Origin of the sequence: Cyanobacterium sp. HL-69 (assembly GCA_002813895.1) — a bacterium.
GTDB lineage: Bacteria > Cyanobacteriota > Cyanobacteriia > Cyanobacteriales > Cyanobacteriaceae > Cyanobacterium.
Genome location: CP024912.1, coordinates 461,372 through 576,714 on the forward strand (window position 1 = coordinate 461,372; position 115,343 = coordinate 576,714).

The window sequence follows — 115,343 nt, forward strand, 5'->3', positions numbered from 1 at the left end:
AAGCCTTCCACCACTGAATTTATAAACTGATATGGGTAAAAACAACGATCGCAAAAAAAATAAGGGCTGGTATAGATGGCTATCTCCAGGCATTTCTGTAAAACGTTGGTTAGTTATCAGTTTATTAGGTGTGCTATTCACTCTCTTAGGATTGGCTATCTGGGTAAAGCTAACCCCAGTGAATCGTTTGATTGAGTTTTTAATTGATTTACTCAATGGCATCACCAATGTAATTCCCAATTATATCTCTGGGCCACTGGCTTTTTTTATCGGTATTTTTCTTTTATACTGGGGACAAAAGGGTGCTTTTGGTTCTATTACAGATGTCCTACAACCTGAAAATGATCAACAGTTGATTGATGTGTTGTGGAATCGTCGTCAGCGAAATAAGGGTATGAAAATTGTTGCCCTTGGGGGTGGTACAGGTTTATCAACTCTGTTGCGAGGAATCAAAAAGTATAGTGGTAATGTTACCGCAGTGGTGACGGTGGCTGACGATGGAGGCTCATCGGGGATTTTGCGTCGGGAGTTGGGGGTGTTGCCCCCTGGAGATATTCGTAATTGCATTGCCGCTTTAGCTAATGAGGAAACCCTATTAACGGAGTTATTTCAGTATCGTTTTCAGGAGGGGGAGGGATTAAAAAATCATAGTTTTGGCAATTTATTTTTGACGGCGATGACCGATATTACCCATGATTTGGAAAAAGGTATTGATGCTAGTGCCAAGGTGTTGGCTATTACGGGGCGGGTTTTACCTGCTACGTTAGATAACGTTACTTTATGGGCAAAATATGCCGATGGTTCTATGGTACATGGGGAGTCACAAATTCCCGAAAAACGACAAAAAATAGTTGATTTTGGTTGTAAGCCTCAGTTTCCGAAAGCTGTACCATCGGTGTTAAAGGCTATTGAACAAGCGGAATATATCATTTTAGGGCCAGGAAGTTTATATACCAGCGTGATTCCTAATCTATTGATACCTGAAATTAGAAGTGCGATCGCCCGTAGTTCTGTGCCTAAAATATATGTATGTAATATTATGACCCAACCAGGGGAAACCGATGGCTATACCGTGGCGGATCATATTCGTGCCATTGACACCATTTGTGGAGTACAATTATTCGATGCGGTATTAGTCCAAGGGCGATCGCCATCTGCCGATGCCTTGAGAGTATATGCCAATGAATATTCCCATCCCGTATATTTGGACAGGGAGGAAGTAAAAAAATTGGGCAGAAGAATCGTACAGGTTAACGTGATGAGTGAAAATCCTGACAACTTCAGCATCCGTCATGACCCTATTTTACTTAGTAAAGCCTTGATTAGATGGTATAGTCGCAGACCAAAATATAAATTTTGGGATAATGATTAATTAAAACAAAAAAACTATCTCTTGCCCTTAATTACTCCACTTTTTTACCTAAATACCATGAAGTTGAGGTAACTTTAGACCATTACTCCCCTTTTCCTCCAACAATTGCCCATAAAATATTTTTGTTTCTTCTGGGTCAATTTTTTGTAAAGCCATCAAAAGAGCATAACTATCATCAGTAAAAGCGAGAATATCTAAATCATAGTATGTGGGTTCAAACTCTGCTAACTTACAAATACCTTCCCCCAGTAAAATAGCCGCCCCGCGCCAATTACCATTACTAAGGTGATAGCAACCCACCGCAATTTGTAAAATACCTTGATAAAACTTTTTTTCCGTCTCAGGGGCTTCCATCCAAATTTCTTCTAGGGTGTCATGACAGGCATAAAATTCTCCTGTATTTAATTGATTAATTCCTTTTTGTAATTGTTTCGTTATGGTCATTTATCATCACCGAAAAAATAGGGGTTGAAAAGTTTTCAACCCTTTAAAATTAGACTTTTAATTGTTAGAAAAAAATAGGCAAAAAAACATTTTAAATCTAATTGCCTATCCAATTATTAAGCCTCAGCTTCTTGACGAGCTACCGCAGCTTGTTCTGGATGAATACCTAAACGGGTGAGGTTTAAACGTCCACGGTTATCAAAACCACGAATTTTTACCACAATTTCATCACCGATGTTCACCTCATCTTCCACTTTGCCGACTCTGTGTTCGGCTAGTTGGGAAATATGAATCATTCCTTCTTTGCCGGGTAAAACTTCCACAAAGGCGCCGATGTCAATGAGACGAGTTACTTTACCCAAATATACATCCCCTTCATTGAGTTTGCGGGTCATGGTTTGGATAATGCGCTTGGCTTGACTAGCTCTTTCGGCTTGTACAGCACAGATGGTAACGGTGCCATCATCGCTGATGTCGATTTTTGAGCCAGTTTGCTCGGTAATACTCTTGATGGTTTTACCCCCAGGCCCAATGACTAAACCAATCATTTCAGGATCAATTTTCATGGTCATCAAACGAGGAGCAAAGGGAGATAATTCCTTGCGGGGTTCGCCGATGGGTTTGAGCATTTCTTGGAGGATATGTAAACGGGCGGTTTTTGCCTGTCTGATGGCGTTAGCAATGGTTTCTAGCTCTAAACCAGTGATTTTCATGTCCATCTGGAGGGCGGTGATACCTTCATCGGTACCTGCCACTTTAAAGTCCATATCTCCTAGGAAGTCTTCTATGCCTTGAATATCGGTAAGGATGCGAACTTCATCCCCTTCTTTGATCAAGCCCATGGCGGCTCCGCTTACGGGTTTGGTGAGGGGTACTCCTGCATCCATTAGGGCGAGGGTAGAGCCACACACAGACCCCATGGAGGTTGATCCGTTGGAGGATAGCACCTCAGATACAACTCGAATCACATAGGGAAATTCTGCTTTGGGAGGTAGTACAGGAACGATCGCCCTTTCGGCTAAGGCACCATGTCCGATTTCCCGACGACCGGGCGATCGCAATGGTTTTGTTTCACCCACAGAATAAGGGGGGAAGTTGTAGTGGTGAAGATAGCGTTTTTCCACATCAGGATGAAGGTCATCGGCTAAATCTTGGGCATCTCCGGGGGTGCCGAGGGTAGCAATGGACAAGACTTGGGTTAAGCCCCTTTGGAAAAGACCACTACCATGAACCCTAGGGGGCAATAAACGTACCCGAGAAGAGATGGGGCGCACTTCATCAAGTTTACGTCCATCAACCCTAACGCCATCCTCAATAATTTGCAGACGCATTAGTTTTTTGGTCAACTGCTTAAAGAGGTTGCCTAATAGTTTAGGATTGTCGGTAATGGCCACCTTGATGGGATCTTCCTCTGGTAAAGGGGCGATCGCACTTTCTACCACATTAGCTTTAACCACATCGAGGGCTTCATCTCTGGCTTTTTTGTCAAAGTCAAAATTAGAAAGAACCTTCTTAATTTCGTCAGTACACTTATCAGCGATGAGCTTTTCAAGATCCACATTAGAATCCGCATCGGGTTTAGATTCCACCACCAATTCGATGCCCAACTCTTGGATTAAATCCTTTTGAGCCTGAATAAGTTCTAAAATTGCTTCATAACCAAAGTCGATGGCTTCGATAATGTCCTGCTCAGGAAGTTGATTTGCCCCGGCTTCCACCATGACAACCCCATCAGGAGTACCTGCCACCACAAGATCTAGATCGCCATTTTCAATTTCCTCGAAGGTGGGATTAATGATAAATTCATCTTTTACTAAACCAACCCTTACCGCCGCCATGGGGCCAGCAAAAGGAATTTGAGCCACCAAAGTAGCAATGGATGCCCCCGTTACTGCTAAAACGTCAGGAGGAACATTCTCATCCATGGATAGGGTAGCCGCCACAATTTGTAAATCATCCCTTAACCAAGAAGGAAAGAGAGGACGCATGGGGCGATCGATCAAACGACTGGTGAGAGTCGCTTTTTCTGGTGGTCTTCCCTCACGGCGTAAAAAACCTCCTGGGATACGTCCCGCTGCATATAATCTCTCCTCATAGTCAACGGTTAAAGGTAAAAAATCTATGCCTTCTCTGCCCTGAGAACGAGTGGCTGTAACGAAAACGGATGTTTCTCCTGCTTCGATTAATACTGATCCTCCTGCTTGAGGTGCTAACAACCCTACTTTTATTTTTATATCTCTTCCTTCAAAAAAAGATATTGACTTATCATATTCTTCCATTCAAGTTTTTCCTTATTCTTCATTTCTCTATCACCTAATGATCGTAGCACGGAGAACGTTAATTCATGGGGATAATTCTTGAATTAAGGTTTAACAGAGCATCGGCAATAGGGAATAGGCAATGGGCAATGGTGATTAACTTTAGCTGTCATTGCCAAAGTTAATTAAACCAGAGGTTTCGCTATCGGGTTGATAGAGGTTGACATAGTTCCAATAGTTGCCAAAAACCGTTTCTACATAACCTTTGGTTTCGGGAAAGGGGATATTTTCTACAAATTGATCAAAATCCCTGAGATCAAATCTTTCCATCCAACTATCTACATTGCTAGGTCCTGCGTTGTAACTGGCGATCGCCAAGAGGGAGTTATTGTCATATTTGCGGTGGGTATAATCTAAATACCACGTTCCCAAATTAATATTATCATTGGGGTCAGTCAAAGAATATTCCTCCAACTCAATTTGAGGGGCTATCCATTCCCCCGTGTCAGGCATCACCTGCATCAACCCTGTGGCTCCTACCGCAGACTGAATAAGGGGCTGAAACCTCGACTCTTGACGCATAAGAGCGGTAACAAGGAAAGGATTAAGGTTTCTTTGGGATGACCATTCCACAATCAAATCTTTGTAGGGCATGGGAAAAAGAGCGTACCAATATTCAGGACTACGGCGTAAAATTTGCCATTGGCGCAAATCATCAGGATTTTCTCTGGTGCTTAAACTCCAAATGAGACTGATACTTTGTAAATATTCTCCGTCCAGTTGTTTCAACACCCCTTGGGTAAATTGTTCCGTAACCGTTATATTATCAGGATCTGATAATTCTGCTTCAAAAAGGGCGATCGCATCTTCATCTTCCCCTAGCAAATATAACTCCTTAAACATCGTTGAACCTCCGGGGGGAATGGAGCGCACCGCAGGAAGTTCCACCTCAAAGGTTAAATCTCGCACCGTAGTAAAATCTCCCACCCCACGACCTAAACTAACTGCTGAACGCCAAGCATAATAAGAATGGGGATGTTCTTCTAAGACAAATTCAAAGGCCTTTTGGGCTTCCTCGGTTTGCCCCAAACTCTGTGCCCATTTACCTACCCAAAAAGACGCACGGGGGGTAATACTGGCTTCGGGATTATTAACACCAATTTCTTGCGCCCACTGCCAAGCGGAGACTAAATCATTATTTTGCACGAAATCTTGGGCAATTTGCCAACGAAAATCGGCAGCTTCATCGGATTGAGGATAATTACTAATAACTTGATTTCTCACTGCACTAGCTTCATCTCCTCTACCTTCACTACTTAGGAGAGCAAATTTTTGGTCTAGTGCTTCGGGGGCTTCATCAGGAAAGTTTTGAGCCACTTGATCTAAATAGCCTATGGCTTGATCCGTTGAAACAAGGGTGGCTAAGCGACGCAAACCTAGAGCGGTTTGAGGTTCGTTGGGGTATTCTTCAATCAGTTTTTGATAAGCGGGGATAGCAAGGGTTTCGGCTTCTCCTACCTGATAACCCCTAGCGATACGATAAAGATTTTCGGCACTAGAGGGGGCATTTTCGTAGGCTTCGGCACTTTTTCTAAATTGTCCTCTTGCCCAATAACCATCACCGATTATCTGCCATTGGGCTGGTTCTAATTCTTCTTGATAGTCACTGGTTAGTTTGTCTCGAAAGCCATCACTACGGGAACTTAAATCATATTGAGCGATGGTTAATAATAGTTCTTTTTGGTTGGGATTTTGGCCTAATAGTTCGTAAATAATTTCCTTTGTGCGTGGATGTTGGGGAAACTTGGCGATCGCCCTTTGCCAATATTCTGGCTCTTCTTGCCCAAGACGAAAATAACCCTCCACACTTACTGGGGAGTCGGGATAATCATTAATTAATTTTTCCCAATGCTGTTTCGCTCTTAAGTTATCGTTAGTTAACTCCAATGCCCTGCCCTGACGTAGGACAATGTAAGGGGCAACAATGGGATATTGATTCTCTAAATTTCTGAGATAATTCCACGCCTGTCCCCCGTCAAAATCGGTTCTAATTAAATCATTAGCCAGTAAATATCTAGCCCTAGCCCTATCTAAACTTGCCTCACTGCCATTGGCAATTTCCTCTAATCTTGCTTTTCTGTCTTCTGGACTAACATCCGCCAATTCCAATACCTCAGAAGGCGCATCAAGGCGATATTCTGGTCTTTCTTCTAGGCGAGGGGCTATGACATTATCCCACAAATTTCCCAACTGGGGCGTTAATATGGTGGCACCAATGATACCCACGATAAACAGTAGTATGGTAGATAGAGGCAGAATTAGTTTTTTACTTTTCTTCATAAATAGCTATAGACTAGATGTTATGGCAATGAGGCATGGGAAGAACCCAGAATTATTCATTCTCAATGAGCAACTGTTTAAAGTTGGTGTCCTGTTAATTTTACAAAAATATCTTCTAGGTTGGAGGGACGAATCATAATTCCTGTTCTATCTTCAATATTATTAACATATTCGTTGGCTTCTTGAGTGGTGGGAAAAAATTGGTAATCAATGCGATCGCCCTTCTGAGTTACCATGATACCCTGTCCATATTTTTGTTTAAAATCTTCCACCGTACCCAATTCTATCAACTGCCCAGCGTCAATGATACCAACCCTTTCACACAAAAATTCTACTTCCTCCATATAGTGGGTGGTGAGTAAAATAGTCATACCCTGACGGTTCAAATCCTTGATAATTTCCCATAAACGACGACGGGTTTGCGGATCTAATCCTACCGTAGGTTCATCTAAAAATAATACTTGGGGATTGTGTAGTAACGCTCTGGCAATTTGTAATCTTCTTTTCATGCCCCCAGAAAGGGTTTTAACTAAGTCTAAACGGCGATCGCCCAATTCCACGTAATCTAACCAACGGTCAATCAATTCCTGTCTCTCGGGGTTAGGGATGTGGTGCATTCTGCCGTGAAATTCGAGATTTTCCCACACCGTCAACTCCCCATCAACGCTAGTTTGTTGCAAAACTACCCCAATATTACGCTTTACCCTTTCAGGAGACTTTGCCAAATCATATCCTGCCACCTCAATGGTACCCCGACTAGGAAGAGCAAGGGTGATTAACATTTTGATAGTCGTTGATTTTCCCGCACCATTAGGCCCTAATAAACCAAAGATTTCCCCCGATTTAATTTCAAAGGACAAATCATTAACTACAGGTACTTTATTATATATTTTAGTTACTTTATTAAGTCTTACAGCCACAATTTATTTATTAAAATGATGATTAATTTAGCTAAATTACTATTTTAATGGTTCTGAGAATTGTGCCTAAATTGTAAAGAATAATTACAAACCCCTTAAAATTGACAAATTGTCTTTTGACAGCAAAGGTTGCACTCAGAAAAAATAAGAAAAGAAACAAAAAATCTCTTAAGACACAATGAAGAAAATTATTAGCCTAATCTTATTATTAACAACCTTCGTTAGCTTTTCCTTCACCAGCCCTGCCCTTGCCGGAGATGTTGGCAACGGTGCCGCCATTTTTAGTGCCAACTGTGCCGCTTGTCACATGGGTGGTAGAAATGTAGTAAATGCAGCCAAAACTTTACAAAAAGAAGACCTAGAAAAATATGATATGTATTCCCTCGAAAAAATTATATATCAAGTAAATAAAGGAAAAGCAGCTATGCCAGCATTCCTAGGACGTTTAGATGAGCAACAAATCGAAGATGTAGCCAGTTACGTTTTAGCCCAAGCTGAAAAAGGCTGGAAATAAAAGGACTTAAATTTTAAGGAGAATTTCTTGTCCGTTGGGTGGAGGCAACAAAACCCAACAAAAAACCTCAGCATAACTAGGGTGCTCTGAAATTTTTTTTAGTTAGGCTTGGGAATATTTTACAATTTTTGTGGTCAATTATTTATCGTATTCGTATCTGTTATATTTGCCAAAGGTTTCGAGTTTTCAGTAACGCCGACACAATCTTATTTCATTTTTTAACAAGGGATTTAACCCCCTTTTCTCTAAATCGAAACAGTCAGAAAATATAAAGATTACCAATTATCAAGACAGGGGAAAAATCGCATATACTAAATACATGGCAAGTAACGAAAATAACCCCACCATGTATCAAGAAGAATCTCTGATCAAGAGAAAACCTAAAGCCCCCCCCGAAAGAAGAACATACGCTTTTTTGGTTGACTTCATTTTAGTCTGGTTAATTTCTTCCCTTGTTACCAATGTTTTCGCAGAATTTCTTGTTTTTGTACTCCTATGGTTAGTTTTAAGGGTGATTGTGGTGGACAAAAATCAAGGTCAAAGTTTAGGAAGGTGGGCTTTTGACTTAAAAATAATTGATGCAGAATTAAGCCGTCGCCCATCTCTTCTTAGCCTCACAAAAAGAGAAGGAATTATTAGTATAGTTTCATTTTTGGCAATGATAGGGCTAAAAATAAACTTTCAAAACTTTATTTCCTTATTATTATTTCTCATCCCTATAATTATTGATGGTTTTACAGCCCTTACCGACGAAGACTATAATCAAGCACTACACGATCGCATTTCTAACACTATCATAGTGCAAACAAAAAGAGGATATTCCCTCGATTTACGCATCAAAAAATGGACAAAAGAAGCCCAAAGGGCATGGGAGAAAAATAGAAAAAAAGTCAGATAAAATGATACGATCATAAATTGACATCGTACCATTATCACTTGCATGGGAAAAGTAGAGATTATCGGTTTAGGCAAATCAGGTATCGGCGCTGCAAAGTTACTCAGAAAAGTAGGCAAAGAAGTAACCATATATGATGCCCGTGAATCTGATAGTTTTCGTCAAATTAAACACAACTTAGCCGAAGAAAACATTACCGTTGCGTTAGGGCAAAATCTCCCTCTAAATCCCCATAACCTTCCCGAATTGATTGTAGTTAGCCCCGGAGTGCCTTGGGATATTCCTATTTTGCAAGAAGCAAGGGCAAAAGGAATTCCTACCATTGGTGAGATGGAATTGGCATGGCGTTATCTCAACTCATCTCCTTGGATTGGCATTACTGGCACGAATGGTAAAACTACCACCACTGCTTTAATAGAAGCGATGTTGAAGGCTGGTAAGATCAACGTCTGTGCCTGTGGTAATATCGGTTATGCTGCTTCGGAGTTGGCCTTAGAATCTTTGGATAATTCCCCTGAATGGGTAGTGGCAGAAATTAGTAGTTATCAAATTGAATCCAGTGTGGAGTTAGCCCCTAAAATAGGAATATGGACTACTTTTACTCCTGATCATTTAGAGCGTCATAAAACCCTGAATAACTATTGTTCCATTAAAGCTCAACTTTTGGAACGTTCCCAGAGCAAAATTTTTAATGGTGATGATGCCTATATACGCAATTTAGGTTTGGAAAGGGATTGGAAAAATGCTTATTGGACGAGTGTAAGGGGAAAAGATTTTTTACTGGGGGATGAAAGTCGGGGAGTTTTTCTTCAAGATAGCTGGATTGTGGCTTTTGGGGAATTGATTGCCCCCGTATCACTGTTTAAAATGGTGGGAAGTCATAATCAACAAAATCTATTATTGGCGGTGGCGGCGGCTAAATTAGCAGGGGTGAGCAAAAGTGCGATCGCCCATACCATCACTTCTTTTTCTGGGGTAGTCCATCGCCTAGAGTTAATCAAAACCATTGACGGAGTTGATTACATTAATGATAGTAAAGCAACTAATTATGATGCCGCCCAAGTGGGCTTAGAGTCTGTAGCATCTCCCGTTATTCTCATCGCTGGAGGAAAAGCCAAGGAAGGGGATGACAAGGCTTGGATTAATGTCATTAAGCAGAAGTGTAAAGCGGTATTACTGATAGGGGAAGCCTCGGATTTGTTTGCCTCTCGTTTAGAAGAGGAAGGGTATAACTATTTTTATAAAGTGGGTGATATGGGTAATGCCATTGTTAAAGCCCAAGAGTTAGCGAAGGAAACCTGCTCGAAGGTGGTGTTACTTTCCCCTGCCTGTGCTAGTTTTGATCAATATAACAGTTTTGAGGAACGAGGGGAAGACTTCCGCAATTTAGTTAATTCTCAGTAATTAGAATTTGCTGAAAAAGTGGGAAATGGGTAATGGGTAATGAGTAGTGAGAAACAAACTCAGTAAATTAACTAATCCCTAATCCCTAACCCGTGTCTTTGCTGATGCCATTGCCATGCGTGGTGGATGATGGTTTCAATGTCGGGGTATTGGGGTTGCCAATTAAGGATTTTATGGGCTTTAGCACTACTTCCTACCAGTATAGGTGGATCTCCCACTCGACGATCGCCCTTTACCACTTTAAAATCTCGTTGGGTAACTTTTTTAGTAGCCTCAATAACTTCTTTGACGGAAAAACCACTACCATTCCCAAGGTTAAAGATGTCACTTTTGCCCCCCTGTAATAAATAATCTAACCCTAAAAGGTGGGCTTGGGCTAAGTCGGTAACGTGGATATAATCCCGAATACAAGTACCATCGGGGGTATCATAATCATCCCCAAAAATGGTGATAGTATCTCTTTTCCCTAGGGCTGTGTATAAAACCAGGGGAATAAGGTGGGTTTCTGGATGATGATCTTCCCCAATCATACCATCAGGATCTGCCCCTGCGGCGTTGAAATAACGAAAGGCTACATATTCCCAACCATAGGCTCGTTGAAAGTCTGCCAACATTTTCTCAATGACTAATTTGGTATAACCATAGGTATTGATAGGATTTTGGGGGTGGGTTTCGGGAATGGGAATCATTTCGGGCATTCCATAACTGGCACAGGTGGAAGAAAATACCATCTTTCTCACCCCTGCTGATTCCATGGCTTCGAGGAGGTTGAGAGTGGATACTACGTTATTTTGATAATATTTGGCGGGGTTTTTCATGGATTCCTCTACATAGGCATAGGCGGCGAAATGGATTACCCCTTCGATGGCATATTCTTGGAATAGTTTATCTAGTAAGGGGCGATCGCCCAAATCCCCTATAATAAGATTAACGTCAAGTTTTTCTGCTATATCTTGATGACCATAGACTAGATTATCTAAAACAATTAACTCATATCCTTGATCTTTCAATAACTTTACCGTATGAGAACCAATATAACCAGCGCCCCCCGTTACCAAAATTGCCATAGATTTTTGACCGTTTATTAAACAACTTTTTTATTATAAAATGGCGAAAGTAAAACTAGATAACATTAGCCGAAAAATCAATCAAACTACCATCGTCGAAAATATTAGTTTTGAAATTCCCGATGGTGAATTATGGGTATTAGTAGGGCCCTCTGGGTGCGGAAAATCAACAATTCTCAGGAGTATATCGGGCTTAGAGGCTATCAGTGGAGGAAATTTATATTTTGATGATGTGTTGGTAAACCAAATACCAGCTAGGGAAAGAGATGTGGCGATGGTATTCCAAAACTATGCCCTATATCCCCATCTAACGGTGGCTCAAAATTTGGGTTTTGGTTTAAAAATGCGTAAAGTTAATCCATCCACCATTGAAGAAAAAGTTAACTTTGTTTCTCAAATTCTTAATATAAATCATCTTCTCGGGCGTAAACCCAAACAACTATCGGGAGGGCAACAACAACGGGTGGCATTAGGTAGGGCAATTATTCGGCAACCCCAAGTCTTTTTACTCGATGAACCTTTATCTAATCTTGATGCTAAACTAAGGGAACAAACTCGCACGGAATTAAAAAAACTCCATCAGCAGGTGGGTATTACTACTATTTATGTTACCCATGATCAAGTGGAAGCTATGACTCTGGGCGATCGCATTGTAGTATTAGATCAAGGAATAATACAGCAAATAGGCACTCCAAAGGAAATTTACAATAGTCCAGCTAATCGTATGGTAGCTACTTTTCTGGGCAGTCCTCCCATGAATATTATTCCTGTTACCTATACCGAAGAAAAATTATTAATCGGTGAAACACAGTTTCTAAGTCTATCTTCTCATATCTTACAAAAGTTTCCTTTAAATTCAAAAAAAAGTTGGGATTTGGGTATTCGTCCTGAATTTATAACAGTTAATACCCCAGAAAATTCTATTAATAATCTTCAAATTAAGATCGATATTATTGAGCCTTTAGGGAAAGAAATGTTAGTCAGAGGAACGATTTTGCACAGTAATATTCTCCTAAGTTTTCAACTACCTATTAATTATAATATTGATGTTAATGATGTTATTTTGGTTCAATTAGATGAAGACAAAATTCTATTTTTTGATACCATTACGGGGGAAAAAGTATCAACAATTTGATTGAAAAGGTAGAAAAGAAAAGATCAAACCTAAATTAATACCTTACTTTTCATTGAGCTTAATGCACCGTGGATTGTACATTAATATTAACGATTAGTTATTATTTTAAAATTTTATGTTAGCCAAAAGAATATTACCCTGTTTAGATGTCAACGCAGGAAGAGTAGTAAAAGGAGTTAATTTTGTGGACTTAAAGGATGCGGGAGATCCTGTGGAGTTAGCCAAAGTATATAATGATGCTGGGGCAGACGAGTTAGTTTTTTTAGATATTACCGCAACCCATGAGGGCAGAGACACCATCATTGATGTAGTTTATCGCACTGCCGAGCAAGTTTTTATCCCCTTAACCGTGGGGGGAGGGATCAAAACCCTTGATAATGTTAAAGATTTGTTGAGGGCAGGGGCAGACAAAATTAGTATCAATTCCACCGCCGTAAAAGATCCTGATTTTATTAATCGTGCCAGCGATCGCTTCGGTTGTCAATGTATTGTGGTAGCCATTGACGCAAGAAAGAGGGAAAATCCTGATAACCCGGGTTGGGATGTCTATGTGCGTGGGGGTAGAGAAAACACGGGTATCGATGCTCTTTGGTGGGCTTCTGAGGTGGCTAAAAGGGGGGCAGGGGAGTTACTTGTTACCAGTATGGACGCTGACGGCACTCAGGGGGGGTATGATTTGGAGTTGACAAGGGCGATCGCCCAGAGAGTAGAAATCCCCGTTATCGCTTCGGGAGGGGCAGGAAATTGCCACCATATTTACGAAGCATTCAGTGAAGGGAAAGCCGAAGCCGCCCTCCTTGCATCCCTATTACACTATGGGCAATTAACCGTAGGAGAAATAAAAGACTATCTCCATGGTCAAAAAATTCCCGTCCGCAACCTCCATTAATCATAAAATCTTGGTAGATGGGAGTGATATAATAGATTTTAGTAGTGAAAATATTTGCTATTTATTTTTTTTGCATACTCATTAAATCACAGTAGAATCTATGGTCAGTTTGGAACAAGTCAAACAAATGATTCAGTCTCAATTACCTGATGCAGAGGTTGTCGTAAGGGATTTGACAGGGGGAGGAGACCATTTAGAGGCGATCGTTATTTCTCAAGAATTTGAAGGAAAAACCAGAGTTAAACAACATCAGCTAGTTTATGGTGCTTTAAATTCTCAATTACAATCTGAGGCAATCCACGCCCTCGCCCTCAAAACTTTCACCCCCGAAACATGGGCAACAGCTAGTAAATAAGTATTACTTGTTCTAAGTTTTTCAGTTTGAGAAAATAACACTACCTTTTGAATCAATTACTTCGACCAATTATTTAATAACATAACTATGACACCTGAACTAAAACAACGTATTGACGAAATTATCCAAAGTTCCCCCATTGTGGTTTTTATGAAGGGTAATAAATTAATGCCCCAATGTGGTTTTTCTAACAATGTGGTACAAATTTTAAATACTTTAGGTGTACCTTTTGAAACTTTTGATGTTTTGGCTGACTATGATATTCGTCAAGGAATTAAAGAATATTCTAACTGGCCCACTATTCCCCAAGTATATGTTAATGGTGAACTGGTAGGGGGAAGCGATATTTTAATTGAACTCTATCAAAGTGGTGAATTGCAACAAATGATTGAAGTTGCTTTGGCATCATAAACCCTTGACAATTGAAAGTTATGGTTTCGGTGGGCATTGCCCACCCTACTATGGTTAACTAGCTTTGGCGAGATAAACGACTGCCCCAAGGCTAGAAGCCATTTCATCTGGGGAGATTTTACCATCATGGTTAATGTCCATCGCATCAAAGACGGCATCTGCCCCTGCCCATTCTTCTCTACTGATAAAGCCATCTCCATCTAAATCATAGACATGAAATATATCTTCGATGGCATGGTTTAATGTATCATTACCCTCAATTCTCGCTAAACGGGCAGTGAGTAAACTTTCAAGGGTTTCGAGGGCTTTGGTAAATCCTTTAATACCTTCATCTAACTTATCATTTGCCATGATGTCCTTATCGTGCATTTCATCGAAAGTGGCTTTATCAACGGTAATTTTTTCTATTTCAAGGGAAGAAGCAACCTCTGGGCATAGTTTACGGGGTAATTCTCCCTCAGTATTTTTGAGATTTTGTAATAGTTGAGGAGAGATAGTCAGCAAGTCACATCCTGCTAATTCGGTAATTTCGCCAATGTTACGGAAACTAGCACCCATCACCTCGGTTTTATAACCAAATTTTTTATAGTAGTTATATATTTCTGTAACTGATTGTACCCCCGGATCATCTGCTCCTGTATATTCTTTCCCGGTATTTTTTTTGTACCAATCAAGAATCCTACCCACAAAAGGAGAAATGAGGGTTACTCCTGCCTCCGCACAGGCTACCGCTTGATGGAAACCGAATAAGAGAGTTAAATTACAGTGAATTCCTTCTTTTTCGAGGATTTCTGCGGCTTTAATACCTTCCCAAGTGGACGCAATTTTAATTAACACTCGCTCTTTATCAATGCCTGCTTTTTCATAAAGGGAAATAAGATAACGAGCTTTGGCAATGGTACCCTCTGTGTCGTAGGATAGACGAGCATCAACTTCGGTGGAAACTCTACCCGGTACAATTTCTAAAATTTTGGTACCAAAGGATACGGCTAACCAGTCAATGGCGAGTTTAATTACTTTTTCGACGGGGGCTTTTTCCCCTAATTCTTCTCTGGCTTTTACTAGGGTATCATCGACAATACTTTGGTATTCTGCCATCTGGGCAGCAGTGGTAATCAGAGATGGGTTGGTGGTGGTATCTCTGGGGGTAAATTTTTCGATCGCCCCTATATCTCCTGTATCGGCTACTACGATGGTATATTGGCGTAATTGTTCTAATAAATTAGTCATTTTTTCCTCCTATGGGGTTTTTTTGACCAAATATTGCTACTCGTAAATTTATGTGAGTATATATTTCGGGTTTGTCCCTCTGATCTTAGCAACAAAAACAAAAGGGAGAACGATTGATAATTAAGGCTGAGTTACTTTTTCTAATCAGCGATGTATGATTTAACCTCAAAAAATAAATTCTTCTCACCATTCCCTATTGCCCATTGCCTATTCCCTACCCTTACAAAAATTAAGTTTTGTAAAAAAAACTAAACCATGCAGTCCACTAGAGAGTTTACGCTGAAATGAGTGAGCAAAACAAGAGTAAGTAAGTAATGGTTAGGAATGTACAGGAAAAGGAAACCCTTAAACTAGAGGGCATGGGCTGTGCAGCCTGTGCGGGAAAAATTGAAAGTTCTATCAATAAGGTTTTAGGGGTAGAGGAATGTATGGTTAATTTTGCTATTGCGGAAGCGACGGTAAAATATGACCACGAAAAAACCAACCTTGATAGTATTATCAAAGCGGTACAAAATGCTGGTTATCAGGCTTTTCCATTGCCCCCTGATGGCATAAATCCCGAACAAGAGGCGATCGCCCATAAGCGCCATGAAAAGATATTATTAAATAGATTAATTATCGGTACAGTTATCAGTATTATTTTGATGATCTCATCATTACCGATGATGACAGGGCTAGACATACCTTTTATTCCCATGTGGTTTCAAAGCCCTTTATTACAGCTAGTTTTAGCCACCCCCGTTTTATTCCTGTGCGGACAATCCTTTTGGCAAGGTGCGATCGCATCTATCCGCCACGGTAGCGCCACCATGGACACCCTTGTATCCCTCGGCACAGGGGCAGCTTACTTCTATTCCCTATTCGTCACCTTCTTCCCCGAAGTCATCGAAAGAGAAGGCATCCATGCCATGGTATATTACGAAACCGCCGCCGTCATTATCACCCTCCTCCTCCTCGGAAAATTACTCGAACATCGAGCCAAAAGACAAACCTCCGAAGCCATTACCCAACTCTTGCAACTAGGGGCAAAAACCGCTCGGGTAATCAAAGACGGAAAAGAGCAAGATATTCCCATCGAAACAGTACAACTAGATGACATTATCTTAGTGCGCCCCGGGGAAAAAATTCCCGTAGATGGCATCATCACCCAAGGAGAATCATCCATCGATGAAAGCATGGTGACAGGGGAATCCGAAGCCGTGCGCCGTGGGGAAGGGGAAGAAGTAATCGGTGCCACCATCAACAAAACAGGTAGTTTTCAATTCAAAGCCACAAGGGTAGGCAAAGACACCGTTTTAGCTCAAATTGTCGAACTGGTGAAACAAGCCCAAGGCAGTAAAGCCCCCATCCAAAAATTAGCCGATCAAATTACCTCATGGTTTGTCCCTGTAGTGATTATAATTGCCATAATTACCTTCCTTGCTTGGTGGTTAATGGGCGGTAACTTCACCTTTGCCCTCATTGCTTCCGTTACCGTATTAATTATCGCTTGTCCTTGCGCCCTCGGTTTAGCCACCCCCACATCCATCATGGTAGGCACGGGATTAGGGGCAAAACATGGCATTTTAATCAAAGATGCAGGGAGTTTAGAGTTAGCCCACCGCATCAAAACCATCGTCCTCGACAAAACAGGTACTTTAACCCAAGGAAAACCTGTCGTTACCAATTTTATCACCCTCAAGGGTAGTGCCTTTGAACAAAGTATTTTAAAACAAGTAGCAATCCTCGAAAAAAATTCTGAGCATCCTTTAGCAGAAGCTATTGTGACTTATGCTCAAAAACAAGAAATTTCCCTTGATGGGAAGGTGAAAAACTTTGAAGCCATCTCAGGGTGCGGAGTACAGGGGTTTATCGATGATCATTTTATCCAAGTGGGTACTCAAAAATGGTTTGAGGAGTTGGGTATTGATACCGTGAAGTTAGAAAATATTGCCCCAGAGGAGGTATTTACGAAGACTAACGCATGGATAGCCATTGATCAAGAAATTGAGGGCTTAATGGCACTCTCTGATGCCCTTAAGGAAACTTCTAAAGAAGCGGTGCAGCAACTGCAAAAACAAGGCTTAGAAGTGATCATGTTAACGGGAGATAATCAACGCACCGCCGAAAAAATTGCCTCAGAGGTAGGTATTCGTCGTTTCTTTGCCCATGTACGCCCCGAGGATAAAACCGACAAAATTCGGGAAATACAGCAACAAACAGGCAATCTAGTGGCGATGGTGGGGGATGGTATTAATGATGCCCCTGCCCTAGCTCAGGCAGATGTGGGTTTTGCCATTGGTACAGGGACAGACGTTGCGATCGCATCTAGCGACATCACTTTAATCTCCGGGGATTTAAAAACCATTGTAAGTGCCATTAAACTGAGCAAAGCAACTATGGCAAACATCAAACAAAATCTCTTTTTCGCCTATATTTACAATGTAATTGGGATTCCTGTGGCGGCTGGGGTGTTTTATCCCTTCTTTGGGCTGTTGTTAAACCCCATTATTGCAGGGGCTGCCATGGCATTTAGTTCCGTTTCCGTGGTAACAAACGCCCTCAGACTCCGTAAAACGAAACTGTAAAAAAATAGAAGTGCAAATTTTTCTTTAACAACAAGGGGTTTAAACCCCTTGCCACCCAACTAACTTTTTTATGAAAAATCATTTATTTCTACAAACAATTCAACATCAACAATATCAATTAATAATCAGCTTAATTGCCCATTGTTAATTATCAATTATTCAGTGTTTTCCGTGAAAACGAATACCAAGGAAAAAATCATAAAGAAAACTGCCAAAATTTCTACCATTCATTAAGTCCAAAGATTGATCACAACCTTTAGCGTCTAAGATAGGTTTGGCCGCATAGTAAGCAGATTGATACTTATACCAAGGAATAGAAGGCCAAAGATGATGAATTAAATGATAATTCTGTCCTAAAATTAGAACATTTAAAACTTTCCCTGGATACACCCTTGCATTTTTCCATCTGTTCGTTTCTTTAAAAGGACGATGGGGTAAATAATCAAAAAATAGTCCTAATGCGATGCCTACCACCAAAGCTGGTACAAACCAAAAATTCATCACATAGCCAATAAAACCATAATGAATTGCCAAAAATACAATAGTAAATAGAAATAAACGGCTTAAAAACCATTCCAAAAGCTCATATTTACGCCACAATTTGCGCTTAAAGAAAAATATCTCATGGTAGAAAAACCTAGCGGCAATCATCCACAAAGGCCCTCCCGTCGAAACAAAATGATCAGGATCATTCTCAGGATCGTTAACATGGGCATGATGTTGTAAATGTACCCTTGTAAACACAGGGAACGCAAAACCCAACATTAAAGCACTACCATGACCTAAAATGGCATTTATAATACGATTGCGGTGTCCACTATTGTGGGAGGCGTCATGAATCACAGTGCCTGAAAGATGTAGGGCTAAGACATTAGAACAAAAACAAATCCAACTAGCCCATCCCCACAAAAAATAACCACAAGTTGATATGGTAATTAGTAAAATTGCACTTATAAACATTATGACGTTAGGGTTAAAGCCATCGGGTGCTTTTAGAAATTCTTTTGGTATTGTTGTTTTCAATACAGATGCGGACGACTGCATTGCTGATGTTTTCTCCTTCCTTTATTAATTTATTTCCTTGTGGTAGTTTACAATATTTTTGACTACTCCGTAAAGTTTTGTAAATTAATTTCAGCTATTAATGCCCCACCGTAACAACCATAACCATTTATTAAGTATTAATGTTTTTGTTTTCTGAGGTGATAAATACCTTTGTGATAAAAAACAAATTAGAAAAATATTCTTTGTAAGGTAATATATTTTTTTATTGGAAGAATTAATTTGTGGGTAATTATTTTTGTTCTTTTGTAACTATTAAGAAAATAAAGATTTTTTCTGGTAAATGAAGTGGTTAGTTTTCATAAAGAGTATTTCTTTGACCATAAGGGCGATTAATGGAGGTAATAGCTTTTTGAATAGTTGCTACGTCTAAACAGGTGCCTCCTTTTGCTCCTGCCATGGTGGTAATATGTTCTTCCATAAGTGTACCGCCGATGTCGTTACAACCCCACTGCAATGCCTGTAATGCCCCTTCTAATCCTAATTTAACCCAGCTGGGTTGATGGTTGACAATGACATCCCCCAAGACTATACGGGAAACGGCAGTTAAAACAAGGGTGGCTAATAAATCGGGTTGATTCCGCCCTACTCTATTTCGTAAAGGTTTGGGGGCTTCTTCTCCCACGAAAGGAAGTAAAATAAATTCGGTTATTTTGGCTGGATAATCATTAACTATAGCAGTTTCTTGGAGCGATCGCACTTTAAATAAATGCTCTAGTTGTTGCTCTGGGGTTTCGATATGTCCGCACAACATGGTGCTTGTGGTTGGCACTCCGAGACTATGGGCTGTCGAAATAATTTTCATCCATACGGAAGTATTAATTTTTTCAGGACAGATTATTTTTCTTACTTTATCATCTAAAATTTCCGCCGCAGTGCCTGGCATTGAACCTAAACCATGATCTCTAAAAGCGATAATTACATCCCTAAAAGTAAGATTATCTTGACGGGCAATAAACTCTATTTCTTGGGGGGAAAATCCGTGTAAATGTAATTGAGGAAAATTATTTTTAATATTTTCAATTAGCTGTAAATAATACTTTAAACTACTTCCTTGAATTTGAGCTTGAGGATTTAACCCTCCCTGCATACATATCTCTGTGGCATCTAAATCAATAGCTTGTTGACATTTACTTAAAATAGTCTCAATATCTAACCAAAAAGATCCATTCTCATTTTCATCTCTTCTAAAGGCACAAAAACTACAATGTTGCTCACAAATATTCGTAAAATTAATATTACGATTCACCACATACATAACTTTATCTCCGACTTGTTTTTTTCTTAAATAATCCGCTTCTTTTTGTAAATTATCAAGGTTAATATTTTGATAGTTTTTTAAAATGTTTAAAAGTTCTTTTTTTTCATATCCAAAATTATTGTTACTCAACATCACTTATAGTAATTCCATATTTTTTTATAACTAGACTTAGTTTTTAACAAGGGGTTTAAACCCCTTGCCTTGTACCCCAACCCCTTGCCTTATAACGCAAACCTTGTACCTTTTCTCAACCCTAAATAGTCAATAAACCAGAAGGATTAACTGATAATAAATCTCTACGCTTCAAGCCCTCCTGATGGAGAATACCATTAGCCGATAACAAACCGCTACTAATAGCCCTTTCCATCAAACCGCAAGGGAAAGGCATTTTTACCCAATCCCCAGCAAACATGAGATTTTTAAGTTGCGTTTCGGTGACGGGGCGTTGCTCAAAACTATTGGGGGGATACCCTGAGAAGTTTTTCTGGTTTACTAATTGTTTATGGAGTATTTTAGCGTCTTTTAAAGCAGGGACAATTTCTGATAATTCTCTCTCAAAGGTTTCTAAAATTAGCTCTTGGGTAGGAAATTCTTTTTCTTTGTAACAATAAGAATGCAATTCCACCACACTACCTCCCGTTTTCTGCGCCCAAGCGATGTATTCATTTTGGATGCGATGATATAAACAAATGCTATCGGTGAGGGAATATCCCGACAAGGAGGCAAAATTACTATGTTCCCATTCAAAGTCTTTATCTAGCCAAAACCTAGCCACCGCAAAGGGATCAGCTAATGCTAGTTGTTCAACTTGGGCTTGGGTAGTGCTGCAAGTTTCCCCATCTACTTCCATGAGGTTGAATAGGTGTTTTACCCCTGGCACATCCGTTGAGATAACGAAATAATCGGCTTCTAGTACCTCTGGTTTAACGTTGTCGTCAGGATTATTGGCGATGAGTTGAATTTGGTCATCTTTTTGTCCTATAACAGTATAGGTGTTTAAACTACGTTTCGCAGGCCCTTGTAATAAAGTTCCATCATTTTCGTAGAGGGCGGAATGACAGGGGCATAAAAATTTACCATCTTCTTGTTTGTTAACGATACATCCTTGGTGGGTACAACTGAGGGAAATTGCTTGTTTAGTATCTTTGGTAACGGCAAAGAGGCGATCGCCCGCACCATAATAATTATATTGCTCATCTTCCAATAGAGGATTGGCACTAACCCAAAAAGGAACACTACTCTCCCCCTGACCTTGATAATATTCTAGGGAAGTGATTTTGTCACCATCACATTTTATTTTACTGATATTCGCCTCAGTCACAACCCTACCACCATTATTTACGATGGTATCAGCAATGGGATTAACTAAACTTCTACCCATATCATCCACCGTACCATTAAAAGCCAACCCTTCAGGATTACCAAAAAAGTAAAAATGGAAAAACTGCATTAACTCCCCTGTACTAAGCATATCAGGCGCATTGAGAGAAGACTTCGCAAAAGGTAAAAAATATAAATCAAATAACCCTTGGGGAATGCCTTTCGCAGCCCAATCTTTGACGGAAATATTATCTAACTCATGGTAAGTATTAGGAATTTTAAACCCTGCAATAGTTCTAAAAACCCGCCAATGTTCAGGATTTGCCAAATTAATACCCCAATGAAGGGCATTATCACTCGAAATAGCCAAATCCACAATATTCCATGGAAAAGCCGAATGACTAGGGCGAAAATTCTCAGGTTTGTATTGAGCATCTTTAAACACAACGGAATAAAAATCAAGGGATTTAAAATTGTCAGTAATATTAATTTCACTAACAATGCTTTTAAGATTGTAGTATTGGGGGAAAAATCCATGGAAACCATGTTCCATCCTAAACTTTTCATCTCCTACCTGAATATCCCAACTGGCAATTTTCCCCCCCAATTGGGGCGACTTTTCTAATAAAGTAACGATAAAACCCCTTTGGCTTAATTCATAGGCAGAAGCCAACCCAGCCAAACCTCCACCAATGACAACCACTTTCTTTTTCTTGGTTAGATAACGGGGTAAATCGAGGGTATCTCCTTTGTGTATCGTTGGTTTTGGTTTTGCCACCCTAGAATACCCCACAAGTCCGAGAATACTACTGAAAGCAAAAAATTTTAATAAACTGCGACGGGAAAAACGACTATTCATGAAAAAAAATGAAAATAATGACTAAAAAACTTAATATTACTTTACCAAATTATCAAATTCAAAGGATAAAAATTAATGAGAATTTACCAAAAAACTTTGATGATTTTCCATTAATCCTATTGGGTTTGTAAATAGGTTAAAAATTCAATCAATTCTTCGTCTGATAATAGATGACGGGATTTTTTACCATAGGTTTCGAGTAAATATTTTTTACCTTCTTCTTGAGTCCAACCCAATCTTTTTAATTCTATGGTAGTTTGGTCTATTACTTGACTAAAATCAACGGCATCAGTTAAGTCAAATTTATTATTTGGGGGTAAAATGACTTCTTCTGGCTTTTCTTCTTCTTGATAGGATAAAGGTAGTTCGATGGTATCCGGTAAAGTTTCTTCAGGCTCTATTATTTGATTATCAGACGCTATATTTTCCGTGATGGGAGTGGTATTTTCTGAAACTGAGATGGCATTTAATTCAGCTTGTGGGGGAGGACTAATTCTTTCTTGTTTTTCTGGTGTCACCGCTGGGGGAGGGGTTAGTATTTCTTTATCAGAAATGGGAGGATTACTCGGTGTTTTAGGTTTGGAAGGACTCCCATTAACTTTTGGAGATGCTTTGGTGGGGGATTGTGTCGGCGGTGGGGAAATAGTTGTCTGATTTATAAATTTTAAAACTCTTTGACGAGCTTTATCCTCGGCTTCTTCGACACTGTAGGCAGAGGCTAGGGCGCTACTAATGGTTTTGTTTTCTTGTTGTGCTTTTACTTTTACTATATACTGACCGTGATCGATGGTGATTAGTTTACTGGTTAAGAGAATACTACTATTCATAGGAAGATTTTGATTAAAGAAAAAGGGAAACCAAACACCACTAATATAATAGTTTCGGTGTGATTTTCCCTCTATCTTATTATTTATTTTCTTTTAATTTTCGCTAATATGCTAAATAATTAGTAAAAATGTTCTTAAAATCTAATCTTAAGCGTCAGCTAAGTTTTGAGCAACAAAATCCCAGTTTACTAATTTACCTAAGAAATCATCGATATAAGCAGGACGCTTGTTTTGATAATCTAGGTAGTAAGCGTGTTCCCATACGTCCATGGTAAGGAGGGGAGTTTGCCCTGCGGTGATAGGGTTGTCTGCGTTTCCAGTTTTGGTTACTTTCAAAGTACCGTTGTCTAGGACTAACCAAGCCCAGCCGCTACCAAATTGGGTTGCACCTGCTGCTTTGAATGCTTCTACAAATTTGTCGAAACTACCAAAGTCAGCGTCAATTTTAGCTGCTAATTCTCCAGTGGGAGTACCACCACCGTTGGGCTTCATACATTGCCAGTAGAAGCTATGATTCCATGCTTGGGCAGCATTGTTGAATACACCGGCTTTACTAGCGTCATTAGCAATGTTTTTGATTACTTCTTCGATGGATTTAGATTCTAATTCGGTACCTTTGACTGCATCATTGTACTTACTTACATAAGCGGCATGATGTTTGTCATGGTGAAATTCTAGGGTGCTTTTAGAGATACAAGGCTCTAAGGCACTGTAGTCGTAAGGAAGAGGTGCTAATTCGTAAGCCATATTATTTTTTATTGCCGTAGTTTACTTCTATAATAAATCTTAACAAACTTTTTTTAGTTTTTAAGAATCATTCTTAGTTTGTTATTTTCAAGCTATCATCTAGGGGCGATCGTTGTCAAGTTGCATGAGTAATGAATGAAATTTTCCCATGGAGACGATTTTGTTGTGACCAACATCTGAAGAACGCAGAAATTAACAGAAAAATCTCATCAGAAATTTATATGGTCAACTTATGATTATGATTTGAATGGGAATTTCAGTAATATAAACAAGAACTAACTTGCACGGGAAGTGAGAAAAAGTGTTAAGCCACCAAAACTTGCTCACAAAGTTTGTCCTCTAACTCAATTTCTTCTTGGTGAGTTGATTTAATGGCTTGGGTGATAATTTCGGCAATACTCATACCTTGATCATATTGATGAAGCCATTGTTGAGCTTGATTGCCCTGTTCTAACATTTTATAGGTGGGACTGAGAAAACAACTAAAACCTTTTGCCTTGGCAACGGGGAATAATTCGGGTAAAAGTTCTTCTATCCATTCTCTGGCAACAATTTTTCGTCCATCTTGCCAGTGAAAAAGTTGAGCATCTAAACTATTTTTACTAACTTCTTGCTCATTATGTTTAACCATCTTTAATAATTCAGTTTCTAAATCCCTGTGGTTAATGGTACTTTGGGTTAAGGGATCTAAATCTTCGTTTTCTAAAACCTGCCAAATTCTCGCCTCGATGATGGCGGTAATCGCTAGCAAATGTATGGGGTTTAATACTAAATCCGATATTCTCAACTCCAGACGATTGAGACTGTAGGGGCGATTATCCCCGTTAGGACGTACAGAACACCACAGGTGTCTTACATTTTGCATGGTCCCGAGGATAAGTTGTTCTTGTGTCCAATCAATAAAATGTTGGTGGTTGTGGAATAGGGGTACATCTTTGGGGGTATGGGGAAACAAATGCCAACGGGTGGAATGATACCCAGAGGGTTTGTTATCGAGGAAGGGGGAAGAGGCGCTAAGCGCGAGGATGAGGGGAGCTTCTAATCTGATGAGACGATAGGCTCTAATGAGGGTTTCAATGTCATTTATGCCAATGTTGATGTGGATACTAGCGGTGACAATATTGGTATGGTAAGTGTTTTCGATGTAGTCGTGATAATGATTATCGGGATCTGAGCGATGAAAACGGCTACTGTCTCCGAGGGAAAGGGTGCTACCCGGTACGATGGTATAGTCTCCAAGGGATTTTAAATAGTTTCTGAGGTCTCTACGGGGACGTAATAAGGCACATAGGAGGCGATCGTAATTACACAGAGGGGCGGTGGTATATTCTACATTACGACTATCTGGCTCTCTCACAAAACCATGCAAGTCTCTGACGATTTGACTAGAAAGCCCCACTACTTTTCCTTCTGGTGTCCCTGTATAGACTTCAACCTCAAAACCTTTTGATAGTAGCACCGCTTTTCCTCAATTTTTACTGATCATTTTATACTCAATTATAAGTCCAGAAAGGTTATTGAACAATTGATAATTAATGAACAGTTAATGCTCTAAGACTTCATGGTTGAGAACTAATACCATTGGCTTCGCCACTTTTGTAATTCCTCTATTTCAGCTTGTTGGCTATTGATGATATTTTGAGCTACGGCTTGTATTTCAGGATTATCAGATTTTTCTAGGGCATCTTGAGCCATAATAACCGCCGCTTCATGATGAGGGATCATAGCATCGATAAATCTGAGGTCAAACTGTTCATCTTCTGCCCCTAAATCCATATCCATGGTCACCGCCATCATTTGTTCAGGGGTCATGGGGATAGTTTGATTAGTCTGAGGATCCCATGCTGTAGGTGTTTCCGGTGCGTCAGGATACCAATCAGAGCGCCATTGTTGCATTTCTAAGATTTCAATTTGTTGAGCTTGTGCTATCTCCGTCGCTAGATTTTGGATTTCTGGACGGGAGGACTTTTCTAGGGCTTCTTGAGCCATAGTCAAAGCTCCTTGATGATGGGGAATCATGGCATCAATAAATCTAAGGTTATACTCTTCGTCGGCTTCTCCTAGGTCCATGGTATGGTTCATCTGACTATGGTCCATGGAACCGTGATCCATCATACTGTGATCCATTGATTTTTCCGTGATACCAATTTCAGAATCGACTCCCCCAAGTCCGAGGGGGTCGTTTTCTTCTGGGCTGGCACAAGCCCCAAGAATACCAGTCAGACTGGTAATGAAAATGGTCAGAATAATTTTATTTTTTAACATCGTAGAATATTTGCGCTGTGTGTTTTTTTCCGAGAGATAGCCTAACATTTATTTTTTTTGTTGGTGGTTTTATGATGCTCTGGAATATACAGAATGTAAAAATCAGGCAAAATCACTCATGACAATCTGAGGTAATTCCGACCAAAAAAGTCGGGTATAGTTGACAGTTTTATGATGAGTTGTTATGCTTATGTCTAAGCAATCATCGATTAATTAGAAATTTCCAGTAAGTAGTTAAAGCACACGGAGAAAAAAGCATTATGACAACTGCGATCGCAACGGACACCACCAAGAAAAAACCCACTTTCACCAAATTAGTATCTAAAGAAGGGGGAACAGAATATCCTCTCAAGGCAATAAATATTTGTGAGGAAACCTTCGCTCCCCTCGAAGTAGCTTATGATTACGACGAAATTCGTCGTCAGGTGAGCCGTGAAAGTATTGCCGCAGGTCCTAACTCCATTTGGCGTTACAAACCTTTCTTACCCGTAGAAACCGATACCCCCATCGATGTCGGTACAGGAATGACTCCTTTAATGAAGTCTAATCGTTTGGCTCGTCGCTTAGGTCTAAAAAATCTCTATATTAAAAATGATGCTGTTAATATGCCCACCCTTAGCTTTAAGGATCGGGTAGTCTCCGTTGCTTTAACTCGTGCCAAAGAATTAGGTTTTACCACTGTGTCTTGTGCTAGTACAGGAAACCTAGCTAACTCCACCGCTGCGATCGCCGCCCATGCTGGTTTGGACTGTTGTGTATTCATTCCCTCCGACCTCGAAGCAGGTAAAGTATTGGGTACTTTAATCTACAACCCCACCGTTATGGCGGTAAAAGGAAATTACGATCAAGTTAACCGTCTTTGTTCCGAAGTAGGTAACACCTACGGCTGGGGCTTTGTGAACATTAACCTTCGCCCTTACTATTCCGAAGGCTCTAAGACCCTCGGTTATGAAGTGGCAGAACAACTAGGCTGGAAATTACCTGATCACATTGTTGCACCTTTGGCTTCTGGTTCTTTATTCACCAAAATTTATAAAGGATTCCAAGAATTTGTCAAAGTTGGTTTAGTAGATGACAAAGAAGTTCGTTTCAGCGGTGCGCAAGCGGAAGGATGTTCTCCCATCGCTCAGGCTTTCAAAGAAGGAAGAGACTTTGTAACCCCTGTGAAACCTAACACCATTGCCAAGTCCATTGCGATCGGGAATCCTGCTGACGGTGTCTATGCCCTTGATATTGCCCGTAAAACTAACGGTAACATTGAATCGGTGACCGATGCAGAAATCATCGACGGCATGAAACTTTTAGCCGAAACTGAAGGTATCTTCACAGAAACCGCTGGGGGTACTACCATCGCCGTGCTTAAAAAATTAGTAGAAGCAGGAAAAATTGACCCTGAAGAAACTACCGTGGTTTACATCACTGGTAATGGTTTGAAAACCCAAGAAGCGGTACAGGGTTATATCGGTGAACCTCTTTTAATCGATCCTAAATTAGACAGTTTTGAAAGAGCTTTAGAGCGCTCTCGTACCCTTGGTCGCCTAGAATGGCAACAAGTTTTAGTGTAAGATAGATTTCTGAACAGGGGGTTTATGTACCCCTTGTTTTGCAAAGACTTTTTAAGAGTCTTTTTTTTTGCAAAATTATTATTATTTAAAAAATATTCATAGAACAATGGCAGTAAAAGTATTAATTCCCACCCCCTTACAAAAATTCACCAAAGAAGAGGCTACCGTTGAATGTGAAGCTACTAGCGTAGCAGGTTTGATTGATTCCCTAGAGGCTAATTTTCCTGGTATCAAAGCCCGTCTTTGTGATGAGCAGGGTATTCCCCGTCGTTTCCTTAATTTTTATGTAAATAGTGAGGACATCAGATTTTTAGATAATACTGACACTGCTTTAAGTGATGGTGATGAGGTAAGTATTGTACCTGCGGTTGCTGGAGGTTGATTGTCGAATTGACAATTATTTTGAGGGTTGAACATTGTTCAGCTCTTTTTTTTGTGATTATTTGTCTAATACTTTTGTTATGCTGGCTAAATTTCTCAACCCCTCTGCTTTCAGCATCTCCCCTTGCAAGGGGAGAAAAAGAGATTTTAAAAATACTTAATGGTAGGTATCGCTCACCTTAATAATAATTAGGTTAGAAAATCTAAAGGATTACTCATATTTTTGGCAAATCCCAATATTCCTCGATCTCGATGTTCATAGATTAAGTTACCTTGATTATCAAACAAAAATGTTGCACCTCTTTGGGTGATATAGCGATCATCTGGTACATAGATTCGCCAATTATTTAACACTTCCACCATGTTTTTTAGTCTGAGGGTGGCTAATTCAAAGGGGCGTTGATAATTTTTTCCTGCTTTGTTAAAAAATTCTCCTTTGATAGCTGGTAGGGGTTTTATTTTTATTTCTTCTTCGTTTTTAAATAAAGGTGGTGAGGTGCGATCGCCCTTATAACCCCTAAAAACCTCTTTCAGAGTGCCTTTACTACCAATTCCTGCACACATTAACAAAAGATTTAACCAAGCATTTTGAGTGTCTGAAAAGAAGGGTAAACCCCAATTTAAACCCTGATATAAAGCCAACTCTCGATGAATGTCAGCGGTAGCATCAATAAATAAATATTCTTCAGGAAACCCCGTATATTGACAAAACTTTTTCCCTGATTCTATGTTTCCAATGGCGATCGCCCTTACAGCAATGTTATTATTTTCAATAAAATCCCACTTCCTTTGTAACCACCAAGCATATTCCAAAGTATCAAAATCACCGAGTTGGGGTAATACTATCATTAAAGTGCGACCGACATTTTCACAACCAGACAACACCGAAACCATCTTGCCATCACTTACCCTTTTTCGTTGGGTTTGTTTAAATATAGAATAGGGTTTTTCTAGGATTGTCGCATTAGTCATGGGGGAATAATTGATAATTGATAATTAAATTTGGTGTTGCTTAATTATGGTATGAAATATTATTAAATTACAATAAATGCTCAATATTTATTGTATTGTTAATATTCCCCATTGCCCATTCCCCGTTCCTTTACCTAACCACAAAGACAATTAAACCAATTAATCAAAGTCTCCAACTGCTGAGTCGGCTTCACCGCGCCCAATCCCCTAACAATCACCTTCTTCTTACCATAGACAAAACGACCGTGTAAATGGGGAGGCAACTTTTCTAATAATAGATTCCAACCAGGTTCTAACATAGGAGTTTCCAAGATAATATTTTGCTTCCCTTCAGGCTTAATGCGAGAAAAACCAATAGATTTTGCCTTATGTTTCAAATCCGCCACTTGTAACAACTGTCGGGCAGGTTCAGGAATTTCCCCATATCTATCCAACCAATCCCGCTCAATTTGCTTAATATCTCGATCGCAAGTAACCGTCGCCACTGCCCGATAAGCGTCCATTTTTTGCTCCACATCGGTAATATAACGATTAGGAATAAAAGCAGTAAGATTTAAATCTATTTGGGTATCCTCCACCGTGGGAATTTCCTGCCCTTGAATTTCGTCAATGGCTTCCTTCAACATCTCCGTGTACATCTCAAACCCAATAGCTTCCACCTGCCCTGATTGCTCTGCACCCAAAAGACTACCAACCCCCCTTATCTCCATATCACGCATAGCCAGATGATACCCCGAACCTAATTGGGAAAACTCCTGCAATGCCCGTAAACGCTTTCTAGCCTTGTCTGAGAGGTTAATATCGTCAGGATATAATAACCAAGCGTGGGCTTGAATTCCAGAACGTCCTACCCTCCCGCGCAACTGGTACAGTTGAGCCAAACCAAACTTTTGGGCATCCTCCACAATGATGGTATTTACCCTCGGAATATCTAACCCAGACTCGATAATGGTGGTACAAATCAACAAGTCTGCATCCCCATTATTAAAACCTAACATAGCCGATTCTAATTCCCCTTCGGGCATCTGTCCATGGGCAACATCAATACGCAAACTAGGGAACATTTTCTGTAACATTTCCACTACCTTATCCATGCCTTCGATGCGGGGTAGCACATAAAATATTTGTCCTCCCCTATCCAACTCATTACGGATGGCGGTGCGGATTATCCCTTCATTAAAGGCTCCGATGTGGGTTTTGATAGGGCGACGACTGGGAGGAGGGGTGGTAATAAGGCTCATTTCTCGCACCCCAGAAATGGACATATAAAGGGTACGGGGGATGGGGGTAGCACTGAGGGTAAGAACATCCACGGAGGTTTTCATGGCTTTGATTTTTTCTTTTTGATTTACCCCAAATCTTTGTTCTTCATCTATTACTAATAAGCCTAAATCTTTATATTTAATAGTCTTGCTTAAAAGTTGGTGAGTACCTACCACCACATCTAATTCTCCAGTGGCTAATTTTTGCATAATTTCTTTTCTTTCGGAGGCGGTGCGAAAGCGATTTAATAAGCCCACATTAATGGGATAAGGGGAGAATCTTTCTAGTAAGGTATGGTAATGTTGTTGGGATAAAATGGTGGTAGGAGCTAAAAAGGCAACTTGTTTATTACCTGCGGTAATGACTTTAAAAATGGTTCTAATGGCGACTTCTGTTTTACCGAAACCTACGTCTCCACATACTAAACGATCCATGGGGCGATCGCTCTCTAAATCTATTTTTACATCCTGAGTTGCTTTTAATTGATCTGGGGTTGGCTCATAGGGAAAAGAGTCTTCTAACTCCCTTTGCCATGGAGAATCTTCGGGATAAACAAACCCTGTTAATTTAGCACGGGTGGCATATAATTTTACTAAATCTACCGCTAATTTTTTAATAGCTCGACGGGCTTTATTTTTAAGATTATTCCATTCTTTTCCTGCTAACTTATGTAACTTAGGATGGTTACTATCACTAGAACGATAACGGCTTAATACCTCCGAATTTTCTGCTGGTACTCTCAAAATACCATCAAGATATTTTATTACTAAATATTCACGACTAGCTAAAGTTTCTAATTCAATAAATTGACCGATACCATGATGTTTATGAACCACAAAATCATTAGGTCTTAACTTGTCTAAATCAACCTGTTTGGAAGCGGCTCTTCTCCTTTTTCGGATGTAGCTCGGAGTAGCTAAATTATGTTGTCCAAAAAATTCTTTATCGGTGACAACTGCTATGCGAAAAGTAGGTAAAATAAAACCTTCTAATTCTGCTTGTCCTGAATACTTGAGAGCAACGGCAGTATTTTGCCGATGGGACTTTTCAATGGTGGGAAAATCGAGATGATTAGAGATGAATTGAGTAGGGCAATCATGGTCTTGTAAAAGAGCAACAGAGCGCATGGGTTGAGCAGAAATCAACCAAGTATTATACTTACTTAAATCGATGGTGTTATATACTTCTTTTTTACCCCTAATTATTTCCCCTAATTTGGCAAATTGATGGGGACTAATGGGCAGAGGACGAGATGATAAGTTGAGACTATTTTCTTGGTTTTCTTGGGCAATTTCTGTTAAATGAATTTGAGGATATTTTATCTGAGTTAAGGATTGCTCAAAGGCACGATGGAGGGGTGGTAAAAGATCCTTATTTTGCCCGATGGATTCATTTACTAACTGCCATTTTTCCTCCGCTTGTTCTGTCCAAATGTGACTATGGGCAAAACATTGGGCTGGTTCGTCCATGGCGACCATGGTATTGTCATTAAAGTAATCGAGGATACTTGCCACAGGGTCAAAGGCAAAGCCCAGAAAACGAGCAACTCCTTCGGGGTAAATATCATTTTCTAAATTATCTTGCTCTAGGGGGGTCAAGTATGGTTTAATTAACTCTATGGTGGGGATGTATTGCAAAATAATACTATCCCACGAACTAGGAGTTAAATTCAGACTCTCGATTTTGTCTAAGCTACGTTGAGAAACGGGATCAAATTCTTTGATTTGTTCTATTTCATCCCCAAAAAACTCTAATCGGATGGGTAATTCTGCGGATACGGGGAATATGTCAATTAAATCTCCTCTTTTCGCCCACTGTCCTTCGATTTCGACTAAATTAACCCTTTCATAACCCATATTTGCCAAGGTGAGGTCAATTTGTTTACTATCTAGGGTCATTCCTTGTACCAAGCTCAAACAGTATTTACTGAAAACATCGGCGGGGGGGAGATGGGGTTGTAAGGCTTGTTCGGTGGTGACGACGGCAATGGGTTCGTTGTTACTGATTAAACCGCTGAGGGTCTGCATCTGTCCCCAAATCATCTCGGATTCGGGGTTAAGGGCTTCGTAGGGACTGGCAGTGGTAGTGGGATAGAAAAAAACTTGTTTCCAGCCCATGGCTTCAATATTTGCCATCCAACGGGCGGATTCTTCGAGGGAGGCACAGATAATTAATAAATTTTTGTTCTGTTTTTGGGCAAGGGCGCTGGTGACTAAGCCTTTTACGAGTCTTGATGCCCCTTGGAGATGGAAGGGTTTATCGGGCTTAATTTTATTGGTTAATTCGTTGGTGAGGGGGGAATGTGCGATCGCCCTTATAACAGAAGAAAAGGTCATTTAATAACAATGGAGAATTGATAATTGATAGTTGATAATTAGTTTTTTAAATTATCGGTTATCTTAATATATTAACCTCAGTTCGGGATTTGTTAGCATGGTTAGGTTTTACGCTTGTTAGTTGAAGATTTAACTTCGCCCAATCAAAAAATTATTATCAATTATCCATTATCAATTAAAACCATTGATTAAGTTTTAACTACCAACTCTAATTATTATATGGAGCTAAGCGGATTCGAACCGCTGACTTTCACAATGCCATTGTGACACTCTACCAACTGAGTTATAGCCCCTTGCTTGTTTAAGCAATAACTATTATGTCATAAACTGATAGAAAAATCAACCCAAATTCCCTAAGACTCATAATTATTTGTTTATTGTCTGAGAATAGCTATAAACTATTGATTATTATTCATAACTGAGTATTAGTAATTTTATTTATATGAAATGTAGAGTTATTGTAATTACATCGGGTAAAGGAGGAGTAGGAAAAACTACTATTACCTCAAACTTAGGTACAGCTATCGCACAACTAGGAAAGAAAGTCTGTTTAATCGATGCAGATTTTGGTCTAAGAAACTTAGATCTACTGCTAGGATTAGAGCAACGGGTGGTATATACCATTATGGATGCCCTAGCGGGGGAATGTACCCTAGAAAAAGCCATTGTTAGAGATAAACGCACCCAAGGCTTACACTTACTCCCCGCGGCTCAAAATCGCACTAAAGATGCCATTACCCCCGAAGAGATGAAGCAGGTAATTGCTCAACTCAAACCTAGTTTTGATTATATCCTCGTGGATTGCCCCGCTGGTATTGAAATGGGGTTCAGAAATGCGATCGCAGCAGCCACCGAAGCCCTCATTGTCACCACTCCTGAAGTGGCAGCGGTAAGGGATGCTGATAGGGTAGTCGGTTTACTCGAAAGTGAGGGAATGTCTAGCATTCGTTTAATTATTAATCGTTTACGTCCTGAAATGGTAAAAATGGATGAAATGATTAGTGTAGAGGATATTATTGATTTATTGGTTGTACCTTTAATTGGTATTGTTCCCGATGATAAGAGAATTATTACATCTTCTAACCGTGGGGAACCTCTGGTTTTGAATAAAGAGCCTTCTTTACCCGGCATTGCCATAAAAAATATTGCGAAAAGACTCGAGGGCGCCGATATACCTTATTTGGATTTGATGGCATCTCAAGATAATCTTTTTACCAAAATCAAGCGTTTTTTTGGAATGTCTGATAAGGATTAATAACTATTTTAATTTAACTATGGTTTTTATAAATTACTTTTTAAAAATTCTGGTAAAGGCGAAATATATCAACCAAGAGAAACCACAAAATAGCACAATTGAAAACGATCACACAGTAAATCTTAATAAAGAATAACTAACTACTTTTGTTTTTATCTAGTGCCTAAAATATTTATTATGATCCTTTTTGAAGGAATTAAACAAAAGCAAATTGTTTTCTTTTTATATAACTATTAAAATAATGCAGATATGATCAAAGATATTTTTAATTCTATTACCTCTTGGGGTAGTAAAGAAAAAAGTGGTAGAAGTGCAAAAAATCGCCTTGAATTAGTCCTTGCCAACGATAGGGCAGGGGTTAATCCTGAGCTAATTGATAAAATGCGTATGGAAATTTTAGAAGTAGTTAGTCGCTATCTTGATATTGATATTGAAGAGATGGATTTTTCTATTCAAAGTAGCGATCGCACTACATCCTTAAAGGCCAATTTGCCTATCAAAAAAATAAAACGAAATCAAGAAAAATAAATAAAAATTAACCTTTGATTTAGGCATGACTACGATGGGAAATTACCCAACTAAAAATGGGTAATAAAACCACACTGGCAAGGGTAATAATTACCATGATATAAATTGTGTCCATGTATTCAGGAGTCATAAATAATCACCTCTTTTGGATTTGATGGTGTAAAAATAGTAAATATTTTTTTGTATATTTAGCTACATTTCCATCATAACAATAAGGCTTAATTAAACGTGGTGATTGTTACAAAAAGCAATGAACAAGATTGAGAATTAAATCTTTCAATTACAAGTCTTTTCCCTAACACCTAATTCCTAACGCCTAATCATCCATTCAACTCCTCCGAGCGCACCTTAGCCGCCTTGACAGCTTCTATGAGGGCATGGCGAAAACCGTTTTTTTCCAGTTGAGCAACCCCTGCAATGGTAGTGCCTCCCGGGCTAGTAACTTGGTCTTTCAACACAGCAGGATGGAGTTGTTTAGTTTTGATCAATTCTGCGGTACCTAACACCGTCTGTAATGCCAGTTGAGAAGCAATGGCACGGGGTAAGCCCACCGCTACACCACCATCGCTCAGAGCCTCTACCATCATGGCGACAAAAGCAGGTCCAGAGCCTGATAATCCAGTCACTGCGTCCATCTGATATTCTGGTACTTCTATCACTTCCCCAATGGCACCAAAAATGGATTGGGCTACGGTTAAATCTTCCTTACTTACTTTACCATTAGGGGCGATCGCAGTCATCCCTTTACCCACCAAAGCAGGAGTATTAGGCATCACTCGAATAACTCCAGAGCGAGAAAAAACTGACTCCAATTTATCTAAAGAAGTACCAGCCAAAATAGAAATTATCAAACGAGGAGAATTTGCAGAGTTTATCCCCTCCAATTCAGAAGCCACCAAAGAAAAAATCTGCGGTTTGATCGCTAATAATAAAACCTCGCAATGGTCAAAAAGTTCTTGGTTATTATTGGTAGTCACTACCCCATAGCTATCCTGCCAATATTTTCGGCGAGAGACTTGAGGTTCACTGACTTGTATTTGATTAGATTGATATATTTTTTGGTCTAAAAGGCAGGAGATGATAGCCTCTGCCATCACTCCCCCACCAATAACCCCTAATTTATAAGACACAGAATAAATAACTATTACATTTAATAAGTTAACAAAGGCTGAAAATTTGACTATTGAGCCAAAGAGGAAGATAAATCAGGTAAAGGGGTATTACTCCAGAGATTATCAGAGAAATTACTGGAAGTAAGATCATCAGAGATGCCATTATCAGGTTTTTTTCCCACACTAGAGGCGCCTTTTGAATTGGTAACATGGACGTTTCTGGGGGTAAAGAGGAAAATAGACTCTCCCACTCTTTCACAGTTACCATCGAGGGCTGCGGTGCCTCCTGTCACGAAATCTACAGCCCTTTGAGCTTCATAGGATTCCATTAAGTTTAAGTTCAGTACAACAGTTCTTTGTTGTTTTAATAACTTTATCACTTCTGATGCTTGTTCAAAGGTATGAGGTTCAAAGATTTCGATTTCATTCATGGTGGTGTTAACTCCGGGTAATCCAATTACATTGCTAGGGAAACGACTAGACATTCTACTATTTTGCTCCATATCCATATCATGATTACTATCTGTATCCATGGAGGATGTATGACGGCGACGACGACTCAAAGAAGGGGAGGGGCTGATGGTTGTACTTTCCCGACGGGGTTTAATCCTTTGTTGTAGTAATACCTCAGAATTTTCCTGCTCCTCTTCTTCTATTTCTTCGGACATCATCTCTTCCATTTCCTCTTCATAAGGATTGTAATTATTTTCCTCGTCAAAGGAATCATAATCTCGATTAGGTCCGTTGACAATATTTTTTAGTTTTTCTAAACTGCCAAAAATTTTTTCTCTCACTGCTTTAACTTTGGTTACAACATTTGTATGATAATACCCATTTTTGTTTAACAACAAAAACTTACTTAAGATTAAATCATAAAATGGAATTGGTTACTTTTTTTATGATTAACTTACTATAAAAGTAAGACTTTTTTTGCATAGTAGAAAACTTTTTTAAACTAATTCAGTTATGAATGGAAATACATCGTTAGCTCAAGAGCTAAAAGAAGCTAAAATTGCTTATCATAATGCTTCATTATATGCTCGTTTTCAGGCTGGTTTTTTAGGTAGGGTATCCCACGAAATTCGATCGCCTTTAGGGAGTTTGATGAGTATTCATCAGTTAATCTTGAACGATTTGTGTGAAAGTGAGGAGGAGGAAAGACAATTTATCGCCGAAGCCTATGAATATAGTAAGAAGTTGATGAATATGTTAGATGAATTGATTGAGATTTCTAAGCTAGAGACAGCCAAAGTTGAACTAGAGTTAACTCCCCTCAAATGTGTTGACTTTTTTAATTTTGTAGCAAAAAAGATGAGGATGCAGGGGGCAAATCGTAATATGGTTTTGGATGTAGCCATGGTAGATGAAAGTTTAACTATTTTAGCTGATCGTGAAAAGTTAGCCCAAGCATTTTTTTATTGGTTAGAAGTGGCGATCGACCTTACTCAGTTAGGTACTATTACTATGGGGGCAGATTGTGAAGCCCCTGCTAATTATTCAAGGATGACTATTAATTTTCCTTTTTGTAACCAGGAGTTTAATGAGTCTAGCCGATTTGAGGATTTACCTTTTCATGAGCAAGGGGGTATGGAGTCTCCTCCGATGTTGTCCAGTGGTGCGAAAATTACCCTCGCCCAAAGTTTAATTAGTTTAATGGGAGGGCAATGTAGGATTAGTGAGGTGACAGAAAAAACTACCTGTTTAGAGATATTTCTTCCCAATTGTGAGACTGTTGCATGAGGTCTTCTGGATTAGGATAGGTATTATATAAAACCATGGTGGTGGTTTCGTTTTCCACAAAGCCTATTCTTTGATAAAAGTTTTGTTGATGGGTGGTGGTGAGATATATTCTTTCTACTCTGTTGAGGAGGGGATGACTGATTAAGGTTTCTACTAATTTGCGTCCTAGTCCTAGTCCTTGATATTCTGAGTCAATCACTACATCCCAAATGGTGGCCCGGTAGATGCCGTCGGAGGTTGCCCTTGCACTGCCGATAAGTCGTTTATTATCCCATACTGATATTACTGGATTACTATGGGCGATCGCAATGGAAACATCTTCAAGATTACGATTTTGTGTCCAAAAAGCATTTTTTCGATACAGTATCAACAATTGATTTAGGTCAATTTTTTCTTTATCGGTACAAAATTTGATGTGACTACAATCCATCTTGATTTCCTCTCTAACCATGGAGATTTGAAAAAAATAAACGAAAAGGTAATGAGTTAATGCTTTAAGTTAAAATGTTATGTTCCTTATCATCAATTTGAATCTGGCTGATAGGGATAGAAAGAAACAGTTTAAATTAATTTGATTAACCTAGGTGACAATAATCGTAGCAAATATTTTTGAGTCTGTAACACCAGAAAAATGGAGATGTCTTTGAATGATGACAAAAAAACTCGTTGACAATCAACCATGGACAAGCCACAATAAAGTTTTATTTTTTACTGATTAAACTGTGTTCTTTGGTATCTTAACAATTCTTTCTGGCTGGTTTAATTTTTCTTCTACCCCCCATCAGGTGCCTTTAATTCCTTGGCATGAGGCTTCTATTTTTCAATTACCCACCGAAGGAGATGAGCAAGTAGATATAATTTTTGAGCGGTATTTACAAGGGTTAGAAAGCCGTAATATTCCTCTCAATCAACAGGGTATCTGGATTCAAACCCATTGGGCAACTTTGGCGGATAATCGGGGTAAAATTCTGGCTCCTGCGGCTTCTATTACTAAGGTGGCGACTACTTTAGGGGCTTTGGATAAGTGGTCGATCAATCATCGTTTTTTGACCAACATTTACACAACAGGAAGCGTTAATGGGGGTGTTTTGGAGGGAGATTTAATTATTGAGGCGGGAGGTGACGCTTTTTTTGTGTGGGAAGATGCGATCGCCCTTGCTAACAAAATTCAAGAATTGGGCATCGAAACTGTTACGGGGAATCTCATCATAGTGGGTAATTGGCAGATGAATTTTAAAGAAAATAACCGCAGCTCTGGGGATGACTTGCGACGGGCTTTTAACAGTGCAAATTGGAATTATGCCGTAGAAACCCAGTATCAAAAGATGGAAAATGCACCTCCACGCCCCCAGTTAGCTATCCAAGGACAAAATATTTTTCGGGATGGTGTACCCCCCCAAGCCAATGCTTTATATACCCATGAATCGAAACCCTTACCAGAAATTCTCAGGGCGATGAATCTTTTTAGTAATAATTTTATTGCCGATAACCTTGCCCAACAGATGGGCGGAGGAATAGAATTAAGTGCGATCGCATCTAGGCTAAGTAACGTTCCCCCCGAAGAAATCCAATTAATAAACGGCTCAGGATTAGGGGAAAGTAATCGTATGTCACCCCGGGCAGCCTGTCGAATCCTCATTGCCATCGAACAAAAAATAAAACCAGATAACCTCACCATCGCCGACTTATTTCCCGTGTCAGGCATCGATGAAGGAACTATCAAAGATCGTAACATTCCCTCTGGGATACCCGTTAAAACAGGCTCCCTAGCCGTTGTAAGTGCCTTATCAGGGGCGATCGACACCCAAGAACGAGAAACCGTCTATTTTGCCATCATGAACTACGCTAACGGCTTAGACGACCTCAGAAATCGCCAAGATCAACTATTAACAGACCTAAGCCACCATTGGCAAATCAAACCCATATTACCCACCTCGACTAGATAAATTATGAGTTATTCACTCCAAAAATTAAAAAAAACTAACACTAAATTAATTAAAACTTGATTATCTATCATCAATTATTCATTATCAATTATCTCTCCCCTTTTTATGTAATAATTCTTAAAGAACTTTTAAGATTTCTGATATAAAGCCATGAGTGAAGCCGCCAACGAAAAAACTCTTGCCGAACAAGCCCCTCCGAGTTATGAATGTCGTTCCTGTGGATATAGGTATGTTCCCTCCAAAGGAGATGCTAAAAGTGAAACCCCAGCAGGTACATTATTTACCGACTTACCCAAAACGTGGAGATGCCCCATATGTGGCGCTCGTAAAACAGCCTTTGTCAACATCGGAGCCACCGATGCTCCCTCGGGATTTGCAGAAAACTTAGACTATGGCTTTGGTGTCAATAACTTAACCCCAGGACAAAAAAACCTCCTAATTTTCGGATCATTATTTGTCGGATTTCTATTGTTTTTGAGCCTTTACACATTGGGTTAGATCAAATTTAAAATATATTATGGAATTAAAAATGAACTTATTATTGAATAAGCTAAAACAATTTATTGTAGTTATAACAGTCGGACTATTCTGTGTCAGTTGTGCTGTGGCATCCAACCTCAGTAGTAACCCATGGGATGTAATTACCCTTGATACCGACGCAACCTTTGCTGATGTCGCTTTTACTGATGACTCCAATCATGGTTGGTTAGTAGGTACAAAAGCGAGTCTCTTTGAAACCGTTGATGGTGGAGACACTTGGCAAGAAAAAATTATCGAACTAGGAGACGAAAAAATAACCTTTAATGGTGTTAGTTTCTACGGTGAAGAAGGTTGGATTTCAGGAGAACCCTTTATTCTTTTACATACCGTTGATGGTGGTAAAAACTGGGAAAGAATCCCCCTTAGTGATCAACTTCCAGGAGTACCCTATGGCGTAACCGCCCTTGCTCCCAATACCGCCGAAATGATTACTAACTTGGGTGCTATCTATAAAACTAGCGATGGTGGTAAAAACTGGAAAGCCTTGGTAGAAGGTGCTGTGGGTGTTGCCCGTAACGTCAGTCGCTCTCCTAGTGGAAAATATGTAGCAGTAAGTGCTAGGGGAAACTTTTACTCTACTTGGATACCCGGAGACACCGAATGGACCCCCCATTTACGCAACTCCTCCCGTCGTTTACAAAACATGGGTTTCTTTGATGATGAGAGACTCTGGTTAATTGCTAGGGGCGGAAGAATTCAACTAACTAGCTCGGCAGATTTTGAAGATTGGGAAGACGTTATCACCCCTGAATACTCTACCAGTTGGGGATTCCTTGATTTAGCTACCCGTGAAAATGAAATTTGGGTGGCAGGAGGTAGCGGAAATCTTCTCGTTACCAATGACAGTGGCGAAACTTGGTTTAAAGATAGAGAAGTGGAAGATGTACCTTCTAATTTATATCGTGTTGTTTTCCCCAATGCAGACCAAGGTTTTGTTTTAGGACAACAAGGGATTTTATTAAAGTACAATCCTGACAAAGCCCCCATGGATTTTGGCGAAGAAGCGTAATCAAATAGTTTTAAGTAAATAGCAAGATTAAAAAAGGTGGGCATTGCCCACCTTACTTTTTTGTTTATTTATTATTCTCTATTACCCAATACCTCTATAAATCAATCCCTTTAATGTGTCTCGCCACCGTTTGAACGTCCTTGTCACCACGTCCAGAAGAATTAATCACGATTTTTGGATTACCTTCTAGGGTAGGACATAACTTGTCAAGGTAAGCAAAAGCGTGGGCGGTTTCAAGGGCTGGAATAATGCCCTCTAATTTACAGAGTTGTTGAAAAGCATCGAGCGCCTCCTGGTCGGTAACACTGTAATATTCTGCTCTACCTTCATCTTTGAGGTAACTATGTTCAGGCCCTACTCCAGGATAGTCTAACCCCGCACTGATGGAATGGGCTTCGGTAACTTGTCCATCTTGATCTTGTAATAGATAGCTCATAGCACCGTGCAACACTCCAGGTTGCCCTGCTGTAAGGGTGGCGGCGTGTTTTCCAGAGTCCACCCCACTTCCTGCCGCTTCAATACCAATAAGACGCACAGAACTATCTTTAACAAATTCATAAAATAAGCCCATGGCATTGGAACCTCCCCCCACACAGGCGAGGAGAATGTCAGGTAAACCTCCCCATTTTTCTAAACACTGCTCACGGGTTTCTACACCAATTACTGCATGAAAATCCCTTACCATCATGGGATAGGGATGGGGTCCTGCCACGGAACCAAGGATATAATGGGTGTTCTCTACGTTAGTTACCCAGTCTCTAATGGCTTCTGATGTGGCATCCTTGAGGGTTCCTGTACCAGCGGAAACGGGCTGCACGGTGGCCCCTAAAAGGCGCATTCTGAACACGTTTAATTTTTGGCGTTCCATGTCTTCTACGCCCATATAAATCACACATTCCAAACCAAAACGAGCGCACACAGTGGCGGTAGCAACTCCATGTTGTCCAGCCCCTGTTTCGGCGATAATTCTTTCTTTGCCCATGCGTTTGGCTAGTAATACTTGCCCAAGGGCGTTATTAATTTTGTGGGCGCCTGTATGGTTGAGGTCTTCTCTTTTGAGGTAAATTTGAGGCCCTGTGCCATCAGGTTTGGCATAGTGTTGGGTCAGTCTTTCGGCAAAATAGAGGGGACTTGACCTACCAACGTAGTCTTTTAGTAGTTGGTTTAATTCTTGGTTAAAGTCGGGATCGTTTTTGTATTGGTTATAGGCGGTTTCTAGTTCGCTGAGGGCGGGCATGAGAGTCTCGGGAACGTATTTTCCGCCGTATTTGCCAAAGCGTCCGAAGTTGTCTGGTACTCGAATAGAATTATTGCTAGGTCTTATGGGTGTGGTGGTCACAGTGTTTCTTTTTTATAATATTTTTCTTTCTATCATTATCTTACATCTTGGCTTAGGGGCAATGAATAATTGGTAATGGATCATTAATTTTTTATCTGTATTTTAGCTTTATGACATTTTTTGCTAAAAAACTGTTAAGCATATAACGAAATAGTAAAATAGTTATATAATAAAGTGAGTAGTAAATATAAAATATAAGAATGTTATTTCGCCAATTATTTGATCAAGATACATGGACTTATACCTACCTAATTGCTGACCTGGAGACGAAGGAAGCGGTATTGGTTGATCCTGTCATTGAACAGGTAGAAAGGGATTTGAAGTTGATAGAGGAGTTGGGTTTGACTCTCAAATACTGCATAGAAACCCATGTTCATGCGGATCATATTACGGGTACAGGGAAAATGCGAGAATTGACTGGGTGTAAGGGTTTAGTGCCTGAAAAAGCCGAGGTAAATTGTGCCGATCGCCACTTAGTTGACAATGAGGTCGTTAAGGTAGGAAATATAGAAATAAAGGCGATCGCCTCTCCTGGCCATACAGACTGCCATTTTGCTTATCTCGTAAATAACAGTCACCTACTCACAGGGGATGCCCTATTTATCAGAGGTTGCGGACGCACCGACTTCCAAAGCGGTGATTCTGGAATGCTCTACGATACCATCACCAAACGTTTCTTTGCCCTTGCTGATGATGTTTTGGTGTATCCTGCCCACGACTATCGAGGACATATGGTATCCACCATCGCCGAAGAAAAAGCCCACAATCCCCGTATTAGCGGCAAAAAAAGAGACGAGTTTATCGAGCTAATGGATAACCTTGATTTACCCAATCCTCAAAGAATCATGGAAGCAGTACCAGCCAATCAAATGTGTGGCAAAGTTTAGAACAATTTTTGTTAACCCTACCCGAAAAAAATTATGATCATTGCTAATATTATTCAAGCCCAGTATCAACTCATCACCCCCCAAGAGTTAGAACAAAGAATGAAAAATAAATCTGTAGTTTTAATTGATGTACGGGAAAAAGATGAATATGACCAAGGACACATTCCGGGAGCCTTACTAAAACCCCTCTCTGAATTTTCTGCCAAGGAGTTGGCATCCTATCCTAATATCGTTCTCTATTGCCGTTCTGGGAAGCGTTCTCACACTGCCGCAGAAAAATTGATCGAAGCAGGACTCACTACCATAACCGAGCTACAAGGGGGCATATCTGCATGGCAACAAGCTCATTTCCCCGTGGTGGCTTAAGGACATTTATCAGTTTGATCAAACACCATCAAACCCCTTTCAATATTAGATCAGAGAATATCTTTATTATCAATTATCCATTCTCAACTATCAATTATTTTAAATGCGCTTAACCTTTGGACTAATACTTGCCATCATCATCGGACTTAGTTTAGGCTTAATCGGTGGTGGTGGTTCAATTTTGGCAGTGCCGATTCTTCGTTATGTCATGGGGGTTGAGCCTCGCAGTGCGATCGCCATGAGCCTTTTTATCGTCGGTGTTGTTAGCCTCATTGGCATCATTCCCCATTGGCGACAAGGTAACGTTAATTTACCCGTAGCCATTAGTTTTATTCCCCCTGCTATGGTAGGTGCTTTTATTGGTGCAAAAATTACCCAATTACCTTTTATTACCGACACTATTCAACTGGTTGCTTTTGGCATAGTCATGTTGTTAGCTAGTCTTTTCATGATAAAAAAAAGTAGTGGTAAACCATCAGAAACCGAAGTAACCTCCGTAAAGGTACAACCCGTTGGAAACGATAAAACTAAAAAGATTCTTTTAACCATTGTGGAAGGGTTAGTGGTCGGTATCCTAACAGGTTTTGTGGGGGTTGGGGGTGGATTTTTGATTATTCCAGCCCTTGTGTTAATTGGTGGTATCCCCATGAAAGAAGCTGTCGGCACCTCATTATTAATTATTGCCACTAAATCCGCTAGTGCTTTTGTGGGTTATTTAACTTTAGTAGATATTGATTGGTTTTTAACCATTGGTTTTACTTTAGCTGCTAGTATTGGTATTGTTTTTGGTTCTTCTGTAAGTAAAAAAATTGATGCTAAATATTTACAAAAAGGTTTTGGTTATTTTGTTTTAGTGGTAGCCATATTTGTTTTAATTGCTAGATAAGTAAGTAGGCATAATTAAATCGATTTAGGCAAGGGGTTTAAACCCATTGTTCATAAGAGTCTTAATAAAATAAGAGCTATAATTAATTTCGCCAACCTACTTAACCTTAATTTGTATATTAAATTCCTGCAATAATACTATTTCTTTTATCTAAATAAATAAGACGAATATCAAGGGGAATCAACTTTAAAAGTTGTTTGTGAGCAGAACTATATAAATCTCCAATATCCTCTGATAAAATACTTTTTCCTTCAGCCTTTAAATAATTAATAATTTGCTCTTCTTGCCATCCAAACTTATCTTTAGTTATGATAATTAGTCGTTCTTTTGGAGATAATAAATTAATAGATTGTTCTAAGTAAAAATGTAAGGGAAAATACCTTAATTCAAGGGACGTTTTATTAACATTTAATTCTTCTAAATCTTCTTTTGGTAAACAATCAATGGCATATTCAATAATTATATTTTCATAATAAATATTATCTCTTTTATCATCTTGATTAAGATCTAAACTAAAGAAAAAATAACTAATTTCTCTCCATAATTGAAAAGAAATGGAAGATAAATGTTCTGGTTCATAAAATCCTGAAATGACATCATCTATTTTGTTATGATAGCGGCAAAAGAGAGAAACTAAATATTTTCCCTTGTCTAAATGGTTTTGTAACAAATCTAGTAGGGTAACATCGTCTATTTGTAGTAAAGGATATATTAAAGGGTGGTTTGCTTCGGGAAAATCAGTCGGATTCATATATGAAATTCAATGACAAAATAAATGATAGCTAAATTCGGCGGTGGTTGATGATAAGTTAATTATTGCTAAATAGCCACTAAATATCCCACAATATTAATACGAGGTTCAACACTGAAATTATATGATAAACAGCAGTCTAACTATGGTAAATATTTTGGGGGCGTTTTTACCCGGTATAACGGATGGTTTATTCTCTACTCAGGGAATTATGGTAATGCTTTTGGTGGCTTATGGTGGTGCCATGTGGATGTTTTTAACCAGCGCCCCTAAGGTGCATACTATCATGGTATCTGATTTGGCGGTAGCCCAGGAGTTTTATGAGAGATTGTTAAATTTACCTGTGGCGGATGTGCCTTTGCATTACTATTACAATTATGATCAAAGTCTAGGCTCTGCAATGCTTGATCCTATTTATACTGGTAGTGGAGGTAATGCTACGGTTTTGCAGGAAAATCGTGGTTTATGGTATCAATTGCGCAAAAATACTCAATTACACGTTATTGGCGGTGCCACTTTGGGTTATAAAAATTCTCAGCGTCATGTTTGTTTTGATCATGAGTGTTTGGATGATTTATTATTGAGGGTACAGTCTCGCCGTTTGAAGTATAAGATTCGTAGTGATAATCCTCTTAATTTTTTAGTGAAGGATTTGGACAATAGGGTAATTGAAATGGTGGAAGCAAAAACTTAAACTAATTGATAATTGAAAATGGATAGTTGATAATTATTCAAGGAGATTTTTTGAGTTAAATTTTTGGGAATCAAAAATATTGTTATTACAGGATTCGGCGTTGTTGTCTTTGGAATCGGGTAGTTGGTTTAAGTTAATTTGTGGTGCTAGTTATCAACATTTACCTTCTATTCGTAATTTGGCTTTGGCTTATACTTTGGCAGGGGTTGATTGTATTGATGTAGCGGCGGATAGGGCTGTTATTAATGCTGCTTTGGTGGGTATGGAGGTGGCAAAAAGTTTTCGGCAAGAAGCGATCGCTCTTAGCTATAATCCTAGTAATCCTCTTTTAATGGTAAGTGTGAATGATGGGGAAGATCCTCATTTTCGTAAAGCATACTTTAATCCTAGCAAATGTCCCCCTGAGTGCGATCGGCCCTGTGAGCATATTTGCCCCGCCGATGCCATAAAATTTGAGCATCCCACCCAAGGAGTAAAAGAAAAACTATGTTATGGTTGTGGGCGTTGTGTGCCTATTTGCCCCTATGGTTTAATCGATACTCAATCCCATGTTATTGGCATCCAAGAAGTATTAAATTGGCTTACAGAATTACCCATTAACGCCCTCGAAATCCACACCCAAGAAGGGCATTTTGAGCATTTTTGTAAATTATGGCAATGGCTTAAACCTCACCTACCCCAACTACAATTAATCGCCATTAGTTGCCCTTATACCCCCACCGTCACCAGTTATTTACACCAAATAGAAACCTATATCAAACCTCTGCCCATCCCCTTAATTTGGCAAACTGACGGGCGCCCCATGAGTGGGGATATTGGCAAAGGCACCACCCATCTAACCATAAAATATGCCCAAACCATGATTAATGAAGGGTTTGATGATTATTTACAACTAGCAGGAGGAACAAATGAACATACCGCTGTTAAAATGAGGGAGATGGGGCTTTCTCCTCACAAAATTAATGGCATTGCTTTTGGTAGTAAAGCCAGAAAAATCCTTGCAGATACCCTCCATGAATTAGAAGTAATTTCTCCCCAAAATCAACTAGAAGACTATCCCTATCTATTGTGGAAAGCAGTATCTCAGGCTTATCAGTTAGTGGGAAGTATAAAAACAGTTAATGAAGAAAAGGTTTTGTAGTCGAGGTTGGGAATGGGGAATAGGGAATGGGCAATGGTTTTTTCATTTTGATTGATTTATTAGTGTACTATTTGTAATCATGTATTTTGTATAAAAAAGGGCTATTTTTGCGTATTTTAAGAGACTATATATGCCTAAAAATCTGATTATTATAGCTTTCTTATTTGTTCATCACATCCTATTTAGATTCTTACAAATTTAAAGTAATTTCCTCCACCTGCCCCAACTCCCCAATTTGTTTAGGGGTTTCCTCATTTACACTAATTAACAACCCTCCCGCATTACCAGCCCGAATGGTAAACTCTCGACTAGCAATCCATTCCCTTTCACTACCTTGAGTTAGGATGCCTTCAAACTCCGTATTACCATCAATAACAACCCTTACCCATGAATTATCTTGGGCTTTTATATTTACTTTTAGTTGTTCTGGATTATTATCAACCACAGGGATAGTAGGGTTATCGGTGATTTCATCAGTATTATTGCTTAGATTATCTGTTACGGTTTGATTTTCTTGGGTATTGTTATGGCTACTTTGAGTCTCCGTGGTTTCTTGAGTAGTAAAAGAGGTTGGTTGCAACATTTCATTGAGACTTTTTATGGAGAAAAATAAAAGAGCAATATAAACAACATATAAGTATTTACTGTTAAAATTAATTCTAAAATTAAAAGGATTAATATTTCTTTGGTGAGCGGATTTATAACCTTTATTATTATTTTTCTCAGTAGGAAAACTATTAATAGTTTCCTCAATGTTAATGCTTAAAAACTCAGAATATTTTTTGAGTAATTCTTTAACAAATATAGGCTCAGGTAATTTGTTTAAATCACCATTTTCGATCGCCCTTAATATATTTTTAGTAATATGAATGTTACTAGAAACAGATTCAATATCCCACCCCAAAGATTGTCTCTTATGCTGTAATAAGACACTAACCCTATCCAATTCCTCTTGACGAATTTGGTTATAATCAACCTCTATGGGTTTTTTACCGCTAAAAAGTTTTAACATATATGTTATTTATCTTGCTCATTCTATCTAAATCTTAATTTTTTGGGTTATGGGCAATTATACTCAATTTGTTCACCTCCGAAGCAGTTAAAAAACGACATTCTCCTAATCCTAAATTTCCTAAACGAATAAATGCGATCGCACTTCGGTGTAAACCAATAACAGGATGCCCAAAAAGTTCAGCAATCCGTCTAATTTGACGATTTCGCCCTTCATGGAGGACAATCTCAATAAGAGTTTTAGAAACAGTCCTTTTTTTAACAACTATTTGCGCAGGAAGAGTTTTTTTCCCTTCCCATAAAAAACCCTCAGACCATTTTTTGATCAGATTATCCGGCATATCACCCTTTAGCCAGACTTGATAAGTTTTAGGCAAATGATAACGGGGATGAGTCAAACTGAGGGTAAAACCACCATCATTACTGAGAATCAAAGCCCCCGTAGAATCCATATCTAATCTACCCACAGGATGGATACCCTGCCCTAATTGTAACTCAGGATTTAATAAATCTAAAACAGTTTTGCGCTTTTTAGGATCATCACAACTAGATACAACTCCCTTGGGCTTATTTAATAAAATATAAACTAACTCAGGGCGATTTCGACGACTCAAAACTTTGCCATCTACCTCTATTTTATCCTTATTGGGGTTTGCTTTGTCACCTAAAGTGATAACATGACCATTAACCTTCACCTTTCCAGCCAAAATAATCTTTTCAGCCTCTCGACGGGAAGCAATTCCCCATTCTCTCAATATTTTTTGAACTCTATCAACCATTAATTTGATTATTGAAAAACAATCATATTTAACCACTAATCATCATTACACGAATTAGCTCAATTTATCAGCCAAAAACGATCCTTTTTATCCCTTCATAATAAAGTTAAATGATTTGTAAATATGGCGTTGCTTAATAATGCTAGAAACAATTTTTAAACGACAACAAGCATTTCATACTTAAAATCTGATTACCATTCCTCATTCTTAGCCTAAATGGAAAATCAAATCTAAATTTTACAACACCATAAATACTTCAATCATCACAAAGAAATGCTAAACAAATTTTTTGGTTAATAAAAACTATTTTTTGGTAACTTCTTCATTGTAAACTTTTCATTGGTCAACTTTCAAATTATTATGAACACCAGCAAAAAGTCAGACATAATATCTCGTTTCCTTTCCCCTGCCGTTAAACTATGGATTCGCACCCAAGTAGAATTCACTCGTGACTTAGATATTCTGATTGATGCGGGGGATAAACAGATTCTTTCAGGGAAAATTAACCAAATAAATTTAACTGCAAAAGAAGCTAATTATCAAGGTATTCTTATCAATTATGCTTCCGTTACCACAGAAAATATCGCTGTTAACTTAGGGGGAATTTTACGAGGAAAACCGTTAAAACTATTACATCCTATTTTCGTTTCAGGAAATGTGGTTATTACTGCCCAAGAATTAAAAACATCCCTTCAATCTTCTTTGCTGACTCAAGGCTTAACTGATATGCTTAAAATTTTATTAGAAAATGAAGGAATTAAAAACGCAGAAGAAATTATCAAAAAATATAAAATTGATTGGAATGATATTATGATAGAAACTCAAAAAATGACTATCACAGGAGAGTTTATTAATAGTTTAGATAACTCCAGCAATAATTTAACTATTATTAGTAATATAGATATAAAAGACGAACAAAAATTAGTGCTTACAAATGTACAAATAGATGGCTTCAAAGATTTGCATAACAGTGTAATTGATGATTTAGTTATTGACTTAGGTAGCGATGTTTCACTATCTGAGTTAACTATTTCCTCACAAGAATTACACTGCGTAGGTAAAATCAAAGTAGTTAGTTAGATGACTTTTTTTTGCTTCCTGCCAAACCTAAAAATCCAAATAACAATAATCCGCCCATCATACTAGGTTCAGGGACAGTCTGAAAACTCATGCTGCCAATACCAATTCCATGATTATTTGTAGAAGTAGTAGTGACTAGGTTAGGATTATCAGTGAATGTCAATATAAAACTATCAATAGCTTCTTCAAAAGATACTCTGACATTACCACCATCTTGCCGATTATCTACATTTCTAATTCCGTCCAAGGTAAAGTCACCAACTTTTCTTACGTTGGTAGTATTGAAAATAGTAAAAGTAGGAGTAACTTCATTTCCACCCAAAAACCCTTTGATAATTACTCTATCTTGCCAACTACTTGCGTTTGGAGGACCTGATGTTGGAAGATTAGCGGAACGGTCTATGTCAAAAATATCAAAAGTTAGATCCTTAACAATACCTTTATTGTAGCCAAGAAAACTGGTTTTTAATTCTATACTACCTCTGTTATTGGAACTACTGCTAGGTTGTCTTTGGAGGTGTAAGCTAACTTCTGGATTTGTACCCGTTAATGTTTGCGTTAATCTAGGGGTAGATACTCCTTCAAAACCAGCAAAACTGGAACCATTTTTCAATGAAAATTGTAAATTAACTTCTCCTTGCCCCACGGAGAAAGTTTGATTTAGTCCTCCCGCCACAAAAGTCGTGTTATTCCAATCAAGGTTAAGATTAGCACCATAAACAGCGGAAGAAGTCATCAGAAGTCCTCCCACAGAAATTAAAGTATATTGAACAGTTTTATTAATGTTGATCATCATAATGGATTTATATTTTCAAATTTGTGAGAGTTGAGTTTGATTATGAAAAACTAAATTTGAATTTAAATAGTTAAATTAATAATTTTTTTTAAAAATGCTATCAAATTTATTCATATTGCAATCATTATAATGTCTATTTTTCTATGTTTTTCTAGGTTTAAAAAAGTTTTATAAAACTATATTTCAAAAGGTGTAGCACGTAAGTATTAATATATTTGTTTCGTAAAAATAAGTGTAATTACTGTATCCTAGTTTAGTAGATTTAATGAAAATAAAGTAATATTATTATTTCAAATATATTTATAATACTTTTAACTTTAATTAACAGTGCAGACTTTTTTAATCAATTTTATCTATAATGTAAATGTTTGAGGGTGTAAGTAAGTTGGCGTTATTAATGATGGGTTTAGTATTACCAAAACCTTTATTAATAAAAGGCTTAAACCTTTTGGCTAGATCGATTTAATTACACCTACCTACTTATATTCTAATAACCATAAGTCATAAAATATATTTTCAAAAATGAAAAATAAAGTAACGAAGGAGTTAAAATTATGAATATAATGACGTTTGTTTTTCTATGCTATTTTGCTTTTTATTTCACAATAACTAGAAATATAAATGCAGAAGAACAAATAATATTGAGACAACCACCTATTGAGAAAAATGACTCTATTATTAGTCAAAATATTACAGATAATAAACCTAAAATACAAATAGCTATTTTATTAGATTCTAGTAATAGTATGGATGGTTTGATAGAACAAACTCGTACTCAAATTTGGTCAGTAATTAATGCCGTCTCTAAAGTAAGTAACAATGGTGAAACTCCAGTTTTTGAAGTCTCTCTTTATCATTATGGAAATAATGGTTTACCATCCACAGAAGGTTTTAATAGAATGCTAACTCAGTTAACAAATGATTTGGATGTAGTCTCAGAAAATTTGTTTTCTATCCAAACAAATGGTGGACAAGAATATGCAGGATGGGTAATTAATTCAGCTGTTAAAGAGTTGGAATGGAGTGCTAATAATGAAGATTTTAGAGCTATTTTTATCGCTGGAAATGAGCCTTTTGATCAAGGTAATATTTCTTGGGAAAATGCTATAAATTTAGCGTCAAGCAAAGATATTGTTATTAATACTATTTATTGTGGAGATGCAGAAAATGCTGAAAGCAATCTTTGGGCTAGGGGTGCTGATGTAGGTAAGGGAAGTTATTTCAATATTGACCAAAATGAACGTATTGTCGATATTCCTACTCCCTATGATGGGGAAATTAGACAACTTAATCAAGAATTAAATGAAACTTACATTCCCTATGGTGAGCAGGGCATCGTTTCCTATGAGAGACAAAGACAACAGGATGTGAATGCTTTTTCTAGTCCTTCTCCCAGTGCTGGTTTAAATAGGGCTATTACCAAGATTACATCTAACTATAACACTGGTAGTTGGGATTTGGTAGAGGCGATCGCCTCTAATAGTGTTAATTTAAGTGATATAGACACCAATACATTACCAGAAAATTTACGTTCTTTAACCACTAACCAACTAAGAAATATAATTAATGAAATGATCGAAAAAAGAGAACAAATAAAAACAGAAATTAGTGAACTATCAGAAAAAAGAACCCAATATATCACTCAAAATAGACCTATTTTAGAAGATAATACAACCCTTGAAAGTTTAATGATAGAAACTCTCTATAATCAACTCAAAGCCAAAGGATTTTCTATTAATTAAAATATCCTAATTATCAATAAAATCAGATGATTTTGCCCAAATAACTGTCTGATTACTATAAATTACCATACCTGGTTTAGCCCCCTTGGGTTTATAAACATATTTGGGTTTTGTATAAATAACTGGAACTTGATCACTTTCCCTTCCTTGACTATAATAAGCCGCAATATTAGCTGTATATTGTAAGTCTTTTGCGTCAGGAATATCTCCTGCATTTAATCTTAGTAAAACATGAGAACCTGGAATTTCTTGGGCATGAAACCATAAATCATAATCCGTAGCAATGCGAGAAATTAATAAATCATTTTGTCTGTTATTTCTTCCTACAAATACTTCAAAATTAGAAGGGGTTTTAAAGGCACGGGGTTGAGATTCTTGGTTATTACTTAACTGTCTATACTGGCTATCTTCTATATATTTTTGGTTAATTAATTCGGCTTTTATTTCTTCTAAAGTTTCAAAGTCTTCTAACTCATCATTTTCTAGTTGTAAAACATTATTTAAAGTTTGTTGAAGGTAATTTATTTCCTCTTCTACTTCTTCTAATAAAGGTTTAACAGCATCTTTTGCTCTTTTTAATTTTTGATTTTTTTTATAAAGGGCTTGAGCATTTTGGATGGCATTTTTATCGGGGGCTAGTGAAATTTTTATAGGCTCTCCTGTGGTAAAATCATCAAGGGTAATTGATTCACTGCCTATCTGCCATTGATGAAGATTTGCCATTAATAAATCGGCTTGGGTACGGTAAGTATCAGAGTTCGCAGACTGCTTCATTTTATCTTTATATTTATCTGCTTTTACCTGTAATTTTTTGGCAATATTTTTTATTTTTTGTTGTAGTTGTTGCTGTAATTGTTGGAAATTTTCTTGGTTAATTTTCTTAGTATAATAATCGTCAATTATTTCGTGTAAATTGTCCTTGACAATATTTTGGTCATGGGGAGGCAATACGCTATAACCTAATGGGGTGGTATGGGGATAAAAAGTTTTTTGGTGGATAGTGGCTAACCATTTTTGCCATTGTTGATAAAGACTTTTCCATTCATCTGGAGTTAGTTGGTTATTTTGTATAGATAATTCCATATCAGCTTCATGTATCAATTCTTTGGCAATGGTGGGGCTTACTCCTCGATAGGATTTTATCAACTGTTTATCGAGTCTGCCAGGAATTAGGTTAACGGTTTCTTGCCAGTCGGTGAAAGATTCCTCTATTTTGGGAGTGTTACCCGTCAGGGGTGGGGGTAGTTGATAGGGTTGACTGGTTTCGACGGTGCGCACACTGGATTTGGCGGAGGTAATTTGTTTAGCAACGGTGATAATCTGTTGTTGGGCGTTGGTAAGGATAACGTTGCTATATTTCCCCATCACTTCTACATAGAGATGATACAAGGGTTTTTCGTTAGGGCGTTGGGCGAATTGCAAGTCAACCACTCTCTCCCATTTACTGACAATATTTACTCCAATTAAAGCATAACCGCTAATAAGGTGGCGTAGTTGTTCACTGAAGGTGAAAGTATCTTTTTTGCGGGGGGGAGGATTCCCAATACATATTCGGGCTGCTTGGGGATGCCATGCAATGGTTAACCATGTTTTTTTTTTCAGACTACGTAAACATAAGGAGATTGAAGTGCGATCGCACTGATACACCTGTTCTAAACGAGATGGTATATATTCGGCATTGAGAGAATGGCAGATTGCCACAAGGGTTGTATAGTCAACAGGTTGCATATTAATTAGTATTAGATGATAAGTATTAGGAGACTAGCTTTAATTGGTATTGCTAAATTTAAAAGTGCTGAATTTAATTGAAGTTGGTGACAATATTCTGAATCCTGAATTATTACGATAATTCCACCATGTTTTATACCATAACCTTTGCAACGCCCTTTTATTATTTATTGCCCCTTGTTTGAATTATCCATTATTCACATTGTCAATATATTCCTTTTTAACAGGATTACCACACTCAGATAATTGATAACTACCCTCCTGCAAACCATGCTTAACCGCCACCCTATCATCAAAAACAAAACATTCCCCTTCCCACAAACTTTCCTCCTTAGGTACTTCCTCCAAATACTTCAAAATACCACCCTTCAGATGGTACACTTCCTTGAAACCTTTTTTTAGCATTAAAGCCGTCACCTTTTCGCAACGAATACCCCCAGTACAAAATAAAGCTACCTTTTGCTCTTTATTCTCCTTCAAATTATCATCGATATAGTTATTAAATTCCCGAAAAGAATGAATATGGGGATTTTCCGCCTTTTTAAAAGTACCGATTTGCACCTCATACTCATTACGAGTATCTACCACCTTCACATCAGATTGAGAAATTAATTTATTCCATTCACGGGGAGATAAATAAGTACCCACTTGCTCGTTAGGATTCGCTTCAGGAATCCCAAAAGTGATAATTTCCTTTTTAATTTTTACCTTCATTCTTTCAAAAGGTATATTATTAGTCTGAGAATATTTAACATCAAACTCCTGATTCTCAAGACTTTTTTTTACTTCCCTGACAACTTTTTCAACAGCTTCTTTCAAACCCACAATATTACTGTTAATCCCTTCAGGGGCAATCAAAATAGTCCCCTTTATCCCTAACCCATTACATAAATGTAGTAACTTCTCTTGTAATATTTCAAGGTCTTCTAATGAGATAAAGTGATAAAAAGAAGCAAAGGTAAATTTCATATCCTATCTAGTCTCAATATTCTGAAAGGTAAATTAATCAAACTAACAAGGTAAATTTGGCAACAGTTATCCAGCATAGTTCATTAATTCTCAACAATTATATCACCAAAATTAATTTTGATTAGCTTATTTTTACATCCTTGCAAAAATTAAAAACATGATTTTTGTTTTTCATTAAGACTTCGTCAATAAATAAACCCCTATACCAAAACAGATAAAATTGGGAAGCCATGCCGCCATAGTGGGTGAGAGTACATCAATTAAACCAAGACTACCGATAAAAAAGCTAGTTAGATAGTAGCCAAAAACGATTAACACCGTTAAACCAAAACTTGTACCCTTATTATTTTGATTAAATTTTGCTCCAATGGCAGAACCAATCATGGCAAAAATGATACAGATAAACGGAAAAGATATTTTTTGTGCCGTACGTACACGATACATCAGAATACTTTTTTGGTTGCCCACTTGTTCTAAAATCTCGATATATTCAAAAGATTCACGAATATTCATTTCATAGGGGCTTCTACTTTTTGAGGCTAATTCTAAAGGGGTTTTGGGTAATGGTATCTTTTTGTGTTGGAAAAAATTACTACTAATTTGAGATAGATTTATTTTGATGTCATAGATAACACCGTTAGAAAAATCCCATTCATCCTCATTATTATTCCAATTACCACTTTCTGATACAGTAATCTTTTCTAATTGATGATTGTTAGTTTCTATTACTGTAATATTTTGCATTTCCCTGCCATCAAATTCTTGGGCATAAAAAAGACTCTTTAATTCTCGTTTCACTTTCCCATCAGCGGTTATTATCTCCTCATATTGAGGATAAAAAATATCTTGTTGTACTGTATATTTATTAACTATTCCTGAATCTCCCGCAAGGATAGATGTGGCTCGATAATTAGATGGCGGTATAATCAACTCATTAAAAGCAAAAGTAACCAGAGTAATAACCAGACTGGCGACAATGGTGGGGGCAATAATTCTATAAAGGCTGATACCACTACTTTGTAAAGCAATTAATTCACTATCTTTACTCAGACGGCTATAGGTAAGCAGTGATGTTAGTAATACAGAGAAAGGTAGGGCATAACCCACATACTCAGGAAATTTGAGAATAAAGACTTGAAAGGCAGAAAAAAGTGGTAGGTTAGATTCTATAATTCGATGAGATAAATCAGATATAGTTGCAATGGCAACTCCAACACAAGAAAACATAGCTACACAAAAAATAAAGGGCATAATAAACTCCCTCAAAATGTAGCTATCCATTATTGATAGATTAAACCGACGCATTCACAGTAAAATTAATTTTCAAATCAACATATCTTATCAAGATATTGCTATCGTAACACTATCAAACCTGTTCCAATATTAATGATTATCAGCAAAAACACCCAAACTATCCAGAAAAAAGTATATATAATCTTGATAATAGGGTTAATTGTTCGTTCTATAATTGCTTTTTTCCTAAATCCAGGCTACGATGAAGTGTACTATTATCTATATGCCAAAAATTTAGATTGGAGTTATTTTGATCATCCTCCTTTAGTAGCACTAACCACGGGAATAGGAGTTTGGATAACGGGTATTGTTAATCAATTTACCATTCGGATTGGCACCTTAATACTACACACTGGTAGCCTATATTTACTGTATCTGACAGGCAAAAAGATGTATAACCAGTCTGCTGGCTTTTTTGCACTCGTCATTGCATCCTTAATCCCTATATTTCAAATTGCTTTTGGAATCCTGACTTTACCCGATGTACCATTAATCTTTTTTTGGACATTAACATTATATGTAGTTAGTGAAGAATTTTTTAATTCTCATTGGCAGTATAAACCCTCTTACCGTATTGCCATTATTGGTGTTTTAGTGGGTTTAACTTGTCTGAGTAAGTATCATGGTTTCGTCTTAGGCTTAGGATTAGTGGGTTTTTGTGTCAGTAGTAAACCATATCGGCGAGTATTTTCCTCCCCTTGGTTATGGTTATCTTTTGGCTTATTCTTACTGACTCTTTTCCCTTTATGGTATTGGAATTGGCAACACGATTGGGTATCCTTTGGTTTTCAACTTTCAGGGCGTTTTGAATCCTCTACAGATATACAAATAAATATTCTTAATCTGATTCTTTTTTTCCTTGCTGGAATCGCTTATTTATTCCCTAGTTTTAGTATTCCTTTATGGTGGATAACCATACGCTCATTTCTGATTGAAATTTTTAGTCGCCCCCATTATCCCAGTCGCCTAATTTTGTGGGTATCTTTTCCTATGGTGATTGGTTTTACTTTGTTGGGGGCGTTTACTCAAATTTTACCGACATGGGCAATGCCTGGTTTTTGGGGTTTGACTATTATGTTTGGGCATTATGTGTGTGCTTGGCATAGAGAATTTCCTCGTAGGATAAAAAACTGGTTAGTTTTTTCGGCCATTTTTATTTATACTCTATTTAGCATTGGTTTATTACACTTTACGACGGGAGCATTACAAAAACCCAGTCCTTTTTTATCTATGGGTATTTTAGCTCCAGAAAATGATCCTTCCACAGAATTAGTTGATGTGGTGCAGTTGGGGGAAAGGCTAAATTCTTCTTCGGAGTTTCGGGAGGCGTTTAGTAATAGTGATTTTGTTTTTACTAATGCTTATTATCTAGGAGGTTATGTGGCTATGGCATTGGCACAAAATGAAGATATGATAGATATGCCCATTACTTGCATTGGTGATGATGTGAGGGGTTTCGAGTTTTGGCAACCTCTGGAAGATTTCAAGGGGGATGATGGTTTATTTATTACGCTAAAAGTTTTTGGGCAGGATGATGTACTAATCAACGAGTGGGGGGAATATTTCGATAGTTTTGATTTTGTTACGGAAATTCCTTTGTTAAGAGGGGGGGGGGTGGTGGAAACTTTTTATGTTTATGAGGGGCAAAATTTGCTCGTTACTGATGATGATTTAAAATGAAATTCCGTATGGTTATTTGGTCAAGGTTTTGGATGGAGAATTAGTAATTTATATTAGGGATTGTTAATAGTTAGTATAATAAATTAGAAAAATGATTGTGGATAGGTTTCAATGGATACAGAAAAACTAACTAAGCTAGAGTCTAAATTATACAGCGAAATTCCCCTATTGGGCGATCGCATTAGACAACAAGCCATTAAAGAATTATCGGCAATCAAAACCCCTCAATCCATTGAAATACTAACTAAAGCGTTAATTTTTAGTGAAGATAAAAACGTGAGAAATGGGGTATTAAATACCCTACGACAAATCAAGTTACAAGATATATCCTTGATTAATACTGTTTGTCAATTGTGGGCAGATAATCGAGAAATAGAGTTAACTAAATTAATTAAACTGAAAGGATGGGTTGCTTATAACCCTCTAAAACTAAGGGTATTAACGGCGGTGTCGTTAGGGTGGCAAGGAATACTTGAGGAAGAAGATAAAATCAAAGTGGTAGAAATTCTTTTGGATTTATTAAAGGATAAGGAAGGGGAAATCAGAGATAAAGCAAGGGAATGGTTAACATCTTTGAGTGACGAAGATTTACAAGCCCATGTGTGTCGTTTGGCTAGTGAGGATAATAATCAGGATGCTTTAGATATTGCCATTGAGGTTAATTATAGACCCCTTGAGCCTTCCCAGTCGGCCTTGTTTTATTATTTTACTGAACAATGGCAACGTTATCAAGACATTGACCCCGACTATCATCTTTTGGAGGAGGTTTATTATCATGCACCTGATGATTTAAAAGAAAGAATTGATAGCCATGGCATGGGTTTAAAAAGATTGGAGTGGCTATGGATGTTACTCGGGGGGAAAGAAGGGAGAAGGATAGCCATTATTTCTGCGGATAGGTGGAAAAGAATATTAGAGGTATTGGCTTCGGCGAGAAATTGGGAAACCCTTTGGGAATTAGTTACCGTTGTGCCTGTGCGCTGGAGTTTGGAAATTGTCAAAACTCTCAAAAATAATCGTTGGTTACCTAAAGCACCAGAAGAAAAAGGCGTTTTTAACGAGATACTTAACCTTGCCCTGAAAATTAAGGGTAAGTCTATTCCTCAAGGGAAGTTGATTCGCTGTGTGTATGACTGGAATCATGGGGATAGTATAAGTGCGATCGCCCTTACCAGTGATGATAAAATATTAGTTAGTGCTGGGGGAGAGTCTATAAAATTATGGGATACCCAAAAAGGGGAAACAATTACTACCCTCAAAAGACATCTAAAAGGAGTTACCGCCCTTGCTTTAGGGGCAGATGACATCACTCTTGCCAGTGGTAGCCGAGACAAAACTGTATCAGTTTGGCGCATTCCTGAAGGTAATAATCTAACCAATTTATCCGCCAATAATGCTTCCGTTTGGTCATTATCCATGACCGATGACTGTAAAATAATAGCCAGTGCTAGTTATCGAGAAATCCGTCTGTGGCAATACCCTTCAGGAAAACTTTACAAAACGCTCACAGGTTTCAAAACTGAGGTAGAATGCACTGTGATTACCAAAAATAATAGTTTATTAATGGCAGGGGGCGGAAAAAATGACCATACCGTAAGGGTATGGAGTCTTCCTGATGGAGAAAATAAATATACCTTCACGGGGCATCAAGGCGCCATTACATCCCTCGCTGTTTGTCCGTCTAATGAAATCCTTGCCAGTGCCAGTAAAGATGGTACTGTAAAATTATGGTCATTATCCACTGGGGAAAATAAAGCCACCCTCCAAGGGCATGAAGGCACCATTTGGCAGGTAGCTATCTCCTCCGATGGAAAAACCCTAGTTACCATCAGTGAAGATAATACCATCAAAATTTGGCAACTAGCCACAGGTATCCTAAAAGCAACCCTAGAAGGGCATCAAGGGGCTATCTGGTGTATGGATATTAGTCAAGATGGTAACTTACTCGCCACAGGCAGCCGAGACAATACCGTCAGGTTGTGGAGTTTGCCCGATGGTGCATCCATGGGAGTGCTAAAAAGTCATCAAAAACCTATTCGCCATGTTAGGATAGGGTGCGATCGCACTTTAATAATTACAGGAAGCGATGATAAAACCCTAAAACTGTGGAAATGGGATTTACCTCAACTGTGTAATTTGCCAATTTTTACCATTGACACTCTTCAACAAAAATCTATCTCAGACATCCTTATTAACCAAGAATTGACCCCTGAAGAAGAAAATTGGTTAAAACTAATGGAAAAACTCATTAACATTAAAAATCAGCGAAAATCGGTGATAGAACCAGAAAAAGATTTGCCCTCCGACACCGATGAGAATACAATAAACCTTGAAGAAAGCACAGAAAAATAGATGTCAATAATACCAGAATTACCCCAAAATCTCGGCTCACGGCTATTTTTTCAAGGCAGAAAATTTCAATTTGAAGTAAATAAACTACGATTACCCAACGGCGTAGAAGGAGAATGGGAATGTATTCGTCACCCTGGGGGTGCATTAGCCGTCCCCATCACCCCAGAAGGTAAACTGGTATTAGTACGTCAATATCGCTTTGCCGTCAAAGGCAGACTTTTCGAGTTTCCTGCGGGTACCATCGAAAAAGGAGAAAGCCCCCTTTCCACCATTGAAAGAGAAATCGAAGAAGAAACAGGATATAAAGCCCACCAATGGCAAAACCTTGGTAAATTTCCCCTCGCCCCGGGTTATTCTGATGAATATATCTACGCTTTTCTTGCCCAAAATTTAGAGCAATTACCCCACCCTCCTAATCAAGATGAGGACGAAGATATTGAGGTTGTGTTAATGTCACCAGAAGAGTTAGAAGAAATTATCTATCGTGGGAGTGAAGTTGATGCCAAATCAGTCACCGCCTACTTTTTAGCCCGTCGTTTTTTAGAGCAAAATTGATGATGAAACCACAAGTAATATTTTTAGATGCCGTCGGCACTCTTTTTGGGGTGAAAAATAATGTTGGTTGGGCTTATACTGAAATATCGAGAAAACATGGGGGTGACTATGACAGCGAGTTAGTTAATCAATCTTTTTATCAATGTTTTAAAGATTCTTCCCCTCTTTCTTTTGATACCCAAGAAGAAGCCCTAGTAAAATCCCTTGAGTTTGATTGGTGGAAACAAATCGCTAAAAATACTTTTGAATCTTTAGATTTACTAGATAATTTTAGTAATTTTGATGATTTTTTTGTGGAGTTATATAAACACTTTGCCACTGAGAAACCTTGGTATATTTATGATGATGTAATAGCCAATTTAAATTTATGGAAAAAAGAAGGGGTTGAACTAGCTATTATTTCTAATTTTGATACTCGTATTTTTTCGGTTTTAGACAGTCTTGATTTAAGTCAATATTTTTCTAGTATTACCATCTCATCCTTGTCAGGAGTCGCTAAACCTCACCCAGATATTTTTATTAAAGCACTCAATAATTATAATTGTCCTCCTGAAAATGCTTGGTATATTGGGGATAGTAAAAAAGAAGATTATTGGGGAGCAAAAGCTGTGGGAATGAAGTCTTTTTGGTTATCCAGAGAGTAATTATTAAGCCATTAAAAATTAAGATAGTGTCAAAACAAGATATTTATTAGGTGATAAATATTAGGTGAAAATCACATATGAATTCTTCGTAATCAGGGGTTAGAGAAAAAGTGGAGTAATGGTGTTTATCGATAATTGAGAATAGTGACGTTTGGTAAAAGATAAGCCTATAACTTGATACTTACCCGCTGTTCTATTGTAAAGTTTTGTAAAGATAATCAGGGAAAAATATAAAAAGTAGGTCAAGTTTCCAGAAATAGATCTTAAGCTAGGATCAAAAGTACAGTTATCAATTGCCTTGTTTAGTATGACGGAATCTATTTTATATACATCAATCCCCCGATCTGCACAACCTAGCAAACCGATAAAATGGGTGTTATGGTTAGTGTGGAAAATGGCGATCGCAACTTTGCTTTTAATGGCTATTGGGGTAGCTACCAGAGTAATGAATGCAGGGTTAGCCTGTCCAGATTGGCCCCTTTGTTATGGGCAGGTAGTACCCACCAAACAGATGAATTTACAGGTATTCCTAGAGTGGTTTCATCGCCTAGATGCGTCATTTATCGGGCTAAGTGCGATCGCCCTTACAGGATTATCATGGTGGAAAAAATCAGCCCTACCCCGTTGGCTACCATGGGCATCCACTTTCGCCCTCGGCTTAATCGTCTTCCAAGGAATATTAGGGGGATTAACCGTCACTCAGCTACTTAGATTTGACATTGTCACCGCCCATCTAGGCACAGCCCTATTATTTTTTGCCACCCTTGTATTTATCGGTAGTAAAATCAGCCCCTACCAAGGTACAGCCACCGTGGGCAACCTCAAGGGCATGAGTATTATTGCCAGTATCCTTGTGTATGTTCAATGTATTTTAGGGGGTTTAGTAGCCAGTCAGTGGGCAGCCCATCAATGTTTGGCAGGAGGGCAACTCTGTTTTGTCATGAATAGTCACATCATCGGGATATTTCCCCCCACCATTGTCACCCTCTTAGTAATCATTTTCTCTTGGCGTACCCCTGCTTTGGCAGTAAAACTGAGAAACCTGGCCAAGATTATCTCCCTATTGCTGGTGAGTCAAATTCTTTTGGGGGTAGCAACCTTTTATCTTCACCTTCAAGTAGAGCCACTAACCATCGCTCATCATACCATCGGAGCGGCCTTGTTTGGCAGCTTAGTATCTTTTAGTGTGTTTGCCAGTAGAGATTCAGAAGTAAGCTATCAATAAATAAACCATAAAACATTATTTTGTCTTGCTTATTTTGATATTTTAGAAGTTTTCTATGGTCAATTTTTACCGTTAAAAGTATCCATAGCAAATCATTTTCAGTATATACAAACAAAGGCAATTTTTATCACACATTAACCATCGATTCACAACAAAAATTATAATGATTGGAACAAGTTTAAACTCTCGCAACGAAAATTTTAGGGAAGTAATTAAAAGTTATTATCTGCTTACAAAACCACGGATTATTCCTCTACTGTTAATAACTACTGCCGCTTCAATGTTTATCGCCTCCGAAGGAGATATTGACCCATTTTTATTGATAATTACCCTCTTGGGAGGTACTCTGGCAGCGGCATCCGCTCAAACCTTTAATTGCATATATGATCAAGATATTGATTATGAAATGAAGCGCACCCGTAAGCGCCCTATTCCTTCAGGAAAAGTTCATCCCACCCATGCCCTTATATTTGGTATTTTACTTGGTGTGTCATCTTTCACTCTCCTTGCTGTGTGGGTAAATCTTCTCTCTGCCCTCTTGGCAGTATCTGGCATTGTTTTTTATATGCTCATCTATACCCATTGGCTAAAACGTCATACTACCCAAAATATCGTCATTGGTGGTGCTGCAGGTGCTATTCCTCCCCTAGTAGGCTGGGCAGCGGTAACGGGAGATTTGAGTTGGAGTGCATGGGCAATTTTTACCCTCATCTTTTTATGGACTCCTCCTCATTTTTGGGCTTTGGCTTTGATGATTAGCGATGATTATGCGGAGGTAAATGTGCCGATGTTGCCTGTGGTAGAAGGAGCAGAACCTACTGTTAAACAAATTTGGGTATATACTATCATTACGGTGGTATTTAGTTTTGTTCTGGTTTATCCTCTGCATACCTCTGGATTAGTATATCTTATAAGTGCGATCGCACTGGGTGGTTTATTTATCGCCAAAGCATGGGAATTACAAGAAAAACCAGAAGATAAGGATAGAGCAAAATCTATGTTTAAATACTCTATTCTTTATATGATGTTGCTATGTACAGGCATGGTAGTTGATAGCCTAATTTAAAACTGTTATTTGGCACCGTGGAAGAAAGTCATTTTTTTGGGCATTTTTCTTCGGTGTTATGATAATTAAAAAGAAATAGTTAAATTAAAGAACTATTCGCTGCTGCCTGATATACCAAATTATTTCGCTCTAAAGAGTAAAAGTAAAGGCTTTTAATAAGATACCGGGTAGAAGACTACCACCAAGAGAGCGATTTCCGTAAGTGCCAATATTAGGAATAAACTCTTGAAAATCAGTTAAATCAACGAGATTATCGCCAAAAATTTGGCTCATAAAATCATCAAATCGTAAATCTTTGATAGTTGCGACTATTTTGCCATTTTCTACCCAAAAACAACCATAACGAGTCATGCCCGTTACTCTACCACTAGGGCGATCGCTCCAATTAAGATAGTGTAAATTAGAAATATATAATCCTGTACCTATGGCAGATAAAATATTCTCCGATTTAAGGTTTCCTGCTAGTATTTCGGGCGATCGCAACGTTTCACCCCCATTCGCTCCATTTTCCCTCAAGCCATACTCCTTCGCCGTACGACTATTAATTAGAGTATTGACCAATTTTCCCCCTTGAAATAAAGGCAAACATAAAGGAGAAATTTCCCCAAAATTATTAAACCGAGGCACACTACCCCCCGCAAAATTTTCCTGCAAACTAAACATCGGAGATAAACTTTTCCCCTTATCCCTCATGGCAGACAAAAAACTACCCCCCTGACGAATAGAAGCCTCTCCTATAGCCCCCCAAGAAAACATATGTAACAAATCAGCAACTGCCGCAGGGGCGAGATAAGTGCCATAAGAATTAGGTAAAACCTCATGAATAGGTAAATCCAATCGTTGCAATAAAACCCTTTCCCCCTCAATGTGCTTCCGAAAAAGCTCATCATCCCAACTACGCCCCGAATAACAACCCTTAATCGCCTTATCCCTTCCATTAATCAAAGAATAGTCCACAAAAAAAGACTCCGTAGCAAACCAATGTTTTTGCCCCAAAGAATTATAATTTGCCCGAATCAAACTCCCCGACGCATAAAGCCCCGTAAAATCCAATCCCTGCACCACTGGTAAGATATGATTCACCGCCTCATCAGGATGAAGTAAACTTCCCTCATATACCTCATGGGAAGAACCTTGATTAGAAGGTAACACAATATAAGGGTCTGGAGGAAGTTCAAAAATTTCTGCCCGTAAATAATCAAAAGATTCTTGGGCAACAGATAAATCAATCTCCTTATCTCCCGTCAAAGGAAAATCAGCATAAGCAATTCTCCCCTCCGCAATCATCTTCATGGACACCAGCCCATCCACCACAATTCCTGTCTGTCTCACCTTAGCATTATTAAAACGAACAAAATGACTATTTTCTGCCGTCAACTCAAAAACCAAATATTGGTCATTTGCCAATTGCCCTATTAAAGCAGTGCAGAGATAATCAAAAGACGTTTCCCAATCCTGAAGAGGAGATATTGTGGTCATTTCCAATATAAAATTTATCTAGTTTGTAATCGAGAAAGTCGGGCATTTTGATAATAATGACCTAAAATTTGTTGATAATTAATACCATTTTGAGCCAAATAATAAGTACCCCATTGACTTAAACCGATACCATGGCCAAAACCTCTTCCCGAAACTTGTACTCCCCCATTACCAAGGGAAACACGGAAAAGAGTGCTACGCAAATCTAAAGCCTGTCTTAAATCTGTACCCCTAACACTACGGGTGTTAGAATCTCCCACCACTCGCATAGATACCACCCTACCTTGAGGAGTAGTTTTTTCTGGCACCATCGAGCGAATATTTCCCACTCCCCCCAAAGCGCTACTAACTTGATTGGGAGTAACGGTTTTATTCCAAGCAAATACAGGAGAAGTTTGATCATAATCTACCACCCCTCTAAGGTAAGGTAAGGGGGAAGTCCAAATATCTTCCACATTTTCCGTATGTCCTCCCGAAGAGGAATGAAATACTGCTAAAATTACTTGACCGTTATAAGTCATTACCTGACTAGCTGTTGCCTTAACGGCTTGGTGAGTAGTAGTGTATTCACTACTTAATCCTTTATATACCTGAGTCCTCGTTGTAGTGTCAAGGTCATACAAAGAGTTACGGGAGTTATTTCTTTGATGGAGGGCATAACTACGGGCTGCCACTGCTTGGGCTTTGAGGGCTTCTTGGGGCCAACTGGGAATGGCTTCTGCCCCTACCACACTATATAAATAATCTTCCATGTCAACATAGTTAATGGCAGTAACTCCATTACCTTCCTTAACTAATAAAACTCTACCTCTATACCATTTATCCCCAATCCATACTACCCCATCTCCTGTGGGTTCTAACCAAATGCGATTAGAATTCCATTGCCCTAAATTAACATTATTTCCATTGGCACGAACATTAAAAGAGTTTCTAGCGGCTACCTGCCCTAATACTGCACCATTGCCACCTTTTACCACTGCGGTTGTCGAACTTCCGATGGGTAAACTGTTGGCACTTTTACGCACCATTACCCTTAATTCTAAGGCCGCTTGGGCGGAGTTAGAAAAGAGTATCATCCAGAAAAAGGCGATGATTCCTAGTTTTGATGCTAATTTAAGGGTCAAATTTTTCCACATAGTATCTCTTTTTTTTCGTATGGATGAGTGCTTGAGGTTAACAAGTCATTTTACAACAATTCACTATATTTGACGCTTTTTCTTGAAAAATAGTTCAACAAGTTACCCCTATTAATTGGAAAGAGAAATAAGGAATGGTTAATGGAGAAGAGATTATCTACAAAAACTTTAAAGCGATATTGATACTATCACGAACAGATTGACCAGACTTTTGCAAAATTTCCTTTTCTTCAGGGGTTAAATTAATTTCCAAAATTTGCTCAATACCTTTACAACCCACCCGACAAGGCACACCCAAAAATAAATCCTCTAAACCATACTGCCCTTGTAAATAAACCGCGGCAGTCAATAACCGAGACTGATTAAACAAAATAGACTCAATCATATAACAAGCCGAAGAAGCAGGGGCATAATAAGCACTACCCGTTTTGAGAAGGCGGACAATTTCTGCACCTCCATCCCTTGTACGTTGAATTAGTTTATCAATGGTTTCTGGTGATAATAATTCGGTGATAGGAATGCCACTCACGGTACAATATCTAGGAATAGGCAACATTAAATCCCCATGTCCTCCTAATACCATTCCTTGCACATCGTGAATGGATACCCCCAATTCAAAAGCGATAAAGGTTTCTAGCCTTGCAGAATCCAACACCCCTGCCATACCCATCACTCTGTGAAAAGGCACATCACTGATTTTCCAAACTAAATAAGCCATGACATCCAGAGGATTGGTAACTACTACATAAACAGCGTTGGGGGAATGATGGAGAGATTTTTGGGTGGCTTCGATTACTATTTTGGCATTTATTTTTAATAAATCATCTCTATTCATCCCTGGTTTTCGGGCAATTCCTGCGGTAATAACTACAATATCGGAGTCTTTGGTATCTGCATAGTCGTTAGTACCCATAATTTCGCAGTGGTGATATTGTAAACCTTGGGCTTCAGTTAAATCAAGGGCAATGCCTTGGGGCAAACCTTCGACAATATCGAGTAAACAAACATCTGCCAAATTTCTTTCGATGAGTCGTTGGGCAAGGGTACGCCCCACATTTCCTGCACCGATAATGGAAACCTTGGCTAGTTTGTTGCAGGATGAGAGATAGATGGATTCTGCCATGGTATTATTTTCTATTCTACTATCTCTAAGTGATCGAGACGAAACCAAACGTTAGGGGTAGGGGTGTAAAATTTTACTAGGGCATATTCATCGTTTAAGTCAAGGATTTCTCCTTTGCTTTCAAATATGTAGCTAGGAAAACGGCTATCACTGGCTTTGGCTTCGAGACTGTTTTCTAGTTTTTCTCTGACGGCTTTAACGTAGGTTCCTTTTTTTATTTTACCTGCCATACTATATTCTTTTTTATATTTGATAATTACTGACTATCAATATACCAAGAAACAATTGCTAAATTATGCTAATCCAAAAACTTCCTATCGATGTCATAAAATTAATTGCGGCGGGGGAGGTGATAGACTCCTTGACGGCGGTGGTAAGAGAGTTGGCGGAAAATAGTTTGGATGCGGGGGCTGGGCGTATTGTTGTTAGTCTTAAGCCTGAGTTGTGGATGATTCAGGTGGCGGATAATGGCAAAGGTATGGATAGGGATGATTTGTTACTTTGTACTGAAGCTCACACCACCAGCAAGATAAGGGATACCAAGGATTTACACCACATCAATACCCTTGGTTTTCGGGGGGAGGCTTTACATAGCATCGCCCAGCTAGCGGATGTGAAAATTGCTAGTCGGGTGGCGGATGATTGTGGTTATCAAGTTTTTTGCCATGATAATCATTGTAGTGCGATTACTCCCGTTGCGATCGCCTCAGGCACCATAATCACGGTAGAAAATCTTTTTAGAAATATTCTTCTCCGTCGTCAGGCAACACCCCCTTTTAAACAACAAATAAAACAAATTCAAGTCTTAATTGGGCAACTTGCCCTCTGTCATCCCCATGTAACTTGGCAACTATTTGTGAATGATAAATTGATACTCTATATTAATGGAAATGAACAAATAAAAAAAGTATTTTCTCAACTGTCTAAAACTATTAACTATAACGATCTAACTTATCAACAAATAACAGTAAATACCCCCACCGAAAATAATCAGTCTTCCCTTGATATAGTTCTCGGATTACCCGATCGCCTTTCGCGCCCTCGCCCCGATTGGGTTAAAATAGGATTAAATGGCAGAGTAGTAAAATCTCCTGAACTAGAATCAGCAATCTATTCAGCTTTTCATCGTACCCTAGGGCGCGATCGTTTTCCCATTATTTTTATCCATCTCAGAACTTCCCCCCAACAAATAGACTGGAATCGACACCCCGCCAAAGCAGAAATTTATCTACATAATATTGACTTTTGGCAAGAGCAAATTAAATCAGCTATCAACAATATTTTTAGAATAACTGACAATAACATCAATCAGCAAATAGAAAATAAAAGAATAGAAAATATATTCAAAGTTGCTGAAAATCAAACCCTTTATCAAATCGAAAAACAAGAAATAAAACAACCCCAAGAAAAAGCTCTTGGCTTAATCGATTTACAAGTAATTGCCCAATCAAGAAACACCTATATAGTAACTGAACATAGCCAAGGAATGTGGTTAATAGAACAACATATCGTCCATGAAAGAATACTATACGAACAATTGCAAGATAACTGGCAACTAATTCCCCTCCCTCAACCCATTATCCTCGAAAACCTTTTACCCAAACAACTTGAACAATTAATTAACCTACAATTAGACATTGAAAGTTTTGGAGAAAACTTGTGGGCAGTGCGTAATATTCCTCAGATGTTAGCCCAACGAGATGACACCCAAGAAGCCCTTATGGAGTTGAGTTGGGGTGCTGATGTAGATAGTGCCATGGTTGCTGTTGCCTGTCGCAGTGCTATTCGCAATGGTACAAAATTGACTATTAATCAGATGCAAGACATCGTTGATACATGGAAAATGACGAGAAATCCCCACACTTGCCCTCACGGACGCCCTATTTATCTATCCTTAGAAGAATCATCCCTATATCGTTTTTTCCGCCGTCATTGGGTATTGGGTAAAAGCCACGGCATCTAGTTAGGGTTTGATAAAAAAGTGAAGTCGTGAGGGTAGTTAAAAATTTAGAATTAAATTTTGAGAATTGCCCATTTTCCTGAAAATTGTGTAACAGATCATCTGTTTTTGTAACGTTTTAATAAAAAATCTTTACGAGATTTCACTTCTAGTGTATTGAGGTTAAATCCTTATTCATAAAAGGTTGTGAATGTTTAAGAGTAACTCATATGTCCAAAAACAGCATGAGTATAAGTACTTATTGTTCAGAATGAGCATTTATTTTCAGAATCCTATTGCTATGATGGGGATAGTTATTCGTTCTGATAAATGCTTAGTTATTTAGGCACAATTATCACAAAATAAAGGAGTGTATGAAAGTTATGAACCAAAAAGCACAACTATCCCTAGAACAACAATTTAATCTACGTTCATTTGAAACTCAGGTTGCTCAAATGAGTAGGGAACAAGCTAGAGATTTTTTAATCAAACTCTATGAACAAATGCTCGTTAGGGAAAATATGTATAAAGACGTACTCAAGCACCAGTGGGGCTTAGAGTAATTGCTATTGATTAATTTGTGTTTCATACACCTCCTTCTCTTGCTGGTTTCAGATAGTGAAAAAAGCTGGGGATGTTGGGGTTTTTTTTAATCTAAAAACAATAAATTAGTCATCGTCTATACTACAGTTATTGTTCTCAAAATTTATCTTATTTACTAAAGTTAATTAAGAATGGTTGTCCGTCTAATTTACCGTTTGCCATTAAATTGTTAATAGAATTATTCGCTCCATATTCTAGTTTTAATAAACCTTCAGCGTCCGCCATTCCCGATGAGGTTAGCTGGATGTTAATGGTGTAAGCGTCTTGGTGGGAGACTTCGCCACGAAAGTTAAAAATTGTATCATTACTGAGAGAAATTCCGATGGTGGCTTTATTATCTTCATCAATTTGTACCATCACGGAAGATATATTCTCATTTTCTCTTCCTTCAAGGGTGAATATTCCTCTGCCTTGTTGTTGATAAAAGGGTATGTATTCGGAGGGTTGATTTTCTTGGGGGTTAGCATATTTATTTTCCCCAAAACTGATAGAAAATGCCTGAGAATCGAGGACACCATCCCCTTGTAACATGGTTATGGCGTTGTCTTGATGTTGCATGATTAAGTAACCTTCGGCGTCTGCCATGCCTGAGTTGGTGAGGGTGGTGATAATAGAATCATTATCTTGTTGGGTTTCCCCTGCAAATTCCATGGTGCGATTGTCGGCGAGGGTGATGATGATTTCACTGGTATTGTCGTCTGCCATGGTGAAGGAAACGGCGGTAATTTCGACTGCTTCTCTGTTTTCTAGTTCAAAAATTCCTTGTCCCGAAGTTTGTAGGTTTAACTGTGAATTATCCACAAGGATGGATGTTTCTGAGGTGTCCGGGGTTTCGGTGATGGTTTCTTCTTCTGGGGGGTTAGTGGCTTGATTGACGTTGTTTTCTAAGTCACAGCCTGGTAATAATAGGCTTGTGCTGAGGATGATGAGGAATGGATATTTGATAGTTTGTAACATGGTATGTTGGTTATTTTTTGGTAATGTTAATAATTTCTTGGGCGACTCTTTGGGTGGCTGATATATCTGGATTGTATTGGTTTAAGCTGTCGATGATTCTTTGATAGTTAGTTTGTAGAAGTTTTTGGCGATCGCCATTTAGTAATAAATCAAGGGATTCTTGAACAATATTACTGACGGTAGCTTCTTCTTGTAACAATTCAGGTACAATATTCTCCATCAAAACTAAGTTTGCCATGGACATATGAGGAATAGAAAATTTTAAAAATGTTCTACCTACCCAAATAGTAAAAGGATTTACTTTATAAATCACCACCTGCGGAATTTTTAATAAAGCTAATTCTAAATTTACCGTGCCAGACTTAGTAATGGCTAAATCAAGGGCAGGAAATAACTCCAAACTATCCCCATCATAGAGGGTAATATCTAACCCCGATTTATTGATCATCGACTCTATCTGAGGACGATATTGGGGTAGGGATACAGGCAAAAAGAATTTAACTTTCTCTACTTGGTTTTGAACTTCTTGGGCTGTTTCTAGCATCACAGGTAACAGATATTTTAACTCCTGTTTTCTCGATGCAGGGATAAGGGCGATCGCCCTTTCGTCAGATTTAAGCCCTATCCTGCTTCTAGCCTCATCTCGAGAAAGATTATCCGTAAACTTTTCCACCAAAGGATGACCTACATAGGTACTCGAAACCCCCTTTTCCTCGTAAAACTTTGCCTCTTCAGGAAAAATAGCCAATAGCCTATCAGTTACACTGACTAATTGATTAACATTTTGTTCCATGGGAGTCCATACCCAAAACTGTGGTGCAATGTACCAAATAACAGGAATATCAGGAAAATTCTCCTTCAAAAAAGAACCAATAGTTAAATTAGGCCCCAAATAATCAATCAACACCACCACATCAGGCACATTTTCCCGCAAATGTTTTTTCGCCAACCGTTGTACCCGCCAAGTAGGAATGATAAAAGGTAGAGATTCCAACAAACCCACCGAGCCAATTGCCGTGGTATCCCCAATCAAATGTACCCCCGCCTGAGCCATTTTTTGCCCCCCCAAACCGCTTATCTCCATCTCCATTCCCAAAGATTTACCCAACCGTAACAAAGACTCAGTCAAAATCCCCCCCTGTAAATCTCCCGACACTTCCCCCGTACTGATAAATATGCGCATAACCTAAAAAAAATTCCTAAAACACCATTGATTTTACATTAGTTGAATAGCTTATAATTCCAAGGTGATAAAGAAAACCATACATTGCCCGAAACAAGATAACTTTACCTAAAACCTAATACCTGAACTATTCCCCATTGCCTGTTCCCTTGATTATGATATAATTGTAGGTTGCAGTTTCAAAAATATTAGGAAAAATGAGTTTAACCCAAGAGAAAAAACAAGAAATCATCGGTCAATTTCAAGCCCATGAAACCGATACAGGATCTTCTAGTTTACAAGTTGCCCTTCTAAGCTCCAGAATTTCCCAATTAACCGAACATTTAAAGGTTAATAAAAAAGATCACTCCTCCCGTCGTGGTCTTCTAAAAATCATTGGTAAACGGAAACGTTTGTTAGGATATATCAAGAGAAAAGATCCCCAAGGATACCAAGATTTAATCAAAAAGTTAGGTATTCGTGGTTAAAAATAGGAATTAAAAGAGAAATATATTAACTATGCCATCTCCTTCAGAAAGAAAACCATTACCCTTCGAGCCCAAGAGCAAAAAAGAAAAAGTAGAGAAAAAACCCCCTACTGATAACAAACCTCAAAGCAGTGTCAAGCCTACCAAAGAGACTGTAAAAAGGAACAAAAAACAAGAAGCATCTTTGAAGGAAATTCCCGAAGAAGTGAGTAAAAGAATGGTTCGGAGAATGGCGATTTTTAGTGGGATTCCCACTGGATTAGGTATATCTTCCTTTTTTGTGTTCTATTTAGTTGTCACTCAAGAGTGGTTAAAAGTACCTAACACCGCTGTCTTATTAGTCAGTTTGGGCTTATTTGGGTTAGGTGTGTTAGGTTTGAGTTATGGCATTTTCTCCACTTCATGGGATGAGGGGAAAGTTGGTAGTTTGTTGGGTACAGAGCAGGTTTCTGTCAACGTTGGTAGAATGTTGTCCGCTTGGCGTACCGCCAGACAAGAAGCCAGAGAAGCCAAAAATAAATTAAAAGACTGATCAATGTTTGATTGACAGTTGACCATTGAATAAATAGGTATATTGATTATGATCGTTGTAATGAAAGTGGGTACTCCTGAACCCGAAATTACCCGTGTAAGCGAGGAATTGGGATCATGGGGTTTAACACCAGAAAAAATCGTGGGACAAACTAAGGTGATTATTGGTTTAGTAGGCGAAACCGCATCCCTTAACCGTGAACAAATTCAAGAAGTTAGTCCTTGGATTGAGAGTGTTTTGAGAGTTGAAAAACCTTTCAAACGCGCTAGTTTAGAATATCACCATGGACAGCCCAGTGAGGTTGTTATTTCTACTCCTAATGGAGATGTAGCTATTGGTAGAGATAATCCTATCGCTATCGTAGCAGGGCCTTGCTCCGTTGAAAATGAAGAGATGATCGTGGAAACGGCGATTAGAGTCAAGGCGGCGGGAGCTAAGTTTTTACGGGGTGGTGCATACAAGCCTCGAACTTCTCCTTATGCGTTTCAAGGTCATGGTGAAAGTGCTCTCGAATTGTTAGCCGCTGCTAGAGATGCTAGTGGTTTGGGTATTATTACCGAAGTGATGGATACCGCAGATTTAGATGTAATTTCTGAGTATGCAGACGTGGTACAAATTGGGGCAAGAAATATGCAAAATTTCTCCCTGCTCAAAAAAGTAGGCGCTCAACCTAAGCCTGTACTCTTGAAAAGGGGTATGTCTGCCACCATTGATGAGTGGTTGATGGCGGCGGAATACATTTTGGCGGCAGGTAATCCTAATGTGATTTTGTGTGAGCGTGGTATTCGTACCTTTGATCGCTCTTATGCCCGTAATGTGTTAGATTTATCTGTTTTACCTGTGTTGAGAACTCTAACTCACTTACCTATTATGATTGATCCTAGTCATGGTACTGGTAAGTCTGAGTATGTTCCTGCTATGGCAAAAGGTGCGATCGCCGCAGGTACCGATTCATTAATGATTGAAGTACACCCTAACCCTGCCAAAGCCCTATCCGATGGACCTCAATCTTTAACCCCCGATGCCTTCGATGCTTTGGTTAAAGAATTAGCAGTTTTCGGTAAAGCCGTAGGACGTTGGGAAGAAGCAGTTCCCGCCCTCGCTTAGGTTTTTTTCTACATAAATAAAAATATTTTCCCCCCTTTTTTCTAGGGGGTTTTTTGTAGCTATTTTCCTAAAGATAATTCGCCTTTTTTTCCTAAAATACCTTGGGGTCTTGAGACAATTAATATCATTAAAACTAAACCAATAATCATCATTCTCAAAGAACTTAATTGAGCGGTAGTAATAAAATCATAATTATCAGAAATAAATCTAGTTAAAGATTCATAAGCCCAAAAAATAACCGATCCTAATATAGTGCCTGCATTATTTCCAGCACCCCCTACCACAATAATAATCCAAGCATTAAAAGTAATCAAAGATTCAAAACTACTAGGATAAATGGTGGTAAATTGCCAAGCATAAAAAGAACCCGCTAAACCAGCAATTCCCCCTCCCAACATAAAAGACTGTAATTTATACCAAAAAACATCTTTTCCTAGAGCCTTGGGTATTTCTTCATCTTCTCTGATTGCCTTTAAAACTCTGCCCCAAGGGGAATGAACTAATAAATCTAATCCATAATAAACCATACTCAAGGCAACTAATATTAATAACATTAAACCCGATTTATAAGTATAATTATAAAGGGCAATAACTCCATTTATATAAGTAATTAGAAGTAACAAAAAAGTAATAAATCCTTTAATATAAACATCCCTAGTCTTGGAATATTGAAAACTTTTTCCCTGTACTTCTTTTCCTCCTTTTAGCTGTTGTTTAATATTAATAAATAAACGCCAAATCACGAAAACAGCTAAGATAGTTAAAATCAAAATCATCATTAACCTTCCCGCAAAATTAGGTTGAAAAGAGCCAAAAGGTAAAGGATAACTCTGAATACCAAAATTCCCTTTCGTTAACCATTCTTCATTTTGTGCTACTAAACGGAGAAATTCAGCCACCCCAATGGTGACAATGGCAAGATAATCTTCTCGTAGTCTGAGGGTAGAAGCCCCCATTAATAAACCTAGTATTGAAGCGCCTGCAATGCCAATGATGACGGAGAGAAAAATGGGTACTCCCTGAAGACTTAATAAAACAGTAGTGTAAGCACCAATGGTCATAAATGCTACATGACCAAAATTGATTAACCCCGTAAAGCCCCATTGTAAATTTAATCCGAGGGCGAAAAGGGCATATAAACCCGTGGAAATTGTCAAGAAAACAAGGTATTGAACCATTAAAAATGTTTAGCCTCCACCATTTTTATCACTAATCTTTTATCTTAAAATCTTTTAGAGTATAGTAGAAAAATAGTTAGTATGCCTAAAAATCTATGGTGATTAAGGCAATAAGAGATATTTGATGAAAACTACAGCAACTAAAATCTTGTCTCATTAAAAAAAGGGCGTTGTAGTGCGCCCTTTAATGATTAATTATTCGATTTCGATGGAAGTAGGTGTGCTATTATCCCCACTACCATTGCCATTATTGCGGTTAGAGTTATCTAAAGGTTGACGATACTGGGCATAAAGGCGATCTCGCCAGGTAAAGAAAGGCTCATAGGCACTGTTATCCGCCAAACCTGGAATACCTTTCCCAGTAATATCCATAGGTACATCATAATAAGCCACCTCAGGGAATTTAATAATAGTGCTAAGGGCAGCCACCGTTAAATCCGCCAAAGTAGGCTCATCACCCACTAAATAAGGTTGATTTTGCAAGATTAAGCTAAGGGCTTCTAAATCCTGTTTCAAACCTCTTTCGGCTTCCTTAAACATATCATGACCGATCGCCCCTAAAAGGTCACCGGGGATAGCACCCACAAGACTTTTCAATAAATCAGGGGTATCAGTGGGTAAAAAATAGGTACGGAAATTTTGATACCGATTAAGCGCTCCCAAAAAAGTCTTACGCCCCTTCAAACCCAAAGACTCATCCGCCCATTCTTCCATTAACAAACATTGTCCCCTAGCCACTGCATCAGTAGGAATAAGGGGTTTTTCAGGATATTTACGATCCAAATATAAAGCGATTTCCGTAGAGTCACTAATTACCGTGTCACCATCTTTTAAAACAGGTACTTGTCTTTGTCCAGAAATTTTGAAAACCTCTAACTGCCCGATACCGGGGGTAACTTCTATTTTTTTGTACTCCAACCCCTTGTAATCTAATACTAAACGTATTTTTTCAGAAAATTGCGATAATTCAAATTGATATAGTTCTAACATAAACCGACCTCAGTCTTCATAAAACTTAACATCTATACTTTAACTTGTTTTTTTTAATTCAGGTTGTAGTGATATTCTCCCGTCACCACATCAAAGACTATACTGAGGGATTTTAAGACGAAAAACCCAACTTATTGATCAAATTATCATACAATTGACAGAGGTTAATGTATTTATTTGTGTTTAAGATTCCCAAGCTAGAAGTTATCTTTTAGCCTTTATTGAGGAAATCCTTTTTTAATAAGGAAACAAAATTTCATTATTCCACTTTCTCAAAATATTGACTTTCCAGTAAAAAAGCTTTTTGAGTAAAACGAATAGCCCAATATCCCCTCGGTTTGGGAGATAAAATAACTCCTTCTTCCCCCATAGCAATTTCTGAAGCTGATTTTAACATGGGCATTGGTTCCGCTGTTTTTAGATATGGAGGTAGTTTTATTACCCTAATTTTGTCCCCAACTTTTAATAATTTGTCCATTTTTTGCCTATAAAATATATTGTTATCTTGTTAATTTGATCTAATTTAAACAGGTTAAGTAATAATCAATTTAAAAATAAAATAACAGTCTGTAAAGCTCCAATAAAAAATCCTAAAATTCCTCCCAAATTAACGATCGCCTGTAACTCATTTTTAACGATAGACTGGGTAGCATTTTCTAATTGTTCGGGAGAGGTATCCTTAATACGATCAATAATAACCTGATCAATAGCTAAAATAGGAATTGCTTGGGTTACAATTTTCTCTAAATCTTCCTCCAAATATCGCTCTAAAATCAAAGCCAACTCTTTACTCACCGCACCCAAGGAAGTATTTACCACCGTAGAAGATTGAAGACGACTAATAATTAAAATAGATACCTTATCCCAGTCAATAGAAGAGCTAAAATCCTGTAAAAAATCAACCCCCTTCTCTTGAATATATTGCCTGACAATTTTTCCCGTAGTTTCCCTTAATTGTCTAACCGTTGATACAGGTAAATTTTGCAAAGACAAACTCAAGAAAAACTCCTTTAAACGAGTTCTAACTTCTAAAGATAATAATATTTCTTTGATTCTTAAATTTGCCGTTTCTTTTTCTTCAATACAAAAAGTTCTTATACGTTGTAAAGTATTTTTAATCCCAAATAAATTAGCCACTACCCAATAAGTACCGCTAGTTTTTTCCCTAAATCCTTCATCAATAACTGTGATATTTCTATCAGTAAGAAAATTGATTAAGTTTTCTCGTAAAAAATCAGGGGAAAAAACAGCCTTCAATAACCAATCAGACAACTGTTTTGCTTGAGTATCCGTTAACGTAAACTCTAATAAGATACGGTCAAAAATCTGGTCAATTTGAGCCTGAAAAAAATTCTCTTTTCTTGCCAAAGCTCTTAATAATTTAGGAAAAGATTCTCCAAATAAATCTCTTAAAACATCAGCCAAAATACGAGAGGTTTTGTTATCTTTATCCTCTTTAATTTGTTTTAAAGCTAGTTGTAATAACCACGTGATTGCCCCTTCAACTCGTTCTGTTTGTAATAATCTTTTGGCTAAATTTTGTAACTCAGAAGGAGTTAATAATGAACCCATAATGGTATCTGAAACCCTTTTGGCTAATCTCTCTTGATTTCGAGGAATTAAACCAGGAGTAAAAGGAAGTCTTTTTTTGAAAATATATACGGGGCGATAGGGACGAAATAGCATATTTATGGCTAAATCATTAGTAAAATAGCCTATTATTGCCCCTGCAGCGGGGGGGACTACATATTGCCACCAGTTATTAAATCCTAAAAACATTAATTTTTTTTGGTAACTGTTTTTTCTTGCTTTTTTTATTACCTAAATAAATAGATTTGCAAAATTAATTATAGTTTTGATAGTTAAATAATTCTCACAAGGGGCTTATGCGCCCTACCTAAATTAATTTAATTTTTTGACTTTTTAAATAAAAGTTTTATCAATTACTTTGTTAATACTAAGACCCCCATTATACCACCCGCTAGGGGGTAATGGACGACGGAGTGAAATCCTGCTTTTTTTCCTAATTTTATTTGTTCTTCACCGCAGGGAAATCGATCTAAACTGGGATTAATATAGGCATATTCTGCTGTTGAGCCAAAATATTGAGCCATATTAACAACAATATTATCTAGGTACCATTTTTGGGCTTGGGCAAGTAGGGAGTCGGAGGGGCGATGAAAATCGAGGATAGCTATTTTTGAATTAGGTTTTAAAACTCGGTAAATTTCTTCGAGGGCAAGGGGTATATTAACAACGTTTCTCAGTCCATAACCCATGGTGGCACAGTCAAAGGTATTATCATTAAAGGGAAGGGTTAACACGTCACCTTCTAACCAAGTTATATTATTCATTAGGGGCTTTTGTTGTTGTTTTTCTTGGGCAACGGCAAGGAGTTGAGGGGAAAAATCAACCCCATAAACTTCCCCATGGGTGATTTGTTTTGCCAAAAGAAAGGTAAGATCACCTGTACCACAACAAAGGTCTAAACCCTGATGATGGGGGTGGGCGTTGCTCCATTTTACTGCCATTTTTTTCCAGATATGATGAACCCCAAAACTAAGCCAGTTATTCATTTGATCGTAGATGGGGGCGATGTTGTTGAAGATATTTTGTATTTCTTTGTCGGTGGGTTTGGTGGATGATGTCATGAAGTTTGTTTTGATTTTGAAAGCTTTTTGGGTATGATTCGATCTAGTGTATCGATTTTTGATTAGTTGTGAGGGAGGTATTACTGTGGGTTTTGTGGAGTCGAAGATTGAGGTGGCAGATGGTTTATCTTTGTCTGCCATGGGTTGTGGCACTTGGGCTTGGGGAAATCAGTTTTTGTGGGATTATACTCCTGATATGGATGAGGAGTTACAACGGGTTTTTAATTTGATGGTGTCGCAGGGGGTGACTTGGTTTGATACGGGGGATTCCTATGGCACGGGGAAGTTTAGCGGGCGCAGTGAGTCTCTTTTGGGGCAGTTTGCTACACAGTATAGGGGGGAGCATCAGGAAGAAATTGCGATCGCCACTAAACTAGCGGTATATCCTTGGCGTTTAACTCCTCAATCTATGGTAAAAGCCTGTGAGAAATCCGCCCAGAGGCTACAAAAACCCGTGGATTTGGTACAGTTACATTGGCCTCCTACCAAGTATTTTCCATGGCAAGAAAAGCCCCTTTTAGAAGGTTTGGCGAGGTTATATCATCAGGGTAAGGTAAGGGCGATCGGTCTGTCCAATTATGGACCTGATAATTTACTCAAAGCGCATCAGTTTTTCCAAGGGCAAGGGGTAAAAATTAGCACGTTACAAGTACAGTATTCTTTGCTTTCTACCTATGCTATTTCTGATCTAGGCTTAAAGGATTTGTGTAAGGAGTTGGACATTAAAATTATTGCTTATAGCCCCCTTACGTTGGGTTTGTTGACGGGGAAATATAGTTTAGATGATCCCTTGCCCAAAGGCTCTCGAAGGTTCTTATTTAAGCGTTTGTTGCCCAGTATTCAACCTCTTTTAGATCGGCTAAATGCGATCGCCCTTAAAAATGGCAAAACCATGGCACAGGTCTCCATAAACTGGTGCATTTGTCAAGGTACTATACCTATTCCAGGGGCAAAAAACTTTCAACAAGCCCAAGAAAATATTGGAGCCTTGGGATGGCGTTTGACAAATAAAGAAGTACAAGAATTAGAAAAAATTGCCCTTAATTTAGATAGAAAAATGATCCAAAATATCTTTCAAACTACTTAAATACTGCTGAAAAAGTAGAATGGTAAAGATAGCTAATCTGATAAGATAAGTCTATTTTTTCTGTGTTGATTTATGATGACAATATGACAAAGAACCCTAGTTATTTTTCATTGCTTGTTTTTTTTCTGCTTTTAAATCTCGTTTGGTGACGGCTTCCATTTCCGCATCAAGGAGAGTGCGCCCTGTCGCGGCCAGATAAACATCATCAAGACTAGGCCTTGATTGGCTAATACTAAATAAGGGTAAATCCATTTCCTTAAGGGTATTTTCAATCTTACCAATGGGGTTACTGTTGGGGGCAACCACAAGATTAAGGGAGTTGCCTTGGGCTTGGTTGATAATAATTTCTTTAACGAAGGGAAGTTGGGCTAATTTTGTTTTACTTTCTTCAGCTTCCTTGGTGGGTAAAAACTCTTTGATGCGCAGAGTAATACGATCGCCCCCTATCCTATCCTTTAAACTAGAAGGAGTACCCTCGGCTATGACTACCCCTTTATCGATAATAGCAAGGCGGTCAGCTAGAGCATCAACTTCCTCTAAATAGTGACTGGTAATTAATACAGTTGTACCAGCCTTTTTAAGTGCCTTTAAAAACTCCCAAACAATCATGCGACTTTCAATGTCCAAACCCACGGAAGGTTCATCCAAAATCAATACTTGGGGTTGATGTAATAATCCAGAAGCCAAGTCTAACCTTTTGCGAATCCCCCCAGAATAAGTGCCACTTTTGCGATCGCTATATTCCTGTAAATCCAATAAATCTAATAATTGCTCAATACGCTGGGAAGCAATTTTCGGGGGAATATGATACAAAGCCGACTGCAACTGCAACAACTCCTTCCCCGTCAACATCTTATCAATAGCCACCTCCTGTGCCACATAACCCAGTCTCTGGCGTACCAGTTTAGGTTGCTTCATAGCACAGATACCGTCCACTTTTATCTCCCCCCCATCAGGTTGTGCAAGGGTAGTCAAACAGCGGATAGTAGTGGTTTTTCCCGCCCCATTGGGTCCTAATAAGCCGAAAATTTCTCCACTTTGCACCGAAAAAGAAATATCTTTAACAGCCTCTATTTTGCCGTAGCTTTTTTGTAGTTTTTTAATTTCGACTATATTTTTCATGACATTTGAATGAATAGATAGTTTTACTACTCACACCATCAAATATGATGATGGGTGATAATTTCTGCTCATAAATCTTGATATAGATAGATAACAGGCTTTTATTGAACAAATTAAGCTCTCAAAAAGCCCCATCCCATGTGCAAACCTATTTATTTTTTAGTTTACGACATGGGAGAACAGAGTAGAAGACTAACTTTGATAATTATCATCAATCAAATCATCATCCATAATGGCATCTTCTGGAGACAAGACCCTGGCAGTTTTATCATCAATGATGACATCTTCAGAATCAGGAATAATATAATTTTGTTCCTCATACTCCGCACTAACATCATCAATGCCAAGGTAATTAGAATTACCCGCACCTACCTCAGTATCTTCCCAGTCCATATTTTCATCATAGGCATTAAACCCTGTACCAGCAGGAATCAAACGTCCAATAATGACGTTTTCTTTCAAACCTCTTAACCAGTCAGACTTACCTTCGATAGCCGCCTCCGTTAATACCCTTGTGGTTTCTTGGAAACTAGCCGCCGAGATGAAACTATCAGTATTCAAACTAGACTTAGTAATACCCATCAACTTAGGAGTATATTCAATAGGAGCGCCACCAGTAAGAGATAAAGTTTCATTATCTTTTTCAATGTCGCGCAACTCTACCAACTCACCAGGTAAACGAATACTATCGCCACCATCATCAATGTGAACCTTAGAAGTCATCTGACGTACAATCACCTCGATATGTTTATCAGAAATATCAATGCCCTGAGATTGATAAACCCCTTGAATCTGGTTAACCAAGAATAACTGAGCCTTTTGCATGGCACCGAGGGCCGCATCATAGGCTCCCATATGCTCCTTGTAGTAGTCATAAAAGACTTCTAACAGTTCGTGGGGGCTAACTAAACCATCGGACAAGGAATCTCCTGTATTAACCCTTTGATCATCACCTACGATAATATTTTGGTTAGGCCCTAAGGAATACTCAGAAATAGTGCCATCATCTTCAATGACTTTAACATCGATCGCCTCGTCATCCTTATATTCTACTTGACACACCCCAGGACGACGGGCAAGAATAGCTGGTTCTTTGGGTTTACGGGCTTCTAGTAATTCTTCAATTCTCGGTAAACCTTGGACAATGTCCCCAGTTTTTGCCCTTTCAAATACCAATAGTACAAGGTTATCACCCCTTTGAACTAAGTCACCCTGTTCAATGTGTAAAATTGCTCCCGTAGAAACACGGTATGGACGGGCATGGCGTAAACTGATTGTATTACCTTCAGTTTCCATGACATAGCCAGAATCAGGGGCTTTGACTCCCTCAGCGATCAGCTCTCCTTGGGTGACAAAGTCTCCTTCTTGTTTGAGTAATACACCTTCGGTTTCAATTTCGATGATGTCATTTTCTCTGACCACAAGGATACGGCGAATAGCCTCAACCCCTTCACGGATACCACGAATGATACCATTTTCTTGACAGAGAATCTGGGTAGTGGCAACTACATCCCCCGGCATAATTTCTTGTCCATCGCTGACGGTTACGGTGGTGACGATATTCGGTTCTGTTTCTAGCTCACGGCGTAGCATGACAGACTCAAGAACCACGATTTGTAAGCGGAAACAATCGTCATTATTTTCATCTTCGATTAATTCGATGTCGGCGCTCATGCCCTCGGTGGTTTCGAGAACTAATTGGGTGGTAACTAACTGTACTCCTTCCACACTTTTCACCCTTTCACCATCTTTGAAGAAGGTACGTAATACGGGACGAAGGTTAATTTTTCCCCCTGCACTGTTTAGGGATTCTTGGGAAGGAGATTGGGTGGTATTAATTACTTCATACTGTTTCATGGGACGTAGTAATAAACCCACCCCTTCGTTAGTATCAACAAATTCACTGATACATTCATCTTCGGTGGTGATTCCAGCCATGATTTCGGTACCAGGGGCAAGAATGGTGCCATCTTCTAGGGTTGCCATATGTTCAGGATCTAAGTCCATGTATAGCTTACCTGGTTTGATGATAATTTCCCTTAAAATGTCGTTCTTTTGAATTACTTCGACAATACCACTAGATTGACAGAATACGTCTTTTACAACTTCTGTACCTGCTTCTACATACTGTCCATCTTCCACCATCAACAAGGAGATGTCTTTGTTAATTTCGTGGCTTTCTTCAGGAATCCAAATAAGAGTTCCTTCGGTGGTTACCTCATACCCCTGTTTTTTGTTCCCACGACCAGTTTCTAGTCCTGCATAACGCATGATACCACCTGTTTCGGTGGTGAAGGTATCGTCAATTAATTCGGCTACGATTTGGTTATTTTGAACTTTGGTGCCCGGGCTGACTTTGAGGGAGAAGCGATCGCCCCTAGGGGTATGAATTACATACTGTTGTTGATTGCCATGGTGTTCGAGGAATATATCCGCTTGATCGAGGGACACAGAAGCGGTAATAATTTCAATTTCCCGACTACCTTCTTCTAAACGGCATACCCCACCACTCTTGGTTTTTAGCTTACTTTCGGCTAATACGGAATTTTTCTTGATTTTTTCACCGTTTTTAACCACGGGTTCAGCATTAGGAGGAAGATTATAAACTTCCCCAGAGAGTACCCAAATCAAGCCGTTACGGGACGCTGTGATGGTGTTGTTGCCCTGTCTGTCGGTGGTGGTAAGGGGATCTACTTCTTGGAAAATCACCTCCCCTGCAAGGTCAGAGGCTACGTCTTTGGTCACTCTCTCGGTGGAGCGAGTTTTCTGGGGCATTACTTCGGCTAGGAGTTGTTCTTGGATAACTTCATCTCCTTCGCGCACCGCCAGTAAACTGTTCACAGGTACTAAAATTTTCTGATCTCCAATAATTAAGTTACCATTAACTTCTACCAATAATTTTTGGTCACCGTGACGGGTACGATTTTCCCTAACTTTTAATTTTTTATCAAATTTGACTTTTCCTGCCACGGGACTGATAATACGTTGGGCTACTTCCCCAGTGAACACCCCCCCAGTGTGGAAAGTACGCATGGTAAGCTGGGTACCTGGTTCCCCGATGGACTGAGCGGCGATAATACCGATGGCTTCTCCCATATTTACCCATTCTCCGTGAGCCAAGGACCAACCGTAACATTTTTGACATACAGAACGGGCAGTTTCGCAGGTGAGAGGAGATCTTACTTTTACTTTCTCCACGGTGTTACCGATAATTTTAGCTAAATCTTGATCGATGGACTGGTTGCGTAGGGCAATAACTTCCCCTGTGATCGGATGTACCACATCATCGGCTAATACCCGACCCAAGAGACGATCTCCTAAGGGGATTAAAGTGCGATCGCCATCTTTCATGGGTTCAATCCAGACCCCTTTATGAGTACCACAATCGGTTTCACGGATAATTACATCCTGAGATACATCCACCAAACGACGAGTAAGATAACCAGAGTCAGCGGTACGCAACGCTGTATCTACCAGACCTTTTCTCGCACCATAGGAAGAAATAATGTACTCAGTGACGGTCAAACCTTCACGGAAATTAGTTTTAATAGGTAAGTCAATAATTTCCCCTTGAGGATCAGCCATCAAGCCCCTCATACCAACCAACTGACGTACTTGGCTAATATTTCCCCTTGCCCCAGAAAACGCCATCATATAGACGGAGTTGAGGGGGTCAGATTGACGGAAGTTACGAACCACCTCATCTTTAAGAGATTCAGAAGTATCATTCCAAGTATCAATTACCTTTTGGAAACGCTCTACCTCAGTAATTTCCCCATTAGCATAACGGTTCATGGTAGTTTTAATGGTGGTTTCTGCCTCCGCCAACATCATTTTCTTGGCATCAGGTACTTTTAAATCTTCCACACTGATAGATACCGCTGCTTGGGTAGCATAATGAAAACCCATGGTTTTTAACTGATCACATACCGCTGCACAACGGGCTGAACCGAATTCGGTAAAGGTTTTGGCAATGAGTTTCTTTAAAGCCCCTTTATCAATAATTCTGTTATAGAAAACTTGGGGTTTTTTGCTTTGTTCTTTATTTTGAGACATCATCTTTATTGGTTGGTAATGGGTATTGGGTATTATTATTTACCTTTGACAAAGGGAAGTATTGAGAAGGGGCAAGTTAGTGTTACGGTTTTTTTTGATAATAACTAACCTTTCTTGACCCCTACAAATTTTTACTTACTTCCGAAAGAAATTAACAATTGATATGGCGTTTAATATTCATCATCCTCTTGCCCAAGACTAGCAAGGTTTTCATAGGTAGGACGCTTTGGTGCCCTTTGGGTAGTATCCATCAGGTCAATTTCCACGTGTTCACTGCCATCAATTACCTTATGGACAGACACATCCAAACCGAGGGATTGTAACTCACGGAGTAGTACCTTAAATGATTCAGGGGTACCAGGATGAGGAATAGATTTACCCTTAACGATCGCATTTAGAGCCTCATTACGCCCCTGCATATCATCAGATTTAACCGTTAATAACTCCTGTAGGGTATAAGCCGCCCCATAGGCCTCCAATGCCCATACCTCCATTTCTCCGAATCTTTGCCCACCATGTTGAGCTTTTCCGCCCAAGGGTTGTTGGGTTACGAGGGAGTAAGGGCCAGTGGAACGGGCATGAATCTTGTGCTGTACTAAGTGAACTAGTTTCAACATATAAGCCTTACCAATGGTTACAGGGTTATTAAAAGGTTCTCCCGTACGTCCGTCATAAACTTGAATTTTTCCAGGATGATTTTCATTAAATACCCAATCCTTACCATGTTTTTTGGCTGCATCACGGAGCAAACCATTAACGGTATTACGAGATGCTTCCTCCCCGTACATTTCATCAAAGGGAGTCATCTTGAAGCGATAGCCTAGGTGTTCCCCAGCCCAACCCAAGAGACATTCAAATACCTGACCAACGTTCATCCGAGAAGGTACACCGAGGGGGTTAAGGACAATGTCCACGGGGCTACCATCAGGAAGATAGGGCATATCTTCTCTGGGTAGGATGCGGGATACAATCCCTTTGTTACCGTGGCGCCCTGCCATTTTATCCCCTACTTGAATTTTACGTTTTTCAGCGATATATACCCGTACAATCATGTTGGTGTTGGGGGGTAATTCGTCTCCTTGTTCACGGGTAAAGACACGAACATATACAACCCTTCCCCTTTCACCGTTAGGTAAGCGGAGGGAGTTATCTCTTACGTCTCTGGCTTTTTCACCAAAAATTGCCCGTAATAGTTTTTCTTCGGGGGGTTGGTCTGATTCTCCTTTGGGGGTAACTTTACCGACCAAAATATCTCCCGCTTCTACCCATGCCCCCACACGGATAATACCGTTTTCGTCAAGGTTAGAAAGGGCATCTTCCCCGACGTTAGGAATTTCTCTGGTAATTTCTTCTGGCCCTAATTTGGTTTGACGGGATTCGATGTCGTGTTTTTCTACGTGGATGGTGGTGTAAACGTCCTCTTGCACCAATCTTTCACTGATAAGAATTGCGTCCTCGTAGTTATAACCTTCCCAAGGCATGTAAGCCACGGTTATATTTTGACCAAGGGCAAGTTCTCCCCCTTCGGTAGCTGAACCATCTGCCAATACCTGACCGGGTACTACTTCTTCTCCTTCGTCCACGAGGGGGCGTTGGTTTAAACAGGTGTCTTGGTTAGAGCGTTCATACTTTTGTAAGTTATAGACGATTTCCAATCCTTCTTTGGTGACTAATTTGATGGTTTTGGAGTCCACATGGCTAATGGTACCGTGATCCCTTGATACGATTACCATTCCTGAATCTCGGGCTGCTTGTCCTTCTAATCCTGTACCGACTAAGGGTCGCTCGGGACGTAAAAGAGGTACGGCCTGACGTTGCATGTTGGATCCCATCAGGGCGCGGTTAGCGTCGTCATGCTCTAGGAAGGGAATCATGGAGGTAGCCACGGAGACGATTTGTACGGGGGATACGGCTACATAATCCACTTGATCGGGGCTGGTGGTAGAAAATTCTTGACGATAACGGATGGGTACACTTTCCCCTAAGATGTTTCCTTCTTCGTCGGTGGAAAGATCTCCAGGGGCGACTCTTTTATCGTCTTCTTCGTCGGCGGTGAGGTATTCGGGGGTTAAATCCCAGCGCACTTTACCGTTTTCTACTTTGTAATAGGGGGTGGCGATAAAGCCATATTCGTTAACTCGAGCATAGGTAGCTAAGGAGCCGATTAACCCTGCGTTGGGACCTTCTGGGGTTTCTACCGGGCAAATACGACCGTAGTGGCTAGGATGAATGTCACGGACGGCAAACCCTGCTCTATCTCGGCTTAAACCTCCAGGACCTAGGGCGGAGATACGACGTTTGTGGGTCAATTCCGCTAGGGGGTTGGTTTGATCCATAAATTGGGATAGCTGAGAGGAGCCAAAAAATTCTTTGATGGCGGCGGCAAGGGGTTTGGGGTTTACTAGGGCGGTGGGACTAAGGGTGTTAGGGTCCCCTACGGTCATTCTTTCTTTGATGATGCGCTCGAGGCGAGATAAACCGACTCGGATTTGGTTTTGTAAGAGTTCCCCTACACTTCTTACCCTACGGTTGCCGAGGTGATCGATGTCGTCGGTGCTACCGATGTCAAATTCTAGGTTGATGAGGTAATCCACGGTGGAAAGAATATCGTCGATGGTTAATACCCGCATATTTTCGGGAACGCTTAACCGTAGTTTTTTGTTCATTTTGTAGCGCCCTACTTTGCCCAAGTCGTAACGTTTGGGGTCAAAGAAACGGGTTTCTAAGAGGGCTTGACCACCACTTACTGTGGGGGGTTCCCCTGGTCTTAGTTTACGATACAATTCCATGAGGGCTTCATCGGTGCTAGGATTTGTTTCCTTGTCGATGGTTCTTTGGTAGAAGTCGGCATGACGGAAGCGATCCATAATTTCACGATCGCTCAGTCCCATAGCTTTGAGCAGGACTTGGGCGGTAATTTTGCGGGTTTTGTCGATTCTTACCCATACGACTCCGTTTTTGTCGGTTTCAAATTTTAACCATGCTCCTCGGTTGGGAATGACGGAGGCGGAGTAGGTTCTTTTTCCATTTTTATCTAGTTCTGATTTAAAATATACCCCAGGCGATCGCACGATTTGGTTAACGATGACTCTTTCTGCACCGTTAATTAAAAATGTACCCCTGTCTGTCATGAGGGGTAGTTGTCCAATAAATACTTCCTGTTCTTTGATGTCCCCTGTTTCTTTGTTCATCAAACGGGTGGGAACATAGATTTGAACTTCGTAACTAGCTTCTCTTTTCTTTGCTTCTTCTATGTTATATTTTGGCTCTTTGAGGCGATATTTCTCACCGATAAACTGTAGTTCTAATTTTCCTGCATAGTCGGTAATCGGGCTAAAACTGTTGAGTTCTTCAATAATGCCATGCTCTAAAAACCATTTGTAGCTAGAGCGTTGAATTTCGATTAAATCGGGTAACAGTTCTTGGGTTCTCATAAGTCGGTTTCAGGTTTTTGATTCTGGTGTTTCGATGGGGCAATAAAAACAGCGTTCATTCATCATAACGCTTCTTTTGCCGTTTTTTTAGCTGATCTGGGCTTTTCCCTTACCCTTTATCTTTAGTTTTTGCGGGAAAAAGGTTTATAGTTTGAACAGTTTATGGGCGTTAGCGGTGGTGTAAGAGGCGATCGCCTCTAGGGGTTCTTTTCTAAGCTCGGCGAGTTCTTCGGCCACATAGAGGACGTAGGAAGGCTCATTACGTTTACCTCGATAGGGGGTAGGGGCTAAGAAAGGACAGTCGGTTTCAATTAAAAGGCGATCGGAAGGTACCATTTTGGCACTCTCATGGACGGTATGGGCTTTTTTGAAGGTGACAACACCACTAAAACTAACATACATTCCTAGGTCTAAAAACCACTGAGTTTCTTCTGGGGTTCCTGTCCAACAGTGCATTACCCCGTTTACTCTGCCTTTAGCTTCAAAAAACTCGGTCAGTATCTGACGCATTGCCATGGCGGCATCTCGACAATGGATGATGACTGGTTTATCAAGTTGATGGGCAATTTCTAGTTGTCGCCAACAGACTTCTTTTTGTAAGTCATTTTCTTCGTCTTTATAAAAGTCCAACCCCATTTCACCGATGGCTACTACTTTGGGGAAAGATTGGGCGAAGGCGAGAATTTTTTGGCCTGTGGTTTCCCCTTCCCAGCGTCGGGTGTCTAGGGGATGTAAGCCCACCGAACAATACATTTCGGCAAATTGTAAAGATAATTCTTTAATGGTTTCAAATTCATCGGGATGGACGCAGGAATGAACTAATTTGCTTACTCCTTTTTCTCTCCAACGATGGGAAACTTCTTCTAAATCCCCTTTGAATCTGTCAAAATTGACATGAACATGGGTATCTATTAATTGCATAACCTTGTTTTTTTACTTCAGGGATTAATTTCTTATCTCTATAATTTTACACCATAGTGTAAGGGCGATCAGGTATAGTCTGCCACTTTGCGATCGCATTAGCAGACAAAAGAAACACCATCAGACCACCCCACTCGCTTTAGGAAATAGTTGTAATAGACTTAAGCTGATTGAGATGCTGCACTTTTAAGAGCTTTAGCTAATCTAGCTTTTTTTCTAGCTCCATTATTTTTATGGAATACACCTTTTTTAACAGCTTTGTCAATTTTGCTATAGGCAGCAGACATGGTCGCATCTACCGCTTTCTTTTGATCTTCGCTAGGATTAGAAGAATAAACTTCTACTGCTTGGAGATATTTTTTCATCAAAGTTCTAACCGCAGACTTGTAAGTCTTATTGCGCATACGGTTACGTTCGTTGATTTGTATTCTTTTGATTGCTGATTTAGAATTAGCCACTATCTTATACTTATGATTATTTACTTTATATAGTTTAACTTAGGATTCTTACCTACATATTCAGACTATCTATTCTAACTGTATAAGTTATCCCTTGACAAGGGGGATAATAATTGATAGCTGAAAATGGATAATGGATAGTAACTCTTAATTAAATTTTTTCAACTATTATCCATGACTTGAAGAGAATAGACAATATGTTAAAAATTGATACCAAAGAATCAAAAATCATTAACTAAATAATAAGATTATTAGCAAAAATAAATATTTTAGTTAATAAAATCATCGCAATGGTTTACCATCTAAGGATAGCTGACTTACCCCTGAGCGAGCGCCCCAGGGAAAGATTAATAGAAAGTGGAGCAAAGAACCTCTCTACCGCAGAATTGATAGCTATTTTATTAGGTACAGGACAAGGTAAAGGTAAATTATCAGCGGTGGGATTGGGGCAGTATATCCTTAGTCAACTTAGTTTAAACCAAAGAGACCCCCTCGATGTTTTAAGAGATATTTCCCCCGTAGAATTAATGACTATTCCAGGTATAGGCCCTGCCAAGGCTACTACAATTTTAGCAGGGGTAGAGTTAGGGAAAAGAACTTTTCAATTTCGTCCCAATGCCAGAGCAATTATTGATAGTCCCCAAGCAGCAGCTTCGGCTTTTAGCCATGAATTGATGTGGCAATCTCAGGAACGTTTTGCAGTTTTATTGTTAGATAGTAAAAATAGTCTGATAGGTACCCATGTAATTACTGTAGGTATCGCTAACGAAACCCTTGCCCATCCTCGAGAGGTTTTTCGGGAGGCTATTCGTCAATCCGCCACTAACATCATCATTGCCCATAACCATCCTTCTGGTAATTTAGAGCCTTCTGCAGAAGATATGTCATTAACCGACAAGTTATTACAATCATCCAACATCATCGGTATTCCAATTTTAGATCATTTAATTATTGGTAATGGTGATCATTTTAGCTTACGAGAAAATTGTGACCTATGGTAAATCATTAAAAAGTTGCGAAGTTTTGGATTAAAATTTTTGATGAAATTAATCCATGTTTTCTATTTTTGATTAATAAAATATTTTTTTTGAGTAATAATATTTGAAACAAAAACTAATGTTTTACTCAATGAGTTCTTAAAATTTTTATTGTGAATTATGATCCTCGTTGCTAAAATTTGAGGTGTAAACTACTTACTGATGAATAATGGTTGCCTTAACTGGTTTTTTTAGTTCTTTAATCGTACTTTTTTGTATATATAGTCCCTTGGCATCAATTTTTCATTTTGAGGGTGCATTGCCTGACAATTTAGGTGTTTATCAAGAACATTTAACCTCTTGCCCCGAGACTCCTAACTGTGTGGTTAGTAATGAATCTGCTGACGAAAACCATTATATCGAGCCTTTTAGCTATAATTCTGATGTGGCTACGGCGAAAGATACTCTTTTGAAGGTCTTGTCAGTAGTGCCTAATACGGTAGTGGTGGAGGAGACTGATAATTATATCCGCACTGAGTCTCGTAGTAAACTTATGGGTTTTGTGGACGATGGGGAGTATTATTTTCCTTCTGATAAATCTGTGATTGAGGTGCGCTCGGCTGCTCGTCTGGGAGAGTCTGACTTGGGGGTTAATCGTCGTCGTCTTGAACAAATTCGCCTTGCGATCGCAGATTATAATTCTCGTGGTTAATTGGGTCACTTATTCCTGCAATACTGCCTAAAATTATCCAACCAATAAGATTTAATCTGAGGTCAAAAATACTACTATCTGATAAGTTATAAAGAATGCAATTTCCAAAACTTATTAGATAGGTAAATACTATAATTGATTCTTTTTTATTATTTTTTAAAAGACTTAAATATATAATAGATTTATACAAAGTAATTCCTACGAAAATACACATTAATGTTAAACCTATTAACCCAGTTTCTGACCCCAACATCAGAAATAAATTGTGCGGATGTCCTATATATATGTCGTAGGTTTGACGGTATAAATAATCGAAGTTTCTCAGTCCCCAACCGAATAAAGGGCGATCGCCCATCATCTCCCAAGCAAACTGCCATTGAGTGATTCTAAGGGTTTCTACAGGTCGATTTGGAAACATTTGATCCGATAGTCTTAACCATAGAGAAGCAGGGACAATTTGACGCATAATTGATTGTCCAGGTAAATTTCCAAAAGATGCCCAACCAACGATTATTCCCGCTATGGTTATTAGTTGTAATATTTTGTACCAATGACAATAAATAGAAAAACTTACAAGGATAAAAACAGTAATCATCCAACCCATACGAGAGTTAGTAAAATAAATCCCAATTAGGTCAAAAATTATAGTTAAAATAAGAAAATAACGAATATTTTTAGGGTTGTTAAATACATTTACGACTCTTTGTTTTATGGGGTAAAATTTTTGTTTAGAAGATATTTTAATTTTAAATTTAGGTTGAGAAGTTAATAGTAAGCCGATACAAAAAGTTAAACTGGTACATAAAAAAAGTGTTAATGAATTGGCATGGGTAAAAATTGCGGACATCCTGTCAGGCGGATACCCATTGAGAATAACTCGCCATCCAATGACAGAGCGAAAAACCCCCGCTATTTGCCAATTTAAAAATAATTGCCCTAGTCCAATAATTAGGACAAATATTGATGTACAACTAACAAAAAAGGCTGAAACAATTAAATCTTCTGCTTTAGTAATAATGGTTTTGACGGCTAAAAAAAGAGCAAAAAAAGGTAAAAAATTGGGCAATCCTAACCACGAGTCCAGAGAATTGTGAGCAAATATACTGGATATAATAAATGAAATAGTAATAACTAATAGTAATTTAGTTTCAAATTGTTTAATAATATTTTGACATTGATTTTTCCACTGTTGAATCAAAAAAATGATTATAAATATAACCCCTAAATTATAAATAAAGGTTAAGTTAAAAATAGCAAAAAGATATTTTTTATAAGCAGTATTTAGCAAACTTAAAGGATAAATTATTTGTTTTAGCATTAATAAGTTAAGTATTAATTAATTGTTTTGATTTTCTTCTGTCTTATTTTGTATATTTTCTGTGTTAAAAGGAATATTATCAAGGATAATATATCCTACTAATATTAGTATAGAAATAAAAATAAAAGATGATACAATTTTCGTTTGTATTGGTTGTTTTGATTTTGTTTGTAAGATAATTTTATTGGTGCTTTCTAAACTCTGAGAGATGGTTTTTTGGAAAAATTGGTGAGCTTTTCGTTTATTATTGTTAGCCGAAATTATGAAATCTAGGGTATTTCCTTGGGCATCTAATGCTCGATATAGATATTTACGACGACTCTTAATTTTAAAGGGTATTTCAACTACTCTCCATCCTCTTTTTCTTTTTCTTTCTATTTTTTCCCATCTTTTTTTTGCCATGACAGAATATTCTTCTATCAGTTGATTGATGGTATCATTATCGATGGCAAATCCTCTTTGCGCCATGACTTCTTGCACTTCTTCATAGGTTAATGAGTAGAATAAGTACCATTGAATACATAGGAGAATTATTTCTTCTCTAATTTGCTCCCATTGATAATAGTTGATTCTTCTCATTGTCCTAATTTATTGATAGTTTTTTATGGCGTGATAATGATTGCGGTTATCATAGCATGGTTGATTATATTTTTTCTTTTTTCTAGTTGATAGTTTTAGTTTATTAAAAAGTTTTTTTCTGTATGATGGTTTTATCTATATCAGATTTACATTTTCAATATAATGATAAGGTTGTTTTTGAAGATTTATCTTTAGAAATTTATGAGGGGGAAAAAATAGGATTGTTGGGGGCTAATGGTTCGGGAAAAACTACTTTATTTTTATCAATTTGTGGTTTGTTGACTCTTGATAAGGGGAATATTTTTTTGTTTAATAAAAAAATAGAAAAGGGAATGTTTTATCCTGAAATTGGTTTAATTTTTCAAAATCCTGATGATCAATTATTTTGCTTAAAGGTGAGGGATGATATTATTTTTGGGGCAGAAAATTTGAGCTTATCTTCGGAAGAAATAGAAGAGCGTTTAAAGGATGTATTGAGTACCACTGGGGTTGAACATTTATTAAATCGTTTTTCCCATGAGTTGTCGGGGGGAGAAAAGTGTATGGTTGCGATCGCCTCTGTACTTATTATGGAACCTAAGCTAATATTATATGACGAACCTAGTGCCAATCTCGATTTGAGAGCAAGACGCCGATTAATTAATTTCCTGAAATCTTCTGAACAGACGATGATAATTGCTTCCCATGATTTGGAGTTGATAAGGGAAGTGTGCGATCGCACTATAGTATTAAGTCAAGGAAAAATTGTTGCTGATGGTGACCCTATCACAATTATGGGCGATCGGGCTTTGATGGAAGAAAATTGTTTAGAAGTCCCCGTATCTCTGCGGGCTAATCTTTAATCGATGGGAAGGCCACAAAAAAGCAGAAAGATAAATGGAAGAAAAAGACTTAATAGATATGGTAATGAAAAAATCAAAGATTTTGGGATAAAAATAAAATTAGTGTATTAAAAATCTCTCACCTTCGGTACACAAAAAACAGAATTATTTTATTACAAGTCTATGGATTTTTTCCTTGCATAAACTGCATAAAAAGGATCTTTTGCCCCCATACCCAAAATCTGTAAAAAAGTCGGAGTTTCCGCTTGTTGAGCGATGACTTTGGGGGCTTCAAATTCTGGCACAGACTGGAAATAAGACTTTGTTAAAAATATCCTTTGTCTATCGGTGGCATCACGCCAAGCGGTAATAGCTTTCTGGTAAAACATTCGATTGGAAAAAGTAAAAATAGCCACTCCTTGGGGTTTGAGGATACGGGCAATTTCCATAAATATGGCTTCGGGATATTGCAGATATTGAATAGATACTGTGCATAATACTGCGTCAAAATCTTCATTTTGGAGGGGCAATTGCAGATTACTATTGAGATTTTGGAGAAAATAATGGTCTAATCTCTCATTCTTTTTTAACTCCTCCTCATTCATGCCATGGCCTTCTACGTGGCTAAATTTCATTTCTGGGGGCAGATGAGAAACCCAACTACTCATTAAGTCTAGTATTTTTGTATTAGGTTTTAATTCTTGGCGATAGAGGTTGGTTAACTGACTGATAAAGTTATTGTCAACATGGGTAACAAAACGAGGATAGGCGTAAAATAATGTATCTTCGGTGTCGTCTAATTTTACTCTTTGGTGTGGTTGTAATAGCATGATCAGAATTTTTGGTTGACAATCTTAGTTCACTCTTTTAAGAAACAAGGGGCTTAAGCCCCTTGCCTTGAATAATAATATCCTGTTGCTTTGAATAATATTCGGTTGCCTTTAAGTTTTTAGATTAAGCTAAGGCAGGAACAGGGATGGTAATATGAGGATAGAGAGGGAAACGATCGCACAGAGCCTCTACACGGCGCACACAATCGGTTCTAACAGCCTCATCATCGGGGTTTAAGAGGCGATCGGCAATAATATTAGCAATCTCGGTAAACTCAGCCTCTTTTAAGCCTCTAGTGGTTTCAGCAGGAGAGCCTAAACGTAAACCGCTAGTAACAAAAGGAGATTCAGGATCAAAAGGTACAGTATTTTTGTTCGCTGTGATGCTGGTTTCTCCCAACAACTTATCAGCCACTTTACCAGTCATACCAATAGAACGTAAATCAACCAAGTTTAAATGATTGTCACTGCCCCCAGATACCAGTTTAAAGCCTCTGTTTACCAACTGAGAACCCAAAGCCTGAGAGTTCGCAATTACTTGTCCACAATAGGTTTTGAACTCAGGTTTTAACGCCTCTCCAAAAGCCACTGCTTTCCCTGCGATTACGTGTTCCAAAGGACCGCCTTGGGTGCCGGGGAATACAGATTTATTAAGTTTTTTGCCTAATTCTGCATCACGGGTTAAAATCAAGCCACCACGGGGGCCTCTGAGGGTTTTATGGGTGGTGGTGGTGACTACATCACAATAAGGCACGGGGTTGGGGTGATGTCCACTGGCTACCAAACCGGCGATATGGGCGATGTCTGCAAGTAAATATGCCCCTACTTCGTCAGCAATTTCACGGAATTTAGCAAAATCAATAATACGAGGATAAGCGGAATAACCACAAATGATTAACTTAGGACGCTCTTTTAGCGCTAATGCTCTGATTTCATCATAGTCTAGGCGCTCAGTTTCTTTGCTGACACCATACTGACAAACTTCAAACCATTTCCCAGAAACGTTTACAGGGGAACCATGGGTAAGGTGTCCACCGTGGGATAAGTCCATGCCCATAATTTTGTCCCCTGGGTTGAGAAGGGTTAAAAATACTGCAAAGTTGGCTTGCGCACCAGAGTGGGGTTGAACATTCGCCATTTCTGCACCAAATAATTTTTTAGCTCTTTCGATGGCTAAATCTTCCGCTTGGTCAACAAAATGACAACCGCCATAGTAGCGTTTCCCGGGTAAACCCTCTGCATATTTATTGGTTAAAACAGAACCTTGCGCCGCCATTACCGCAGGGGAGGTAAAGTTTTCACTGGCAATTAATTCTAGGTGAGTTCTTTGGCGTTGTAACTCGTTAGAAATAATTTCCGCTATGGCTGGATCTGTATCGGCTAAATAGTTTAGGTTAGTTTGGCTCACTTTAATTTATGTCTTAATTATATGTAATACTTCTATATATGATAATCCATTGTGGAGTACAAATTAATGGAGAATGGAGAATTGATAATGGATAATAAATAGTTTAGGCGATGGGTAAAAGTGGTGTCATCGAGTTAGCCAAGAGGGAGTAACTTGTTTCAGTTTGAATCGTTTATACTTGTGTGTCTAAGGGTTTAAGGAATCATGCTTTTACTTGTAACCAGCCAAAAATATCCCCTAAAGTGACTTTTACATCTGTGGTGAAATCTGGTACAGGAATTACTTCGTTTTCTGTTTCAAAATAGAGAGGATGGCTATTAATGGTATAGGTGAAAATTAGTTTCTGATTAGGATCAATTAACCATCCCATTTGAGTACCATTAGTGAGACAATGCACAATTTTTTTTGTAACTAAACTCTGGGATTGATTGGGGCTTAATATTTCAATTATCCAATCAGGAGGCAACAAAAATTGATTAGAAATAGTACCATCATCATTGACGGGTAAATTTTTCCATTCAAATACTGCTACATCTGGCACAATAGATTTATCGGTAAAGGTGCATCTTAATTCAGGAAAAGCCCATGCAATTTTTGATTTTTTGGTAACACTGTTAATGATGGTAACGAGTTCGCCTTGAATTGTGCTATGTTGTCCTTGGGGCATCAGTTTCGTGTAAATATTTCCCTCTATGTATTCTTGGGCGGGTTGTGTTTCTGGTTGTTGTAAAAATTCTTCTAGGGTAATGGGTTTAGATATGGCTTGAGTCATGGCTTTTATGTTTGAAGGTTGCCAGTGGTAATAATTTTTTATTTTAATACAATAAATTTCAAGGTAATGGTTGCATTGTTTGTGCGATCGCCCTTAAATATCAATATTCCGTTGGGTTGTTTGAGAGATATAATAGAATCCTATTCTCACCGTATTAAGGAATAAAGTGCGCTCGCCCATAGAAAGAATAAAAATATCAAAAAAAGGAAAAGATCAACTAATTCGGCTAAAAAGGATCACCAAAATCGAAAACTGGAACGTGCTTTGTCGCTGGGCTTTTTGTCGTTCCATTGCCGAAGAAAATAAACCAACTCTTTACCCCATCCCTAACGACAGTAACCTCGAAATGACATGGCAAGTATTTGGGGGTGACATGGGAGATATACTATTACTCGTCCTCAAACAAAGATGTCATCAAGACGGTTTGGGGTTAGATGATGGTACCCTCAAGGAACAATTTTTGCTCCATCTCCATCGAGGTATTGGTTATTTGGTGGGGGATATGAGCTTAAAACACATTGAAGATTTTGTTAATTTAAATGTCATCAATCAAGGATCTAATTCTGCCTTTAGATAAGTGTTAATTCCCCTAACGCTATAATATTGATGATGATTATTCCATAATCGATAAAATTACTCCTATGCCACGTAGATCAAAACCTCCCTATTCCTATTCTGAAGCCCCTTCTCGTAAAAGTAAATATGGTAATAGTTCTCCCAAAAAATCTTCTTTTATAGAAGGATTAAACTATACCATTGCGGCTATATGTGCAGGGATATTTATGTTGGGTATTGGTTTGGGTATTGCCCTAAGTTCGGGACAAGCCAGTAACAGTCCCAATGTTGCCTCTCGGGAGGTGATTGATAGGGCAGCGCCTAATCCTGAAGTTTGCGTACAATTTGGCGCTAGTGCGATGGTATCAGATTTACGGGTATTTATTACCCTCAACCCTTTTAATGTCTATGTTACTCAGCCCACCATGCAACCAGGTTGTGTATTGAGACGCAATAATTGGTCAATTCTTGAGAAGCAAAACTTGGTAAGTAATGAACAGGTGAAACAGTGTAAAAATAGAATGAATACCTTTGGTTTCACAGGGCCTTTGGAAGCATCACCTCGGATTGAATGTATTTATCAAAATGATTCGGCAGGTAATTTATTTTTTAATCGTCCTGGTACGGTTAATCCCAATGACACTGGTAAATTTTAGAAAAGATATTTTATAAATTTTGTTCATCGGGGCATGATTATTTCCGATTTTTTTGTTATGGTCTATAATCATTGACTAATCATTAACGATTAAATTTATGTGCGGAATTGTAGGTTACATTGGAACTCAGAAAGCAGTTGGTATTCTCATTGGTGGGTTGGAAAAACTAGAATATCGGGGTTATGATTCTGCTGGTATCGCTACTATTTATGATCAGCAGTTGACGGCCATCAAAGCGAAGGGCAAACTGCACAATCTCCGCACTAAGTTAGAAAATAATGTTGATTATGCTCAAATCGGTATTGGGCATACTCGCTGGGCTACCCACGGAAAACCAGAGGAATATAATGCCCATCCCCACGGTGATAATAAGGGAAAGTTTGCGGTGGTGCAAAATGGCATCATAGAAAATTACCAAGATTTACGGAAGGAGTTGAAGGAGAAAGGACATAATTTTGTTTCGGATACTGATACGGAGGTAATTCCTCATCTATTAGCAGAATATTATAATCCTCAAGGGGATGATCCTTTTATGGATGCGGTGATGAAGACGGTACATCGTTTGGAGGGAGCTTTTGCGATCGCCCTTTTGTGTGCTGATTATCCCGAAGAATTAATTGTTGCCCGTCAAAACGCCCCTTTGATTATCGGTTTTGGGCAGGGAGAATTTTTCTGTGCTTCGGATGTAACCGCCTTAGTAAACCATACTAACGCTGTATTAGCCCTTGAAAATGGCGAAATTGGACGTTTAACCCCCCTAGGAGTAGAGTTATATGACTTTGGGGGTAAAAGATTACGCCGTAGCCCTAGGGTACTAGATTGGAATCCTGTAACGGTAGAAAAACAAGGTTTCCGCCATTTCATGCTCAAGGAAATCCACGAACAACCTTCGGTGGTGCGCACTTGTTTGGAGGTCTATTTTAATCCTGATTGGCAGATAAAGGCAACAAAACCTGTTAACCTCAATCTCAGCCCCGAATTATCAGAAGATTTAGAAAATATCCAAATCGTTGCCTGTGGTACTTCTTGGCACGCTAGTTTAGTCGGTAAATATTTGTTAGAACAAATTGCAGAGATACCTACTTTTGTTCAATATGCGTCGGAGTTTCGATATTCCCCAGGCCCAATTATGGCGAATACCATGACTATTGGGGTAACTCAGTCGGGGGAAACGGCGGATACTTTGGCGGCTTTGGGTATGGAAAGACAAAGACGCTCTCGTTTAGATAAACCTTTTCGCCCTCGCATTGTTGGTATTACTAATCGCCCTGAAAGTACCCTCGGTGGTATGGTCGATCAATTAATTAACACCTATGCAGGGATTGAAATTGGGGTGGCAGCCACTAAAACTTTTGTGGCACAGGTGATGGCATTTTATGTGTTGGCGTTAGATTTGGCTTGGCAAAGAAAAACTATCAATCCCGAAAGAATTGACCAAATTTTGGCTGGTTTGTTGCAACTTCCTACCCAGATAGAGAAGATTTTACAAACGGAGGAGTCCAAGATTGAGGAGTTGGCGCATAATTTCCCTGAAACTAGAGATTTTGTTTTCCTCGGTAGGGGTATCAATTTTCCCATTGCTTTAGAAGGGGCGCTGAAACTCAAGGAGATTAGTTATATCCATGCGGAGGGTTATCCTGCAGGGGAGATGAAACATGGCCCCATTGCCCTTTTAGATGCCCATGTACCTGTAGTGGCGATCGCCATGGCAGGGAGTGTTTATGAAAAGGTCATTTCCAATGCCCAAGAAGCCAAGGCAAGGGATGCTCGTCTGATCGGAGTTGTACCCCAAAGTTATGATGACGAGGTATTCCACGATATTTTAAATGTGCCAGAGGTGGAAGAGTTATTGTCCCCTATTTTGGCGGTAATTCCTTTACAGTTGCTTTCCTATTACATCGCTTCTTTGCGTGGTTTGGATGTGGATCAACCCCGTAATTTGGCTAAAAGTGTTACGGTGGAATAGTTTTAGGGTGGGCTTTACCCACCTTTGTAGCATGGTAATAAAGTTGTATAACTTTTAATAAAGTCGTATATTAAAAAATAAAGTTGTATAATTTCAAGTAGAGTTGTATAACTTTGTTCGACTTTATTAAAAGAAAGATTTTACTCACAAACTGCCATGGCTCGAAAAAAAAGTGATTGGTCACAAAATAAACTGAGTCGATACTTACAAGAAGGTAGAGGAAAAGGAGAGGGAAAAAATTATGTTCCTTGGAAAAAAATTCAAGATTTTCCTTCTTGTGGCCGTTCTTCGAGAATATCTGGTTGGAAAACAAATAGAATTCATCACTTCTTTTCTGATCAAGAGAAGAAAATGTTTTTCTTGCTAGATTGGTCGGACATTGTTTTCGACATTAAAGAACATTATCCTCTCCAAGATTTAGAACTAGCAATGAAGATTGCAGATCAAATGGGAATAAAGTATCCTATTGATTCTCAGTCAAGCACTCCTTATATTCTCACAACAGATTTTATGATTTCTATTAAGACTGATGAGGGAATAACTGATGTCGCAAGAACTATTGTAAGTTCTTCTGAACTTATTAAGAAAAGGAAAGTTGAGCTTTTGGAGCTAGAAAGAAGGTATTACCAAAATTTTAATATTAACTGGGGAGTAGTGACGGAAAAAGGTATATCAAAAATATTTGCTCAAAATATAGAGTGGGTTCACTCTAGTTACAACCTAGATGATACACAACAAAATATTAAGACTTTAAAAACAATTCTTAAAGAAGAACTCAATCGCAAAAACAAAAGCATACAAGAAATTACCTCTGATCTTGATAATGTGATGAATTTGGAGCTAGGAACTTCGCTTTCTGTTTTTAAACATTTATTAGCCAGAAAGGAAATTTATTGTGATATGAGTTCGAGGAAAATTTCTACAAAATTCTCAACAAGTTTCATCCAAATAAAATAAATATTTATCAAAGTTATGGATCACGAGATTTTCGTTAACGATTTAATTAAATGGGAATCAACTAACAATGATTTTGCTGGAGTTGTAGAAAGAGTTTTATGGATTGATGAAGGGTATACAATCGCATTTATGTTGAATATCGAGTCAACCAAAGGATTTCCTCGTACTTTTTCTGTATCAGGCTTAAGAGAGGCTTTAAAACGAGGAGAGGCAAAAAAATTAAAAAAAGATCCTTGGTTCAAGATTATTGTGGAAGAAAATTTGTCAGATAAGGAAAAAGACATTCGGGATCATGCTTGGAATATTATAGAGCCAATAATTACACAAGAACCAGATATATATGATAGGAGTACGCGAGGAAATTTAGTTACACAAATAATAGAAAAATATAATCAAGGACGAGATAAAAATAAGTTAACAATAAGAAGTGTTCATAAATATTTAAGAAGATTTTGGCAGAGGGGAAAAATAAAAGATGCTCTTCTTCCAGACTATGCCAATTCAGGTGGTAAAGGGAAAACAAGACAATTGGGAACAAAAAAACGAGGAAGACCGAGAAAATTCAAAAACGTCCAAGAAATAGGCGAAGGAATAAATATTACAGAACAAGATAGACAGATATTTAGAATCGCAATTAATAAATATTATCGAGATTCCAAGAAAAATTCCTTACCAAAAGTATATAAATTAATGGTTAAGGAATATTACACAGAAAATTATCAAATAGATGAAAATAATCATCCACAGCCTATCCTAGTTCCTTCCGAAGAAAGACCAACGTTAGATCAATTTCGCTATTGGTATGAAGTCGAAAATAAAGATGTAAAGAAAGATATTACATCACGTCAAGGAAAGAAAAATTTTGATTTAAAATATCGTGCGATCAAAGGTTCGTCCAAACAAGAAACCATTGGTCCTGGCTCTCGTTATCAAATAGATGCTACTATCGGAGACGTTTACTTGGTGTCGAAATATAACCGTAGCTGGATTATTGGCAGACCCGTTATTTATGTTGTAATTGATGTTTTCAGTCGTATGATAACGGGGGTTTATGTTGGTTTAGAAGGTCCTTCGTGGATCGGAGCAATGATGGCATTAGTTAATACGGCATCAAACAAAAAATCATTTTGTCAAAAATTTGGTATAGAAATAGATGAATCAGAGTGGTGTTGCCATCATTTACCTGAGTGCATTCTTGCTGATCGAGGAGAATTTGCCGGTATGGGGGTGGAAACGATGATTCCTAATTTAGGAATTAGGATTGAAAATGCTGCTCCTTATAGAGCCGACTGGAAAGGTTTAGTAGAACGTCACTTCAGAGTTATTCACGATCATGTAAAACCCTTTTTACCTGGTTATATTGACAAAGATTTTCGTCAGCGAGGTGCTAGAGATTATCGTCTTGATGCTCAACTAGATATTGATCAATTTACAGAAATTATCATTGAATTAATTCGCTATCATAATAGTCATGAGTTAACAAACTACAACAGAGACGAAGAAATGATAGCTGATGATGTTCAGCCAATTCCCATAGACTTATGGAGATGGGGAATTAAAAATCGCTCTGGGAAATTACGCACTGTTGACGAAGAACTTCTTAAATTTAATCTAATGCCCACCTCTAAGGCAACTATTACGGAGCGGGGGGTTAAGTTTAAGTCTATGTACTATGTCAACGAAAAAGTTGTTAGGGAAAGATGGCGAGAAAAAGCTAGAAGTGGGATGCTTTCTAAGGAAGAAAAATACATTACAGTATCCTATGATCCACGACAAACAGATTTTATTTATCTTTCCTCTTCCGAAGACAACAGTTTTGAAAAACTAGAGCTATTCGATCCTGATGAACGCTACGCCAATAAAACGATGTTTGACATTGATTATTTAATTGAATATGAAAAATTGCAAAGGAAAAAACGAGAGACAAATCAGTTGCAAAAGGAGGTGAATTTAATGTCAAAGATAGAAAGCATTACAGCTCGTGCTATGGAAGAAACTGCCAAATATCAAGATGATAGCTTGAGCAATTTACAAAAAACCTCCAATATAAGGGAGTATAGAGCATTAGAAAAAGAAAAACGCCGTCAAGAAGAAGCATTCGAGCTAAAAAAAGAAGAAGAGCAAGATCAAATAATGGTTGAGACAAAACCGAAGTCATCTCTTGAGGGCAAACAAAAACTATCAGATAATAAACAGATAACATCGACTCCATCATCTTCCAGTCAACCAAATCGGTTAGAACTACTGAAACGAAAAAGACAGGAAAAACTAAATAAATCAAGGGGAGATAAGTAAAAGTGAACCAATTGGATTTTGAGAATAAGTACAGTTATTACGATTGGATTGATATTTCCCATGGTACTAGAGGGGCGATCGCCAAATACCGTACTTTTCATCAGAAGGAATACAACGATAATCCCATGATTAAGACTTTGCCTCCCATTTTTTCCCAAGAAAGATTTATTGAACTGGTAGCTAAATATCCTGATTTTGACCCTGGGGAAAGAAAATATGAAGCCGAGGAACGATTCCACTTTATTGAAAGATTATCAAGGTATTTCGACCCCATTGCCAAAACCCTTGATTTACAACAAACAATTTCAGTTTTACTAATGAGTGGCTACATTGGTAGAAATCTAATTAAACCCGAATACGCACGAAAATCAAGAGAAATATATGACTCCATCCAAGCAAAAGATGGTCATAATTTGGAAAACTATGTGACGATAATTCCTACTCCCACAACGGCATCGGGCTTGACCATTATAGGGGAATCAGGATTAGGAAAATCAACAAATCTAGCAAACATCTTAGAAGTATATCCACAAGTAATTGTCCACCCCCAACATAACGTTAGCCAAATTGTATGGCTTAAAGTCGATTGTCCTCATGCTGGTTCTCTCAAAGGTTTATGTACCGATATATTTTTAGCTATTGATAAATTGCTCGGAACAAATAACTTCAAAAAATTTGGTTCAAGGGGTAACTCAGAAGATTATATGTTGGCACAAGTTGCCCAACTTTCTCATACTCATCATTTAGGACTATTGGTAATTGATGAAATGCAGAACTTGGCAAATTCCAGACGAGGAAGAGACGATCTTCTTAATTTTTTAGTCAAAATGGATAATGTAATTGGAATACCTGTAATTAGAGTGGGAACAAATGAGGCAGAACCAATTTTAACGGGGAACTTTAGAAATGCTCGAAGGGGAACAGGAGAGGGAGCAATCCGTTGGAAAAGAATGGAAAATAACGAGGACTGGTTATTATTTGTTGAGGGAATGTGGGAATATCAATGGACAAAAACAAATGTTGCTTTTACCAAAGAAATCAGTGATGTTCTTTATGAAGAAACTCAAGGAATTATTGACATACTAATCAAACTTTATAAAATGCTTCAATGGCGTGCAATTTCTTTGGGGGGAGATGAAATAATTACAACAGATTTAATTCGTCAGGTTGCACAGGATGGCTTATATTTGGTTAAACCAATGCTTGAGGCGATTCGGTCTGGAAACCTCATACAAATGAAAAAATACCGTGATATAGCTCCTTTGGATGTCTTAGAATATCGAGAAAAATGTCTGAATCAGACTAATTTTGAGGATTTAGCTCAAATACGGAGATTACAAAGAAAGCAACAAAAATCACAATCCATGTCTCCACTTCTCAAGCAGATTATCAGTCAATTATTAGAGCTTGATGTTGATGCCCACAAAGCAAAAATTTTGGCACAGAAAATTATTCAAGAAAATCCTGATGAAGATAATATTTCCAAGTTAGTTAATTTAGCTTACAAGATCGCCATAGATGGAGAATCTTATCAGGAAGCGAATAAGGCTAAGACAAAAAAAGCAAAGATAGTAAAACCTGATCCAGAGTACATTGAAAATGACATGAGACTCTTGTTACAACAATCCCAAGCAGAAAACTTTTCTGTTTATGAGAAATTTATGGAAGTTGGGATCGTGAAAGATACTCCTCAAGATGACTTTTATTTAAGTTATGCAGAATAAAACTAACCCATGTTACATTTATTTCCCACCCCGTATCCCGACGAACTTTTGTATAGCGTAGTATGTCGTTATCATATCAGAAGTGGAAATAGAACAGTACAACATACACGATCAGATTTATCATTCCTAAATAATGGAAATAGTTATAGCCACATTTTACCTAGCAAATTGGGTCATTTAAGTAAACAACTTCCTTTTGCTTGTAGTTTAACCGTAGAGCAGTTAATCGAAAATCACACTTTGTTCCCTTACTATCGAAGTTACTTGACTTATAAAGAACAAACTGTCTTAAAAAATTTCATGATAGGGAAAAAAGCAAGGTCGATCGCACTGTTGGCGAAAATACCCAAATTAGAGCTATATAATTCATCCAATCTAAAATTTTGTTCGTTATGCTTAGAGCAAGACTTAAAAATATACGGTGAAACGTACTGGCATAGGTCGCATCAAATGCCGGGGGTAAAAATGTGCTTAAACCATAATCAGCAATTACAGGATAGTAAAGTTACAACAGAAGCAATTAGACGAAATTTTATATTGCCTACATTTAATCACTGTGATGTGAAAGAGTTACATGGTGATAGTTCGGTTAAAGAAACATTGTCAGTTTTTGCAAGAAAGATAATAGACGAAATCAATCAACCTTCCCAATTTATTAGTTTGAAACATTTGCGAGACAGTTATCGGCCACTTTTGAGACAAGAGGATTCAATAAATTTAAAGAATGGAGAAATTAATCCAGATAAATTAGCAGATCAGATAATCCAATATTATGGTTTGTCAACTTTAAGCATAATTCATCCTGAAATCATGGACAAGTTTAGCGATTATCTTTCTCTTTCCTTGATGGCGTGTGATTTATTAACAGAGGTTGATCGAGTTTTGCATTGGTTAGTGCAAAAATTTATTGAGGATAATTATTAATCTCACAGATAATAAAATAGAAGATAGTCAAGAACATATATGTCTGTTGAAAAACCCATTATTTCCAACTATATCAATCTTATTTTTCCCATTTTAGGTGATAAAATTCCCTTAGATCATGGTTATCTTTTATATTCTGCCATTTCACGTCAATTTCCCATTATTCATGACCTAGATGAGTTTGGTATTTTACCTATTACTGGACAGCTTGAATTTCCTAAAAATCTTTGTTTAACTGATGAATCTAAATTACATCTGCGTTTACCCATAGATAAAGTACCTTTGATTTATCGTTTAGCAGGAAAAACACTAAATCTCAATACCGATAAGATTCGTTTAGGCTTACCAGAATCTCAAGAATTAGAAGGGTGCGATCGCCTCTACTCTCGATTGGTCATTATAAGAGGTTTTGATGAACCATATAACTTCTTAAAAGCGGTAGAACGTCAATTAGAAGGCCTGAATATCTTTGCAAAAATAGATTTAATAACGAAATCGGGAAAACCTATTCGCCGCACCATGAAAATCAAAGGGAGAACATTGATTGGTTTTGGAGTAGAAATTAGTCAATTAAACGAACACAGTTCGATTTTAATTCAGGAGAGGGGTATTGGAGGAAAGCATAAAATGGGATGATGTTCATAAACCTACTTTTATTTTATTGTTACGTTTGCGACATCTATTAGAAACAAAAACCAGCAATAGGAGTGCAAGCGTCTCGCTTGCTAGGAAAAATCAGCAAGATACGTCTGTTTTTTCGATAAATGAGCAAGATGCTCATATTCCTAACTCCTCAAACTCTTTGGCGGAGGAATGTTTACTTAAAGGTTTTACAGGAATACCTAGTAATCCTCAATGGCTTTCTCAGGCTCAAACCTTAGAGTTACTAGCTCAAGTTACCCCCTCAGGAGATTTACCTTTAATCCGTCAACAGGAATGGGTAGAAAAGATTTTGTCACGACTAACTGATTTAGAGGAGAGCTTGAAAACTATTGGGATGGAACGAGCTAATATTTTATTAGACTCCCATGATCGGATGAGAAAAGTCACCAAAGAGGCACAAGTAAAAGTAACTCCTCAATTACCAATGGATATTTTAGGGATTTATATTTTACTACCTGATTAATCTTATTCAAATACTCCTAAGAACTTCAGTGACTAAGATGCTCACACTGCCAATACCAAATATTATCCGATAATTGTTTACTGAGAAAAAATGACCATTACTGCTATTCACATTGAAGGAAATTTAATCGCCCCCGATATGACTGCCGATATTAGTGCAGGAGAAATCAGGGGTCAAATTAACATTGACTTTGGCTTAGAAAAATCGGTTAAATTAGAGGACGAAATTGCCTTTGCATGGGGGGAAGCAAAAGACCAATGGCGTATTTATCAACGACGTTTAGAACGCATTAAGGAAACAGATACAGCCACCAGTGAGACAAGGGAATATTGGGCTGTGCCATTGTTAAGATTATTGGGTTATGAACCTATTTATCAAGCTAAAGCTGAAATTATTGATGGTCAAACTTTTGCTATTTCTCATCGTTCCAATCAGGTAGTGGCAAATGATGAAATTCACCCTGCACCCCCTATACATATTATTGGTTCTCGTCTCAGTTTAGATAAAAAACCACCTTCGGGCAATCCTCGCTTATCAGCCCATGCACTTTTGCAAGAATACTTGAATAAAACTGAGCATTTGTGGGGCATTGTCACGAATGGTTTATGTTGGAGGTTACTCCGTGATTGTTCTTTAATGACACGGTTAAGTTACATTGAATTTGACCTTGAACAAATCCTGAATGGGGAGAATTTTGCAGAGTTTAGTTTATTTTATCGCTTATTCCACCGCTCTCGCCTTCCTGTGAGTATAGATGATGTGGATTCTTGTTTATTGGAATTTTATCATCAAGAGGCTTTACAACAGGGCGGTAGAGTGCGCGATCGCCTACGGGATGGAGTAGAATTCGCCTTAAAGTTACTGGGCAATGGTTTTTTACAACATCCTGCTAATAATCGTTTACGGCATAGCCTCACCTCTAACCTTTCTAGTGGTAAAGAAGACATTGATCACCCCCAAGCTACAGAAAAGGGAGATAAATTGACAGAAACTCAGTTTTATCGTCAGTTACTGCTCTTAATTTACCGTTTATTGTTTTTGATGGTGGCTGAATCCCGTAATTTACTTTTGGCTGGGGAAGATGAGGAAAAAGCCCGAATTTATAATGAATATTACAGCATAGATCGCCTTAGAGCTTTTGCTGAACGTCTTTTGGAGTGGGAGCGTCCCGCTCACCATCGCCGTGAGGGGTTTCAAGATAAATGGCAAGGGTTAAGGGTGACTTTCAGCCTATTTGATGAGAGTTGGCGAGGACAATTATTAGGTTTATCTCCTCTCAATGGGGATTTATTTGGCTCAAAAACTTTGACTGTTTTAGATGATTGTGCCATCGATAACTATGATTTATTGAGGGCGATTCGTCACCTTTCTTTATACGAAAATAAGGGCTTATTGCGTCGGGTTAATTATGCTGCTTTGGATGTGGAGGAGTTAGGCAGTGTCTATGAGAGTTTGCTTGATTATACCCCTAAAGTTACTGTTTTTGATGGTATTTATCATTTTAGACTGGTGACCGGGAGCGACCGCAAGACTACAGGTTCATACTATACCCCTCCTGAATTGGTAGGACAGTTAATTAAATCCGCTTTAGAACCTGTTATTGAAGATAAGTTAAAAGGTTGTGATACCCAAGAGGAAAAGATAACAGCCCTATTAAGTATTAAAGTATGTGACCCTTCCTGTGGTTCAGGACATTTCTTGTTAGCTGCTGCCCGAAGAATTGGTAAAGAGTTGGCGAGAATCCGCACAGGGGAAATGTCACCCACACCCGAAGCCCTGCGCGTAGCCATACGGGATGTCATTCAAAATTGCATCTATGGGGTGGACTTAAATCCCCTTGCGGTGGACTTATGTAAAGTAGCCCTATGGATGGAGGGATTTTGTAAGGGTTTTCCCCTCAATTTCCTTGACCATCGCATAAAATGGGGTAATTCCTTAGTGGGAATACTCGATATTTCTGTGTTAAATGAAGGTATCCCCGATAATGCCTTTAAAGCTGTCACAGGGGATGACAAAACCTCCGCTACCCTGTTGAAGAAGCGTAATAAACAGGAAAAACAAGAAAAAGGTCAACTATCCATTTTTGATCACGTTGAGACGGATAGAAGTGAGTACGGTAAAACATGGCGAGAGTTGGGCAATATTCCTGAAAATAGTACCGATGAAGTTAAACGTAAACAACGGCAATATCAACAGAGTCACAGTGCCAAAAACGAGGGATGGTGGCGTGATTTTAGTGCTTGTAATCTCTGGACTTCGGCATTTTTTATGGCTTTAACGGAGCAAAATTTACAGTTATTGCCCACTTCTAAGGCTTTACAACGGTTATTATCAGGAATGGAGAATACAGAAACTGGGGTGACTGTGAGGGAGTTAGTAGAATCTGCTAATCGCTTGGCACGGGAAAAGGGCTTTTTTCATTGGTGTTTAGAATTTCCTGAAGTGTTTGATCCCCCCCTGCCCCCCTTAATAAGGGGGGAGAATGAGAAAGTCCCCTTTTCTAAGGGGGATTTAGGGGGATCTGGTTTTGACTGTGTTTTGGGTAATCCGCCGTGGGAACGCATTAAGTTACAAGAAAAAGAGTTTTTTGGGGGTAAAGATGAAAGTATTGCAAATGCTAGAAATAAGGCTGAAAGGACAAGGTTAATTAAAAAGTTAGCTCAAACTAACCCTAATTTATTACAACAATTTGAGGATGAAAAGCATTTTGCAGAGGCTCAAAGTAAGTTTATTCGAGAGTCGGGGCGGTTTCCTCTCACTGCTAAAGGTGATATTAATACCTATGCTATTTTTGCCGAAACTGTCAGGGATATTATTAATAATAATGGGCGTTGTGGCGTAATTGTTCCCACTGGAATTGCTACTGATAACACCACTAAAGACTTTTTTGGGGATTTAATTCAAAGGCAATCTTTAGCCAGTTTATACGATTTTGAAAATAGAGAAGCAATATTTTCTAGTGTTCATAGAAGCTATAAATTTTCTCTTTTAGTTATGACTAATAAATCGATAAAATCAACTAATTTTGCTTTCTTTTTAACCCAAGTAAAACATTTAGAAAATAAGCAAAGAGTTTTTACTTTAGCCCCTGAAGATATAGCTTTAATTAATCCTAATACTTTAACTTGTCCAGTATTTCGCACTCGTCAAGATGCAGATTTAACTAAAAAAATCTATCAAAGAATACCCGTTTTAGAAAATGAATCTACAGGGGAAAATCCTTGGGGTATTTCTTTTATGAGAATGTTTGATATGGCTAATGATAGTAATTTATTTAAGGATGAAAAGGGAGAGAATTTATTACCTTTATATGAAGCTAAAATGTTTCATCACTTTGATCATCGTTGGGCAAGTTATGACGATCAAAGGAATACTAATGATGTTAGTTTAGATGATAAAAATAACCCTGATTTTTTTGTTACTCCTCGTTATTGGGTTGATAAAAAAGAGGTTGAAAATAGATTAGCTAATAAATGGAATAAAGAATGGTTGTTAGGTTTTAGAAGAATTACCAACGCAACAAATGAAAGAACAGCTATTTTTGATTTATTACCTAAATATGGCTGTGGTGATAGTATTGCTTTAGTTTTACCAAGTACAAATAAAGCTAATTTAATTTGTTGTTTATTAGCTAATTTTAGTAACTTAGTTTTTGATTTTGTAATAAGACAAAAATTAGGGGCAACAACATTTAATATGTTCTATGTTAAACAACTCCCCGTAATACCACCAGAAAATTATAGTGAAGAAGACATCGAATATATAAGCAGTAGAGTATTAGAATTAGTTTACACCGCCAACGATTTAAAACCCTTTGCTGAAGATTTAGGCTATGAAGGAAAACCCTTTATTTGGGATGAACAAAGACGGGCAATTTTAAGGGCGGAATTAGATGCAAAATATGCCAAATTATACGGCTTAAATCGTGATGAATTAAGATATATTTTAGACCCAACGGACATTTATGGCGATGATTTTCCCAGTGAAACTTTTAGGGTATTAAAGAATAATGAGATTAGGAAATATGGGGAATATCGCACCCAAAGATTAGTTTTAGCCGCATGGGATATGATGGGATATTAGGAATGTGAGCGTCTCGCTCACTAAGACTTCAATACAAGCGTCTCGCTCATTGTATTGGGTAATGAAATTATCCTGCTCACTATATTGTATAGAACCCATTTGGTATCTAGTAGAATATTGAGATGAAAACATAGAGAAATAGAAGAATGGCTTACTCTAGCAGTCTAAGTGATCAAGAATGGGAAATAATTAAACCTCTGTTGCCAAAAAAGAAAAGAACTTGTCCCTCAAAATGGTCAAAAAGGCAGATTTGGGATGGTATTTTTTATCAGCTCAAAAATGGCTGCAATTGGTCTGATTTGCCTAAAGATTTACCCCCTTATTCAACAGTTTACTGGCATTATAAAAACTGGAAAAAGGAGGGAATCTTTGAAATAGTGATGTGTGAACTTCATAAGCAACTAAGGGAAAAAGTAAAAAAAAATCTACTTGGACTCGATTAATAATCATTGATTCTCAAGCAGTACAAAATACTTGTAATGCGGGGGTAGAGAGTAAAGGATTCTGTAGGTATAAACTGACCAATGGTATTAAAAGACATTTAGCCGTAGATAGCCTCGGCTTTCCTTTTTTCACTTGTTGTACAAAGGCAAACGTTTCTGATGATAAAGGATTAATCATGATGTTAACCAACCATATGGATTATTTTCGTCGCAAACCCATGAATGTTCATAAAATTACAATTTTGGTCGATTCAGGTTATCATCCTGGCTTTATCATGGCCGAATTAGAGAAAATTTATCCACAAATTGGAAGAAAAATTCGTATTGAAAAGTCCCCCAAAATATCTCCTGAACAGAAAAAGTTAGAAAGAAAAAAGGGCTTCGTGGTAGTCAAAGCAAGATGGATTATTGAAAGATCCAATGCCTGGATGGAAAGATGTAAAAATTTAGTCAAAAACTTTGAAAGAACCTTATTTAATTCTACCCAGAAAGTTAACTTATGCTTTATTCGACTACTCTTAAAAAGACTCACTGCTTCTTAAGATACCAAATGGGTTCTATAAAATAGCGAACAAGATGTTCGCATTCCGTTTTGGGGACGATGGTAATGTGAGCATCTTGCTCACTAAATTACTAAAAATAACTAAATCACTTAAAATAGTTGACTCGATCGTATAAAGTCATTGCATAAAATAGCAAATAAGATATTATGTGGAAGAAGTAGCAAACAAGATACTATGTAGAGAAATTAGCGAACAAGATGTTCGCATTCCTAGTTTTTGGAGACGGTAAAATGGCGTATAAAAAACCATTACCCCAATTAGAGGTAAAAGGGGGAACTTATTTCGTTACTTTTAACACTTACGATCGATTAGAATTAAACTATGAAGCGAGAAAATTAGTTTTAGATTGCTGTTTATTTTTCCATGAAAAACGCTATTTTTTATATACTGGGGTTGTGATGTCAGATCATGTTCATCTTTTAATTAAACCCTATGAAAAATCAGAAAATAAATATTGATCGATCGGCAGTATTTTACACAGTATAAAAAGCTATAGTGCTAAACAAATTCCTGAAGTAATGAAGCACATTGGGAAAGTATGGCAAGATGGACGTTATGATATTTTAATGAAAAATAACCAACAATTTCTCAATACTTGGGAATATATTAAAGAAAATCCTGTTAAGGCAAAATATATTAATAAAGAAGAAAATTATCCTTTTTTATGGGAAGTATTTTAAGTTTAATTTTCTGTAATAGAATTAACTTGATAATTTTTGATGATATTAATAATTTGTTCATTACTAATATTAGCTTGTTCTGATTTTGTATAAACAGTTAATAAAATCACTGCATCTTCTATTTTTACATAGTAAATAAGACGGTATCCGCCACTTTTTCCTTTTTGAATATCACTATTTTTTACCCTTACTTTAAATACTGGATGATTAACACCAGTGATTCTATCCCCTAATAATTCTCCCGTTTCTAATTGTTCAATTATCGGCTTTATATCCTGAGCAATACTACCATATTTTTTCTTAAGATTTCGTAAATTACGTTTAAATGTGAGAGTAGCCTCTACGGTAATTTTCCGATTATTCGTCATCTTCTAAACCTTCCCAAAGTTGACTAACTGGAATAGTTTGCCCTGTCATCGCCTCATGCCAAGAGATATGAAAGTCGTTCACAACATCAGTGTCACTTGAGTAATTAATACTGTTTTGGTTATATTTTTCCTGAAGATACTCTGCATAATGCAATAATTCTTCTTGCAAAGATTTAGGCATTTTTCCCAAAGTTTCTAATATTTTAGTTTCAATATTTATCATAGTTTTTTAATCGATAATTTAAGGGTTTCTGCACATTGATTGTAACCAAAATCTCAATCTGATTTTCCTTGATTACATTTAACAGTGGATTATTGATAGTAATTTCCCCCATCAAAAGGCATAATTGGATCATAAGACAAATTCTCTTGGTTTTGCCTATGTTGCTTTCTCAGATTATTTCTAATGGTCAAAGTGCGATCGCACCTGTATCTACCCTTATCGCCACAGGATTATTAAAGCTAGATGCTACAGGAGTGAGTAACTTAACCTCTGAGGAAATAGAAGTCTTATTTTCAGCGATTCCCATTGATTTTGAACTAGAACAAATATTCCAAGAAGATACTGTTAATAATAATTTTAGGGAACAAATAAAGGATTATATTAACCTACGACAAGGAAAAAGAATTAAATCAGTTAAAGAGTCTTCAGGTGCTTATAATATTGACTCTAGTGGAGTTTCAGAGAGCAATGTTGGTACGTCAGAGAGGGGTAATAATAGTTCAGAGTATGGTGTAGGAATTTCAGAAAGCGTTAGTAATAGTTCAGAGGATAGCGTAAGAATTTCAGAGAGCGTTAGTGGTATTTTAGAGAGCAAGATGCTCTCATTCCCTTCCAGTCAGGATTCTGTGCAACCAATACCCACTGATATATTTAGCCTGAGAGATGAAGTAATTAAGGATTATCGAGGTTATATTGAGGGTTTCTTAAACATCAAGGATGAGAAAGTCAAAGGGTTTGTAAAAACTGCTTTAGATAAGGGTTATTTATGGACTGAGCCTCTCATTCAGCTTAATCCAGCCTATAAACGCACGGCGACAGTTAAACAGTTGATTGAGCGAAGTATTTTACATCCTGAGTGCGATCGCTACTTCCCCCAGTATAATTTTTATGAACATCAAGAAAAAGCCTTTAAATTAGCCCAAGAGGGATTACCCTATGTGGTAACGACAGGAACAGGTTCAGGGAAAAGTTTAAGCTATGTTGTGCCGATTATTGATGATTTACTGAAGAATCCAGAGATAAAAGGGGTAAGGGCGATTTTAGTCTACCCTATGAATGCCCTAATTAACTCCCAAGCAGAAGAATTTAAGAAATTTCTTGATAATGTTCCTAATTGCCCCATTAAAGTTAAAAAGTACACAGGGCAGGAGAGTTTAACCGAAAAAA

Annotated in this window: 103 protein-coding genes and 1 tRNA gene (1 of these 104 cut by a window edge); 54 read left to right on the plus strand and 50 right to left on the minus strand. The window is 38.3% G+C overall.

Annotation, left to right across the window (positions count from 1 at the left end; genetic code table 11):
- The first annotated feature begins 31 nt into the window (after window positions 1–31).
- A complete protein-coding gene (locus AA637_RS02155) occupies window positions 32–1,372 on the plus strand; it encodes a gluconeogenesis factor YvcK family protein (RefSeq protein WP_446683695.1) in 1,341 nt (446 codons plus the stop codon).
- Window positions 1,373–1,420: 48 nt separating this feature from the next.
- Here AA637_RS02155 and AA637_RS02160 read toward each other — a convergent pair whose 3' ends face one another.
- The 4 genes from AA637_RS02160 to AA637_RS02175 form a co-directional block, all read right to left on the minus strand.
- Window positions 1,421–1,816: a DUF309 domain-containing protein gene (locus AA637_RS02160; protein ID WP_446683696.1), complete on the minus strand. Its 396-nt coding sequence runs from the start codon at window positions 1,814–1,816 to the stop codon at window positions 1,421–1,423.
- Between the two features lie 116 nt (window positions 1,817–1,932).
- Window positions 1,933–4,095, minus strand: coding sequence for a polyribonucleotide nucleotidyltransferase (locus AA637_RS02165; RefSeq protein WP_446683697.1), 2,163 nt, complete (start codon window positions 4,093–4,095; stop codon window positions 1,933–1,935).
- A gap of 141 nt (window positions 4,096–4,236) precedes the next feature.
- Window positions 4,237–6,414, minus strand: a complete 2,178-nt coding sequence (locus tag AA637_RS02170; RefSeq protein WP_446683698.1) for a lytic transglycosylase domain-containing protein — start codon at window positions 6,412–6,414, stop codon at window positions 4,237–4,239.
- A gap of 77 nt (window positions 6,415–6,491) precedes the next feature.
- Window positions 6,492–7,334, minus strand: a complete 843-nt coding sequence (locus AA637_RS02175) for an ABC transporter ATP-binding protein (RefSeq protein WP_446683699.1) — start codon at window positions 7,332–7,334, stop codon at window positions 6,492–6,494.
- A gap of 178 nt (window positions 7,335–7,512) precedes the next feature.
- Here AA637_RS02175 and petJ point away from each other — a divergent pair, with 178 nt between their 5' ends.
- The 3 genes from petJ (at window position 7,513) to murD (ending at window position 10,147) form a co-directional block, all read left to right on the plus strand.
- On the plus strand, window positions 7,513–7,848 hold the full coding sequence (gene petJ, locus AA637_RS02180; protein WP_446683700.1) for a cytochrome c6 PetJ: 336 nt from the start codon (window positions 7,513–7,515) through the stop codon (window positions 7,846–7,848).
- A gap of 319 nt (window positions 7,849–8,167) precedes the next feature.
- Complete coding sequence (locus AA637_RS02185; protein WP_446683701.1) at window positions 8,168–8,746, plus strand: RDD family protein; 579 nt, start codon at window positions 8,168–8,170, stop codon at window positions 8,744–8,746.
- 42 nt (window positions 8,747–8,788) lie between these two features.
- Complete coding sequence (gene murD / locus AA637_RS02190) at window positions 8,789–10,147, plus strand: UDP-N-acetylmuramoyl-L-alanine--D-glutamate ligase (RefSeq protein WP_446683702.1); 1,359 nt, start codon at window positions 8,789–8,791, stop codon at window positions 10,145–10,147.
- Window positions 10,148–10,218: 71 nt separating this feature from the next.
- Here the strand turns inward: murD and galE are convergent, their stop codons facing one another.
- Window positions 10,219–11,214 (minus strand): UDP-glucose 4-epimerase GalE, encoded by a 996-nt coding sequence (gene galE / locus AA637_RS02195; RefSeq protein WP_446683703.1) that lies wholly within the window; start codon window positions 11,212–11,214, stop codon window positions 10,219–10,221.
- 40 nt (window positions 11,215–11,254) lie between these two features.
- Between galE and AA637_RS02200 the strand changes: the two genes are divergently transcribed.
- The 4 genes from AA637_RS02200 (at window position 11,255) to grxD (ending at window position 14,004) form a co-directional block, all read left to right on the plus strand.
- Complete coding sequence (locus AA637_RS02200) at window positions 11,255–12,349, plus strand: ABC transporter ATP-binding protein (protein ID WP_446683704.1); 1,095 nt, start codon at window positions 11,255–11,257, stop codon at window positions 12,347–12,349.
- Between the two features lie 115 nt (window positions 12,350–12,464).
- Window positions 12,465–13,238 (plus strand): imidazole glycerol phosphate synthase subunit HisF, encoded by a 774-nt coding sequence (gene hisF / locus AA637_RS02205; protein WP_446683705.1) that lies wholly within the window; start codon window positions 12,465–12,467, stop codon window positions 13,236–13,238.
- A gap of 100 nt (window positions 13,239–13,338) precedes the next feature.
- Window positions 13,339–13,593 carry a BolA family protein gene (locus AA637_RS02210; RefSeq protein ID WP_446683706.1) on the plus strand — a complete coding sequence of 85 codons (255 nt, stop codon included), beginning with the start codon at window positions 13,339–13,341 and terminating at the stop codon, window positions 13,591–13,593.
- A gap of 87 nt (window positions 13,594–13,680) precedes the next feature.
- Window positions 13,681–14,004, plus strand: coding sequence for a Grx4 family monothiol glutaredoxin (gene grxD / locus AA637_RS02215; RefSeq protein WP_446683707.1), 324 nt, complete (start codon window positions 13,681–13,683; stop codon window positions 14,002–14,004).
- Between the two features lie 54 nt (window positions 14,005–14,058).
- Here grxD and AA637_RS02220 read toward each other — a convergent pair whose 3' ends face one another.
- Window positions 14,059–15,234 carry a transaldolase gene (locus AA637_RS02220; RefSeq protein WP_446683708.1) on the minus strand — a complete coding sequence of 392 codons (1,176 nt, stop codon included), beginning with the start codon at window positions 15,232–15,234 and terminating at the stop codon, window positions 14,059–14,061.
- 314 nt (window positions 15,235–15,548) lie between these two features.
- Between AA637_RS02220 and AA637_RS02225 the strand changes: the two genes are divergently transcribed.
- Window positions 15,549–17,801 (plus strand): heavy metal translocating P-type ATPase, encoded by a 2,253-nt coding sequence (locus AA637_RS02225; protein WP_446683709.1) that lies wholly within the window; start codon window positions 15,549–15,551, stop codon window positions 17,799–17,801.
- 159 nt (window positions 17,802–17,960) lie between these two features.
- Here the strand turns inward: AA637_RS02225 and crtR are convergent, their stop codons facing one another.
- From crtR to AA637_RS02260, 7 genes are all read right to left on the minus strand, one after another.
- Entirely contained in the window at window positions 17,961–18,845 is an 885-nt protein-coding gene (crtR, locus tag AA637_RS02230) for a beta-carotene hydroxylase (protein ID WP_069791943.1), read from the minus strand.
- Window positions 18,846–19,155: 310 nt separating this feature from the next.
- Window positions 19,156–20,256 (minus strand): 7,8-didemethyl-8-hydroxy-5-deazariboflavin synthase subunit CofH, encoded by a 1,101-nt coding sequence (gene cofH / locus AA637_RS02235; protein WP_446683710.1) that lies wholly within the window; start codon window positions 20,254–20,256, stop codon window positions 19,156–19,158.
- 121 nt (window positions 20,257–20,377) lie between these two features.
- On the minus strand, window positions 20,378–22,303 hold the full coding sequence (locus tag AA637_RS02240; protein WP_446683711.1) for an FAD-dependent oxidoreductase: 1,926 nt from the start codon (window positions 22,301–22,303) through the stop codon (window positions 20,378–20,380).
- A 116-nt stretch (window positions 22,304–22,419) separates the two neighbouring features.
- Window positions 22,420–23,130, minus strand: a complete 711-nt coding sequence (locus AA637_RS02245) for a hypothetical protein (RefSeq protein WP_446683712.1) — start codon at window positions 23,128–23,130, stop codon at window positions 22,420–22,422.
- Window positions 23,131–23,277: 147 nt separating this feature from the next.
- Complete coding sequence (locus AA637_RS02250; protein ID WP_446683713.1) at window positions 23,278–23,877, minus strand: superoxide dismutase; 600 nt, start codon at window positions 23,875–23,877, stop codon at window positions 23,278–23,280.
- A 304-nt stretch (window positions 23,878–24,181) separates the two neighbouring features.
- The gene (gshA, locus tag AA637_RS02255; RefSeq protein WP_446683714.1) at window positions 24,182–25,336 is read right to left on the minus strand and encodes a glutamate--cysteine ligase; all 1,155 of its coding nucleotides are present in this window, start codon (window positions 25,334–25,336) and stop codon (window positions 24,182–24,184) included.
- Window positions 25,337–25,449: 113 nt separating this feature from the next.
- Entirely contained in the window at window positions 25,450–26,190 is a 741-nt protein-coding gene (locus AA637_RS02260; RefSeq protein ID WP_446683715.1) for a DUF305 domain-containing protein, read from the minus strand.
- Window positions 26,191–26,402: 212 nt separating this feature from the next.
- Between AA637_RS02260 and thrC the strand changes: the two genes are divergently transcribed.
- Entirely contained in the window at window positions 26,403–27,707 is a 1,305-nt protein-coding gene (gene thrC, locus AA637_RS02265) for a threonine synthase (RefSeq protein ID WP_446683716.1), read from the plus strand.
- A gap of 106 nt (window positions 27,708–27,813) precedes the next feature.
- Complete coding sequence (locus AA637_RS02270; RefSeq protein WP_069791936.1) at window positions 27,814–28,089, plus strand: MoaD/ThiS family protein; 276 nt, start codon at window positions 27,814–27,816, stop codon at window positions 28,087–28,089.
- A 188-nt stretch (window positions 28,090–28,277) separates the two neighbouring features.
- Here AA637_RS02270 and AA637_RS02275 read toward each other — a convergent pair whose 3' ends face one another.
- The 3 genes from AA637_RS02275 to AA637_RS02285 all read right to left on the minus strand — a co-directional run bounded on the left by AA637_RS02275 (window position 28,278) and on the right by AA637_RS02285 (window position 32,952).
- A complete protein-coding gene (locus tag AA637_RS02275; RefSeq protein ID WP_446683717.1) occupies window positions 28,278–29,060 on the minus strand; it encodes a peroxiredoxin-like family protein in 783 nt (260 codons plus the stop codon).
- 134 nt (window positions 29,061–29,194) lie between these two features.
- Entirely contained in the window at window positions 29,195–32,659 is a 3,465-nt protein-coding gene (gene mfd, locus AA637_RS02280; RefSeq protein WP_446683718.1) for a transcription-repair coupling factor, read from the minus strand.
- A gap of 220 nt (window positions 32,660–32,879) precedes the next feature.
- A tRNA-Ala gene (locus AA637_RS02285) sits at window positions 32,880–32,952 on the minus strand.
- A 149-nt stretch (window positions 32,953–33,101) separates the two neighbouring features.
- On the opposite strand from AA637_RS02285, the gene minD reads away from it, so the two are divergent.
- A complete protein-coding gene (minD, locus tag AA637_RS02290; RefSeq protein ID WP_446683719.1) occupies window positions 33,102–33,914 on the plus strand; it encodes a septum site-determining protein MinD in 813 nt (270 codons plus the stop codon).
- 249 nt (window positions 33,915–34,163) lie between these two features.
- Window positions 34,164–34,442, plus strand: a complete 279-nt coding sequence (minE, locus tag AA637_RS02295; RefSeq protein ID WP_446683720.1) for a cell division topological specificity factor MinE — start codon at window positions 34,164–34,166, stop codon at window positions 34,440–34,442.
- 320 nt (window positions 34,443–34,762) lie between these two features.
- On the opposite strand, the gene proC is transcribed toward minE, so the two are convergent.
- On the minus strand, window positions 34,763–35,572 hold the full coding sequence (gene proC / locus AA637_RS02300; protein ID WP_446683721.1) for a pyrroline-5-carboxylate reductase: 810 nt from the start codon (window positions 35,570–35,572) through the stop codon (window positions 34,763–34,765).
- 50 nt (window positions 35,573–35,622) lie between these two features.
- Window positions 35,623–36,348 carry a cell division protein SepF gene (locus AA637_RS02305; protein ID WP_446683722.1) on the minus strand — a complete coding sequence of 242 codons (726 nt, stop codon included), beginning with the start codon at window positions 36,346–36,348 and terminating at the stop codon, window positions 35,623–35,625.
- A gap of 172 nt (window positions 36,349–36,520) precedes the next feature.
- On the opposite strand from AA637_RS02305, the gene AA637_RS02310 reads away from it, so the two are divergent.
- Window positions 36,521–37,294: a histidine kinase dimerization/phospho-acceptor domain-containing protein gene (locus tag AA637_RS02310; protein WP_446683723.1), complete on the plus strand. Its 774-nt coding sequence runs from the start codon at window positions 36,521–36,523 to the stop codon at window positions 37,292–37,294.
- On the opposite strand, the gene AA637_RS02315 is transcribed toward AA637_RS02310, so the two are convergent.
- Window positions 37,248–37,724: a GNAT family N-acetyltransferase gene (locus AA637_RS02315; protein WP_446683724.1), complete on the minus strand. Its 477-nt coding sequence runs from the start codon at window positions 37,722–37,724 to the stop codon at window positions 37,248–37,250. The genes AA637_RS02310 and AA637_RS02315 overlap by 47 nt on opposite strands.
- A 292-nt stretch (window positions 37,725–38,016) precedes the next feature.
- On the opposite strand from AA637_RS02315, the gene AA637_RS02320 reads away from it, so the two are divergent.
- The 3 genes from AA637_RS02320 to AA637_RS02330 all read left to right on the plus strand — a co-directional run bounded on the left by AA637_RS02320 (window position 38,017) and on the right by AA637_RS02330 (window position 40,789).
- The gene (locus AA637_RS02320) at window positions 38,017–39,240 is read left to right on the plus strand and encodes a D-alanyl-D-alanine carboxypeptidase (protein ID WP_446683725.1); all 1,224 of its coding nucleotides are present in this window, start codon (window positions 38,017–38,019) and stop codon (window positions 39,238–39,240) included.
- Window positions 39,241–39,390: 150 nt separating this feature from the next.
- Entirely contained in the window at window positions 39,391–39,738 is a 348-nt protein-coding gene (locus AA637_RS02325) for a rubredoxin (protein ID WP_069791534.1), read from the plus strand.
- 43 nt (window positions 39,739–39,781) lie between these two features.
- The gene (locus tag AA637_RS02330; protein ID WP_446684514.1) at window positions 39,782–40,789 is read left to right on the plus strand and encodes a photosynthesis system II assembly factor Ycf48; all 1,008 of its coding nucleotides are present in this window, start codon (window positions 39,782–39,784) and stop codon (window positions 40,787–40,789) included.
- Window positions 40,790–40,883: 94 nt separating this feature from the next.
- Here the strand turns inward: AA637_RS02330 and trpB are convergent, their stop codons facing one another.
- Complete coding sequence (gene trpB, locus AA637_RS02335) at window positions 40,884–42,128, minus strand: tryptophan synthase subunit beta (protein ID WP_446683726.1); 1,245 nt, start codon at window positions 42,126–42,128, stop codon at window positions 40,884–40,886.
- 200 nt (window positions 42,129–42,328) lie between these two features.
- On the opposite strand from trpB, the gene AA637_RS02340 reads away from it, so the two are divergent.
- The 3 genes from AA637_RS02340 (at window position 42,329) to AA637_RS02350 (ending at window position 44,267) form a co-directional block, all read left to right on the plus strand.
- Complete coding sequence (locus tag AA637_RS02340; protein WP_446683727.1) at window positions 42,329–43,015, plus strand: MBL fold metallo-hydrolase; 687 nt, start codon at window positions 42,329–42,331, stop codon at window positions 43,013–43,015.
- A 33-nt stretch (window positions 43,016–43,048) separates the two neighbouring features.
- Window positions 43,049–43,381 (plus strand): rhodanese-like domain-containing protein, encoded by a 333-nt coding sequence (locus AA637_RS02345; RefSeq protein WP_446683728.1) that lies wholly within the window; start codon window positions 43,049–43,051, stop codon window positions 43,379–43,381.
- A 103-nt stretch (window positions 43,382–43,484) separates the two neighbouring features.
- On the plus strand, window positions 43,485–44,267 hold the full coding sequence (locus AA637_RS02350) for a sulfite exporter TauE/SafE family protein (RefSeq protein WP_446683729.1): 783 nt from the start codon (window positions 43,485–43,487) through the stop codon (window positions 44,265–44,267).
- Window positions 44,268–44,385: 118 nt separating this feature from the next.
- Here AA637_RS02350 and AA637_RS02355 read toward each other — a convergent pair whose 3' ends face one another.
- On the minus strand, window positions 44,386–45,018 hold the full coding sequence (locus AA637_RS02355) for a hypothetical protein (protein ID WP_446683730.1): 633 nt from the start codon (window positions 45,016–45,018) through the stop codon (window positions 44,386–44,388).
- 145 nt (window positions 45,019–45,163) lie between these two features.
- Here AA637_RS02355 and AA637_RS02360 point away from each other — a divergent pair, with 145 nt between their 5' ends.
- Both AA637_RS02360 and ldpA read left to right on the plus strand, forming a co-directional pair.
- A complete protein-coding gene (locus tag AA637_RS02360) occupies window positions 45,164–45,712 on the plus strand; it encodes a VOC family protein (RefSeq protein WP_446683731.1) in 549 nt (182 codons plus the stop codon).
- A 79-nt stretch (window positions 45,713–45,791) separates the two neighbouring features.
- Window positions 45,792–46,853: a circadian clock protein LdpA gene (ldpA, locus tag AA637_RS02365; RefSeq protein WP_446683732.1), complete on the plus strand. Its 1,062-nt coding sequence runs from the start codon at window positions 45,792–45,794 to the stop codon at window positions 46,851–46,853.
- A gap of 190 nt (window positions 46,854–47,043) precedes the next feature.
- Here ldpA and AA637_RS02370 read toward each other — a convergent pair whose 3' ends face one another.
- Both AA637_RS02370 and AA637_RS02375 read right to left on the minus strand, forming a co-directional pair.
- Window positions 47,044–47,865 carry a helix-turn-helix domain-containing protein gene (locus AA637_RS02370; protein WP_446683733.1) on the minus strand — a complete coding sequence of 274 codons (822 nt, stop codon included), beginning with the start codon at window positions 47,863–47,865 and terminating at the stop codon, window positions 47,044–47,046.
- A gap of 34 nt (window positions 47,866–47,899) precedes the next feature.
- Window positions 47,900–48,643, minus strand: a complete 744-nt coding sequence (locus AA637_RS02375) for a pseudouridine synthase (protein ID WP_446683734.1) — start codon at window positions 48,641–48,643, stop codon at window positions 47,900–47,902.
- A 360-nt stretch (window positions 48,644–49,003) separates the two neighbouring features.
- Here AA637_RS02375 and AA637_RS02380 point away from each other — a divergent pair, with 360 nt between their 5' ends.
- The gene (locus tag AA637_RS02380; protein ID WP_446683735.1) at window positions 49,004–49,723 is read left to right on the plus strand and encodes an LmeA family phospholipid-binding protein; all 720 of its coding nucleotides are present in this window, start codon (window positions 49,004–49,006) and stop codon (window positions 49,721–49,723) included.
- Here the strand turns inward: AA637_RS02380 and AA637_RS02385 are convergent.
- Window positions 49,716–50,519, minus strand: coding sequence for a PEP-CTERM sorting domain-containing protein (locus tag AA637_RS02385; protein ID WP_446683736.1), 804 nt, complete (start codon window positions 50,517–50,519; stop codon window positions 49,716–49,718). The two genes, AA637_RS02380 and AA637_RS02385, sit on opposite strands and share 8 nt — an antisense overlap.
- A 641-nt stretch (window positions 50,520–51,160) precedes the next feature.
- Here AA637_RS02385 and AA637_RS02390 point away from each other — a divergent pair.
- Window positions 51,161–52,261 (plus strand): VWA domain-containing protein, encoded by a 1,101-nt coding sequence (locus tag AA637_RS02390; protein ID WP_446683737.1) that lies wholly within the window; start codon window positions 51,161–51,163, stop codon window positions 52,259–52,261.
- Between the two features lie 6 nt (window positions 52,262–52,267).
- Here the strand turns inward: AA637_RS02390 and AA637_RS02395 are convergent, their stop codons facing one another.
- From AA637_RS02395 to AA637_RS02405, 3 genes are all read right to left on the minus strand, one after another.
- Window positions 52,268–53,989 (minus strand): Rqc2 family fibronectin-binding protein, encoded by a 1,722-nt coding sequence (locus AA637_RS02395; protein ID WP_446683738.1) that lies wholly within the window; start codon window positions 53,987–53,989, stop codon window positions 52,268–52,270.
- A 186-nt stretch (window positions 53,990–54,175) separates the two neighbouring features.
- The gene (gene trhO / locus AA637_RS02400) at window positions 54,176–54,958 is read right to left on the minus strand and encodes an oxygen-dependent tRNA uridine(34) hydroxylase TrhO (protein WP_446683739.1); all 783 of its coding nucleotides are present in this window, start codon (window positions 54,956–54,958) and stop codon (window positions 54,176–54,178) included.
- 174 nt (window positions 54,959–55,132) lie between these two features.
- Window positions 55,133–56,239 (minus strand): LptF/LptG family permease, encoded by a 1,107-nt coding sequence (locus AA637_RS02405; RefSeq protein ID WP_446683740.1) that lies wholly within the window; start codon window positions 56,237–56,239, stop codon window positions 55,133–55,135.
- A 105-nt stretch (window positions 56,240–56,344) separates the two neighbouring features.
- On the opposite strand from AA637_RS02405, the gene AA637_RS02410 reads away from it, so the two are divergent.
- The 6 genes from AA637_RS02410 (at window position 56,345) to AA637_RS02435 (ending at window position 63,773) form a co-directional block, all read left to right on the plus strand.
- The gene (locus AA637_RS02410) at window positions 56,345–57,931 is read left to right on the plus strand and encodes an ArnT family glycosyltransferase (RefSeq protein ID WP_446683741.1); all 1,587 of its coding nucleotides are present in this window, start codon (window positions 56,345–56,347) and stop codon (window positions 57,929–57,931) included.
- A gap of 111 nt (window positions 57,932–58,042) precedes the next feature.
- Window positions 58,043–60,283, plus strand: coding sequence for a hypothetical protein (locus AA637_RS02415; RefSeq protein ID WP_446683742.1), 2,241 nt, complete (start codon window positions 58,043–58,045; stop codon window positions 60,281–60,283).
- On the plus strand, window positions 60,284–60,838 hold the full coding sequence (locus AA637_RS02420) for an NUDIX hydrolase (protein WP_069790531.1): 555 nt from the start codon (window positions 60,284–60,286) through the stop codon (window positions 60,836–60,838).
- On the plus strand, window positions 60,838–61,482 hold the full coding sequence (locus AA637_RS02425; protein ID WP_446683743.1) for an HAD-IA family hydrolase: 645 nt from the start codon (window positions 60,838–60,840) through the stop codon (window positions 61,480–61,482). Before AA637_RS02420 ends, AA637_RS02425 begins: the two co-directional genes overlap by 1 nt.
- A gap of 307 nt (window positions 61,483–61,789) precedes the next feature.
- Window positions 61,790–62,707 carry a COX15/CtaA family protein gene (locus AA637_RS02430; protein WP_446683744.1) on the plus strand — a complete coding sequence of 306 codons (918 nt, stop codon included), beginning with the start codon at window positions 61,790–61,792 and terminating at the stop codon, window positions 62,705–62,707.
- A gap of 163 nt (window positions 62,708–62,870) precedes the next feature.
- The gene (locus AA637_RS02435) at window positions 62,871–63,773 is read left to right on the plus strand and encodes a heme o synthase (RefSeq protein WP_446683745.1); all 903 of its coding nucleotides are present in this window, start codon (window positions 62,871–62,873) and stop codon (window positions 63,771–63,773) included.
- A gap of 129 nt (window positions 63,774–63,902) precedes the next feature.
- On the opposite strand, the gene AA637_RS02440 is transcribed toward AA637_RS02435, so the two are convergent.
- The 4 genes from AA637_RS02440 to ndhO all read right to left on the minus strand — a co-directional run bounded on the left by AA637_RS02440 (window position 63,903) and on the right by ndhO (window position 67,741).
- The gene (locus AA637_RS02440; protein ID WP_446683746.1) at window positions 63,903–65,252 is read right to left on the minus strand and encodes a metallopeptidase TldD-related protein; all 1,350 of its coding nucleotides are present in this window, start codon (window positions 65,250–65,252) and stop codon (window positions 63,903–63,905) included.
- A gap of 14 nt (window positions 65,253–65,266) precedes the next feature.
- Complete coding sequence (locus tag AA637_RS02445) at window positions 65,267–66,388, minus strand: SpoIID/LytB domain-containing protein (RefSeq protein ID WP_446683747.1); 1,122 nt, start codon at window positions 66,386–66,388, stop codon at window positions 65,267–65,269.
- 157 nt (window positions 66,389–66,545) lie between these two features.
- Window positions 66,546–67,511 carry a malate dehydrogenase gene (mdh, locus tag AA637_RS02450; RefSeq protein WP_446683748.1) on the minus strand — a complete coding sequence of 322 codons (966 nt, stop codon included), beginning with the start codon at window positions 67,509–67,511 and terminating at the stop codon, window positions 66,546–66,548.
- 11 nt (window positions 67,512–67,522) lie between these two features.
- Complete coding sequence (gene ndhO, locus AA637_RS02455) at window positions 67,523–67,741, minus strand: NAD(P)H-quinone oxidoreductase subunit O (protein WP_069790538.1); 219 nt, start codon at window positions 67,739–67,741, stop codon at window positions 67,523–67,525.
- Window positions 67,742–67,806: 65 nt separating this feature from the next.
- Here ndhO and mutL point away from each other — a divergent pair, with 65 nt between their 5' ends.
- Both mutL and AA637_RS02465 read left to right on the plus strand, forming a co-directional pair.
- Entirely contained in the window at window positions 67,807–69,474 is a 1,668-nt protein-coding gene (mutL, locus tag AA637_RS02460; protein WP_446683749.1) for a DNA mismatch repair endonuclease MutL, read from the plus strand.
- A 359-nt stretch (window positions 69,475–69,833) separates the two neighbouring features.
- Window positions 69,834–70,013: an NblA/ycf18 family protein gene (locus AA637_RS02465; RefSeq protein ID WP_446683750.1), complete on the plus strand. Its 180-nt coding sequence runs from the start codon at window positions 69,834–69,836 to the stop codon at window positions 70,011–70,013.
- A 148-nt stretch (window positions 70,014–70,161) separates the two neighbouring features.
- Here AA637_RS02465 and AA637_RS02470 read toward each other — a convergent pair whose 3' ends face one another.
- Window positions 70,162–71,010 (minus strand): hypothetical protein, encoded by an 849-nt coding sequence (locus AA637_RS02470; RefSeq protein ID WP_446683751.1) that lies wholly within the window; start codon window positions 71,008–71,010, stop codon window positions 70,162–70,164.
- Between the two features lie 10 nt (window positions 71,011–71,020).
- Window positions 71,021–72,193 carry a lipid-A-disaccharide synthase gene (gene lpxB, locus AA637_RS02475; protein ID WP_446683752.1) on the minus strand — a complete coding sequence of 391 codons (1,173 nt, stop codon included), beginning with the start codon at window positions 72,191–72,193 and terminating at the stop codon, window positions 71,021–71,023.
- A gap of 197 nt (window positions 72,194–72,390) precedes the next feature.
- On the opposite strand from lpxB, the gene rpsO reads away from it, so the two are divergent.
- From rpsO to aroF, 3 genes are read left to right on the plus strand one after another with little or no spacing between them, the layout of a single operon-like run.
- Window positions 72,391–72,660, plus strand: coding sequence for a 30S ribosomal protein S15 (gene rpsO, locus AA637_RS02480; RefSeq protein WP_446683753.1), 270 nt, complete (start codon window positions 72,391–72,393; stop codon window positions 72,658–72,660).
- Between the two features lie 31 nt (window positions 72,661–72,691).
- Entirely contained in the window at window positions 72,692–73,192 is a 501-nt protein-coding gene (locus AA637_RS02485; RefSeq protein WP_069790543.1) for a PAM68 family protein, read from the plus strand.
- Window positions 73,193–73,240: 48 nt separating this feature from the next.
- On the plus strand, window positions 73,241–74,299 hold the full coding sequence (gene aroF / locus AA637_RS02490; protein ID WP_446683754.1) for a 3-deoxy-7-phosphoheptulonate synthase: 1,059 nt from the start codon (window positions 73,241–73,243) through the stop codon (window positions 74,297–74,299).
- A gap of 59 nt (window positions 74,300–74,358) precedes the next feature.
- On the opposite strand, the gene AA637_RS02495 is transcribed toward aroF, so the two are convergent.
- The 5 genes from AA637_RS02495 to ubiE form a co-directional block, all read right to left on the minus strand.
- Window positions 74,359–75,477, minus strand: coding sequence for a branched-chain amino acid ABC transporter permease (locus AA637_RS02495; protein ID WP_446683755.1), 1,119 nt, complete (start codon window positions 75,475–75,477; stop codon window positions 74,359–74,361).
- A gap of 195 nt (window positions 75,478–75,672) precedes the next feature.
- Window positions 75,673–76,467, minus strand: coding sequence for a glutathione S-transferase (locus tag AA637_RS02500; RefSeq protein WP_446683756.1), 795 nt, complete (start codon window positions 76,465–76,467; stop codon window positions 75,673–75,675).
- Between the two features lie 259 nt (window positions 76,468–76,726).
- A complete protein-coding gene (gene sipA / locus AA637_RS02505; protein WP_069790547.1) occupies window positions 76,727–76,945 on the minus strand; it encodes a regulatory protein SipA in 219 nt (72 codons plus the stop codon).
- A gap of 65 nt (window positions 76,946–77,010) precedes the next feature.
- Window positions 77,011–78,246, minus strand: coding sequence for a DUF445 domain-containing protein (locus AA637_RS02510; protein ID WP_446683757.1), 1,236 nt, complete (start codon window positions 78,244–78,246; stop codon window positions 77,011–77,013).
- A gap of 164 nt (window positions 78,247–78,410) precedes the next feature.
- Window positions 78,411–79,118 carry a bifunctional demethylmenaquinone methyltransferase/2-methoxy-6-polyprenyl-1,4-benzoquinol methylase UbiE gene (gene ubiE / locus AA637_RS02515; protein WP_446683758.1) on the minus strand — a complete coding sequence of 236 codons (708 nt, stop codon included), beginning with the start codon at window positions 79,116–79,118 and terminating at the stop codon, window positions 78,411–78,413.
- Window positions 79,119–79,257: 139 nt separating this feature from the next.
- Between ubiE and AA637_RS02520 the strand changes: the two genes are divergently transcribed.
- A complete protein-coding gene (locus AA637_RS02520) occupies window positions 79,258–80,205 on the plus strand; it encodes an aldo/keto reductase (RefSeq protein WP_446684515.1) in 948 nt (315 codons plus the stop codon).
- A 96-nt stretch (window positions 80,206–80,301) separates the two neighbouring features.
- On the opposite strand, the gene AA637_RS02525 is transcribed toward AA637_RS02520, so the two are convergent.
- The 5 genes from AA637_RS02525 to rpsT all read right to left on the minus strand — a co-directional run bounded on the left by AA637_RS02525 (window position 80,302) and on the right by rpsT (window position 90,196).
- The gene (locus tag AA637_RS02525; protein WP_446683759.1) at window positions 80,302–81,327 is read right to left on the minus strand and encodes an ABC transporter ATP-binding protein; all 1,026 of its coding nucleotides are present in this window, start codon (window positions 81,325–81,327) and stop codon (window positions 80,302–80,304) included.
- A gap of 192 nt (window positions 81,328–81,519) precedes the next feature.
- A complete protein-coding gene (locus AA637_RS02530) occupies window positions 81,520–85,383 on the minus strand; it encodes a DNA-directed RNA polymerase subunit beta' (protein ID WP_446684516.1) in 3,864 nt (1,287 codons plus the stop codon).
- A 170-nt stretch (window positions 85,384–85,553) separates the two neighbouring features.
- Complete coding sequence (gene rpoB, locus AA637_RS02535) at window positions 85,554–88,817, minus strand: DNA-directed RNA polymerase subunit beta (RefSeq protein WP_446683760.1); 3,264 nt, start codon at window positions 88,815–88,817, stop codon at window positions 85,554–85,556.
- A 144-nt stretch (window positions 88,818–88,961) separates the two neighbouring features.
- Window positions 88,962–89,738, minus strand: coding sequence for a TatD family hydrolase (locus AA637_RS02540; RefSeq protein ID WP_446683761.1), 777 nt, complete (start codon window positions 89,736–89,738; stop codon window positions 88,962–88,964).
- Between the two features lie 161 nt (window positions 89,739–89,899).
- Window positions 89,900–90,196 (minus strand): 30S ribosomal protein S20, encoded by a 297-nt coding sequence (gene rpsT, locus AA637_RS02545; RefSeq protein ID WP_446683762.1) that lies wholly within the window; start codon window positions 90,194–90,196, stop codon window positions 89,900–89,902.
- 290 nt (window positions 90,197–90,486) lie between these two features.
- Between rpsT and radC the strand changes: the two genes are divergently transcribed.
- Window positions 90,487–91,197 (plus strand): RadC family protein, encoded by a 711-nt coding sequence (gene radC, locus AA637_RS02550; protein WP_446683763.1) that lies wholly within the window; start codon window positions 90,487–90,489, stop codon window positions 91,195–91,197.
- A 265-nt stretch (window positions 91,198–91,462) separates the two neighbouring features.
- Window positions 91,463–91,885 (plus strand): DUF1499 domain-containing protein, encoded by a 423-nt coding sequence (locus tag AA637_RS02555; RefSeq protein WP_446683764.1) that lies wholly within the window; start codon window positions 91,463–91,465, stop codon window positions 91,883–91,885.
- On the opposite strand, the gene AA637_RS02560 is transcribed toward AA637_RS02555, so the two are convergent.
- Together AA637_RS02560 and AA637_RS02565 are read right to left on the minus strand one after the other, a co-directional pair.
- Window positions 91,824–92,951 (minus strand): O-antigen ligase family protein, encoded by a 1,128-nt coding sequence (locus AA637_RS02560; RefSeq protein WP_446683765.1) that lies wholly within the window; start codon window positions 92,949–92,951, stop codon window positions 91,824–91,826. The genes AA637_RS02555 and AA637_RS02560 overlap by 62 nt on opposite strands.
- Before the next feature lie 270 nt (window positions 92,952–93,221).
- On the minus strand, window positions 93,222–93,782 hold the full coding sequence (locus AA637_RS02565) for a DDE-type integrase/transposase/recombinase (RefSeq protein WP_446683766.1): 561 nt from the start codon (window positions 93,780–93,782) through the stop codon (window positions 93,222–93,224).
- A 122-nt stretch (window positions 93,783–93,904) separates the two neighbouring features.
- Here AA637_RS02565 and AA637_RS02570 point away from each other — a divergent pair, with 122 nt between their 5' ends.
- Window positions 93,905–94,624, plus strand: coding sequence for an energy-coupling factor ABC transporter ATP-binding protein (locus AA637_RS02570; RefSeq protein ID WP_446683767.1), 720 nt, complete (start codon window positions 93,905–93,907; stop codon window positions 94,622–94,624).
- 152 nt (window positions 94,625–94,776) lie between these two features.
- On the opposite strand, the gene AA637_RS02575 is transcribed toward AA637_RS02570, so the two are convergent.
- The 3 genes from AA637_RS02575 to AA637_RS02585 all read right to left on the minus strand — a co-directional run bounded on the left by AA637_RS02575 (window position 94,777) and on the right by AA637_RS02585 (window position 97,613).
- Window positions 94,777–95,433 (minus strand): class I SAM-dependent methyltransferase, encoded by a 657-nt coding sequence (locus AA637_RS02575; protein ID WP_446683768.1) that lies wholly within the window; start codon window positions 95,431–95,433, stop codon window positions 94,777–94,779.
- A gap of 124 nt (window positions 95,434–95,557) precedes the next feature.
- Window positions 95,558–96,841, minus strand: coding sequence for a serine hydroxymethyltransferase (gene glyA / locus AA637_RS02580; protein ID WP_446683769.1), 1,284 nt, complete (start codon window positions 96,839–96,841; stop codon window positions 95,558–95,560).
- Window positions 96,842–97,043: 202 nt separating this feature from the next.
- The gene (locus tag AA637_RS02585; protein ID WP_446683770.1) at window positions 97,044–97,613 is read right to left on the minus strand and encodes a Uma2 family endonuclease; all 570 of its coding nucleotides are present in this window, start codon (window positions 97,611–97,613) and stop codon (window positions 97,044–97,046) included.
- A 166-nt stretch (window positions 97,614–97,779) separates the two neighbouring features.
- Here AA637_RS02585 and dndE point away from each other — a divergent pair, with 166 nt between their 5' ends.
- The 14 genes from dndE (at window position 97,780) to AA637_RS02655 (ending at window position 113,585) form a co-directional block, all read left to right on the plus strand.
- The gene (gene dndE, locus AA637_RS02590) at window positions 97,780–98,190 is read left to right on the plus strand and encodes a DNA sulfur modification protein DndE (protein WP_446683771.1); all 411 of its coding nucleotides are present in this window, start codon (window positions 97,780–97,782) and stop codon (window positions 98,188–98,190) included.
- Window positions 98,191–98,254: 64 nt separating this feature from the next.
- The gene (locus tag AA637_RS02595; protein ID WP_446683772.1) at window positions 98,255–98,824 is read left to right on the plus strand and encodes a DUF3172 domain-containing protein; all 570 of its coding nucleotides are present in this window, start codon (window positions 98,255–98,257) and stop codon (window positions 98,822–98,824) included.
- Window positions 98,825–98,921: 97 nt separating this feature from the next.
- Window positions 98,922–100,790, plus strand: a complete 1,869-nt coding sequence (glmS, locus tag AA637_RS02600; protein WP_446683773.1) for a glutamine--fructose-6-phosphate transaminase (isomerizing) — start codon at window positions 98,922–98,924, stop codon at window positions 100,788–100,790.
- A 156-nt stretch (window positions 100,791–100,946) separates the two neighbouring features.
- Window positions 100,947–101,747: a TnsA endonuclease C-terminal domain-containing protein gene (locus AA637_RS02605; RefSeq protein ID WP_446683774.1), complete on the plus strand. Its 801-nt coding sequence runs from the start codon at window positions 100,947–100,949 to the stop codon at window positions 101,745–101,747.
- A 15-nt stretch (window positions 101,748–101,762) separates the two neighbouring features.
- Complete coding sequence (locus AA637_RS02610) at window positions 101,763–104,042, plus strand: DNA-binding protein (RefSeq protein ID WP_446683775.1); 2,280 nt, start codon at window positions 101,763–101,765, stop codon at window positions 104,040–104,042.
- A 2-nt stretch (window positions 104,043–104,044) separates the two neighbouring features.
- Complete coding sequence (locus AA637_RS02615; RefSeq protein ID WP_446683776.1) at window positions 104,045–105,766, plus strand: ATP-binding protein; 1,722 nt, start codon at window positions 104,045–104,047, stop codon at window positions 105,764–105,766.
- Window positions 105,767–105,775: 9 nt separating this feature from the next.
- Window positions 105,776–106,690 (plus strand): TniQ family protein, encoded by a 915-nt coding sequence (locus tag AA637_RS02620; RefSeq protein WP_446683777.1) that lies wholly within the window; start codon window positions 105,776–105,778, stop codon window positions 106,688–106,690.
- 39 nt (window positions 106,691–106,729) lie between these two features.
- Window positions 106,730–107,326 carry a type I-MYXAN CRISPR-associated protein Cas6/Cmx6 gene (gene cas6, locus AA637_RS02625; RefSeq protein WP_446683778.1) on the plus strand — a complete coding sequence of 199 codons (597 nt, stop codon included), beginning with the start codon at window positions 106,730–106,732 and terminating at the stop codon, window positions 107,324–107,326.
- The gene (locus AA637_RS02630; RefSeq protein ID WP_446683779.1) at window positions 107,301–107,816 is read left to right on the plus strand and encodes a hypothetical protein; all 516 of its coding nucleotides are present in this window, start codon (window positions 107,301–107,303) and stop codon (window positions 107,814–107,816) included. Before cas6 ends, AA637_RS02630 begins: the two co-directional genes overlap by 26 nt.
- 90 nt (window positions 107,817–107,906) lie before the next feature.
- Window positions 107,907–111,899: an Eco57I restriction-modification methylase domain-containing protein gene (locus AA637_RS02635; RefSeq protein WP_446683780.1), complete on the plus strand. Its 3,993-nt coding sequence runs from the start codon at window positions 107,907–107,909 to the stop codon at window positions 111,897–111,899.
- Window positions 111,900–112,045: 146 nt separating this feature from the next.
- Window positions 112,046–112,342 carry a transposase gene (locus AA637_RS02640; RefSeq protein ID WP_446683781.1) on the plus strand — a complete coding sequence of 99 codons (297 nt, stop codon included), beginning with the start codon at window positions 112,046–112,048 and terminating at the stop codon, window positions 112,340–112,342.
- A 5-nt stretch (window positions 112,343–112,347) separates the two neighbouring features.
- Complete coding sequence (locus AA637_RS02645; protein ID WP_446684517.1) at window positions 112,348–112,884, plus strand: transposase; 537 nt, start codon at window positions 112,348–112,350, stop codon at window positions 112,882–112,884.
- Window positions 112,885–113,102: 218 nt separating this feature from the next.
- A complete protein-coding gene (locus AA637_RS02650) occupies window positions 113,103–113,363 on the plus strand; it encodes a hypothetical protein (RefSeq protein WP_446683782.1) in 261 nt (86 codons plus the stop codon).
- A gap of 60 nt (window positions 113,364–113,423) precedes the next feature.
- Complete coding sequence (locus AA637_RS02655; protein WP_446683783.1) at window positions 113,424–113,585, plus strand: hypothetical protein; 162 nt, start codon at window positions 113,424–113,426, stop codon at window positions 113,583–113,585.
- A gap of 2 nt (window positions 113,586–113,587) precedes the next feature.
- Here AA637_RS02655 and AA637_RS02660 read toward each other — a convergent pair whose 3' ends face one another.
- Together AA637_RS02660 and AA637_RS02665 are read right to left on the minus strand one after the other, a co-directional pair.
- Window positions 113,588–113,953, minus strand: coding sequence for a type II toxin-antitoxin system RelE/ParE family toxin (locus tag AA637_RS02660; protein ID WP_446683784.1), 366 nt, complete (start codon window positions 113,951–113,953; stop codon window positions 113,588–113,590).
- Window positions 113,943–114,176, minus strand: coding sequence for a DUF2281 domain-containing protein (locus tag AA637_RS02665; RefSeq protein ID WP_446683785.1), 234 nt, complete (start codon window positions 114,174–114,176; stop codon window positions 113,943–113,945). The genes AA637_RS02660 and AA637_RS02665 overlap by 11 nt, the downstream gene beginning before the upstream one ends.
- A 158-nt stretch (window positions 114,177–114,334) precedes the next feature.
- On the opposite strand from AA637_RS02665, the gene AA637_RS02670 reads away from it, so the two are divergent.
- A protein-coding gene (locus AA637_RS02670) for a DEAD/DEAH box helicase (RefSeq protein WP_446683786.1) crosses the window boundary here: on the plus strand, window positions 114,335–115,343 show its start. The gene runs 2,465 nt beyond the window's last position; 1,009 of the gene's 3,474 nt are visible here — the first part of the coding sequence; the start codon lies at window positions 114,335–114,337; the stop codon falls past the right edge of the window.

Bases quoted from the DNA above. Each gene is read 5' to 3' on its own strand.
- AA637_RS02155 (WP_446683695.1), top strand. From the start codon at position 32: ATGGGTAAAAACAACGATCGCAAAAAAAATAAGGGCTGGTATAGATGG.
- AA637_RS02160 (WP_446683696.1), bottom strand. From the start codon at position 1,816: ATGACCATAACGAAACAATTACAAAAAGGAATTAATCAATTAAATACA.
- AA637_RS02165 (WP_446683697.1), bottom strand. From the start codon at position 4,095: ATGGAAGAATATGATAAGTCAATATCTTTTTTTGAAGGAAGAGATATA.
- AA637_RS02170 (WP_446683698.1), bottom strand. From the start codon at position 6,414: ATGAAGAAAAGTAAAAAACTAATTCTGCCTCTATCTACCATACTACTG.
- petJ (WP_446683700.1), top strand. From the start codon at position 7,513: ATGAAGAAAATTATTAGCCTAATCTTATTATTAACAACCTTCGTTAGC.
- AA637_RS02185 (WP_446683701.1), top strand. From the start codon at position 8,168: ATGGCAAGTAACGAAAATAACCCCACCATGTATCAAGAAGAATCTCTG.
- murD (WP_446683702.1), top strand. From the start codon at position 8,789: ATGGGAAAAGTAGAGATTATCGGTTTAGGCAAATCAGGTATCGGCGCT.
- galE (WP_446683703.1), bottom strand. From the start codon at position 11,214: ATGGCAATTTTGGTAACGGGGGGCGCTGGTTATATTGGTTCTCATACG.
- AA637_RS02200 (WP_446683704.1), top strand. From the start codon at position 11,255: ATGGCGAAAGTAAAACTAGATAACATTAGCCGAAAAATCAATCAAACT.
- hisF (WP_446683705.1), top strand. From the start codon at position 12,465: ATGTTAGCCAAAAGAATATTACCCTGTTTAGATGTCAACGCAGGAAGA.
- AA637_RS02210 (WP_446683706.1), top strand. From the start codon at position 13,339: ATGGTCAGTTTGGAACAAGTCAAACAAATGATTCAGTCTCAATTACCT.
- grxD (WP_446683707.1), top strand. From the start codon at position 13,681: ATGACACCTGAACTAAAACAACGTATTGACGAAATTATCCAAAGTTCC.
- AA637_RS02220 (WP_446683708.1), bottom strand. From the start codon at position 15,234: ATGACTAATTTATTAGAACAATTACGCCAATATACCATCGTAGTAGCC.
- AA637_RS02225 (WP_446683709.1), top strand. From the start codon at position 15,549: ATGGTTAGGAATGTACAGGAAAAGGAAACCCTTAAACTAGAGGGCATG.
- crtR (WP_069791943.1), bottom strand. From the start codon at position 18,845: ATGCAGTCGTCCGCATCTGTATTGAAAACAACAATACCAAAAGAATTT.
- cofH (WP_446683710.1), bottom strand. From the start codon at position 20,256: ATGTTGAGTAACAATAATTTTGGATATGAAAAAAAAGAACTTTTAAAC.
- AA637_RS02240 (WP_446683711.1), bottom strand. From the start codon at position 22,303: ATGAATAGTCGTTTTTCCCGTCGCAGTTTATTAAAATTTTTTGCTTTC.
- AA637_RS02245 (WP_446683712.1), bottom strand. From the start codon at position 23,130: ATGAATAGTAGTATTCTCTTAACCAGTAAACTAATCACCATCGATCAC.
- AA637_RS02250 (WP_446683713.1), bottom strand. From the start codon at position 23,877: ATGGCTTACGAATTAGCACCTCTTCCTTACGACTACAGTGCCTTAGAG.
- AA637_RS02260 (WP_446683715.1), bottom strand. From the start codon at position 26,190: ATGTTAGGCTATCTCTCGGAAAAAAACACACAGCGCAAATATTCTACG.
- thrC (WP_446683716.1), top strand. From the start codon at position 26,403: ATGACAACTGCGATCGCAACGGACACCACCAAGAAAAAACCCACTTTC.
- AA637_RS02270 (WP_069791936.1), top strand. From the start codon at position 27,814: ATGGCAGTAAAAGTATTAATTCCCACCCCCTTACAAAAATTCACCAAA.
- AA637_RS02275 (WP_446683717.1), bottom strand. From the start codon at position 29,060: ATGACTAATGCGACAATCCTAGAAAAACCCTATTCTATATTTAAACAA.
- mfd (WP_446683718.1), bottom strand. From the start codon at position 32,659: ATGACCTTTTCTTCTGTTATAAGGGCGATCGCACATTCCCCCCTCACC.
- minD (WP_446683719.1), top strand. From the start codon at position 33,102: ATGAAATGTAGAGTTATTGTAATTACATCGGGTAAAGGAGGAGTAGGA.
- minE (WP_446683720.1), top strand. From the start codon at position 34,164: ATGATCAAAGATATTTTTAATTCTATTACCTCTTGGGGTAGTAAAGAA.
- AA637_RS02310 (WP_446683723.1), top strand. From the start codon at position 36,521: ATGAATGGAAATACATCGTTAGCTCAAGAGCTAAAAGAAGCTAAAATT.
- AA637_RS02315 (WP_446683724.1), bottom strand. From the start codon at position 37,724: ATGGATTGTAGTCACATCAAATTTTGTACCGATAAAGAAAAAATTGAC.
- AA637_RS02325 (WP_069791534.1), top strand. From the start codon at position 39,391: ATGAGTGAAGCCGCCAACGAAAAAACTCTTGCCGAACAAGCCCCTCCG.
- AA637_RS02340 (WP_446683727.1), top strand. From the start codon at position 42,329: ATGTTATTTCGCCAATTATTTGATCAAGATACATGGACTTATACCTAC.
- AA637_RS02345 (WP_446683728.1), top strand. From the start codon at position 43,049: ATGATCATTGCTAATATTATTCAAGCCCAGTATCAACTCATCACCCCC.
- AA637_RS02350 (WP_446683729.1), top strand. From the start codon at position 43,485: ATGCGCTTAACCTTTGGACTAATACTTGCCATCATCATCGGACTTAGT.
- AA637_RS02355 (WP_446683730.1), bottom strand. From the start codon at position 45,018: ATGAATCCGACTGATTTTCCCGAAGCAAACCACCCTTTAATATATCCT.
- AA637_RS02360 (WP_446683731.1), top strand. From the start codon at position 45,164: ATGGTAAATATTTTGGGGGCGTTTTTACCCGGTATAACGGATGGTTTA.
- AA637_RS02370 (WP_446683733.1), bottom strand. From the start codon at position 47,865: ATGTTAAAACTTTTTAGCGGTAAAAAACCCATAGAGGTTGATTATAAC.
- AA637_RS02375 (WP_446683734.1), bottom strand. From the start codon at position 48,643: ATGGTTGATAGAGTTCAAAAAATATTGAGAGAATGGGGAATTGCTTCC.
- AA637_RS02380 (WP_446683735.1), top strand. From the start codon at position 49,004: ATGAACACCAGCAAAAAGTCAGACATAATATCTCGTTTCCTTTCCCCT.
- AA637_RS02385 (WP_446683736.1), bottom strand. From the start codon at position 50,519: ATGATGATCAACATTAATAAAACTGTTCAATATACTTTAATTTCTGTG.
- AA637_RS02395 (WP_446683738.1), bottom strand. From the start codon at position 53,989: ATGCAACCTGTTGACTATACAACCCTTGTGGCAATCTGCCATTCTCTC.
- trhO (WP_446683739.1), bottom strand. From the start codon at position 54,958: ATGAAATTTACCTTTGCTTCTTTTTATCACTTTATCTCATTAGAAGAC.
- AA637_RS02405 (WP_446683740.1), bottom strand. From the start codon at position 56,239: ATGGATAGCTACATTTTGAGGGAGTTTATTATGCCCTTTATTTTTTGT.
- AA637_RS02410 (WP_446683741.1), top strand. From the start codon at position 56,345: ATGATTATCAGCAAAAACACCCAAACTATCCAGAAAAAAGTATATATA.
- AA637_RS02415 (WP_446683742.1), top strand. From the start codon at position 58,043: ATGGATACAGAAAAACTAACTAAGCTAGAGTCTAAATTATACAGCGAA.
- AA637_RS02420 (WP_069790531.1), top strand. From the start codon at position 60,284: ATGTCAATAATACCAGAATTACCCCAAAATCTCGGCTCACGGCTATTT.
- AA637_RS02425 (WP_446683743.1), top strand. From the start codon at position 60,838: ATGATGAAACCACAAGTAATATTTTTAGATGCCGTCGGCACTCTTTTT.
- AA637_RS02430 (WP_446683744.1), top strand. From the start codon at position 61,790: ATGACGGAATCTATTTTATATACATCAATCCCCCGATCTGCACAACCT.
- AA637_RS02435 (WP_446683745.1), top strand. From the start codon at position 62,871: ATGATTGGAACAAGTTTAAACTCTCGCAACGAAAATTTTAGGGAAGTA.
- AA637_RS02440 (WP_446683746.1), bottom strand. From the start codon at position 65,252: ATGACCACAATATCTCCTCTTCAGGATTGGGAAACGTCTTTTGATTAT.
- AA637_RS02445 (WP_446683747.1), bottom strand. From the start codon at position 66,388: ATGTGGAAAAATTTGACCCTTAAATTAGCATCAAAACTAGGAATCATC.
- mdh (WP_446683748.1), bottom strand. From the start codon at position 67,511: ATGGCAGAATCCATCTATCTCTCATCCTGCAACAAACTAGCCAAGGTT.
- ndhO (WP_069790538.1), bottom strand. From the start codon at position 67,741: ATGGCAGGTAAAATAAAAAAAGGAACCTACGTTAAAGCCGTCAGAGAA.
- mutL (WP_446683749.1), top strand. From the start codon at position 67,807: ATGCTAATCCAAAAACTTCCTATCGATGTCATAAAATTAATTGCGGCG.
- AA637_RS02465 (WP_446683750.1), top strand. From the start codon at position 69,834: ATGAACCAAAAAGCACAACTATCCCTAGAACAACAATTTAATCTACGT.
- AA637_RS02470 (WP_446683751.1), bottom strand. From the start codon at position 71,010: ATGTTACAAACTATCAAATATCCATTCCTCATCATCCTCAGCACAAGC.
- lpxB (WP_446683752.1), bottom strand. From the start codon at position 72,193: ATGCGCATATTTATCAGTACGGGGGAAGTGTCGGGAGATTTACAGGGG.
- rpsO (WP_446683753.1), top strand. From the start codon at position 72,391: ATGAGTTTAACCCAAGAGAAAAAACAAGAAATCATCGGTCAATTTCAA.
- AA637_RS02485 (WP_069790543.1), top strand. From the start codon at position 72,692: ATGCCATCTCCTTCAGAAAGAAAACCATTACCCTTCGAGCCCAAGAGC.
- aroF (WP_446683754.1), top strand. From the start codon at position 73,241: ATGATCGTTGTAATGAAAGTGGGTACTCCTGAACCCGAAATTACCCGT.
- AA637_RS02495 (WP_446683755.1), bottom strand. From the start codon at position 75,477: ATGGTTCAATACCTTGTTTTCTTGACAATTTCCACGGGTTTATATGCC.
- AA637_RS02500 (WP_446683756.1), bottom strand. From the start codon at position 76,467: ATGTTAGAACTATATCAATTTGAATTATCGCAATTTTCTGAAAAAATA.
- sipA (WP_069790547.1), bottom strand. From the start codon at position 76,945: ATGGACAAATTATTAAAAGTTGGGGACAAAATTAGGGTAATAAAACTA.
- AA637_RS02510 (WP_446683757.1), bottom strand. From the start codon at position 78,246: ATGTTTTTAGGATTTAATAACTGGTGGCAATATGTAGTCCCCCCCGCT.
- ubiE (WP_446683758.1), bottom strand. From the start codon at position 79,118: ATGACATCATCCACCAAACCCACCGACAAAGAAATACAAAATATCTTC.
- AA637_RS02520 (WP_446684515.1), top strand. From the start codon at position 79,258: ATGGGTTGTGGCACTTGGGCTTGGGGAAATCAGTTTTTGTGGGATTAT.
- AA637_RS02525 (WP_446683759.1), bottom strand. From the start codon at position 81,327: ATGAAAAATATAGTCGAAATTAAAAAACTACAAAAAAGCTACGGCAAA.
- AA637_RS02530 (WP_446684516.1), bottom strand. From the start codon at position 85,383: ATGTCTCAAAATAAAGAACAAAGCAAAAAACCCCAAGTTTTCTATAAC.
- rpoB (WP_446683760.1), bottom strand. From the start codon at position 88,817: ATGAGAACCCAAGAACTGTTACCCGATTTAATCGAAATTCAACGCTCT.
- AA637_RS02540 (WP_446683761.1), bottom strand. From the start codon at position 89,738: ATGCAATTAATAGATACCCATGTTCATGTCAATTTTGACAGATTCAAA.
- radC (WP_446683763.1), top strand. From the start codon at position 90,487: ATGGTTTACCATCTAAGGATAGCTGACTTACCCCTGAGCGAGCGCCCC.
- AA637_RS02565 (WP_446683766.1), bottom strand. From the start codon at position 93,782: ATGAGAAGAATCAACTATTATCAATGGGAGCAAATTAGAGAAGAAATA.
- AA637_RS02570 (WP_446683767.1), top strand. From the start codon at position 93,905: ATGATGGTTTTATCTATATCAGATTTACATTTTCAATATAATGATAAG.
- AA637_RS02575 (WP_446683768.1), bottom strand. From the start codon at position 95,433: ATGCTATTACAACCACACCAAAGAGTAAAATTAGACGACACCGAAGAT.
- AA637_RS02585 (WP_446683770.1), bottom strand. From the start codon at position 97,613: ATGACTCAAGCCATATCTAAACCCATTACCCTAGAAGAATTTTTACAA.
- AA637_RS02595 (WP_446683772.1), top strand. From the start codon at position 98,255: ATGCCACGTAGATCAAAACCTCCCTATTCCTATTCTGAAGCCCCTTCT.
- glmS (WP_446683773.1), top strand. From the start codon at position 98,922: ATGTGCGGAATTGTAGGTTACATTGGAACTCAGAAAGCAGTTGGTATT.
- AA637_RS02605 (WP_446683774.1), top strand. From the start codon at position 100,947: ATGGCTCGAAAAAAAAGTGATTGGTCACAAAATAAACTGAGTCGATAC.
- AA637_RS02610 (WP_446683775.1), top strand. From the start codon at position 101,763: ATGGATCACGAGATTTTCGTTAACGATTTAATTAAATGGGAATCAACT.
- AA637_RS02620 (WP_446683777.1), top strand. From the start codon at position 105,776: ATGTTACATTTATTTCCCACCCCGTATCCCGACGAACTTTTGTATAGC.
- cas6 (WP_446683778.1), top strand. From the start codon at position 106,730: ATGTCTGTTGAAAAACCCATTATTTCCAACTATATCAATCTTATTTTT.
- AA637_RS02635 (WP_446683780.1), top strand. From the start codon at position 107,907: ATGACCATTACTGCTATTCACATTGAAGGAAATTTAATCGCCCCCGAT.
- AA637_RS02640 (WP_446683781.1), top strand. From the start codon at position 112,046: ATGGCTTACTCTAGCAGTCTAAGTGATCAAGAATGGGAAATAATTAAA.
- AA637_RS02650 (WP_446683782.1), top strand. From the start codon at position 113,103: ATGTTCGCATTCCTAGTTTTTGGAGACGGTAAAATGGCGTATAAAAAA.
- AA637_RS02655 (WP_446683783.1), top strand. From the start codon at position 113,424: ATGAAGCACATTGGGAAAGTATGGCAAGATGGACGTTATGATATTTTA.
- AA637_RS02660 (WP_446683784.1), bottom strand. From the start codon at position 113,953: ATGACGAATAATCGGAAAATTACCGTAGAGGCTACTCTCACATTTAAA.
- AA637_RS02665 (WP_446683785.1), bottom strand. From the start codon at position 114,176: ATGATAAATATTGAAACTAAAATATTAGAAACTTTGGGAAAAATGCCT.